Source organism: Arthrobacter bambusae (assembly GCF_022606295.1).
In the GTDB taxonomy this organism is placed as follows: domain Bacteria; phylum Actinomycetota; class Actinomycetes; order Actinomycetales; family Micrococcaceae; genus Arthrobacter; species Arthrobacter bambusae_A.
This window is the reverse complement of record NZ_JAHHZS010000011.1, coordinates 1-112,758: the sequence shown is the minus strand read 5'-3', so window position 1 is coordinate 112,758 and position 112,758 is coordinate 1. Positions and strand designations below refer to the sequence as shown.

Here is a 112,758-nt window from a genome sequence, read left to right as displayed (position 1 = left end):
GGTGCGAGGCCTTGAGGTATCCAGTGGTGATCAGCTGCCGTTGCCCGTTCGGCGCGGAGTCCCAGAGCCGCAGGATGAAGTTTGTGTCGGCCTGGTCGATTTCCGCGAAGATATGGGCGGCGCCGGCGCCGATGAGTTCAGTATCCTGCTCGAACGGGTCGGTGCTCCACGAGAGGATCTCCACCTTGTCCGTTACCGTTAGCGGGGCTTGATAGAAACCATCCGGGGCTGCGTACTCGGCACCCATCGGCTCAGGCTCTTGCGACAGCTTGTGGCGAGGGCGGAAGTAGAGGGACGTGTATTCGATGTCCTTCGGCGGCCACTGCCCGGCGGTCACCACCTCGCGCGAGCCCTCCACGAAGACGCTGACGGGCGGCTCGTCCATGACCCCGTTGTCGATGCCCTTGATCCAGTAGTCGTACCACCGGAACATTTTGTCGTGCTCCTCGATGAAGGGACGCGATTGCATGGGCGGGTAGGGGCCGATGGTCAGCTTTTTCGGTCCTTTCAGCGCGCTGTACAGCTCGATGGTGCCGTCCAGGGTCCACCCGCGGCCCTGGTCGAGCTGCAGCCAGACGGGGATGTCGATGTTCGGGGCCAGCGTGATGGGGTTTCGCTCTTCGTACCATTCGCCGTCCAGCTCGTTCATGACGATGTCGAACCAGGCCTCATGGTTCTTAGGGTAGTTCAGCAGGTGGACGAGGTTCGGCCAGGCACCGATGTCCGGGTCCTCAAGGCGCATGGCGACGAGCTTCTTGAGTTCCCCTGGGGAATACGTCTCGATCATGCGGGACTTGACGTTGTCAGTGAACGCCCAGCCGGAGTCGCCTCCACGGCCCTCGCGGGCGGCACGCGGCATGAACCACATGATGCCTCCGTGGTACGTCGTTTCGTAGAAGTCGTAGTGGCCGCCGGAGACAAAGATCGCCTTGAGGTGCGGCGGACGCTCCGCGGCCGCCAGCACCTGCATGGAACCGAAGTAGGAGATGCCCACCATGCCGACGTTGCCGTCGCACCAGGGCTGCGCGGCGACCCATTCGATGAAATCGTAGGCATCCTCGCCGAGCGGGACACCGCCGGCGTTGTAGTTGCCGATGTGCTCGCCGCCCGAGAAGCCCGAGCCGCGGAGGTCGCCGATGACGTGGACGTAGTCTTCCTTCACGATCCTGGCGATGTCCCCGGCCTCGATGCAGCCGTCCCACATGGGGCTCGGCCGCCGCTGCGGGGGAGTAGTGAGGGCGAGCGCCTGCAGTTCCTTGCCGTACGGACTCAGGGCAACCAGGGCCGGCCGCGGCTTTTCTTCGGTGCCGAGGTAGGCGTCCGCCGCGAGCTCGACGCCGTCCCGCATCGGGACCCGAAGGTCCTTGCGGACAGCTATGGATTGCCCGCTGGCATTCAGCAACTGAAAGTCATCCATGAGTGGTGGTCTCCTCATCTTCGATCAAATGGTCCAGCGACGTGCGGTACCCGTGCAGGGTGGTGAAGAACGGGGAGGGCTCCAGCGTGGGATCTCCTTCGTATCCAAGCTCCTTGGCCGCGGGCGCAAAGGGGGCGTAGGGCGAGTCCGTGTCCTGCAGGCCCAACGTCAAGCTGGCACACGCCGCATTGTTGACGCGGGCCTCGATGTCCAGGCTCCCCTGGAGCGCTTCCCTGGCCTGTTCGGCGTCGAGCTCCACGCCGTAGGGCGTGCCGTCCCCGCGGCGATAGGGGTGCCCCAGGTACAAGTGCCCGGGACGGACTTCATCGCGCAGGTATTCAAGGCTCGAGCGGTAGGCGGCCGGATCCACGAACCCGGGGAAGCCGTTGGCCGCGCCGTGGACCTGGACCGCGTCGCCGACGAAGACGTCATTCTGCCCGTCGAGGACGTAAGCGACCGACCCCGGGGTGTGGCCCGGGATCGAGTGGACCGACACCGTGACGCCGCCGCCCAGCGGGATGCTCTCGCCGCCCCGCACCAGCAACGTCGGCTCCATCTCGCCCGAGATCACGGCATTCGTGGCCGCGGTGAGCTTCGCTTCGCCGTCGGGATCCTGCACATACTGCGCCCGCCCGGACAGGTATTCGTCCACATGGGCCCGGCGCGAGCGGAGCAACGGTGCGTCGGCCTCATGGATGACCACCCGGGCGCGCCGCCCGGTGAGCTCCCACAAGGCGTAGGCGCCGCCGATGTGGTCGATGTGCCCGTGCGTCAGCAGGATCCAGCGGACGTCCTCGATCCGGCGTCCGATCGCCTCCAGCGCCGGCATCATGCCTTCAGCCGGGGAGGACGCGATCCCGGTATCGACGATGGCCGGTTCGGCGGCGTCGATGAAGAAGCTATAGAGCCCGAAGCGGCCCCACGGCGAGACGAGCGGATGCACAGCGACCGGTGTCGTCATTGTCCGGCCCCCGCGTTCAGGAATTCCGCTGTCTCCTCGAATGCCCGGTAGAGCTCCGGGATCCAGGAGAAATGCTGTACGAAACCATGGTTGGCGCCGGGGTAGCGCACCACTTTCGCTTCGACGCCGGCCTGCGCCAAGCGCCGGCCGTAGAGTTCGCCCTCATCCCGGAGCGGGTCGTGCTCGGCCGTGATGACCAGCGCCGCCGGCAGTCCGGCGAGATCTTCCCGCTTCACAGGGGAGACGCGCGGGTCGCCACGGTCGGCCCCGCTCTCGAGGTAGAAGGAGTTGAAAGGCTTAAGGCCCGCTGTCTCCAGGCCGTACCCTTCGGCGTTCTCGCGCAATGAGGGGTACCGCTCGACGTCGAAGTCCAGGTCCAGTGAGGGGTAGAACAGGACTTGGTGGGTGATCCGGTTGAACCCGTCGTCGTGGGCCATCGCGGCGACGGCGGCGGCGAAGTTGCCGCCGGAGCTGTCGCCGGCGACGGCGAGGTTCTTCCCGTCCCACTTCAGGCTTCCACCCTTCCCGGCCGCCCAGAGGACCACTGCGTAGCAGTCTTCGAGCCCTGCCGGGAAGGCGGCCTCGGGGGCCAAACGATACTCCACCGAGATGACCTTGTGCCCGGTTTCCTGTGCCAAGGCCCGTGCCACGTGGTCGTGGGTGTCCAGGCTGCCCAGGAAGAAGGCGCCGCCGTGGAAGTACACCAGCAGGCCATAGGAGTCGGCCTCCATCGGCGTGTAGATCCGCACCGGGACCTCGCCCGACGGCGTCACGGCTGTGGCGTCGTCCACCGAGTACAGCGGTAGCCGCTCCGCCAGCGGCGGGACCTGGGCTGCCTCCCCGGCGCGCAGGGCGCCGGGGTCCAAGGGGGAACCATCGGGTGCCGGCAAAGTGGCCAGGACCTTGGCGATTTGCGGGTGGATGGCCATGGCTTTCAGGCCCTCCCTTCTGTTGTTGCTGGCGTGCTGGAGGGCTTTTGGGACGTAGGTTTCTGACCCGGGAAGACATCGTCGACTTCTTCCTCGCTCCAGCCTTGGCGGGAAATGCGCTGGAGCTCGTCCGTCACGGGCTTGCGGGTGGCCTGGAAGAGGGCCAGCGCCTCCTTGACCGTCTCGGCCTCGCCGAGCGCGTCGGCGAGCGCGCCTGCATCCTCGATGGCGGAGTTCGCGCCTTGTCCTTGGTGGTGCAGCATCGAGTGCGCTGCGTCACCCATGAGCACCACGGAGTCGGTGTGCCATGAGTCGACGGGGTCGATGTCGTAGACGGCACGGATGTTGACTGCGCTCATGTCGAGGCCGCGCGTGATGTTCACGATGCGCTCGTCGAATCCGCGCACGGTTTCCAGGAGGCTTTCCTTGCCTACTTCAGGCGCCCAGGTGCCGTCCGGGTTCAGTGCAGTGATGTCGAAGGACACCTGGTTCCGGTGGCGAAGCGGCAACAGATAGACCTTGGTGCCCTTGCCGATGTACATCCGAAGGTTGTCGTCGACCACCAGTCCGTGGGCGTCGTCGGCGGAGATGACCACGCGATAGGCGTGCTCTCCGGAGAACACGGGGCCCTTGTCGCTGAAGAGCTGCTCGCGCACCGCGGATTTGATGCCATCGGCACCAACCACGAGGTCTGCCTCGACAGTGTTGCCGTTGGTGAAGCTCAGCACGGAATGGCCGTCCTTTTCCTCGATCCTCTCGAGCTTGTGGCCCAGGTGCACCATTCCCTCCGGGAGCACGCCCAGCAAGGCTTCGATGAAGTCGCCGCGGTGGATGATGTAGGTGCGGGCCTGTCCGCCGAACTCCGGCCAGGTGTCCTTCATGATCGGAACACCGGTGGCCGTGAGGATTTCGAAATAGTCGCTCGGCGAGCTGACCTTCGCGATTGCGTCGAAGATGCCCCACGTGCTGAAACGGTCCATCGTGGCGGGACGCAATCCTATGCCGGCGCCGACCTCCCGCATCTGCGACGCTTGCTCATACACGTTGACGTTCGCACCGAGCAGGCTCAGGGACTTGGCCGCAGCTGCGCCGCCATACCCTGCGCCGATGATGGCGATATTGAGCTTCTTGATATCTTCAGATTTCATTGCGTGGATCACTTTCTGGACTCTTCCTTGGCCGCGGCCAAGTCTGGCGAAGCGGTAGCTTGGGGTGCCTGACCGGCGTCAGGCGTGCAGCGACAGGAAGTCGGCCGGGTTGTCTTCGAGCAGGAGTTTGAGCGTGGCGTCGTCGATTCCCGCCGCGCGCATGTCGGGGATCATGTCCTCGAAGATGTAGTTGATGGTGTGGCCCTTCACCCCCGGCCAGCCCAGCGGGCTGCAATTCGCGTCTGCCGAAACGAGGAGCTTGTCCACGTAGCCCTTGTTCACGAGGCTGACGAAGTGCTGCATGCGTTCGGCGCGCTTGCGGCCCCAAAACGGGGGATCCGGAAGCTCCAGGTCGTAGCCGAAGGTATCGAAGCCGATTCGGCCGCCCTGCTCGTAGATCCAGTCGTGCGGCGTGATCGGAGCGTTTAGCCCGTCGTCGGCGTGGCCGAAGAGCACGCGGTCCAGGGAGAGGCCCTCTTCCTTGAAGATGGACACCGCCGGTTCGGGGTCGATGGCCAGGTGAGTCAGGATCGGCGCGCCGGTGACGACGGCGGCGCGGGCCGCGGCCCGGTAGATGCGTTTGTCCAAGGATGTCATCCGTCCAACGCGGCTCACGCCGACCTTGATGACGCCGGCCTTGGCGCCGGTGTTTCCGATGCCCACCGTGAGCTCGTGGATGAAGACTTTCGCAAGGTAGTCAACGGTGGCGCGGGAAAAATGCGGCAAGGCGGTGTCGCCGCCGACGAACCCCGTGCTGGCCACAATGTGTACGCCGGTTTTCCGGGACAGAGACTTGTAATAGTCGACGTCGCGGCCGTTGCAGATACCCGTGGCATCGACGAAGGTGCCCCCGCCGTATTGCCGGAACTGCCGCAGCTTGGGCACGGTTTCTTCGTAAGCCTGTTCCGGGGTTTTCCACCATTTGGTGTCGAGTTCGGAACCGGGCATGCCGTAGCCGATGTGTTCGTGGACCGCCACGATTTCCAGTTCTTCGGCCGGGATGGTTCCCAGCACTGTGTTGACCTTGGTCATTCGTTTACCTCGGGGGTTCTCAAGCTTGTTGGGGGTGGGTCGTTGGCGTGGTTAGCGCACAGTGAGCAACCGGCGTGGATTGTCCACAAGGATGCGTCGGGAGTCCTCATCGCTCAGGCCGCAGGCCTTGAGGTAGGGCACGAACGTGGACAGCACGTGGCTGTAAGGCAGGTTGTACTCGGGGAGTCCCTTGGCCACTCCGATCGAGTTGCCGGAAAGGATGATCTTGTCGGCGTGGCCGGCGTGGACAAGCTCGAGAACCAGCGCGGTGCGTTCGTCGTCGCTGAGGTAGCCCGGATGGTCGTTCAAGCCCACGTGGTCGATCCCGACGAATGCTCCGCGGCGGGCCACCTCAAGGGCTGAGCCCGCGGCGTCCTTGCGGTCCAGTTCGCCGACAAGCACGCGCCCGGCGTCGATCTGCTCATCCAGGACGATGTCCAGATCGTGCAGGACATCGGCGCCGAAGCGGATGGAGACCGGAACGCCGGTGTCCTTGGCGGCGCGGGCGGAGCCCCGGAACAGGCTCTCCTCGGTGGGGGTCATCCCGGCACGGTCGGCGATGGTGGCAACGATGCCTGCGGGGGCGCGGCGCTCAAGCCGGGGAACCACCATCCCCTCGCTGACCTCCTTGCCGAAGAGCTCGGCGAACTTTTCGGCCGGCCACGGGGTGGGCGGGTTGGTCTGTGGCGTCAGGAAGTAGCCGCCGAGTTCTTCTTCCGGGCCCAGGCCTGTGGAAGCGACGATGTGGACGCCCGTGGACCGGGAAAGCGCCTCGTAGAGCCTGAGGTCGCGGCCGTGGAACATTCCGGTGCTGTCGACGATCGTTTGCCCGCCGTGCTCGCGGAACTCGGTGAGTTTCGCGGCCAGGGCCTTGAAGATCCCTGCCCGGTCCATGGAGATGTCCGGAGCGTATTGGGCGCCCGGGAGTACGGACAACAAGGCCTCATGGACCGCCACGACGCCGAGTTCGGCTGCGGGTACGGGACCCAGGACCGTGTTGACGGTTTGCCCGCCGGGGGCAGCAGTCTCGTCGGCGGTGTCGGCGGGGGTGGTGTGACTCACGGGGCTTCTCCCTATAGATCGGGTTCGGAATGCAGGGACGCCGCGGAGTGTGACCATGCCGTCGCTCCGTTGCGGTGCTGCCAGCATCACATTTTCCTTTACATCATGTCAAGAAAATTATCTTTTCGAATTTGTCTTGACACACTGTAAGACTTAACTCCACACTGTCTCATACAGTCCCTCTCCGCCAGATCGACCGGAACAAAGGAGTTTCATCGATGAGTCAGCCCATTTCCGTGCAGAGCCGCGGCCCTGTACGGGCCACTTTCGTCGCCGCCTACAGCGCGGTCACCCTTGCGCAGATCACCAACGCGTTGCCGGGAGCCCTGAGCGGCACGTTCGCCGTCGAATTCCACACCTCGGGCGCCGGACTGACCTGGATCGCGGGCATGTTCCTCATGGGCATTGTGGTCTTCGAGCTCAGCTGGGGACTCCTCGGCGACATGTTCGGACGCAAGAAGCTTCTCTATGCCGGCGCTGCCGTCAGCATCGTCGGCTCCGTCATGGCCGCGATGGCGCCCTCCACCGGGATGATGATCGCGGCGCAGGCCATCGGCGGGATCGGGGCCGGCATCCTGTTTCCCATTTCGCTCTCCATGATCGCGGCGATTACTCCCGACCACCGTGCCCGGGCGAAGGTCATCGCCACCTGGGCCGGATTCCTGTCACTCGGCGCGGTGATTTCCCCGGTTCTCGCGGGGTTCACGGCGCAGTTCTTCACCGTGGCGGGGCGTGGGCCCGGCGCCCCGAACACCTTCAGCGGCTGGCGGGCGGCGTATTTGATCGCGGCAGCTGTTGCCGTCGTCGTGCTTCTCATCGCGGTCCGGGCGAAAGATTCCGCGGCCGCCGAGGGGCGCAAACCGGACGTGCCCGGCCAACTCACCCTCGCCGTCGGCCTCATCGCCGTCCTGTACGCCACGGTGACGGCGGTTGACGCCGGCTTCGGCAGCGCGCAGGTGATCGCAAGCTACATCGCGGGAGGAGTCCTGCTGCTCGCCTTCGTTGTCATCGAGTCACGCACCGCGCAGCCGCTGATCCACCTCTCGCTGTTCAAGAACAGCTCCTACTCGATCACCGGCGTTGTGGCAGTCACCGGGATGTTTGCCTTCCTCGCCATCTGCTTCAGCACGAGCGTCGCCGTCAGCGGCCTGGCCTTGGCCGAGACCTGGAAGGTCGGAGTCCTGTTCGTCTTCATCCAAGGCCCGGCGTTCGCCTTCATCCCGGTTGTCGGGTGGCTCATTCACCACGTCGCTCCACGGTGGGTGCTCACGGCGGGGTTCGCTTTCATGGCCGTCTCCGGTTTCTGGCTCTCCACGTTCGCCCTCGGCACCCCGGAGACCTTCGGTGGCACCCCGTGGACGGCATTCATCCCGCCGCTGCTCTTGCTGGGTATCGGCTTCGCCCTCACGGTCGGTTCCGTGACGGCCGTGGCCATCAACACCGTCCCGGCCGGGCAAATCGGCATGGCCTCCGCCACCACGAATCTCCTGCGCGACCTTGGCTTCGCCCTTGGCCCGGTCATCGGCTCGGCCATCGCCTTCGGCATCGGAGCCACAGTCTTCGCGGGTCCCCTTGCCGGGATCCTCGGGGCGGCAGGCTTGCCCGCAGATGCCGTGGCGGGACTGGCGCACGTTCCGCCCCTGGGTTTCCTCTCAGGCTGGGATGGCGTCGTCGCCCAATTCTCCGGCCAAGCAGCGGCGGGTGGTGCACCAGCGCAGGCGGTCGACGGCATGGTCAAGGCCCTCACCGCCGCCAAGCCGCACATCCAAGGGGTCGCAGGGACGTCCCTCGGCCAAGGCTTCCAGACGGTCTACCTCTGCGCGGGCATCGCGGCCACGCTCTCCGCAGTTCTCACACTCTTCATCTCCGCGCGGTCCTCGGCGCCTGCCGCAGACGCCATGGCGGAGACCACCGAAGCAAGCGCCGAGGCCGCCGTCTAAGTCCTCCGGCACTGACCCGACCACCTACGAACCGCAAGGAGAACACCATGACTGCACCCATCGAGTCAGACATCGACATTTGGGACGACGACATCCTCGTAGACCCCTATCCCAGCTACGCTGCGCTCCGCGAGCAGGCTTCCGTGGTCCACCTTCCTCAGAACGATCTCTACGTCCTGACGCGCTACGACGCCATCCACAATGCGCTCGGCGATCCGGAGGCCTTCTCGTCCACCAGCATCGGATTCAACCCCATGGTGAACGAGGCACTTCAGGGCACCTCCCTGGCCTCCGACCCGCCGATCCACACGCAGCTCCGCGCCACGCTGTCGCAGAACCTCACCCCGCGGGCCCTCCGCGGGCTCAAAGTCGTCATCGACGAAAAGGCGGACAAACTCGTCGCCGAACTGGCCGCGAGCGGTAGCTTCGAGGCAATCGATGCCCTGGCCCGGGCATTCCCGATCGAAATCGTCGCCGACCTCATTGGCTTCAGCGGTCATGTCAAGGAGAACATGCTGCGCTGGGGCCAGGCAGCGATGCAGGTCATAGGTCCGTTGAACCAGCGCACCCAGGAGAGCTTCCCGATCGCCGGCGAACTCTACGGTTGGTGCTCATCGGTTACCGCGGACGACCTTGCTCCCGGCTCCATCGGCCGCGGCATCTTCGACGCCGAGACCCGCGGGGACATTCCGGCGGGCTCCGCGGGCCACATCATCCACCAGTACCTGGGAGCCGGCGTCGACACGACCATCGCCTCCATTGGCAACATCGTCGCGCTCTTCGGCCACCACCCCGATCAGTTCGAACTGGTGCGGGCGAACCCGGACCTGGTTCCCGCGGCCTTCGCCGAAGTGCTGCGCTATTGGGCGCCGGTCCACATTTGGGGGCGCAAGGCTACCCGCGACGTGGAGGTCGATGGAGTCACCATTCCTTCAGGCGCCCAAGTGGGCATCCTCTTCGGCGCCGGCAACAGGGATCCTCGCCACTACGCGAACCCCGACACCTTCGATGTGAAACGCAACCCCGTGGACCACCTCTCGTTCGGTTACGGACCGCATGGCTGCGCCGGCCAGGGACTCGCGAAACTCGAGGCGCATGCGATCATCGAAGCACTTGCCCGCAGGGTGAAATCCCTGACCCTCTCCGATGGGGTCCGTGAGCCAAGCAATATTACGCGGAGCTTCGAGGCGCTCCAGGTTGAAAGAGTGGTGGCGGCATGAGGATCGAACTGGACCGTCCGCGGTGCGAAGGCCACGGCCTGTGCGAAGAGGCCGCGCCCACGCTGATGCACCTGGATCTCGACGGCGAATTGGTCATCGATGTGCCGGTCGTGGAGGGGGCCGGGCTTGATGCCGCGAAGGCGGCGGTCAGGGTTTGCCCGGTCGCGGCGCTCCGATTGGCTGCGGCATGACCATGCGCAGGATCGTCGTGGTCGGCAACGGCATCGCCGGGCTCACAGCCTGCGACTCGCTGCGCGCGGCGGGCTTCGATGGCGAATTGACCGTGATAGGCGCCGAGCGCCATCAACCGTACAGCCGTCCGGCCCTGTCGAAGGCCCTGCTGCACGGTACAGAAGGGAACGGAATTGACGCTCTCCAGGCGCACGAACTTCCCGAACCCGGCCACGGGGCGATCGAACTGCTGGGCGTGAGCGCCAAGGGACTGGACGTCGACGCACGGCTGGTCCGTCTCGATGGAGGCGATGCACTGCCGTACGACGGCCTCGTCATCGCCTCCGGTTCCCGGGCGAAGCGACTCGCGGCGGGAGCGGACGGTCATGGCTCCACCCGGGAACTCACGCTGCGCACCATCGACGATGCGATCATGCTCAAGGAACGCCTTGCATCGCGTCCCTCGGTAGTCGTGATCGGCGGTGGGCCACTCGGAATGGAGGTCGCCTCGGGATGCTTGCACCTTGGCTGCGACGTCACGCTTGTCGCCGACGCCAAGCCCCTAACGCGCCAGCTTGGCGACCACCTGGCGGAGGTGTTCACCTCCGCTGCCATCCGGCGTGGAGTGCGCGTGGTTGCCGGCGGGAAAGCCCGCCTGATGGACTCCGACGACGGAGCGCGGGTTGCGCTGGCCGACGGCACCGAGCTTTCGGCGGATCTGTTGGTCACCGCCATCGGCGACGAGCCGAACACCGGCTGGTTGGCTGGCACGCCACTCCTCGTCGATGGAGGGCTGCGGGTGGACTCCCGTGGCAGGCTCCGGCCGGATATCGTCGCCGCCGGAGACGTCGCGTACTTCCCGAGCAGCCGCGGGGTACGGCGAGTGCCCTTATGGACGAGTGCCATCGACCAGGCCAAGGCTGCCGCCGTCGGACTGCTCAAGGGCGACGCGGCGCCACGGTTTACCTTCCAGCCATACTTCTGGACGGAGGCCTTCGGCTTGTCGCTCAAGTCAATCGGCTTCACGCCGGTGGCCGGCGCACCGGACTATTGCGAGCCGGGGGAGGGCCGCGACTCGATGCTCCTGCGCTGGACGAACAAGGACGGTTCCGGGACAGCGGCGGCGATCAACTATCGGATCCCGGTCCCGAAATTGCGTCGCCTGGCCGACGCCGGCCCCTAACGGAACCAGCGGTGGCGCCTCAACCCAGACGCTCGCTCACATATATGGCCAAATCGCAGGACGCGGGCTCACATCATGTGAGCGAGCGTCCGCAGAAAACACCCCAAAGGTGAGCGAGCGTCCGGGGCGGAACGGCGCAAAGGCACGACGACGGCGGAACGGAACTTCCGCCGTCGGGCCCTGACACACCGGTCCCGGCACCTACCCCCGGACGCTCGCTCACATATACGCCCGAATTCCCGGACCCCGGCTCAGATAAACCGCCAGATTCCAAGACCCTCGCTCACTTATATCGCCAAATTCCAGGACGCGGGACCATCTTTACGGCATGTCAGGCCGCTTGGCGACGTGCATCCTTTGTTCTTCCTCCGCACAATTGCCGCACACCACGGTTAGGATTGAGCCATGTCGTCGTTGCGAGAAGCCCAGAAGCAGCTGACCCGCGACATGATCGTGGAACGGGCGCTGGAGCTCTTCACCGAGAAGGGCTACGCTGCCACGACGATCGACGAGATCGCCGCTGCTGCAGGCACCACCCGCGTGACTTTTTACGCTTACTACCCCTCGCGAAGTGACCTGATGCGGGACTTCATGGCGCGCGTCAACGCCGTGCTCGACCGCGCCGACGGCCCCGACAAGGCGTCTACCGCCGTCGAACTCGTCGACGTGGTACGGGAGGGCAAGCTACCGGGCATCCTTGGCTGGCTCGAGTCGCGTGCTGCGCTCTGGCCGGTCTTCCGTCCGTACCTCGATGTGCTGGACGAAGCCGCTGCAGTCGATCGCGAAGTGCGGACCCTGGTGGATGGATGGCATCAGGAAGTGATTTCCGACATCGTCCGTGGCATGCAGCTGGCGGGGCGCTTCCCCGAAGAAACGCACCACATCCGCGGAACACTCGCCTTCACCCAGTTGGACTACGTCGCGACGCTCTGGACGCGCCGCAAGCTCGAACCACACCGCGACCACGCGCTCGAAGTCCTCGCCGACAGCTGGTACCACTTGCTCTGCGATGAAGGATAATCAAGCTCTACGCAGCTGCTCAGCTGGTCTTTGCGCTTCACAGGAGTAGCGTTTGCCTTGGCTGAGGATAGGGGTCCACATGAGCTACAAGTATCGAACCGTCCGCGTTCGCGGCACCGAGTTGGTAGGAACCATCGCCCGGAAACACGGCAGCGCGCCGGAGATCTACGAAACCTCGAAGGACGCCAACACATCGGTTGTTCCCGTGTACTTCCAGGCGACCGGCGAGATCCGATTCTTTGACAGGTCAGTCCTGGAAGACGTCGTGACGCCGGCCAGCTGATAGCAGCACTTGCGCGCCTCGGACACAGGCGAGAGACGTTTTACTTCAGAGGTCCTGCGACTTGTGGTCATCGGCGGCAGCTTTTGTGGCCCACACTTGGCAAGTGCGTACTTTTGGCGTTGAAGAAGAATTCCTGATCGTAGATCCCCAGAACGGCAGTCCCGTGCCCCTCGCCGGCGATATCTTGCGCCTTCACGGCGCCGGCCTCCAGGGCGTGGCTCCTCCTGTCGGCCCGACGCTGGCGATCGAGCTTCAGCAGGAGCAAGTCGAAGTCATCACCTCGCCGCACAGCAGGCTGAGTGGGCTCGCCGCCGAAATACGGGCCGGACGTTCGTACGCCGATTCGCTCGCCCGGAAGGCGGGGGCCCGAATTGCCGCTCTCGCGACATCGCCGCTGGCGGTCACGCCGCATGCGACAAACACTGAGCGCTACGACGCCCTCCTGGAAAAGTTCGCCTTGACGGCCAGAGAGCAGTTGACCTGCGGATATCACGTCCATGTTTCCGTCGACTCGGATGAGGAAGGCGTCGCAGTGCTGGACCGGATCAGGTCGTGGCTCCCGGTGCTGACTGCCCTGAGTTCGAATTCACCGTTCTGGAACGGGGCCGACAGCGGTTATGCCAGTTTCCGGACCCAAGCCTGGAACCGATGGTCCAGCGCCGGTCCCACCGATGTCTTCGGATCAGCCGCGGCTTATCACTCCTTGGTGGCGGACCTGTCGGGTACCGGGGTGGTCATGAACCCGGACTTTGATGCAAGGCTTTCCGTCCGGCACCCTACAGTCGAGATCCGTGTGTCGGATGTTTGCCTTGATGCCCGCGATTCCGTCCTGATTGCGGCTTTGGTGCGTGCTTTGGTGGAGACTGCCGCCAGGGAATGGCAGTCCGGCCAACTGCCGGACATGGTTTCTGCCACGGTCCTGCGCCAGGCCACGTGGCGGTCGAGCCGTTTCGGCCTGCACGGAGAGTTGCTCGACCCGATAACCCACAAGCCCGCTACGGCAGCGCATGTCCTCGGTGCTCTCCTCGCCCACGTCCGCGATGCCCTCGAAGAGACTGGGGACGCACTCTACGCCACGGACGGTTTGCAGAGGATCTTCAGCCAGGGCACGGGAGCCGCCCGGCAACGGCAGGCCTACGAACGCACCGGCAGCTTCGCCGGAGTCGTCGCATACGCAACAGGCGTTACCCACCTCGACCCCGCTGATCACCAGCACAACGGCGAACCGTACCTCGCTTCTGAAGCAGGGACTGCCGCGCTCGTTGCGGGCTAGCTGGTCGTGCCCCGTTAGGGTGAGGCATGAGCGATAAGGGAAAGACCTGGCACGAAAGCCACAAGGAATCACTGACGAAGGGTCAACGCGCCGCGGATGTCATGCGCAACGGGATGGGCAGTTGGCCGTTCGTCGGCGGTTTTGTCGGGTTCATGATTCTCTGGGCGGTCATCAACAGCTGGGCGTTGGCGAACAACTCGTGGGATCCATATCCCTACATTTTGTTGAATCTCTTCCTCTCGATGCTGGCAGGGCTGCAGGGAGCCATCCTCCTCATCGCCGCCAAGCGCCAGGATGCGATTGCCGCGGTGATGTCCCGGCACGATCATGACACCAACGTGAAATCCAAAGAGGAAATCGACCTGCTCATGGCCATCAACAGCCAGCAACTGGAGATCCTTAGGGAACTTCAGGAACTGGCAGCCGCAGGGAACATCAGGATCGACACAAGCGCAGGCAAGAGCTTGGAACGTTCTTAATGCACGATGGCTAAAGGCACGACGGCGGGGCATCCGCGCCGGAACCACCAGGAAGGAACTCCATGACTGAAAGCAATGACTCGCCGAACAAGCCCAAAATGTCAGCGATCTGGTCTGACGGCCTGGGCCGCGCCGGGATCCGTTCGGCACAGATGCTCCTGGTTATTACCTTTGTTTCGGTGATGGTGTATGCGATGACCAGGGTGCCGCTCGTCATGATCCCGGTCACCATCGCGCTCATTCTTGCCTCCGCGATCTCACCTCTGGTGCGTTGGCTGACTGACCACCGGTGGCCACGTGCCCTTGCTGTCGCAGCATCGTTTGTGGGGATCCTTGCTGTTTTCGGCGGGGTCATCACCGGAATCGTCTTCCTTATCAGGGCGCAATCCAAGGAACTTGCCGTGAAATTCACTGCCGGTATCGACCAATTGCACCAATTCCTGAACAACGGGCCCTTCCGAGTCAGCGACGAGCAACTCCGCTCCGTGGCCGATTCCATCCAGCGCTTCTTCACGAGCAGCAGCTTCGGTGCCGAAGCGCTGACCGGCGCCCGTACTGTCGGTGAAATCCTGGCCGGCCTGGTTCTCATGGTGGTGATCTTGTTCTTCTTCCTCAAGGACGGCGAGAGGATCAGGACGTTCCTGTTCGGATTCCTTCCGGCGGCCCATCGCGGAAAGGCGCACCTGGCTGCGGAAAGAAGCGCCACCGTGCTGGGAGGCTATGTCCGGGGCACAGCCCTGATCGCAGCAGTGAACGGCCTGATCATCGGGACCGTCCTGGCTATCCTCGGTGTCCCGCTCGCCCTGCCCCTGGGCGTTTTTGTGTTCATCGGCGGGTTCATTCCCATCATTGGTTCCACCGCGGCAGGTACCCTCGCCGTAGGTGTCGCCCTGATCTCGAACGGTCCGGTGACCTCGCTCATCGTCCTCGCTGTTCTTGTGGCGGCCAACCAGCTAGAGCACCATTTCCTCCAACCCGTCCTGATGGGCAAGGTCCTGAGCATTCATGGACTGGCCATTTTGCTGGCATTGGCCATCGGCACGATGCTCGCAGGGATTATCGGTGCCTTGTTGGCAGTGCCCACCGCAGCTGTTGCCTGGACCGCCATCAAGACGTGGTCGGGGCGCGGTGAAGCGGCCGGCATCGAGTCCGGCGATGGAACCGTGGCCTGAACAGAACCCAGGGCCAAATGCTACGGTTGCGCGAGGAGTTCGTCGTGTAACTGCTGCAGGTGGGACGGTTGTTCTGCCAGTGCCCTCGTGGTCGGCGGAGGAGCAGGTGCCTGAACGCCCGCGAGGGGGTCGTCGGTGCGGGGGACGGCGAGGCTCAAGGCCGCGCCGACGTCGGGCGCCGCTGCATCCCGGTGGGTGAGGGGCGGCAGATTCCATCGATGTTCGACGGTCGCCAGGATGCTGGTGTGATCAAGCGGGACAGGACCTGGAGCCCGGAAGACGGTGCCGCCCGGGATGAGCGGACTGATCAATACCGTCGGCACCCGCACCCCGAACCGGGTGAAATCGAAGCCGAATTCCCCTGGGATGTTGTCCGGCGGCGTCGCGCCCCAGGCCGGAGCCACGTGGTCGTAGCAGCCGCCGTGTTCGTCATACGTGACGATGAACAGGGTGGAGTCCCACGCCGGCCCGTCGTGGACGGCGCGATAAGCGTCGAGCAGGAACTGCTCGCCGAGCGCGACGTTGTAGTTGGGGTGTTCGCTGTTGCCCGTCGAGGACCAGGAAGGCTCAAGGAACGCGTACGCGGGCAGCTTGCCGGCCGCAGCGTCGGCTTGGAAGTCCGTAAACAGGCCAATGTTCGACGCCGGAGCGTGCCGGGTGTCGTCGAAGTCGAGTTTCGTCAAGGGCGACGCGGTTTCGCCATAGATCTTCCACGGAATCCCGTGGTTGCCCAGGTGCCCGAAGATGCTCGGTACGGTGAACCGCTTGGCCTTGTCATCAAGGTTGCCCTGGCTGGTGCCGGCACAGGCGAAGGCCCGGTTGGGCATCGTCATGGTGGGAGCTGACGCGAACCACGCGTCGCAGACGGCGAATCCCTTAGCCATTGCCGACAACACGGGCAGGGTCTCCGGAGTGAAGCAGCCCATGATCATGTGCTCCGTTGTTCCCGGCACCACATGCCAGCCCTTGGCCAGGTTGTCCTTGATGGCGCCGGCATAGTTGCTCACAAAGCCGGTCATGGACGGAACCGTCCCCGCTTTCGGCGCGGCGGCGGTGCCATAGAGCTGTTCGTTCGTTGCCTGGTATCCCTCTCCGGGGTCGGCGCCCGGCATGAAGTAGACGTCAGGAGTGGAGGGGAGCAAGCGATAGACGCCCACTTGACTGCCATCGGTTCCGGGGCAGGACTCCGTGCCGGTCAAGCCCTCGAACGGGTCGCCCGCGGGGGAAACATTGCCGGAATCGGCATAGAGGTATCCGAGCATGTGATCGAATGAGCGGTTTTCAAGCATCAAGACGACAATGTGCTCGACGGCGTTGAGACCGGTTGCCGCCACGGTGACCATCCCCTTCGGAAAGAGTTCCTGTGCGTGCTGAACAGTCTCCCACGCCGCTGTCCTGGCGGATATGCCTTCGGTTCGGCGGTGTTCAGCCGGGAACGTTCGCCATGACGCGTTCACCATTGAAGTATTCGAGCCGCCACCCGTCAATGGCATGGTGGTGGGCAAGGTTGAGCACGGCATTGTCGATGCTGTCCAGGGTGCGGCCGACCGCGCGGCCGAGGCTCAGACGGAGCAATGTCCCATGGGCGACAACAAGCACGCGTCCGCCGCGGAACTCTTCGGCCAGGGCTTCCAGCGCGGCCAAGCCGCGGGACGCTGCTTCCTCCTCGCTTTCCGCCCCGCGGAAGCCTCCGGGAATGCGCAGTGCTTCCAGTTCTGGTCCTGCGCGCAGGCCCTCGGCAGGCCCGAAGCGGCGCTCGGTGAGCTCAGGTATGTGGCGGTCCACGCTCAGCCCCAGCCCTGCAGCAATCAGCGCGGCGGTTTCCGCGGCCCGGCTCAGGGGGGACGACACGACGGCGTCCCACTCGTCACCGGAGAGGACAGCGACGGCGTCGCGCGCCTGGCCGCGGCCGACCCCGTTCAGCGGGATGTCGGTGGATCCCTGCAGCCGGCGCTGGGCATTCCAGTCTGTCTGGCCGTGGCGGACGAGGGCAAACGTAGTCTGGGGCATGCTGTCCATTCTGCCTTGAGTCCTTCGACGTGGCTCCAAGCCGGAATCCGGGATTCCACCGAAGATCTCTCGGTTAACCGCCTATAACTCTTTCATTAACCAGCTGTTCATAATATTGTGCGTGTGGGGACTGAGGGGCAGCTCGTACCCACGCCAATCTGGACAAATATCAAGGGGGAGTTGTGTCCAACAGCCAGCAGTCGCCTGACGAGCCACACGACGTATCGCAAGGTGATACTCAAGAGTCGTATACGGACGCCGCGGCGCCCAAGGATGGTTCCTTCGACCCCGTGGGGTTAAGCCGGGTTCCCAGGCCCACCGTCGGGGTCTGGCGGAACCGGGATTTCTGGCCGTAGGGAACATGCCGCGTACAAGTGAACGTGGCATGAAGGTTCGGTCAATAGGCATCGTCAACCCGTAAAACCGGCCCGGGCGACGGCCCGGTCTTTATACGGTGGACGCATGAATGACTCCCTTAAGCACCGCACTGCCCTCACCGGCGGACTGGTCGTGGCCGTCGTGTCGGCGCTCCTCAGCCCCGTGAGCCCAGCCCAGGCGGATGATGGCCGGATTGGTGACAACGGCTCGGATCAGAGTTCGCACCTCAACCTTGGCGCCGCGGACCTTCCCGAGAGCCGGACGGTGACGACCCTCGCCCCCGGCGTTACGTTGACCAAAATCAGCCGCGGCGGAGCGGACTCTTCGCTTTTCTGGACGGCCGAAGTGGCCATTCCCGCGGATTCGCCGGATCCGGATGCTCCGGCGTCGGCGCTCTCAAGCCAGGACACCGCCCAGCGCACGGCGGACAAGCTCAAGGCTGGCGGCGTCGATGCCCGCGTTGAACATGTCCAGTCTCCGCAGCTTGCCGACGCCGGAGGCGATCTGGGTTACCGGGTCCGTGCCGGCCACCTTGCCGCGCAGGCCGACGGCGCGGCCCTCGTCGCGCAGATCAAGGCCGCCGGTTTCGCCTCCTCCGTGATCTACACCGGGTGGGACGGCGACGCCGGGACCAGCACCACGACGCGCGGACCGTGGAACCTTGACGTCATCACGGTCGACCCGGGGAAGTACCAAGGCCAGCTCGCCGCCTCGTTCGGCCCGGATCTTGAGAAGCGGGAGACGACCAGCCAGTTGGCATCGGACGCCCACGCCCTCGCGGCTGTCAACGCGGGCTTCTTCGTCTTCGACCCGAAGGCCGGCGCCGAAGGTGACCCCGCCGGCGTCGGAGTGTACAGAGGGAGGGTTCTCAGCGAAGCCGTGGCGGACCGTCCGGCCTTCGTCATTGACGGAAAGAAGAATTCCAGCAGCATCCAGCGGCTGACCTGGGCGGGGAAGGTCTCCGCCCCTTCCGGGGAAGCCGCTCTGGACGGCATCGACCGGGTACCCGGCCTGATCCGCAACTGCGGAGGCGCCAACGACCTGCCTACCTCAGGCCCGCTCCAGGACGTGACCTGCACGAACTCCAACGAGCTCGTCACCTTCACTCCGGAGTTCGGTCCGACCACGCCTGCCGGTCCAGGCCTTGAAGTGATGGTAGACAGCCATGACACCGTTACCTCCATCGCCGATACCCGTGGCGCGGCCGTCCCTGCGGGCGGACACACCATCCAGGCCACCGGAACCGACGTCGCACGGCTCCGCGCCCTCGCTCCTGTAGGCGCGAAGCTGAGGATCGACGCCGGACTGCTCGGCCAGGACGGGAAACCCTTGCACACGAACAAGGCCACGAGCGTGGTCAACGGCGGCCCGCTGCTGGTCAAGGACGGCAGTGAAGACGTGACGGTGCGGCATGACGGCATGGTGCACCCCAACGATGGAAACAGCTTCTACTACGGGTGGGTCCACAAGCGGAACCCCCGGACCTTCGCCGGGACCGACGCCCAGGGCAGGACCATGCTTGTAACCGCGGATGGACGATCGACTGCCTCGCTGGGACTGAGCCTGAAGGAAGAGGCGGACGTCGCACTCTCGCTCGGCATGGTCCAGGCCATGAACCTCGATGGCGGAGGTTCAACAACAGCGGTTGCCCAAGGGAAGATCCAGAACAGCCCGTCCGGCGGATCGGAACGTGCCATCGGGGACGCGCTGCTGGTGCTTCCGGGCCGCAAGGACGGACAGTAGGGCTCCCGCGCTAGATCCAGTCCCGCTTCTTGAAGGCCAGGTACAGGAAGATCGAACCGCCGGCCATGAGTGCACTGGATAGCCAGAGACCGTAATCGTTCTGGAAGCCGAAGAACGGCACGTTCTGCCCGAAGAAGCCTGTCACTGCTGTGGGGACGGCGATGATCGCGGCCCAGCTGGTGACCTTCTTCATGACCAGGTTCATCTGGTTCCCCTGGATGCTGATGTGGGTTTCCAGGATGGTGGTGACCAGGTCGCGGAGCGACTCCGTCCATTCCGAGGCACGCAGCACATGGTCGTAAACGTCCTGCAGGAAGGGCTGCATCGCCGGGCTGCAGCCGACCAGGTCCTCCCGCCGGAGGAGGGTGTTGAGGACTTCACGCATGGGCAGGACGATGCGGCGGAGCCGGACGAGGTTTTTGCGGAGTTCGAAGGTCTTCCGCTGCAGGTCGTGGTCAGGGGAGTGGTCCTCGAAGAGCGACTCCTCGAGGGCGTCGATGTAGCCATCGAGCTCCTGGACGGCATCGAAATGTCCGTCGACGATCATGTCCAACAGGCCCCAGAAGAGGAATGGGACCCCGTGCTGCGCCAGGTCGGGTTCGGCGTCCCAGTGCGCCGTCAGCTTGTCGGTGTCGAACCCGGGCCCGTGCACGGTCACGAGGGCGTTGTGGGTCACGAATGCCGAGAGCTCGACGACGGCCAGTTCGCCGGTGCCGGGCTGCAGCGCCGCCTGGTAGGCCGAGAGGAACAGATGGTTCGGGTACCGGTCCAGTTTGGGCCGCTGGAAGTCGTGGACGGCATCCTCGACGGCGAGGCGGTGGAGCCCATATACCGTTTCGACGCCGAGCAGGTCATCCGCCGTCGGGTCCGTGTAGTCGATCCACAGCACCACGTCATCCTGGCGGGCCAGGGCTTCGATTTCGTGGGCGCGGACGTCGTCGCGTTCGAGTTTGCCTTCGCGGTATAGCCGTATGAACACCATCCGCCCCATGGTACGGGACGAGAATCCGTGCTTCCTGAGTGGTGAGGTTTCCCGGCGGGGACGTGCCTTGCCGGACTTCCGTCCCTACAATTTAAGTGCGGCCTCACGGTGTCCTGCCGCGGGCCGCCGACTAAGGAGAGCCATCATGGGTTGGGGTGAGAGGATCCATCACGCTGCCGGGAAGCTCCATGGCAAGGCCACGGAAGCGGCCGGCGAGGCCACCGGCAATGACCGGCTGAAGGCTGAGGGCAAGTCCCGTCAGGTCCGGGCCGATCTGAAGCTGGCAGGCGAAAAGATCAAAGGCGCCTTCAGGAAGCACTAGTCTTCCGACGCCGACAGCAGGGCGCGGGCCATGCGGCCCGCGCCCGCATCATGCATTGTGGCCTCATTCCACTACTGGACGGGGTTCCCGCCGCCCGCCATGATGAATGAAGGCGCGGGGGCTGGATCGTCAACCGCAGTTTTGCGAGTGGTACCCGCAGTGGAGGCGCGGTGACATGGCACGTAAATCGGTCCCGGCGGAGCAGTCGGATTCAGTGGATTCCTTTGAGCCCAGCGAAGATTTCCTGGCCGAATACTTTGCCCAGGTGCCCACGGAGGATCTGCGGAGCTACGGTTCCGAGACGCTCCGCGCGCGGGCTGCGCACCATCTGAAAGTGTCGTCCCCGCGCCCGCCCGGGCAGGCCGTCGTCGGGATCCTGACCGAATTGGATGCGAGCGTCATTGCCGTGGTGGCAGAGGACATCCCGTATCTTGTCCACTCCGTCACGGCGGAGCTCACCCGCGGCGACACGCCGATCACCCTGCTTGTCCATCGTAGCTTTCGGGTGCTTCGCGACCCGGTGAGCCGCGAGCTGCTGGACGTCCGGCTTGGAACGTCCGTGGAAGGCGAAGCCCCACCGGAGGCCGGGGAAACAGAGGTCTGGATTGCTGTGGAGATCGGCCGGCTGCCGGACGCGGCGGCCGTCAGTGAACTGACGGAAAACCTGCGAAGAGTGCTGGATGATGTTCGGGTTGCCGCCGAAGACGCGGCCGCCATCCGCGGCAAGGTCGCGGAAGCGGTAGCCTCCGTGGACGGATTCCCGCGCGACATGGTGCCGCCCCCTGAACAGCTCAGTGAGCTGCTTCTTTGGCTCGACGACGGAAACTTCCTGTTCCTTGGTTACGCCGAAGAAGAACGCACGACGGCGGGCGGCCAGGAAAGTCTCTCCGAACGGCAAGGTTCCGGGCTGGGTCTGTTGAGGCGGCCGCCAAGGGACGCCAGCGGAGGCGACTGGCCCGGCTTACCCAACATCCGCGGGTCCCAAGCCGTCGCCCTTTCCACCTCGGAAGTGCGGTCCACAGTCCTGAGGCGGTCCTACCTGGACGAAGTGCGCGTGCCGATGTTCGATACCGCCGGCCAGGCCACAGGCGAACGGCGCTTCTTGGGGTTGTTCACGTCCGGCGCCGCGCACCAGTCGGTCGTGCGGATTCCGGTCATCCGCGAGAAAGTCCAGGCAGTCAGCGTGGACCTGGGGTTTCCGCCCCGGTCGCACCAGGCCACGGACTTGAAGGCTGTCCTGGAGACCTTTCCGAGGGACGAGCTGTTCCACATCGAGGCGGCTGAGCTCGCGGGCCTCGCGGACGAAATCCTTCATGCCGAGGTGCTGCAGCGGATCCGCGTATTCCTTCGTCCGGACAGTCATGGACGGTTCGTGTCCGCCCTCGTCCTCTTCCCGCGCCGCCGCTACAGCACGGCGGTCCGACTATTGATGCAAGAAGAACTCAAGAGGTCGTTCGAGGCGGACTCTGTCGACTTCGAGGTCCGACTGACCGGGTCAGCCATGGCCCGGGTGTTCTTCCGGATCCATGTGGGCGCGGCGGCGCGGGACGTCCGGGCGGGCGGCACCGACGTCGTCGACGCCTCCCGGCTGGAGCGGCGACTCATAGCTGCCACGCGTTCATGGTCGGACGCGCTCGAGGACGCAATCCGCGACCGCTTCCCGGCGGCGGAATCCGCAAGGCTCGCCGGGCTTTGGCCGGACGCCTTTCCGCCTGGTTATCGCGCGGTCCACGAGGCGGAGGCCGCCGTCGGGGACATCATCAATTTCGAGACGTTCGACCTGGACGGCGCGGGCGGCAGGCCATACGGGGATCCGTTGCTCACCGTATATGTCAGGAAGGACGCGCCGACCACGCTCGTCGAGGACGCCCGGATCCGCCTTTACCTGACACGGCCCAGGAGCCTCACGCAGATCCTGCCCTTCCTGCACAACTTCGGGATTGAAGTGCTGGACCAGCGGCCATTCGAGCTTCGGCGGAGTGGCCGGGAGCTGTTTCTCTACGACCTCGGCGTGAAGTATCCCGGCGGCGTTGACCCTGAGGAAACCAGCGGACTGCTCGCGGATGCCTTCGCGGCCGCCATGCGGGGGGACATCGAATCCGACCGGATCGACGCCCTCGTCATCCGGGAACGGTTTGCGTGGCGGCAGGCCGTCATCCTGAGAGGCTACGCGAAGTACCTCCAGCAGTTGGGGACCACCAACTCGTACGGATTCATCGCCGAGACGCTCGTCGCCAACGTCCGGGCGACCCGCGCCCTCCTGGCGCTGTTCCACGCGAAGTTCGATCCCGGGCTGGACGAAGCCGACCGCGACAGGGACACCGCAGACGCGAAGAGGGAATTGTTGGCCGCGATCGATGACATCCCGGTCCTCGACGCAGACCGTCTGCTGCGCACATTCATGAACCTCGTGGAAGCCACAACGCGGACCAACTACTTCCTGGACAAGGCCCACTTGAGCTTCAAACTCAATCCGGCCGCGATCGCCGGTGCGCCGTTTCCACGTCCGAAGTTCGAGATCTGGGTGTACTCGCCGCGGGTGGAAGGCGTTCACTTGCGATTCGGGACCTTGGCACGCGGGGGTTTGCGGTGGTCTGACCGAAGCGAGGATTTCCGGACAGAGGTACTGGGACTGGTCAAGGCACAAAACGTGAAGAACTCCGTCATTGTGCCCACAGGGGCAAAAGGAGGCTTCTATCCCAAACGGTTGCCGGACCCCGGCGCGGACCGCGAAGCCTGGCTCACTGAAGGCCTGGATTGCTACCGAATCTTCGTCAAGGGCCTTCTGGACCTCACGGACAATCTGCTCACCACAGACCGGGGAGAGTCAGTGGTGCCACCGGCCGGCGTGGTACGCCATGACGGCGATGATTACTACTTGGTGGTTGCAGCGGACAAGGGAACAGCGTCATTTTCGGACGCAGCCAATTCGGTCGCCCAGGAGTACGGTTTTTGGCTCGGCGACGCGTTCGCGTCCGGGGGATCCGTGGGATACGACCACAAGCAGATGGGCATCACGGCCCGTGGGGCGTGGGAATCCGCGAAGAACCATTTCAGCGAGCTCGGCATGGATTCACAGACCGGGGGCTTCACCGTGGGCGGCATCGGCGACATGAGCGGCGACGTGTTCGGTAACGCGATGCTGCTCTCGCCGCACATCCGTCTGGTGGCGGCCTTCGACCATCGGGACATCTTCCTTGACCCGGACCCCGATGCGGCAGCTTCCTTCGAAGAACGCAAGCGTCTCTTCCGTCTTCCGCGTTCGTCCTGGGCCGACTACGATCCTTCGCTGATCAGCGCCGGCGGGGGCGTCCACTCCCGCCGGTCCAAGGCCATCGGGATCACCGAGCAGGTCCGGACTGCCCTCGGCCTGGAGCCGGGGACGTCCTCGCTGCCGCCCCACGCGCTGATGCAGGCGATTCTCCGGGCACCCGTGGACCTGCTCTACAACGGCGGCATCGGAACCTACGTCAAAGCCTCCACGGAAAGCCAGACAGACGTCGGAGACAAGGCCAACGACGCCATCAGGGTCAATGGCAACGAGCTGAGGGCCCAGATCGTGGCGGAAGGCGGGAACCTGGGCTTCACGCAGCGCGGCCGGATAGAGGCAGCCCTCGCCGGCGTCCTCCTCAACACCGATGCGATCGACAATTCCGCCGGTGTGGACTGCTCGGACCACGAGGTCAACATCAAGATCTTCGTTGACCGGATGATTGCTGCGCAGAAGATTGGCCCCGACGAACGGGCAGGCTTCCTGCATTCCCTGACCGACGAGGTAAGCCGCCTGGTCCTGGCAAACAACGTTGACCAGAACGTCCTCCTCTTCAACGACCGGCACCTGGCGCTCGAGTTGAATCCCGGCTTTGAGCGGATCATGGACTGGCTGGAAGACGCGGCGGACCTGGACCGCGGCCTCGAGGCCCTGCCGAGCACGGAACAACTCCAGGACAGGCTAAGGGCCGGCACCGGATTGACCTCGCCGGAGCTGTCGGTGCTGGCAGCGTACGCGAAGATCGAGCTGGCCAGGGAGCTCACCGCGAGCGACCTCGCCGATGATCCTTGGTTCAAGCGGGTCCTTCGTGGCTACTTTCCACGCCAATTGTCCGAGCGCTTTGATGCTGAGCTGGACTCCCACCCCCTGCGTCGGCAGATCATCTGCACGGTGGTGGCCAACGACATGATCAACCTTGGAGGGATCACCTTCGCTTTCCGCGCCATCGAGGAAACCACGGCCGCCGCCGCGGCCGTGGCGAGGGCCTTCGTCGTTGTTCGCGAGGCTTATGGGCTGCAGCGCTTCGTGGACAGGGTCGCCAGCCTGCCTCCCGGGTTTCCCGGCGAACACAGAGCCGCGGTTGCCCTTCCACTGCGCAGGCTCCTCGACCGCGCAACCCGGTGGTACGTGACACACGATCACCGGGACCAAACCATCGACGAAGCCCTGCGGAGGATCGGGCCGACCCTGGACCTGCTGCGGACCCGGACCACCGAATTTCTCCGCGGCTCGGACCTTGACCGCGCGGAGCAGAGGTTAACGCATTGGAACGACGCCGGGATGCCGGGTGATCTGGGGCGGCGGGCCTCCGATTTGTTGGAGAGCTTCTCCCTCCTGGACATCTCGCTCGTGGCGGAGCAGGTGGAGGAGCCACTCACCACGATCGCCGACATGTACCACACGGTCATTCATTGGATCGGCGTGGGAACGCTGTTGCTGCGCATCACTGACCTGCCAAGGCAGAGCCGGTGGGAAGCCTTGGCTCGTGCGGCCTTGCGCGACGACGCCTATTCCGCCGTCGTCGACATCACCGTTTCCGTCATGCGGGCCACCCGGGCAAGCGGCGACTCCGGCGCCTCCGCCGTGGACCGCATTGTGGAGTGGGAGAGCGGACGCCAAGAGCAACTGGGGAGGATCAAGGACACCTTCGTGGAGGTCACCAAACCCGGGCAGGTGGACCTCGCGTCGATCTCCGTGGCCCTGAAACTCCTGCGCACGCTGGCGAAGCGCTAGGAGGCTCCTTTGAATACACTGCCAGCGGAACGACTTCGCACATGACGTTTTTGGGGTAGGCAATGCGAATCCTCTAAGGTTGGTGCGCGATGGCAGCTTTAAATGAAACGCCCGATCAATCGGGGCCCGCGCCGCGTGGGCCCGTCTTCGTCGACGCATCAGGCCGGCGCCTGCGCAGGCTCAAGCTGATTGGGCTCGGAGCCCTCGGGCTCGTGGCAGGGTATGTGCTCCTCCTTCTCGTTGCGTTCATGGGAGGGCCTAACGTTGCCGCGCCATACCTGCCCCTACCGACCGCAGCGAAGCCCCCGGCGCCTGATCCGGTTGCCCCAGTGGCCCGGGATCTTCCGTCATCCCCACCAGCACCGCCTTCTGCCGGAGCCGGGCTCCCAACCGGGGGTGCTCGGTTGCCTGCCCCTTTGGCGCCGACGACGCTTGAGGCTCTGGTGACTTCGCCGTCGTCCGTGCCCGTGGCACCAGCGCCTACCGGTGCGACCACGCAGCAGGCTGCCCGTTTCGCCCCGATTACCACTCCCGCGCCCGTCACGTCGCCGACGAGCCCGGGCAAGAGCGGGACGGCTCCGGGCCAGGCCACGAGACCGTTCACGCCTACGCACCCGTGAGTGCGCGCCGCTTAAGCAAGCGCAATGCTCCGGTCAGCGTCAAGGCACACTGGTTCATCCTTGTGGCTGTCCTGTTGGCGCTGGCTGCTGCCCTCGTCGTGCAGGGGTACATGCATCACCTGGCAGGGATCGGCGATGACTCCGTCGCTGCCGGCGGGTCTGCCGGGTCTGTCCCGGACGCGGTCTCGCACGGCGGCCCGGTGGTCGATTCCCGCGGCGGGACCGTCCGTACGGTCAGTCCACCGGACCGCACACTCGCCTTGACCTTTGACGACGGTCCGGACCCGGTGTGGACGCCCCGGATTCTCGACGTTCTCCGCAAGCACCATGTCCATGCCACGTTTTTCGTGGTCGGTTCGGCCGCCATCGACAATCCAGACCTTGTGCGCCGCATCCTGGCGGACGGTAACGAGATCGGCGTGCACACGTTGACTCATGCGGACCTGGGAAGCGCCCCGGCGTGGCGCCAGCAGCTTGAAGTGCAGGGCGACCAGCAGGTCATCGCCGGAATCACGGGCCGCGCGGCAACGCTCCTGCGGCCGCCGTACAGCTCCGAGAACGACGCCGTCAGGGACGGCACCTGGACGGCAATGCGCGCGGCCGCCAATCAGGGCTACCTCACGGTCCTCACTACCCGGGACAGCGAGGACTGGCAGCGGCCCGGCGTCGCGACGATCGAGAAGAATCTCACGCCCTCAGGCCCGCAGGGCCAGGTGCTCCTCATGCACGACGGCGGTGGAGACAGGGAACAGACGGTCGCCGCCCTCGACTCCGTCCTCACGAAGTTCGCGGATCAAGGGTTCCGGGTCACGACCGCGGGAGACGCCGTCGGAATCGCGAGCATGCGCGATGCCTCCGCGGGGGAGCAGGCCAGCGGATCCGCGTTGATATGGGGAATCCGGCTCAGCGACTTCTTCATCACCGCCATCTCGTGGGCGCTCGTTGCGGCCGGAGTGGTGACGGTGGTCCGGGCCGTCCTCGTGGTGGTGTTCGCGGCGCGCCACCGGAGAGCGGCGCGACGCTCGGTAGCGGCCGGCCGCAGTCGGCGCCGGGTGGACGTGCCGGTCCGGCCTGAGGTTATCGAGCCGGTCAGCGTCATCGTCCCCGCGTACAACGAGGCGGCCGGCATCGAAGCCGCAGTCCGATCGATCTTCGCCTCGAGCCATCCGGTGGAGATCATCGTGGTTGACGACGGGTCGACCGACGATACCGCGGACATCGTGGAAAGGCTCGGCCTGCCGGGCGTCACACTGATCCGGAAAGAGAACGGCGGCAAACCGTCGGCCTTGAATGCCGGGCTTGCCGCCGCCAGCCACGAACTTGTGGTCATGGTCGACGGCGACACCGTCTTCGAGCCGGAAACGGTCCACGCCCTCATTCAGCCTTTCGCCGACCCTCGGGTGGGCGCAATTTCCGGTAATACCAAAGTCGCCAACCGCGGAGGGATCCTCGGCGCCTGGCAGCACATCGAATACGTTGTCGGCTTCAACCTGGACCGCAGGCTGTTCGACATCGCCGAGTGCATGCCCACCGTCCCAGGGGCGATTGGCGCCTTCCGCCGCGATGCACTCTTCCGGGTGGGCGGAGTCAGTGACGACACCCTTGCCGAGGACACGGACCTGACCATGTCGCTGTGCCGCGACGGCTGGCGCGTCGTGTACCAAGACGATGCCAGGGCCTGGACCGAAGCACCCGCAAGCCTCGGGGCGCTGTGGAAACAGCGGTACCGATGGTGCTACGGCACGCTTCAGGCGATGTGGAAGCACCGTGGCGCGGTTCTGCAGGGCGGCGCGGCCGGCAAGCTCGGCCGACGCGGGCTTGGCTACCTGCTCGTCCTGCAGGTCCTGCTGCCGTTGTTCGCACCGGTAGTGGATGTCTTTGCCATCTACGGCCTGATCTTCCTTGATCCGGTCCGGATCGCGGCACTCTGGCTTGACTTCCTCCTGGTTCAATTCCTCATGGCGGCCTATGCGTTCCGGCTCGACAATGAGTCGCTTCGCCCACTGTGGACCCTTCCGCTTCAGCAGTTCGTCTATAGGCAGCTCATGTACCTCGTCGTCATCCAGTCGGTAGTCACGGCCTTGGCGGGCGCGCACCTGCGATGGCATCGGATGGAGAGGTATGGAAGCCTGCGCGTGCCGCCGACCGCATAAAGCGGTAACCTCCTAGCCCTTCGCGCGCAGCTCCCGCCGAAGGATCTTCCCCGACGCCGACTTCGGAATCACCTCGACGAACTCGACCGATCGCACGCGCTTGAACGGCGCCATGTGACCGGCGACAAACTCCATGACGTCCCCGTCCCCGAGCTCGGCTCCCGCCTGCCTGACGACGAACGCCTTCGGTACCTCTTCGCCGTCGTCCGCGTGGATGCCGATGACCGCGGCGTCCGCGATACGCGGGTGGGTGAGCAGGAGGGCTTCGAGCTCAGCGGGCGCGATCTGGTAGCCCTTGTACTTGATCAGCTCCTTGAGCCGGTCGACGATCGTCACGATGCCGTCAGCCGTGACGGTCGCGATGTCGCCCGTGCGGAGGAATCCATCCGGGTCGATCGTCGCAGCGGTCGCATCGGGCCGGTTCAGGTAGCCGAGCATGACCTGCGGGCCGCGGACGAGGAGCTGTCCCGGGGCGCTCGGTCCCTCAGCCGGGACGTCGATCTCCTCGTCAGTGGCGGGATCGAGGAGCTTGCACTCCGTGTTCGGCACGGTGTAGCCCACCGAGTCGAGGGGGATGCGTTCGGCGCCGTCACGCGGAATGGCATGGGATACAGGGCTCAGCTCGGTCATCCCGTAGCCCTGGAGCATCGTGCAGCCGAGCCTCTTCGCGACGGCGTGCCCCAGCTCGCCGTCGAGGGGCGCCGCTCCCGAAAGCACCGCGCGGACGGAGGAAAGATCGTATTGGTCTACCAGCGGATGCTTCGCCAGTGCGACGGCGATGGGCGGCGCGATGAAGAGGTAGGTACAGCGATGGTCCTGTGCGATGCGGAGGAATTCGGCGAGGTCGAACTTCGGCATCGTGACGAGCCTGGCCCGCTCGCCGAGAGCGAGATTAAGCAGCACCGTCAGCCCGTAGATATGGAAGAAAGGCAGGACGGCAAGCAACACGTCGTCGGGAGTCACCCGGAAGAAGGCGCTCGACTGGGCGACGTTCGCCACGAGGTTGTACTGGCTCAACAGGACGCCTTTCGGCGTGCCGCTCGTGCCGGACGAGTAGGGTACGACGGCGGCGGCGTGCGGATCGACGCTGAGCGTCGGCGCGGGAAGGCCGGCTTCCAGCACGTCCGCGAGCGAGGGATGCCCCGCGGCAGTGGTGAGGTCGCCGCCGTCGAGCACCACGAGCCGTTCCGCAGGAATGCCGGCAGCCAGCGCCGCGGCCTGCGCACGCTCGAGGAACGGCGAGACGGTGAAGAGCCAGGAGGCGCCCGCGTCGCTGAGCTGGCTGCCTACTTCATCGGCGGTATACAGCGCGTTGACCGTGGTGACGGCGGCGCCCGCACGGAGGACACCGTGGAAGACGACGGCGAACGCCGGCACGTTGGGGCAGAAAAGGCCCACGGTGGTCCCGGGGCCGGCCCCGTGGCTTGCGAGCCAGCCTGCGGTGGCATCGATTCGGCTGACGAGTTGCCGGTAGCTCATTTCCGCACCGGATGTGCCGTCCACAAGTGCAATCCGGTCAAGGTCCTCGTCGCTCAGCCCACCGAACAGGTACTCATAAATGGTGACTTCGGGGATCTCTACATCAGCGTACGGGCTGGTGAACATGGCGGCTCCTTCGACGCACGACGCCGGGAGTCGCCGTCGTGCGTCCATTACACCCGGCGGTGCGGGGCCCGGACAAGGCCTGCCGCGGCCGGATGCCCCTTCAGCGGAAGGGTCTACGCCTCAACCAAGTCTGCGCGGGGCGCGTCGACCAAGGCGGGAGTGTGCCAAGGATGGCCGCTCCGGTCCCTTTGGGGGAGTGGTTTATGGTGCCGCGGGGGAACGGGAAGAGGCGGCATCGGTGGCTTAGGCGGCATGGGGGCAGGATTGGGTTGCCGTACGACGGGAACCTGTGGCGCGGCTGCTGGTCCGCGAAGTGGGACTTCGGGGCATAGATCGGTGATCAGGCCCATTCCTGCATATTCGCGTACGTCACTGATGCCGCACACTGCGGCCCGCTTGTCCGGAAAGGACCTGGAGACGGCCACCACCGTTCCGTCCGGAGCCTTGAGCCTGAATCTGAAGCTCGTGTCCTCGTCGATGAAGAGTTCAAACATCCCGGTCATGCGTATCCTCCCGAACAGCGGGCGGCGCGTGACGCCCGGTAGGTTTCGCCGGGACCGGGGCGCGACGTTGCGCCCCGGTCTTTCAGCCGGCAAATGGATCATCTCACTCACAGTGCATGGTGCTCGCCACACGGTGTAGTTAACCAAAATACGGTGAAGAACCCTGGCTGGCTAGTGCTCGGGACGGAACGACGTTCAATGCTGCTCGAGGATCCTGTGCGCGTCGTCCTGTGCGGTCAAGGCCCTGTCGTCTAAAATCCGGCCCGGCAGGTGTCCGGCTGCGGCGATCGCCCGCCGCAACTCCGCCACAGTGCGGGGATTGCCCACGCCCCGGTGCGCCATGGCGTGGCAATTGGCACACAGCGGCACGAGGTCCGCTATGGGATCCAGCCGGTAATTGCCGCCAAGCTGTGAAACGGGAACCACGTGGTGGACGTGGATGTAGTCCTTGCCGATGTCGCCGTAGCTTACTTCGAAGGAGAAAGAGCACGCGGCACAGGACGTTCCGTGGAAAGCCAAGCAGACGCGACGCGCTTCAGGGTCCCGTTCGTAGCGGTTCGTATCGATCCGGCTGACGGCGTCCTCCGGGTAGGTTCCGGGGACGATCCGGCACGGTTCCGAGGCTGCCGGCCCGTGCTCTCGCCACAAGCGCTGAAGCCGCGGTTCCGACTCTGCCGGAATGGACCGCCCAGAACCGCGGAAGGTATTCCAGGCCACATCCGGCACTTCACTGGTGAGGACACTGGATGGTATTTGGCTGCCCAGGGGGAGCACGGCGTCGAAGGACACGCTGACGTACCGCGCACCGCTCTTCGGCCCGGTGCGTTGTGGCGCCTCGTAGCTTTCGGACATCACCACGCCGTGTCCGATCAGCCCGCGTCCGTGCTGGCCCTCGCCTTGCAGGAGAAGCCATGCCTGGCTGCCAGGCTGGATCTTCCGGTGCCGCCCGACGTTCCACCGCTCCAGGAATTGCCCTGTTTCGGCGACCTGCTCGATTACAGCCTCGTAGTTCCAGTCGTTCCCAAGCCGTGGATTCCATCCCAGGATGATGGCCACCATGGCTGCTCCTCCCTGCGTGCCGGTGAAATTATGCGAGTCGGTTTCGGACGATTTCGCTGACGGCCTTGCCGTCGAAGCGGCCGGCGACCTTTGCCGTGACGGGCTTCATCACGGCGCCCATCTGCCTGACCGAGAGTTCAGTGCCACCGGCCTTCAACGCGGCGATTGCCTCGTCGACGATGTCCTCGACTTCGGCGGATGTCAGCATTGTAGGCAAGTAGGCCTCGATGACTTCGGCCTCGGCGATTTCCGCCGCGGCGCGTTCGGCCTCTCCGGCCTCCGTGTAAATGCGGGCCGTGTCCCGGCGCTTGGCGGCTTCCTTTTGCAGCAGCGCCGTCACCTGGGTGTCGTCCAACTCGATGGGTGTCTTGCCGGACTTCTCACGCGTCTCGATTTCGCCCAGGACGTTGCGGACCGTCGTGAGCGCAGTTTTGTTGCGATCCTTCATGTGGACTACGACGTCAGCATGCAGGCGTTGCTTCAAGGTGCTCATGGTAATTCCCTCTACTTGGTGATTGTTTTCATTCTTCACGGTCTGGAGCGTCTGTGCAGAAGAGCCATGCGGCCGGCCGGTCCGGTATCTAAAATTCTGCCTCCGGCGATCCCCCAAGAAGGCCCTCCGCGACGTAGCATCAAGGTAGGCGGCTGCCAGGAGTGTGGCGAAATGTTTGAGAGATTTACGGACCGTGCCCGTCGCGTTGTTGTGCTTGCCCAAGAAGAGGCACGCATGCTCAACCATAACTACATCGGTACCGAGCACATCCTTTTGGGTCTGATCCAGGAGGGTGAGGGGGTTGCCGCCAAGGCGTTGGAGTCGATGAGCATTTCGCTCGATGGCGTCCGCGAGCAGGTACAGGAGATCATCGGCCAGGGCCGGCAGGCCCCGTCGGGTCACATCCCCTTCACCCCGCGCGCCAAGAAGGTGCTTGAACTCGCACTTCGGGAAGCCCTGCAGCTCGGCCACAACTACATCGGTACCGAGCACATCCTGCTCGGCCTCATCCGTGAGGGTGAAGGCGTTGCCGCGCAGGTCCTCGTCAAGCTTGGCGCCGACCTTGGCCGGGTCCGTCAGCAGGTGATCCATTTGCTTTCCGGCTATGAGAGTAAGGACCCCGGCGGAACGGTCGCCGGACCGAGCCAGCCCGAGGTGGCTCCGGCCGGTTCGGTGGTGCTGGACCAGTTCGGCCGCAACCTGACCCAGGCCGCGCGGGAGAACAAGCTCGATCCCGTGATCGGCCGCGAGCTGGAGATGGAACGCGTCATGCAGGTCCTCTCCCGCCGCACCAAGAACAACCCGGTGCTGATCGGTGAGCCCGGCGTCGGCAAGACCGCCGTCGTCGAGGGCCTTGCCCAGGCGATCGTCCGGGGCAACGTGCCCCAGAGCCTGAAAGACAAGCAGCTTTACACGCTCGATTTGGGGTCCGTGGTGGCCGGTTCCCGCTACCGTGGTGATTTCGAAGAGCGCCTGAAGAAGGTCCTCAAGGAAATCCGGACCCGTGGCGACATCATCCTCTTCATCGACGAGATCCACACGCTCGTGGGTGCCGGCGCTGCCGAGGGTGCGATCGATGCCGCGTCCATCCTCAAGCCGTTGCTGGCCCGTGGTGAACTCCAGACCATTGGTGCCACCACACTGGACGAGTACCGCAAGCACATCGAGAAGGACGCGGCACTGGAGCGCCGCTTCCAGCCGATCCAGGTCCAGGAACCGTCGGTGGCCGACACGGTCGAGATCCTCAAGGGCCTGCGTGACCGTTACGAGGCGCACCACCGGGTGACCATCACCGACGGCGCCCTGGCGGCCGCGGCGAGCCTCTCGGAGCGTTACGTTTCGGACCGCTTCCTGCCGGACAAGGCGATCGACCTGATCGACGAAGCCGGCGCCCGGCTGCGGATCCGCCGGATGACCCGTCCGCCGGAGCTGAAAGCGATGGATGCACGCATCGCCGAGGTGAAGATGGAGAAGGAGTCGGCCATCGACGCGCAGGACTTCGAAGGCGCCGCGTCGCTGCGGATGAAGGAGCAAAAGCTCGTCGCCGAACGCAGGGAAAAGGAACTGAGATGGAAGTCCGGCGGCATGGAAGGCCACTCCGAGGTAGACGAGGAGCTGATCGCCGAGGTTCTGGCGAATTCCACCGGCATCCCGGTCTTCAAGCTCACCGAGGAAGAATCCAGCCGTCTCCTCAAGATGGAGGAGGAACTCCACAAGCGCGTTATCGGGCAGAACGAAGCCATCAACTCGGTGTCGCGGGCCATTCGCCGCACCCGTGCGGGCCTGAAGGATCCCAGGCGTCCGGGCGGCTCGTTCATCTTCGCCGGACCTACCGGCGTCGGCAAGACCGAGCTCGCGAAGGCCCTGGCCGAGTTCCTCTTCGCTGACGAAGAGGCCCTCATCACGCTGGACATGTCCGAGTACTCCGAAAAGCATTCCGTGTCGCGTCTCTTCGGTGCCCCTCCGGGCTATGTCGGCTACGACGAGGGCGGGCAGCTGACCGAGAAGGTCCGCCGTCGTCCGTTCTCCGTGGTCCTGTTCGACGAGGTGGAGAAGGCGCACTCCGACTTGTTCAACTCGCTGCTGCAGATCCTCGAGGACGGCCGCCTGACGGATAGCCACGGCCGGGTGGTGGACTTCAAGAACACGGTGATCATCATGACCACCAACCTCGGCACCCGCGATATCTCCAAGAGCGTCGCGACGGGCTTCCAGTCCGGCACGGACACCACCACCGGTTACAACCGGATGCGGGCCCGGGTCACGGAGGAGCTCAAGCAGCAATTCCGTCCCGAGTTCCTCAACCGTGTTGACGACGTCATTGTCTTCCCGCAGCTCACGCAGGACGAGATCATCGAGATTGTTGACCTCATGATCCGTCGGCTGGAGCAGCATTTGGCCGACAAGGACATGGGCATCGAGCTCACGGACGCCGCCAAGGTCCTCCTGGCCACCCGCGGATACAACCCCGCCATGGGTGCGCGGCCGCTGCGCCGGACCATCCAGCGCGAGATCGAGGACCAGCTCTCCGAGAAGATCCTCTTCGGCGAACTGCACCCGGGTGACATCGTGGTGGTCGACGTAGACGGCGAAGGCGACGACGCGAAATTCACGTTCGCCGGCAACGCCAAGCCACGCATCCCGGATGCGCTGCCCGCCGTGGGCTAGGACGAGTCGACCGACTGCCCCGTCCTGCCGCCGTCGGGCCTTTCCCGGTCAACCTTGTGCCCGAGGCCCGCGAGCAGGCGTGCGACGGCGTCCTCCGCGGTCGGCGGTGGGCCGAAGACATCGCGCTGGCGTGAGGTGTCGGCGACATAGCGGCCGGTCTGGAACCACTCCATCATCGCCCCGAATTCCGGTCCCATCTGGCTGACCGGGTTCAGGACGAGCTCGATCTGGCGGCCGAGCATCTGACCGGAGATATCGGCGATGTCCTGCATGGTTACCGGCCGGTTCCAGCCGATGTCGATGCGTTGGCCCTCGATGCCGCCTGCGTCGACTGCGGCTGCAAGGTATCCGGCGAGGTCACTGGCAAGAACGTATGTCAGGGGGACCGTGGACGACCCGAACCACATGAGCCGCCCCTCGCTGAACGGGTCGCCGAAGCGGGTGATCTGCTCAAGGAAAGCGCCCGGACGCAGGGCTACGAACGGGACCCCGAGTTCTTCCAGACGGTCCTCGGTCAGCTTCTTGTGCCAGAAGTGCGGGACATCCGGAGTCTGATCGCAGGTGAGGATGCTGGTGAGGACAAATCGGCGAGTACCGGCGCGGCTGGCCGCATCGACGAGGTTGATGTTGCCCACCGTGTCGGTGAGAGGGGTGTCGCCCTCCCGATGGTGGGTGTATCCGGCCGCTGAGGTGATCACCGCGTCGACGCCGTCCATGGCGTGCGCAAGCGATTCCGGGTCCATCATGTCGCCACGTACGATCGTGGCACCCAGTTCTTCGAGGCGGCCCGCATCCGAACCGGGCCGCACCAAGGCGCGGACTTGTTTACCTCCCGCCAGCAGCCGGGACACCACCTGGCTGCCGAGCATCCCGGTACCGCCGACCACAAGCACTGGTCCCGGGTCGGTCATTGTTGACTCGGAGGGCGTCACGGTTGCGTGCCTGTGGGGCCTTGATCCTCCACCTGGCCACGCCACCCTCCGGTTTCGGCTCCACGCGCCTCGATGAATTCCTTGAACTTCTTCAGGTCCGCCTTTACCTGCATCTCGTCTACTTGGAGCGCGGCTCCGGCCTTCTCCATGAAGGTTTCGGGCGCCCACTCGAAATGGACCTTGACGTGGGTGTGGTTGGCGTCCAGCGGCGAAAACCTGATGATGCCGGCGTGCGATTTACCGTCAATGCTGCGCCAAGCAATCCGGTCGTCGGGTTCCTGGTCGACGATTTCCGTGTCGAACTCCCGTTCCACGCCCCCTATCCTGGTGACCCAATGGTTGGTCGTGTCGCTCAACTGGGTTACGGATTCCACACCGGACATGAATCGGGGAAACGACTCAAACTGCGTCCACTGGTTGTAAGCGGCACGGACGGGGACATCCACGTCAATGGCTTCTTCAACCTTTCGCATCTTTCCTCCTCCGTTGGACTTGCATGGACAGGCCGCAGGGGTGGCCAACGGTCCCTCGAGGAAGCCTGCCACCCTTGAACATTAAGCCTGCTGACCATCCACGTCCAGTGTTGCCAGGCACAAGCCGGTTTGGCAGTTACGTCCTGGAGCGCCCGCGGCGCGCGACGGCGTCGATCGTCACTGCCGCGACGAGGACCAGCGCGGTGACGACGTACTTGGCCGGTGCGCTGTAGCCCTGCAGGCCCATGCCGTTATCGATCGTCGCGATCACCAGCCCGCCCAGGACCCCGTGCAGCACTTTGCCGCGCCCGCCGAACAGGCTGGTCCCGCCGATCACTGCGGCCGCCACCGCGTAAAGCACCAGCGTGCCGCCGTCGTATGACGTCGAGACGGAGCGGAGCCGCGACGCGTAGACGATTCCGCCGATTCCCGCCGTGAAGGAAGCGAGCATGAAGGCGAGGGTACGGATGCGCGCAAGGTTCACGCCTCCCCGCCGCGCGGCCTCGGCGTTGCCGCCAATCGCGTAGACGTAGCGGCCGAACCGGGTACGCCCGAGCAACAGCGTCCAGGCGGCGAGGACCCCGAGCACCACCAGGAGCACCCACGGCACGCCGCTGATTTCCACGAGGGTGCCCCGGTCGGTATTGCAGAGCCACACGATGGCCACACCCGCGGCGAGCGCCGCTGCGATCTTCAAGGCGCTGACGCTGGCAGGCGGCGCGACGAGCCCGGTATTGCGCCGGCGGGCGTCCCGCAGCCACGTCCACGCGCTGAACGCCCCGACGACGACGAACATGAGGATCCAGCTGGTGACCGGGCTGAGGTTGCCGCTCGCGATGTTGTTGATGACGGTGTCATTGATGGGCACCACGCCGCCGCTGCCGAGGATGATGAGCATCACCCCAAGCCAGCCGAGTTGGCCGCCGAGGGTCACGACGAACGACGGCAGGCCGAGCCGGGTGATGATCGTCCCGTGGAGCAGTCCGATCCCGGCGCAGCTCAGCAAGCCGACGGCGATCGCCGCCCACCAGGGCCAGCCTGTGGACTCCTGGACGAGTTCGGCCATGATGACGCCGCCCACCCCGCCGACATACCCGATGGACAGGTCGATTTCGCCGAGCAGGAGCACGAAAACCTGGCCCATCGCCAAGAGCATGAAAACCGAACCTTGGATGAGCAGGTTCACCAAGTTGCCGGGAGTCAGGAAATTCGGGTTCAGGGATTGGAACAGCACGGAGATCAGCAACAGGCCCGCGAGAACCGGCAGCACTCCGCTCTCGCCGCCCCGGACCCGAGCGAACGCCGCGCGGAAGTAATCGGGCAGCGAGGTCGCGGTGATGTCCGGGTTCAACGCCAATGCGGCCTTCCGCTTGGCCGCAGCCGTGGTCGGCTCGTCCTGGAGCACCGCCGCCGCGGAGGGGAGGGGCCCCTTGGCGGCGGTCAGCTGACGGTTCGACGGCGATGGAGGCGCAAGTTCCGGCCGTGCCCGATCGGAGAACCCCGTGGTCATCAGGTCGACCACGATCTGCCGGTCCATCTCCGCGACAGGTCGGATGGCCACAAGCTGCCCGAGCCTGAGCACGGCGATGCGGTCCGCGACTTCGAACACGTCGTTCATATTGTGCGAGACGACGATGACGGCGACGCCGCGATCGGCGAGCTGGCGGATCAGGTGAAGGACAACCTCCGTCTGGGCGACGCCGAGTGCCGCGGTGGGCTCGTCCATGATGACCAGCTTCGAGTTCCACAGCACCGACTTCGCGATGGCGACGGACTGGCGTTGCCCGCCGGACAGGGACGCGACGGGTTGCCGGATCGACCGCACGGTGGTCACGGCCAGGCTCGCGAGCGTCTCCCGGGCCGCGATCTCCATGCTCTCTTCATCAAGGAGAAGATGGCGAAGGCGTTCGCGGCCGAGGAACAGATTCTGCACGATGTCGAGGTTGTCGCACAGTGCAAGGTCCTGGTACACGGTCTCGATGCCGAGCGCTGCGGCTTCGTGCGGCGAGTTCAACCGGACGGGTTGGTTTTCCCAAAACAGCTGCCCGTCGTCGGGAGCGTGAATGCCGGCCACGCATTTGATCAACACCGATTTGCCCGCGCCGTTGTCGCCGGCAAGGGCGGTCACCTTGCCGGTCGGCACCTCGAGGGTGATGTCGACCAGTGCCTGCACCGGCCCGAAGTTCTTGTCGATGCCCTCCAGCCGAAGCAGGGGCCCGACGTCGGCGGGGCCCGGCGCTGCCAACTCGCTCATCGTCGAACTACTGGATACCTGCCGCCGTGCACGCGTCCTTCACTTGCGAGATGCACACCGAAGAAGTCGCCACGGCACCGTCCTTGACCACCGTGTCCGCCATGTTCTTCGTGGTCACCCACAGCGGGGTCAGCAGGACCGATGCGACGTCGGACTTCGCGGTGTCGTCTGTGGTCTTGCCGTTCACGAGGGTCGATGGAACGGTCACGCCCGCCCGCAGGTAAAGGGCTGCTGCGGCGGCCGCCTGGGCCTCAAAGTAGATCGGCTTGTACACCGTTCCGCACTGGTAACCCTTCAGGATGTTCTGCAGGCCGGACAACGACGCATCCTGTCCCGTCGTCGGGAAGGTCTTGGCGGGGATCTGCTTGCTCTGCAGGTAGGCGATCACAGCGTTGGCGTTGTCGTCGTTCGGCGTGACCACCGCGTTGATGTTCGGGTGGGCGGTGTATTGCTGGGCGAACGTGGTCTGTGCCACCGACGGCGTCCACGTGCCTGCCGGCTCTCCTACGTTGACGTACTCGCCATTGTCGAAGTGCGGCTTGAGCACGCCGTTATAGCCTTCGGCGAACAGTTTCGCGTTGTTGTCGGTCGGATCGCCATCCATGACCAGGATGTTTGGTTTGGTGACTTTCCAGTCCGCGATGCACGTGACTTCGCCCTGTCCGATCAGCTGGCCAACCTTGACGTTGTCGAAGCTTACGTAGGTGCGGTCCTTGGCCCCGCCTTTGACGAGCCGGTCATAGTCGACCACCTTGACGCCGCGCGCGCTGGCGGCCGCCTCGATGGCTGCGCCCGAACCGGAGTCGAGGGCGTCGACCAGCAGCACGGATGCCCCTGCCGTGATGTCAGCCTCGGCTTGCGTCTGCATGGTGCTTGCGCTGCCTTGCGCGTTGTCGATTTTGAACTTGGAAGAGTCGAGTCCCGCGGCTTCGAATGCCTTCTTCAGGTAGGGGGCATCGAAGGTGACGTATCGTGCGGAGGTGGTGGTGTCCGGCAGCAGCACCCCGACCATCCCTTTGCCTTGGGATGCGAGGGACGTGAGTTGTTTCATGGCCGAGAAATCGGCTGTGAACGCATCCGCAGAGATCTGCGGCACCGCTCCTCCGGAGCTCGTGGCGCTCGACGTGGACGATGTGCTCGTGCTCGAGCATGCGGCGAGTGCCGTGATAGCGAGGGTTGCAATGAAGGCGGTTCCGGCGCCTCGTGCCGGGACCTTCATGTTTAACATTTCTTTCCTTCCATTGGTTTCGACAGCAGGCGACCTGGCGGGGTCGGGCCGGAACCTGGGCGTTGGCGCCGGACGCAGGTCCACGCCGGAGGCCACGGCGGTTCTCACCAACGGACGTCGAGGAGCCAGCACTCGGCTGACTGCGACTTTATGACCAGCGACTCGATATCACGGGGTCCTCTCCGGACGGACACGGCGGCGACGCCGGGCATGTCCGTCGATGTTGCTCTATGACTACGTTGTAGACCGGAAGTCTGCGCTTAGCAAGGCTTCGTGCGGGGCAGGATTCGACGACGGGATGCCGGGAAGCAGCCGGGCTCGGATTTTGTTACATCAATACCGGAGTACCTGCCCGATACCCCGGGATGCAGTCCACATCACAGAGGTGGGTTCAATGAAGAAATGGACGCGATGGCAGGATTGGGTCACGGTAGTTGCCGGGCTCTACGCTGTTCTATCAGTCATCTGGACCAAGGCGGCCGGCGGCTCGACTGCCTTGATGCTCGTGTTCGGCGCATTGCTGGTCATCAGCGGCGTCATCAATCTGGCCATGCCCGGAACCCCGGTCATGGAGTGGATCCAGGCAGCCTTTGGCGCCCTGTTGTTCCTTTCCCCGTGGTTCGGTTCCTACGCCATGCAAACCGGCGTCGCCTGGACGTCCTGGATCACCGGTCTGGTGGCGCTCGTCGTCACCGCGATGGCGATCAAACCCAGCACCGAGGAACACCGGCATCACATGGTCAGCCCTTCGCACTGACGTGGTGAAACGCTCAGGTGCTGAAACGCTGAAGTGCTGAAACGCCGAACAGCGGGAACATCGGCCGGCGGGCCGTCATCGGACCCGCCGGCCGCTTGCTGCTCTGCGCAGGTATCCCGACGGCGGGCGCCGCGAATGCCGCCGTCAAAACGGCCGCCCGACCAGGGAGCTGCGGCTCAGACTATGAGGACGGCAGCGCCGGTTATCCGGTCGTTGGCCAGGTCCTGCAACGCCGTGTCGGCTTCGGCTAACGGATACGCCGTCGTGGTGGGGGCCAGCGGGATGTCCGCGGCGAGGGACCAGAACTCTTCGCCGTCTGCCCGGGTATTGGCGGTAACACTACGGAGCTGCCGCTCATGGAAGAGATCCGCGGAGTAGTTCAAAGGCGGTATGTCGCTGAGGTGGATCCCCGCAATGGCAAGGCTCCCGCCCCGGTCCAGCGCCTTGAGTGCCACAGGAACAAGGTCACCCACGGGAGCAAAAAGTATTGCCGAGTCGAGTGGGTCCGGCGGGGAGTCGTACGCGTCGCCCACAAACACCGCTCCCAGTTCACGTGCCAGCTCACGGGCGGACTCCGAACGGGTCATCACGTAGACCTGCGCCCCTTGGTGGCGCGCCATCTGTGCCGTGAGATGGGCAGAGCCTCCGAAACCATAGATGCCCAGCCGGCCACCTGGCGGGAGCTCGGCCCGTTTGAGCGCACGGTACCCGATGATGCCGGAGCACAATAGAGGGGCCGCCTGCTCGTCCGAAAACCGGGGCGGGATGGCATAGGCGAAATCTTCGGATACCGTGAGTTGTTCGGCATAGCCGCCGTCCCTGTCCCATCCGGTGAAGACAGGGGAGAGGCAGAGGTTCTCGTCGCCGCGGCGGCAATGCGCGCAGCTCCCGCAGGTTCCCCCTAGCCATGCGACTCCGACCCTGTCACCGCGCCGGGACCTCACACACCCGTCGCCGGTCTCGCTGACTGTTCCCACCGCTTCGTGGCCCGGTACGACGTTCGGCCTCCGCGGCGCAAGGTCGCCTTCGGCGAGGTGCAGATCCGTGCGGCAGACACCGCAGGCGCGGACACTGACGAGGAGTTCCCGCCGCCCCGGGCGCGGATCGGCCCGTTCGCCCCAAACCAGCGGCCGGGATTCCATCGGGCCTGGTTCCCGGACCCACCATGCACGCATCGTGTTCTCCCTCGCTGCTAACTCTGATTCCGCGCGGCGGGGTCCCCGTTGGCGGCCCGCCGCTCCGCTTTCAGCAGGCGCAGGCCGCTGGCCAGCACGCCCACATGGCTGAACGCCTGCGGGAAGTTCCCGAGGAACTCGCCGGTGTCCGGGTGGATCTGCTCAGGCAGCAGGCCCAGCGGATTCGCGCGTCTGCAGAGGGATTCGTAGAGTTCATGGGCTTCATCCACCCGCCCTTGACCGGCCAGGTTGTCCACCAGCCAGAAGCTGCAGAGGAGGAACGCCCCTTCGCTTCCGGGCAAACCGTCGGGAGAAACCTCTGGCAGGTAGCGGAACAAAAGCCCGTTGCCGGCGTCGAGCTCTGCCGCTATCGCTTTTGTGGTGGACACCATCCGCGGATCGTCGAATTCGATGACGTTGCGGACGGGTAGGGTCAACAAGGACGCGTCCAGGCCGCCGCTGCCGCCCAGATTCTCGGTAAAGGTGCGACGCCGGGGGTCCCAGGATTGCGTCAAGGCAGCCTGCCGGATCCGCCGGGCCGTGGCCTCCCACCGGCGCTTGGGGTAGGGAAGCCCGTCCCTGCGCGCGATCTGGATGGCGCGGTCGATCGCGACGTAGCACAGTGCCGCCGAGTAGGTGAAGGGTCTGCTCTTGTCCCTGATTTCCCACGGCCCGGAGTCCGGAACCCGCCAACTCCTGATGGCCATTTCCACGATCGGGACCAATGCCGCCCAGAGCCGCTCATCGACCCGCTTCCCGCTGCCGGACCACTGGTAGGCGATGTCGACGATTTCTCCGTACACATCGTGCTGGAGTTGGTGCCGGGCACCGTTTCCCCACCTCACCGGGGCCGAGTCCCGGTATCCCCGCAGCTGCGGGTCCTGCACCTCGTCGGGCGGCTGGGAGCCGTCGAGGGCGTACATGACGTGCGGGATACCGTCCCGCTCAACGTTGGTCAGGACCCAGGCCAGGAAGACGTCCGCATCACTGGGATCGCCAATGCGCCGGAACACGTAGTTGGAGAAGGACGCGTCGCGCACCCACGTGTACCGGTAGTCCCAGTTCCGCGACGTGCCGGGCCACTCAGGCAGGGACGAGGTGGCGGCCGCGAGGATGGCTCCCGTCTCGGCGTGATCCAGCATCTTCAGCGTCAGGGCCGAACGCTTCATCAGCTCCGCTTGGGAGCCTTCGCAATCCAGGTTTGATGCCCACCGGCGCCAGGCATAGACGGTCTGGTCAATGAGCTTTTTGCTCTCCGGATGCTGACGGAGCCGGAACCGACCCGACCAATGCAGGACCATGGTCAGCGTTTCTCCCGCGCGAAGCGTCATCTCGGCGGATAGGCCGCGACCGTCGGGCATGAGTTCAACTGAAGACCACAGGTAGACCTCCTGGACTCCGTCCTTCCGCCAATCAAACCGCCAGCCGGTGGCCAAGGTGTCAAAAGTGACACCGGCCTTCGGTACCAGGCTGATGCGCAGCGGGACGTCCCCGCCCACGGCCCTCGCGTGCCGCAGGAGTTCGGAACGGCCAGCCGGCACCGGCTCCGATAGCTCGGCGCCGGCACGCAGCGTCAGTCCGTCCGTCACCTGCAGCACGCCGCGATCGGATACGAGGGACGTGACCAGCACGCAGGAATCCTCGGTATAGCGCTGGGAGGATGCCAGAGTGCGGAGAGGGGCTATTTCGAAACGGCCGCCCGACTCGGCGTCAAGGATGCCGGCCAGGAACGGGGGACTGTCGAATTCCGGCAGGCAAAGCCAGGTCATTGCGCCGTCCCGCCCCACCAAGGCGCACGTGGACCCGTCGCCAATGAGTCCATGATCCTCGATGGGCAAATATCCATCCTGCCTAACCACCGGGCGTGCCTCGGCACCAGTGATCATCGTGTTCACTCCTTTGGGTTCAGGCGAGGCTTCCTATATGGATTCTCTCGCCGATCCCGCGCGCACGCCACAGTCCGCCGGCACCAAGAAACCGCGGGTTCAGGCCGCGACCTCAGGGCGTGAGGAGGACCTTGATGGAGCGCCGTTCGTCCATGGCGCGGTAGGCCTCGGGTGCTTCCTCGAGCGGCATCACGGTGTCGAAGACGCGGCCCGGATTGATCTTGCCGTCAAGCACGTCCGCGAGCAGTTCGGGGATGTACGTGCGCGCCGGTGCCATGCCGCCGGCGATCGAGATGTTCGTGTCGAACAAGTAGCGCAGCGGGGCTTCGGCTCCGCCCGTCGGGACACCAACGAAGCCGAGGGCACCGCCCGGGCGGACACTGTGCAATGCCTGTTCCATGGATTCCTTGGTTCCGACGCACTCCAGCACCGAGTCGGCCAGGACCCCTCCGAGCAACTCGCGGACCTTGGCTACGCCTTCCTCGCCGCGCTCGGAGACGATGTCCGTGGCCCCGAACTCGAGGGCAATCGCCTGTCGGTCGGCGTGCCGGGACATCGCGATGATTCGTTCGGCTCCGAGCCGCTTCGCTGCGAGCACGCCGCAGAGTCCCACCGCGCCGTCGCCGACCACGACGACGGTCCTGCCGGGGCCGACCTTCGCCGCAAGGGCTGCGTGGTGGCCGGTGGCCATCACGTCGGAGAGCGTCAGCAAGCTCGCGCGGAGCGCGTCGTCTGGTTCCGTGACGCCGGGGACCTTGACGAGGGTGGATTCGGCGAGCGGTACGCGCACCGCCTGGCCCTGGCCGCCGTCGATCGCGTGCCCGCTGTCGTCTTTGCCGCCCCAACCCGCCAAATGGTCGCAGGCAACCGTGACGCCGCCCAAGCACTGCGGGCACGCGCCACAACTGACCAAGAAGGGAGCAATGACGAAGTCGCCTACCGCCAGGGTGGTGACGTCGTCGCCGATGCTTTCCACCGTGCCGATGAATTCGTGTCCAATGGCCGAAGGCTGGTGGGTGGGCTTGACGCCGCGGTACGGCCACAGGTCCGATCCGCAGACGCAGGAGGCAGTGACTTTGACGACGACGTCGGTGGGCAGCTGGACCGTGGGGTAGTTACGGTCTTCAACACGGATGTCGCCGGGACCGTGGATGATGGTGGCGCGCATGGGGCTCCTCAAATGGTGGTTGTTGGGCTTGAATCGAGTCTATCCCGCCGCGCCCATGGTCCTGTACTGGCCGGTAGCCAGGCGTCGTGCCGCTCTCCATCGCTACCGGGTTCAATCGGTACCGGAGGACAGAAGCAGCGGGTTGTGATTGCCCGCGCTTTGGCGAACAAGCCCCAGGTGCTTTTGATCAAGCCGGTGGGTTCCCACCCGAAGATGACCGGGCTACTATCGTCCTCGTGACACCCGTGTGACCGAGGTCATGCGGCGGCAGCCCGACGACCTGGAGGTGCCCGATGGCGAATCCGTTGCAATGGCCCGTTCTGCGTCAGCTCCTCGAACACGATCCCACCGGTCGCCATCACGCTGCCAAGTCGCCGGCGACCGAAAGACTCACCGCCCGGATTGCAACTGCGGACCGGGTTGTTCCCTCGGTTTGCCCGTATTGCGCCGTTGGCTGTGCACAAAACGTCTACGTCAAAGACGGGAAGGTCATCCAGATCGAGGGCAACCCGGACTCGCCCATCAGCCGCGGCCGCTTGTGCCCCAAAGGGTCTGCGTCGCTGCAGCTGACCACCGGCGAATCACGTGAGAAGCACGTGCTCTACCGCCGTCCCCACGGTACCGGCTGGGAACGGCTGGATCTTGATACGGCGATGGACATGGTCGCTCAGCGGGTTGTCGATACACGGCGCCGGACGTGGGAGTGGGAAAGCGACGGCGTGCGTACCCGCCGCACCCTCGGAATCGCGAGCCTGGGCGGTGCAACGCTGGACAACGAAGAGAACTACCTCATCAAGAAGTTGTTCACGTCGCTGGGAATAGTCCAAGTCGAAAACCAGGCGAGGGTATGCCACAGCTCCACCGTCGCCGGCCTCGGCACGAGCTTCGGGCGCGGCGGGTCGACGACCTACTTGCAGGACCTTCAACGGGCGGACTGCATCGTCATCCAGGGCTCCAACTTCGCCGAAGCCCATCCTGTGGGCTTCCAGTGGGTGATGGAAGCCAAGGAACGCGGTGCGAAAATCATCCACGTGGACCCTCGCTTCTCCCGGACGAGTGCCCTGGCCGATACCTTCGTGCCGATCCGCGCCGGCACCGATATCGCGTTCCTTGGCGGTTTGATCAACTGGGTCCTCACCCAGGAGGCGTACTTCCGCGAGTATGTTGTCAACTACACGAACGCGGCCACGATCCTGCGGGACGATTTCCAGGACACCGAAGAGCTCGATGGCCTGTTCTCCGGGTTCAACCCCTCGGGGCCGTCTTACGACCCCGAGAGCTGGCAGTACGAGGGCGCCAACGTTGCGGCTTCGTCCGGTGAGAGGGAATCGCAATCCCAAGAGGGGGGAAGCCCTCTGGGGGAGTCCGGGCACGCGCACTCCCACGGTTCCGGCGGCCCCTCGCTGCGTGGACACTGGCGGAGGGACGAAACGCTGCAGGACCCGCGGTGCGTGTTCCAGACGCTCCGCCGGCATTACGCCCGGTACACACCAGAGATGGTCGAACAGATCTGCGGCGTGCCACAGGATCTGTTCGGCGAGGTGGCCGAAACAATCACGGCCAATTCCGGGCGCGATCGCACCACCGCTTTCGCATACGCCGTCGGCTGGACCCAACACACCACGGGCGTGCAATACATCCGTGCCGCCTCGGTCCTGCAGTTGCTGCTCGGGAACATCGGCCGGCCCGGGGGCGGGATCATGGCGCTGCGGGGCCACGCGAGCATCCAGGGCTCCAGCGACATCCCGACGCTTTTCGACCTGTTGCCCGGGTACCTGCCGATGCCGCACGCCGAGCAACACATGGACTTGGACGGATACATCGAGGCCGACTCCGCGGAGCGCGGCTTCTGGGCCAACATGCGCGCCTACACCGTCAGCTTGCTCAAGGCCTGGTGGGGGGATGCCGCGACTGCCGAGAACGACTTCTGCTTCGACTATCTGCCCCGCATCACGGGGAGTCACAGCACCTATGACACGGTTGCCGCCCAGCTGGACGGAATCTGCAAGGGCTATTTCCTCATGGGCGAGAATCCCGCCGTCGGCTCGGCCAACGCACATTTACAACGCGAAGGCATGTCCAAGCTCGACTGGCTCGTGGTGCGCGATTTCTCCCTCATCGAAAGTGCCACCTGGTGGAAAGACGGTCCGGAGATCGCCACCGGACAGATGCGGACCGAAGACATCGCCACCGAGGTCTTTTTCTTCCCCGCTGCCGCCCACACGGAAAAAGCCGGTAGCTTCACCAACACCAACCGGCTGTTGCAGTGGCGCGAACAGGCAGTGGAGCCGGAAGCGGACCGGCGCAGTGACTTGTGGTTCATGTGGCACCTGGGCAACCGCGTGCGTGCGATGCTCGCGGCTTCGGATGATCCGGCCGACCAGCCGGTCTTGGATCTGACGTGGAACTACCCGACGATCGGAACCCACGCGGAGCCTGACTCGGACGCCGTTCTTGCCGAGATCAACGGGACCAAGGCCGACGGAACTCCGCTCTCGGCCTACACCGAGTTGAAAGACGACGGATCGACGTCGTGCGGTTGCTGGATCTACTGCGGGTGCCGGGCCGACGGCGTCAACCAGGCCGCGCGCCGCAAGCCTCACACAGAGCAGAGCATCTCGAGCAGGGAGTGGGGATGGGCGTGGCCCGCCAACCGCCGGGAGCTTTACAACCGGGCCTCCGCCGACCCTGAGGGCCGCCCGTGGAGTGAGCGGAAGAAGCTCATCTGGTGGGACGAGGATGCCGGACAATGGACCGGCGACGACGTGCCGGACTTCGAGCCGACGAAACCGCCGTCCTACCGCCCCGAAGAGGATGCCATGGGCACGGAGGCGATTTCCGGCGTCGATCCTTTCATCATGCAGGCAGACGGGAAGGGCTGGCTCTACACTCCGGCGGGGCTGGTGGACGGACCCATGCCGGTTCACTACGAACCTCAGGAGTCGCCCTTCGACAACATGCTGTACAGCCAGCAAAGAAATCCGGTGCGGAAGCTCATGTCCCGCGAGGGAAACCGCTACCACCCCAGCGGCCGGGACCGCGGCGCCGACGTTTTCCCCTACGTCTTGACGACTTACCGCCTGACCGAGCACTTCACCGCGGGAACAATGACCCGCTGGCTGCCCTACCTGGCGGAACTCCAACCGGAGCCCTTCTGCGAGGTCTCGCCGGAGTTGGCCGACGTGCGCGGATTGGACCACAAGGGCTGGGCAACACTCGTCTCGGCCCGGGGCGCCATCGAGGCGCGCGTACTGGTAACGAACCGGATGAAGCCGCTCACGGTGCACGGACGCACTGTCCACCAGATTGGAATGCCCTACCACTGGGGGCCCAACGGACTGTCACGAGGGGATGCCATGAACGAACTCTCATCCATCGCCATGGATCCGAATGTGCACATCCAGGAGGTCAAGGCGCTGACCGTCGACATACGCCCCGGCAGGCGCCCTCGCGGGCCGGCACTGCTGTCCCTTGTTGAGACTTACCGCCTGCGGGCCGGCATTGACGAGCACACCGGAGTTCAAGGAGCCACCAAATGAGCGTTACCCAACTGGGAATGCCGTCGATCGGAGTCCCGCGCAAGGGTTTCTTCACCGATACGAGCCTGTGCATCGGCTGCAAGGCGTGTGAGGTGGCGTGCAAGGAGTGGAACTCCGTTCCCGCGGACACATCGCTTGAACTCACAGGCGAATCGTTCGACAACACGTCAGCGTTGGGTGCGGATTCCTGGCGGCATGTGGCGTTCATCGAGAAGCAGGTTCCCGCGGCGGACCCGTCGGCGCATGATGGCGTCAAGTGGCTCATGTCCTCGGATGTGTGCAAGCACTGCACACACGCCGCTTGCCTGGACGTATGCCCCACAGGGGCCCTCTTCCGCACCGAGCACGGCACCGTCGTCGTCCAGCAGGACATTTGCAACGGTTGCGGCTACTGCGTTTCAGCATGCCCGTACGGTGTGATCGACCAGCGGCAGGGCGACGGCAGGGTATTCAAGTGCACGATGTGCTACGACCGGCTCGGCGCCGGCGAGGAGCCTGCCTGCGCGAAAGCCTGCCCTACGAAGTCCATCCAGTACGGTGAGCTCGACGAACTCCGTGAACGGGCCGATGCACGCGTGACTGAGCTGCACGAGCGGGGCGAAGAGGGCGCCAGGTTGTACGGGCACAACCCCGACGACGGGGTAGGCGGTGACGGCGCATTCTTCCTGTTGCTGGATGAGCCTGAGACCTACGGCCTGCCCCCTGACCCCGTGGTGACGACGAGGGATCTGCCGGTGATGTGGAAGCGTGCGGCGGGTGCGGCCGCCGGTCTGTTGCTCGGCGCAGTCGCCGTTTTCTGGGGAGCCAGGAATTGAGCCCGCGTCGTGGTGCCACTGAGGAGTTCACGTCCTACTATGGCCGGCCGATCCTCAAGAAACCGACCTGGAGCGCCGTGGACATCGCGGGCTACATCTTCGCGGGTGGCCTGGCAGGGGCGACGTCGATGCTCGCGGCCGGTGCGCAGTACAGCGCCCGGCCGTCCCTTGAGCGGCGCTCCAAACTTATGGCCCTGACCGCGATCTCAGCCTCCGCGGTGGCGCTCGTGCATGACCTTGGCCGCCCGGAGAGGTTCCTGAACATGCTGCGCGTGGCGAAACCGACCTCGCCGATGAGCATGGGCTCCTGGATCCTTTCCCTCTATGGTCCGTTGGCTGGGGCGAGTGCGGCATCCAATGTCCTCGGCATCCTGCCTCGCGCCGGCCGCGCATGCGGAGTCGGTGCCGCGGTGGCGGGTGCTGCCGTGGCCACGTACACCGGCGTGCTGCTTGCCGATACCGCCGTACCCACCTGGCACGACGCCCACGAGGCGCTGCCCTTCGTCTTCGCAGGCTCCGCCGCGGCGTCGGCTGGCGGCGTTGCCGCTGCCCTGGCTCCTGTGGCCGAGGCTGCTCCCGCCCGACGCATGGCGGTAGGCGGTGCCGTGCTGGAAACGGTGATGAGCCTGAAGATGGAACGCAGCGGAAAGCTGTCCGCCGAGACATTGCACCAGGGCCGCGCAGGGACACTACTGCGGCTGTCGAAGGCATTCACCGTGGGAGGCGCCGTGGGTCTCGCATTGGGCGGACGGCATTCGCGCCTCGTGAGCACGATGTGCGGACTTGCTGTCGCTGCCGGATCGGCGCTGCTTCGCTTCGGGGTGTTCGAAGCCGGTGTAGCCTCGACCCTCGATCCCAAATACGTCGTGGTACCGCAGCGGGAACGTGCCGACGAGGCCGCCCGACAGCGCGAAGCAGCGGGCGCATAGTGTGACGGCGAACCGAAATCGAAACGGCCCCGTCGGCAGGTTTTTCGGGCTTCCCGGGGCACGCGGGGTCTCGGGGGCCGTCCTGGAGCTGGTTCTCTGGTGGATCGGGGGAACGCTCTCCTGGCTCGTCACGGTGAGCACCGTGACGCTTCCGGAGACGGTCGCGGCAGCGTCGTCGGCGTTACTCGGCGCGGTGCTTGCCCGCACGGCCCGGCGCGCCATGGGTTTCCAGGCCGCGGCGCGCGGCATCTGGCTACGATGGGCGGCTCTTGTTCCCGCCGCGGCCGTAACCGATACCGTGCGTCTCGCACGCTGGCTCGCGGGCCCCCGGGGGGAGTCCTTGCAGGACCAACGGATGCCGGGAACGGCTAGCCCCAAAGCAACAGGATGGCGCGCCGCGGCCATGATCGCCTTGTCCTCGACACCCGGATCCGTGGTTTTCTATTCCGACCCGGACGCGCACCGGATCCACGTACACGTCCTGGCAGAAGGCTGGCCCCGGCTCGACCGCCACGTGTCCCCAGGCACCGGACAAGGGTTATGAATGGATACCGCGATCTTGTGGTCGGCAGTGACCTTGGCGTTACTGCTCCTCGGGGTGGCGCCAAGCCTGTTCCTGGTTGCCCGCGGTAGCGACGTCCAACGCTTGGTTGGACTCCAGCTGCTCACGGGTTCGAGCATCATGGTGTTGATAGGCCTCTCGATCATCGTCGGCCAGTCTTCGTACCTGATCGTCCCGCTCGTGCTTGCCGTGCTCGCCTCGATCGGGACGCTCGTCTACACCAGGCTGTTGAATCCGGGCATTGATGCGCAAGCGGTAAGGGACGAGGAATGACTGCAATGATCTTCGAGTCCATCTTTGCCGGATTGGGCGTACTGGCGGCGGCTTTCGGCTGCGTGGGAGCAGTACTGGCGCGCGAGCCCCTCGCACGCTTGCACTTCCTGGCGCCCGTGACGACCCTCGGAGTGCCGCTTTTTTCTGTCGCAGCCGTGATCTATTTTGGATTCTCCCTGGGTAGCGCCACCATCATCCTGATCGCGCTGGTCGCCGCTTTCGGCGGTCCCGCAGTGACGATCGCGGTCGGGAGGTCGCTCGCCGACGAGCGGGGACTGGATGTCGGAAGGTCGCCCGAATGAACGACGGAGTCCTGAGCAACCTCCTGATTGGCGTCAGCCTCACCCTGGTGCTTGTGGGAGCCGCGGCCGTCGTGTTCTCGCACCATCCCTCAAAGCAGGCTGTGGTCCTTTCCGGCTATGGGCTGCTGCTCACCATCTTGTTTGTCGTCCTCCAGGCACCCGACGTGGCGCTCAGCCAAGTGGCCATCGGAACGGCTGTGGTCCCCCTGATCGTGGTTCTCGCGATCCGGAAAGTATCCGACATCCGTGCCGAACATCGCGGGATCACAGACGGGCAGGAGGAGAAATGACGCGGCGGATCCGCCTCATCGTTCTTGGCCTCGGCATCGTCGCCTTCGCGGTCTCGATGGCGCTCGCGTTCACGGGCATGCCGCAGTTCGGCGGGGACCTCCACGCATACCGTGACGCGGCCGTTGCGGCCACCTACGCGCATGACACCGCAAACGCCGTTTCGAGCATCAACTTCGACCAGCGCGGCTTCGACACCTTCGGGGAAGAGACGATCCTGTTCTGCGCCGTCATCGGCGTCGCGGCGTTGCTGAGGCCGGTCTACCGCGAACGACGGCGGGAGGTCAGCGAGGCGGGCCACGTGCTCGAATCGACGAACCTCCTCGTCTATTTCCTGTTTCCGCTGACCGTCGTGCTGGCCGTCAACGTACTAGCGCACGGGGCCGTCACCCCTGGCGGCGGCTTCCAGGGCGGCGTCATCCTTTCAACGGGCATCCACTTGCTATACGTCGGCGGCCGATACTCCCTCCTGCGCAAGCTGCGGCCGCTTGCATGGTTCCACCAGGGCGAGGCGCTCGGCGTCGTCTTGTTCGGAGCCCTCGGGATCACGGGTGCCGCGCTCGGCTCGGCACTCTTCGCCAACGTCATCCCGCAAGGCCAGCTCGGCGATTTCATCTCCTCGGGAACAGTGCCGCTCTTCAACATCGCCGTGGGAATGACCGTCTGCAGCAGCGTCATCGTCCTCCTGGCCAGCTTCCTGGACCAAGCGCTCGCGATCCGGGCCGAGCGGGTAAGCGATCCAGGGCGAACGCCACGCTCCGGTTACGAGGAAGGGTCTGCGTCGTGAACTACTACGCATACTTTGTCGCAGTCAGCATCATGCTCCTTGGCGTCGCGGGGATCGCTACGAGCCGCAACCTGGTCCACACTGTCGTGTGCCTTTCGGTGGCCCAGTCGGGCACGTACGTGCTGCTCGTCGCCGTCGGCTTTCAATACGGGGGCGTGGCACCCATTTTCGGCGCGCAAGTCGGCAAGACCACCCCGGTCGTCGACCCTGTGGTCCAGGCATTGACCCTGACCGACATCGTCGTCTCGGCAGCGGTGACGTCGATGCTGCTGGCGCTCGTGATTCAAATCGCCAAGCGCCATCAGGCGATCGATCCCGACCGACTCGGTCGGTTGGAGGGCTGAGCGCATGGTCCCGGGTACGGCCGCCGCAGCCCTCATGCCCGCGGCCGTGATCGTCCTGATCCTGGCTTCGTGTGTGCTGATGTCCCTAGGGTCCCGCCTTCCACGCCGTTTCGCTGACGTGATCTCCCTTGCTGCCGCCGCGGCGGCAGCAACGCTTGAGGTGTTTATGATGGCTCCGGCGGGGAGCGAACGTCTTGTCTACTGGATGGGCGCGTGGCAGCCCCAGGGCGGCCGTGCCGTTGGAATCGCCCTGGTCGGAGACCAATTCAGCATCGGGATTTCCCTCCTCGCGGCGGTGCTGATGGTCGCTTCCCTCATCTTCTCGTGGCGGTACTTCGAGTCGGACACCGTCCACTACCACGGCTTGATGGTGCTCTTCCTCGCCGGTATGACAGGCTTCGCGTTCGCGGGCGACGTCTTCACCATGTTCGTCTTCTTCGAACTGATGGGCGTGGCGGCGTACGCACTGACAGGGCTCAAGGCCGAAGACCCGTCCGCAGTCCACGGTGCCATCAACTTCGGCATCGTGAACTCACTGGCCGCCTACTTTTCGCTCATGGGCGTCGGGCTCCTGTACGCACGCACCGGCAGCTTGAATCTGGCGGCCATCTCCACAGCACTGCTTGGTGACCGGAGCCCGCTGATCGCGACCGCGTTCATCCTCCTGTGCGCAGGGTTCCTCGTGAAAGCCGCGATCGTCCCGTTCCATTTTTGGCTCGACGACGCCCACGCCGTCGCACCCTCGCCCGTATGCGTGCTGTTTTCCGGAGTGATGGTCGAATTGGGCCTCTATGGCGTCGCTCGGGTGTACTGGGCGGCCTTCGCCGGTTCACAGATCGCTTCCCCGGCCCAGGTCCTTTTCATAGTGCTTGGCATCCTGACCGCCGTCGTGGGGAGCGTTATGTGCTTCCTTCAGCGGCACATCAAGAGACTGCTGGCGTACTCAACGATTGCCCACATGGGAGTCTTCCTGGCTGTTCTCGGCACCGCTTCCCCGGATGCGCTGGGAGGGGTTGCCGCGTACGTCCTCGGCCACGCTGCGGTCAAGGGCTCCTTGTTCCTGCTGAGCGGAATCATATTGAACAGGTACGGCAGCGTCGACGAGTACACGCTCCGCGGACGCGGAAAGGATTCGCCGGTGCTTGGAATCGCCTTCGTGGTCGCCGGTGCCGCGCTCGCAGGCGCGCCGCCCTTCGCCGCCGGCCTGGGCAAGGGCATCGCCGAGCATGCCTCATCGAGTGCAGGGCGGCTTTGGGTCCCTGTCCTTATGGTCGGGGTGTCGGCGGTGACAGCCGCCGCTGTGTTCCGTGTTTGCGGGCGGATATTCCTGGGTCTCGGCGGCCGCCCCGCCGGGATCGAGGCGGAGGGGATGAGCGGGGACGAGGAGCGTATCGAAGTACCCATCGGCCTGCGCCGTATCCCGATATCAATGGGTGCGCCGGCTGTGGGATTGCTGGCGGGCGCCCTTGCTTTGGGGGTGCTTCCGTCGATCGGCGATGCCGCCGAAGAGGCCGCAGCCCGGTTCATGGACCGCGCCGGCTATGTATCGGCCGTCCTCGAGGGTCCGACCTCTTATGTGTCGCACCCAGCCACGGGCGCCGCATGGGAGCCGACGAGCGTCGCGCTGGGGCTGCTGTCGACCACGATCGCCGTCGTCATGGCGGCCGCGGCGCTCCATGGCTGGCGTCTGCCTTCCGCTCTCCGCAGCCCCGCGCACGCGGCCCAGCCGGCGCTAAGAATCCTCCGGCGCTTGCACTCCGGGCGCGTTGGCGACTATGTCGTGTGGCTGCTCGTGGGCCTCGCGGCAGGGTGGGCCCTGGTGCTCGGCTGAAATCTTCCGCGGCGTGGAGTGGAAGCCTAAGATTGCCGACGCCCGGAGCGAGCGATGCAACGGCGGTAGTCGAGCTGCCAGGCACAGCGGGGCAAAGATGACGAAAATATCGCCGGACTGCGATTCAGCGCCGGCTCCTCAAGCGCGCCCCCTAGTCGTGTGATTTGTTCCGGGCCTCGCGCTGTTGCCGCTCAAGCTTGGCTTCCGCATCCGTCCGCCGCTGGCCTACGATGCGCATCTGGTGGGTGGTCGGGTGCTCGTACTCCTCCGCGGACATGCCCTTCTCCCTGGGAAAGTAGCCGGCTGCCGGGGACGCGAGCTTATGGTCTTGGTTTTCGCTCATATCAAAATCGTCCCACTCGAAAGCGTTCCCCAAAAGAGGTTGAAAATCGTTCGGATGGAGGGCGCCGGCGCGCCGCTACATGAGCCATTGGACTGAGACGTTCATGGCGAGCAAGGCATTCGTCAGGGGCGCAAGAATCGAATCGTCGGCTTCCATGCGATGCAACGTGGCCAGGAAATCATCTATTTGGGTGGTGGTGAACCCGCCGTCCCGGAGTTGCTGGATAGCGAGCTCGGTATTCTGCTTCCGGGTGTTACTGAATCGCGGATTTACTTCTGGCTGTAACGGTTCCGAATCCATGACCTCTGCTTGCCCCCGATGTTTCCCTGCGCGTAGGACGCTCCCCGCATAAGGTATTCCTGCCTCACAAATGCTACTATCCCAAACCGCGGGTGGCGCAACCTCGGCAGCCAATACCATGGGGCAATGATGGATAAGTCGTCGGTTCCCGGCGCGTTGAAGCACGAGGTGGCCCGTGATCCCCGTCCCGGGCGCTGGGTGTCGCGATGCTCGCTGCCATGGCTGCGGCGAGCGTCATGGCCGCCGCCGCGCCCGGTGCCTTTGGCGAACGGGCGTGGGCCTTTTCGCTGGCCAATGCTGCGATTCGTGTTGTCCTGCTGGTCCTGTGGCTGTACCAACACCGCGACCAACACCGCGAAAATTCGTCCGAAACTCCGTGGCGGATCTGGATCTACAACGGCGGCACAGCGGTCCTCTGGCTCATCTCTGCCGTCTTGCCGCTCCACATCGCCGTCGTTCTGTGGGCTGCCGCGATCGTCGTCGAGGTTGGCATGATGGTGGTTGGAGCCCGCCTTTGGCCCGACCGGAGCATCGGCGGCATCAATATCGAACACGCTTCCGAGCGGCTTGGCCTGTTCGTCATCATTGTCCTCGGCGAGTCCATCTTCACGATCGTCACTGAGGTGCCCGCTCATTGGGGGCCGGGCGCGGGGCTTGTCGGCGCGCTCGGATTCCTGGTAGTGGCCTTCCTCGGCTGTGCGTTCTTCCAGTACGGCACCGAGACCATCACCGCGGGGCTCGAGCGCCTCCAGGCTCGGTCCGATTTCGCCGGGATCCTTCAGACCACGTTGTTCATACCGTTTCTCCTGGTTCCGGGGGTGACTGCGATTGCCGGGGCGATCGCGACAGCCGTTCCAGCACCTTACGAGCATTTGCCGTTCGGTTCCGGGATTTCCCTCGGCAGCGGCCTGGCCCTCTTCTATACGTGCAATGCGATCGTGTCGCTGCGCTACGGTCAGCGACCACGCGCAGTGCTGCCGTGGGCAGTTCCCACCGGCACGCCCCAACTAGCTGACAGTTGTTGTCGTTCTGGGCCCTCAAAACGACAACAACTGCGAGACAGTTGGGTCAGCCGTTGATCACCTGCGGCACGCCGAGTGCTTTGAGGCCTTCGACGCCGAATTCGAGGCCGTAGCCGGATTGCTTGGCGCCGCCGAAGGGGATGCGGGGGTCGACGGCGCCGTGTTTGTTGATCCAGACGGTGCCGGCTTGGAGGCGGGCGGCGACGTCGCGGGCGGCGTCCAGGTCCGTGGACCAGACGGAGGCGCCGAGTCCGACGTCGAGCGCGTTCGCCATCGCTATGGCCTGGTCGATGGTGGTGTAGCGGATGATCGGCAGTGCCGGGCCGAATTGCTCCTCGGCGACGAGCGGGTTGTTGTTGTCGATGTCGGCCACGAGGGTGGTGGGGTAGAAGTTGCCGGCCTGGCCGGTCTCGGGGTTGCCACCGAGCAGGATGCGGGCGCCGGAGTCGCGGGCGGCGTCGACGAGGCGGGCGACGATGTTGTATTGCTGGCGGTTCTGCAGCGGGCCGAGGACGTTGTTTTCGTCGAGGCCGTTCCCCATGGGCATGGCCTTCGCCACGGCAGTGAGTTCGGTGCACACGGCGTCGTAGAGGGAGTCGTGGACGTAGAGGCGTTTGAGTGCGGCGCAGGTCTGGCCGGTGTTGATGAAGGCGCCCCAGAAGAGTCCTTCGGCGATGGCGGCGGGGTCGGCGTCGGGCAGGACGATGCCGGCGTCGTTGCCGCCGAGTTCGAGGGTGAGGCGTTTGACGGTGTCCGCGCTGGAGCGGATGATGGCTTTGCCGGTGGTGGTGGAGCCGGTGAACATGACCTTGCCGATGGCGGGGTGGGTAGCGAGCGCTTCGCCGACGTCGCGGCCGCCGGAGACCACGGTGAGGAGGCCTTCGGGGAGTTCTTCGTTGATCACGGCGGCGAGGGCCAGGACGGACAGGGGTGTGTATTCGGAAGGTTTGACGACGACGGCGTTGCCCATGCGCAGGGCGGGGGCGATCTGCCAGACGGTGATCATCATGGGCCAGTTCCAGGGTCCGATCGCGCCGACGACGCCGATGGGCCGGTAGTGCAGTTCGGCGCGGGTGTCGCCGTCGTCCACCACGGTTTCGGCCTCGAGCGGGGTGGCGGCGGCGGCGCGGAGCCACGCGGCGCAGGCGCCGACTTCGAAGCGGGCGTTGGGGCCGTTCAAGGGCTTGCCTTGCTCGCGGGAGAGCAAGCGGGCGAGTTCCTCGGCGGAGCGCTCGACGGCGTCGGCGGCCTTCAGGAGCGCGGCGGACCGGGCGTCGTGGCCGGCCGCAGCCCATGCCGGCTGGGCTGCCCGGGCGGCGTCGATGGCCGCCTGGAGGTCCTCGACGGTGTGGACCGGTGCCTCGCCGACGGCGGTGCCCGTGGCGGGGTCGAGGATGGTCCGGGTTTCGCCGGTGGCCGGGGTGATTGAAGCGAGGAGGGCGTCGTAGCTTTCCAAGGGGTTACTCCACTCTGAGTTGGTAATGGTTTTCAAGGATTGGACACTGCGGTCAGACGGCCATCAGGATCATGGCGCCCAAGGCCCCAGCCGAAGAGATGGCCTCAAGCGGGGCGGACGCGTGACGACGGTGTCCGCGCCCTTTCCGGCAAAGCGATTGGACCGCCAGGACGATCGAGTAGGCGATGACCGCTGCCGCGAGGACAACTGCCAGGGCCGGGTTCGCTCCACCAAGTCCCGCGTGCGCATGGGTTTGGTGAACAGAACCGGATGGGGCTGTGGGAAGGGTTGTGACAAAAACGGCGAACATCGCCACTATGGACAAGGAACGGTGTATTTCCATGCCGCCGCGGCGATCCTTGGGCAGGAGCATCAGCGGTAACGGTGAAGTGAGAAGCAGCAGGAGGCCCCACACGACGCCCGGAAGGATGCCGGGCCCGACACTCGTGTCCGCCATCGCCACGAGCATGAGTGCCATCGGTCCCCACTGGCTGAGGTTCCTGACCACGCCTTCGCGCAGGGGGCTCCAGATTCCGAGGGCGCAGCAGGCCAGCATGACTATCGAAAGGATCGTGTGCATGGTGTTCACAGGTCATCGGTCCCGGCGCTACACGTCTTCTTCGTCGCCGAGGTGGACAGCCGCCGGCCCCTCTTCGCCGTGCCCGATCCGCCGATATACGCCGGGGTTGTTCCGGCGGATGCGGAACGCCCAGGCGATCCCCACCAGCCCGGGCACGATGATCGTGGCCGGCAGGATGAACGTCAGCGCATTGGTCTCGCTTTGGCCCAGCAGTACGTTGAAGTTGACCACAATCAGAACGAAGATCGCCGCCAGGAGCACGAATCCCAGTGCAGGGGCGACCACGCGGGTCCACAAACCGGCGTCATGCCTGTTCTTGCGGAAGAATCCAATGACCGCCAGGGAGACAACGGTCATCAAGAGGACAAGTCCCATCGCGCCGTCGTTGGTCAGCCACGTGAACATGGTGAGGACAGGGTAGAGATCACCGAGCGAGGATCCGGTCCCGGCGATGGCGAACGCCACCGTGACGACGACGGCGATCACCGTCTGGGCGATTGAGCCGGCGTAGGGGGCGCCGCTGTGCCGCCGTACTGCACCCAGCTTCCGGGGAAGGACTTGTTCCCGGCCAAGGGAGAAGAAGTAGCGCGCGGCGGCGTTGTGGAAGCTGACCAAGGCTGCGAACAGGCTGGTGACGAAGAGCAAGCGGGCCAGGTCGGCGAGGAGGACACCTGCGTGGTCACTCAGGAAACCGAACATCAGGTCCGGTCCTTGTTTCGCGGAGGCGTCGACCACAGCCGACGGACCGGTTCCGACCGCCATGGCCCAGGAGGACACCGCGTAGAACAGGGCAATGATGGCCACTGCCGTATACGTGGCCCGGGCGACGGTGTGCTTGGGGTCCTTGCTTTCCTCGCCATAGATCGCGGCCGATTCGAATCCCATGAACGCCGCGATGCCGAAGGAGAGGACGGCCCCGACGCCCGGGACAAAGAGGCTCTGCGGGCTCAGCGGCGCGCCGCTGACTCCCTCGGGTGCCACGATGAAGGAGGCGACGTCGTAGACGATCACCACGAGGAACTCCAGTCCGACGAGCACTCCGAGGACCTTCGCTGACAGGTCCACCCGGTTCACGCCGAGGAATGCGACGACGGCGATGCAGACGAGCACCGGAATCCACCACGGGACAGTGGCGCCGAATCGTTCGTTGATCAAGCTTGAGACAGTGAAGCCGAAGAGCCCGTAGATGCCGACTTGCATCAGGTTGTAGGCCATCAGCGCCACCATGGAAACACCAACGCCGATCGGTCGCGAGATGCCCTGGGCAACGTAGGAATAGAAGGCACCGGCGTTGACGACGTAACGGCTCATTGCCGCGTAGCCGACCGCGAACACAGCGAGGGTTCCGCCGAGCAGCAGGAAGGACAGCGGTACTCCGGTGACTCCGGTGACGCCAAACGTCGTCGTCACCCCGCCGGCGAGGACCGTGAGCGGAGCCGAGGCGGCAATGATCATGAAGGTCACTGCCGGGACGCCGAGACGGCGTCGATGGTGATGCGGGTGATCCACCTCAGTGGTCTCTTTCCCGGTTGTCAAGCTCATTTCTGGACCTCCATGTGGCAGTGGCCGCCTCCGGCGGGCTTTGAGGCGGGGACATCGAGGACGGGGCTCCGATCGAAGAAGCCTTCGGGGCGCAGTTTGAAGCCCACGGTGTCCACGGGCATGATGGGCCAGTCCTCGGGGCGGGGGAAGTGAGTCAGTCCGAAGGTATGCCAGACGACGATGTCCTGTCCGTCGATGTCCCTGTCGCCGGCAATGTAGGACGGCAGTCCGGCCCCTCCGGAGTGCTGGTTGACGAAGTCGCCGCTCGGGTAGCGCTCGTTCTCGTCGTAGCGGGTCACCCACAGATCCTTCGTTGCGAATGCTGCACGCCGGGCGATGGACGATTCGGGGTCGGCCAGGAGCATGGGATGCCCCTGTCCGTGGAGTTTGTAGCCGACGGGGTCGCCCAGGCGGTTGAGTGATTCGGGGTTGGAGATGATCCATGCCCGTCCGGCCGCCATGTCGGACTCGCGGACGGCCTCAGATTCGCTCTTGAGCACCGTCCGACGGCGGGCGAAGGCGTTGCCGCGCTCGTTGCCTTCTCCCATGGGCACACGGACGGCGTCCTCTTCTTCGACCCGGTTGCTCAGGCCGTCGATGGCGAAATCCAGTCGCGCGCTGAAAAGATGCTGGTGGAAGGGAGCCCCAAGGCCGGGGGCGAGCTCCGAGGCGTACGGGTAGCCCTTTCCGGGGTGGGCGCTGGTGAAGACGACGCCGGTGGCCTTGGCTTCGAACTCGATGGTTCCGTCGAGGTAGAGGTACCAGTAGAAGCCGTAGTCGTAGTTGCCGATGGTCGTGAAGAAACTGATGACGAGCCTGCGGTTCCGGCGAGTGTAGTTCACGCCGCTCCAGAGGTCGCTGTGCTTGGCGAGGATGCTCCAATCCTCTTCGTGCATGCAGATTCCGTTGCGGATTTCCCGTGGGCGGCCGAACGCGTCGCTGACGACCGGGCTGAGGTAGGTGATGTCGCCGAGGCAATCGCAGCCGAGCTCGAGCGAGTTGGCGTACTGGCCCACCAGGTATTCGCCGGTATCGAAGTAGTTCTGCCAGGAGCGCACGGGGGAGGGGTCCCCGTAAGGCACCACCATTTCGGCGATGGAAGCCCGCTTGAGGATGCTGCGACGGCGATCGCCGTCGTCGAACGCCACATTGTGGAGAACGACGCCTTCCCGGACATCGAAGCCGATGTCCAGGCTCCATTTCTCCCACTCGACGTGGTTTCCATCGTGGACCGTGAAGCTCGGGCCTTCCGGCTGGGTGATGTGGATCGGCTTCTGGGTGGTTCGCATCGGCCCGGTCAATTCAGGGTCCGTAAAGTTGCCGTGTTCTTCCGGCACCGGGACCGGCCCGAAATCCAGGACCTGGTCCACCGTTTTGCTGACGACGTCGACGTAGGCAACCAGCCCGTCCACGGGGTGGGCCCAGGCACTGTCCCCGGGGAACTCCTGGACGAAAGCCAAACCCCGCAGAATCCGGCGGCCCTTCTCTTCCGGGTACTCGAAGACTCCGGCCGACAGGGGAGCGACCCTGACTTTGCTGACATCGAGGTTCCGGTCAGCCAAGGCCTTGAGCCATCGTTCGTCCTGGGCGAGGATCTCTTCAACCACCTCGAATTCCTCTTCGATCACCGGAAGCTCGCCCGTCACCGAGGTGTCGAGTTCCACTTTCGAGACCACTTCCTGATGCGTCACGGAAACCACGACGTCCTGTGCCGCACCGGTTGAAACATTGTGCAGGAACGCCCTGAACCTGCGGTCCACAGCCTCCGCATTCCGCGGTGGCTCAAGGAGGCCAAGGTAGGCGATCCGGATGGAGCCGTCGAAGAGTCCGGCGTCGGCCAAGACGCCCCTGACGGCCGTGATGTCTTCGGCACTCGTCAAGGCAAACGGAGACGGTCCGGCAAACGCAGCCATTTCGGCGATTTCTGGAGAAGAAGTTGTGCTCATGGAAGGCCTTTGTGAGTGGCGATTTATTTTCTATGTGTGTAGAGAATAGCATCGTGTAATCTGAGTCACAACGGTTGTAGAAAAAAAGATTTGGGGAAAGCGTGCCGAAGATCGTAGACCACGACAAGCGCAGGGTGGAGCTCGTCGAAGCCACGTGGCGGATCATCGCCAGCAGGGGGATCGAAGGAGCCACCATGCGCGAGATAGCAACGGAAGCAGGCTTTGCCAACGGCGCGCTCAAGCCGTATTTCCCCACAAAGGACGATCTCTTGACGTTTGCCTTCGGCCACGTCTTCAACCAGACGAATACCCGCATGAGCGATTCCACTGCCGGCCAGCGGGGCCTGTCTGCATTGCGCAGCTATTGCCATGAAATTTTGCCGCTCGACGCCGAGAGGCTCAACGAGGCGCGCATCGCGATTGCCTTCTGGCAACGCGCCCTGACGGACCCGGCGAAGGCCGCTTTGCACGATTCCTCAATGGAGCAGTGGCGTGAAGCCCTGTTCGACAAGCTCCGTGAAGCCAGGGAGCTTGGCGAACTGAAGGAAGGACTGAACGACGACGACGTGGTCGGCGGGATCATGACGTTCGCGCTCGGTGCCCAGATCACGGCCACTCTGACGCCGGAACACCACTCAGCGGATCAGCTGCGGTCCCAACTGGAGACCTATATATCGCTCATTTCATCCGGGAAGGGCGATCTTGTGCCGACGACCGGCCCCAAAAGATCCGCTTAGCGGCGCAGGGTGCTCTGCCTCGCCACGAGTTCCGGCGTGAACACCACTTGGCTGTGCACGTGGCCGGGCTCGTCGTCGATTTCGTCGAAGAGCAGCTGGGCGGCGCGCTCGCCGATCAGCTGTCTTGGCTGACTGATGGAGCTGAGCGGGATGCTCGACTGCGAAGCGAAATCGATGTCGTCGAAGCCCACGATCGCGATGTCCTCGGGCACGCGGAGCCCGTTGGCCGCGAAGGACTGCAAGAGCCCGAGCGCCAATTGGTCGTTCGCCGCAAACACGGCGTCCGGCCGCTTGGCGGGCTGGAGATTCCACATGAGATCGCCAATTTGGCGCCCGCGTTCAAATTTCAGATCGGGCGTTTCGAATAATTGAAGGGGGAGGCCCGCCCGTTGCGCCGCGTCGGCTGCACCCCGGTAGCGGTCCTCAACCTGCTGCAGCGTGAAGGGGCCTCCCACGAAAGCAGGGCGGACTGCGCCGATGCTGACAAGATGGTCCAGGGCGGTCGCCCCGCCGGCGACGTCGTCCACCGAAACCGAGCAGAACTGATCTGTGCTTGCGAGCCTGTCCACGAGTACGGAGGGGATGCCCCGGGTGCGCATTTTCTCAAGCCGTTCAAGGACGTTCCCGAACGGAGTGATCAGGACGCCTTGGACACGCTGCTGCTCGAACAGGTCCAGATAGGCCTGCTCACGCCCGGCGTTTTCGGCGCTGTTGGCCAGGATCAGGGAGTGCTTGTGGTCCTCGGCGACGTTTTCAGCCCCCAGGGCCACATCGGTGAAGAAGGGGTTGCGGACGTCCAGCACCAGCATGCCCAGGCTCCGCGTGGATCCGGACCGTAGCGAGCGGGCTGATTCGTTTCGCACGAATCCCAACTGGTCGATCGCGGCCAGGACCCGGCTTCTCTTGTCGAACGACACTTGGTCCGGCCGGTTGAGGACATTCGAAACAGTGCCGACCGAAACTCCCGCAAGAGCGGCGACGTCCGCCAGCTTCGCACCCGGTCCGGTTGGCACGCTGAACCTCCCAATTGATGAATCGAATCAATCCGTTTCGTCAATGTTACGTGGCTCAACCGGCGATCTCCTGGATTGACTGTTGACACGCCATGGAAGCAGGCCCTACCGTGTGAGTAGGTTCTTGAATGAATCGATTCAAAACAAGACTTGGGCCTCCCATTCAAAGACGACGCACAGGCAACAGAAGGAACAATCATGAACACCACTGAAACGGCCCTGGGCCGCCTCGGGGAACTGGCCGTCGAAGTTCCCTCGTGGGCCTATGGCAACTCGGGAACGCGATTCAAGGTGTTCGGTACGTCCGGCACCCCGCGGACTATCCAGGAGAAGCTGGCCGACGCCGCGAAAGTCCACGAACTGACGGGCCTTGCGCCCACGGTGGCACTGCACATCCCGTGGGACAAGGTGGATGATTACTCCGCCCTGCGCGAGTTTGCAGAGAGCCTTGGCGTGGGGCTGGGGACGATCAACTCGAACACGTTCCAGGACGATGAGTACAAGTACGGCTCCCTGACGTCCTCGGACGCGGCTGTGCGGCGCCGGGCGGTCGACCACCATCTGGAGTGCATCGACATCATGCACGCCACCGGCTCCCGGGACCTGAAGGTCTGGCTGGCCGACGGCACCAACTATCCCGGCCAGGACGACATGCGCGGCCGCCAGGACCGCCTCGCGGAATCCCTGCAGGAAATCTACGCCGGGCTCGCCGAAACCCAGCGCCTGGTCCTGGAGTACAAGTTCTTCGAGCCGGCTTTCTACCACACCGATGTTCCGGACTGGGGTACCTCTTACGCCCAGACCCTGGCACTGGGGGAGAAGGCCTTCGTCTGCCTGGACACCGGCCACCATGCCCCGGGAACCAATATCGAGTTCATCGTCATGCAGCTCCTGCGCCTAGGGAAGCTCGGTTCCTTTGACTTCAATTCGCGCTTCTACGCCGACGACGACCTGATCGTCGGTGCCGCGGATCCCTTCCAGCTGTTCCGCATCATGCACGAGGTCATCCGCGGCGGCGGCTTCGGGAAAGAGTCAGGGGTTGCCCTGATGCTTGACCAGTGCCACAACCTGGAGGAGAAGATCCCCGGCCAGATCCGGTCCGTGCTCAACGTCCAGGAGATGACGGCCCGCGCACTGCTCATCGACACCGATGCACTGGCCGAAGCCCAGCGTGAAGGGGATGTGTTGGCTGCAAACGGCATTTTCAACGATGCCTTCTACACGGACGTCCGGCCGATGCTGGCGCAATGGCGTGAATCGCGTGGCCTGCCCGCCGACCCGATGACGGCGTTCAAGGCAAGCGGCTACCAGAAGAAGATCAACGAGGACCGCGTGGGCGGCCAGCAAGCCGGATGGGGCGCATAGAGCATGAGCAACAGCAAGACCGTTGAAGAACTGATCACCCGTTCCAACCGCCTCGGTGCGGACAAGCGGAACACGAATTTCGCTGGCGGGAACACCTCCGCGAAGGGAACGGACAAGGACCCGGTCACCGGGGAGGACGTCGAGCTGTTGTGGGTCAAGGGTTCCGGCGGCGATCTGGGCACGCTGAAGGCCGAAAACCTGGCTGTGCTGCGCCTGGACCGGCTGCAGGCACTCAAGTCCGTTTACCCCGACGTCGAGCGCGAAGACGAAATGGTGGCCGCCTTCGATTACTGCCTGTTCGGCAAGGGTGGCGCTGCGCCGTCGATCGATACCGCCATGCACGGACTCGTCGACGCCGCGCACGTGGACCACCTGCACCCGGACTCGGGCATCGCGATCGCGACGGCGGTGGACGGCGAAGCGCTGACGTCCAAGATCTTCGGTAACAAGGTCGTGTGGGTTCCCTGGCGCCGGCCCGGATTCCAGCTGGGACTGGACATCGCGGCGATCAAGGAAGCCAACCCGCAAGCCATCGGCACCATCCTGGGCGGACACGGCATCACCGCGTGGGGCGAAACGAGCGGGGAAGCCGAGGCCAACTCCCTCTGGATCATCGAGCAGGCCGAAGGCTACATTGCCCGGAACGGCAAAGCCGAGCCTTTCGGCGCCAAACTCCCCGGCTACGCCGCGCTCCCGGAAGCCGAGCGCCGCGCCAAAGCGGCCGCGTTGGCTCCCGCCATCCGCGGCCTCGCCTCGGCCGACAAGCCGCAGGTGGGTCATTTCAGCGACGATCCGCGTGTCCTGGAATTCCTCGAAGGCGCCGGGCATCCCCGCCTTGGAGCGCTGGGCACCTCCTGCCCGGACCACTTCCTGCGCACCAAGGTCAAGCCCCTCGTCCTGGACCTGCCCGCCGACGCCGGCATCGAGGAAAGCATCGCACGCCTCAAGGAACTGCATGCCGCGTACCGCGAGGACTATCAGGCCTACTATGACCGCCATGCCGACGCCGAGTCCCCGGCCTTGCGCGGCGCGGACCCGGCCATCGTCCTGGTCCCCGGCGTCGGAATGTTCTCCTACGGCAAGGACAAGCAGACCGCCCGCGTGGCGGGCGAGTTCTACCTCAACGCCATCAACGTCATGCGCGGCGCCGAGGCCATCTCCTCCTACGCCCCGATCGAGGAATCCGAGAAGTTCCGGATCGAATACTGGGCCCTCGAAGAAGCCAAGCTCGCCCGGATGCCCAAGCCCAAATCGCACGCCACGCGCATCGCTTTGGTGACCGGCGCGGCGTCGGGCATCGGCAAGGCGATCGCCACCCGCCTCGCCGCGGAGGGTGCCTGCGTGGTCATCGCCGACCTCAACCTGGACAACGCGCGGGCAGTCGCGGCCGGGCTTGGCGGCGCGGACGTCGCCATCGGCGTGCAGGCCGACGTCACCGACGAAGCCCAGGTGGCCGCCGCCATCAAGGAAGCCGTCCTCGCTTTCGGCGGACTGGACCTGGTGGTGAACAACGCGGGCCTGTCGATCTCCAAGCCGCTCCTGGAAACCACGGAGAAGGACTGGGACCTGCAGCACAACGTCATGGCCAAGGGCTCGTTCCTGGTCTCGAAGGCCGCCGCGAAGGTCATGATCGATCAGGGCATGGGCGGGGACATCGTCTACATTTCCTCGAAGAACTCGGTCTTCGCCGGGCCGAACAACATCGCCTACTCGGCCACCAAGGCAGACCAGGCCCACCAGGTCCGTCTGCTGGCCGCTGAGCTGGGGGAGTACGGCATCCGAGTCAACGGCATCAACCCCGACGGAGTGGTCCGCGGCTCCGGGATCTTCGCCGGCGGCTGGGGCGCCAAGCGCGCCGCCGTCTACGGAGTCGAGGAGCAGGAACTGGGCAAGTACTACGCCCAGCGCACCCTGCTCAAGCGCGAAGTCCTGCCCGAGCATGTGGCCAACGCGGCCGCCGTGCTCACCAGCAACGAGCTCTCGCACACCACGGGCCTGCACATTCCCGTGGACGCGGGCGTCGCGGCCGCTTTCCTGCGATGAGGGGACAGTCCAGTGCGGGCGGCGTTTTCGCCGCCGTCGATATCGGTGCTTCGTCCGGGCGTGTCATGCTCGGCCGGGTCACCGGCGGGCGCGTCTCCCTCGAAACAGTGCACCGTTTCCCCAACGGCGTCGTAGAGCTCGACGGCGGACTCCACTGGGATTTCGACGCCCTGTTCGAGGAGGTGCTCACGGGACTTGCGGCGGCCGCGGAAACGGCCGCCGCAAGCGGGGAGCGGATCGCCAGTATCGGCATCGATACGTGGGCCGTCGACTACGGACTCGTGGATCCCGCCGGTGCCCTCCGGGCCCAGCCGTTCAGCTACCGCGACGAGCGCGGGCGCACCGCCGTCGCGGACGTCCACAAGGTGCTGGACCCGGCACGGCTCTATGCGACCACCGGACTGCAGTTCCTGCAGTTCAATACGCTCTACCAGCTCGCCACCGAACCTGAACTGCTCGGCGTCCAGGCGTTGCTCGTTCCGGACTTGATCGCGTTCAGGCTCACGGGGCAACGCCGTACAGAGGCCACGAATGCTTCCACCACAGGGCTTTTTGACGCCGTCGCGGGGGAGTGGGCCACAGAATTCTTCAAGGCACTGGGCCTGCACAAGAACCTGTTCCCGGCCGTCATCCAGCCAGGCGAGACGATAGGCACGCTGCTACCGGAAGTGGCAACCCGGACGGGGTTGCCGCAGGAGACTACCGTGGTTGCCGTGGGATCGCACGATACCGCCTCGGCAGTGGCCGCCGTACCCGCGCAGCAGGAAGACTTCGCCTACATTTCCTCCGGCACCTGGTCCCTCGTGGGCGTGGAATTGGACAACCCCGTCCTGGAGGAAACAAGCCGCTTGGCCAACTTCACCAACGAGCGGGGCGTCGACGGCACCATCCGGTACCTGCGCAACGTCGGCGGCCTGTGGTTGCTCAGCGAATGCCAACGCACCTGGGCCGCCGAGGGTCACCGGCAGGATCTGGCCGCGCTCCTCGAGTCCGCGGCGGCACTGCCCACGGGAGGCCCGCAAATCAATGCCGACGATCCGGCGTTCATCGCCCCGGACAATATGCCTGACCGGATCCGCGCTGCCGTGCGCGCCGGCGGCGCCGTCCTCCCGGACCGTCCGGCCGTCGTCGTGCGCTGCATCCTGGACAGCCTCGCGGCCGCTTACGCGAGGACCCTGGCGCGTGCCGAAGAACTCTCCGGCAAGCAGACGTCGGTGGTCCACATCGTGGGCGGCGGATCGCAGAACAGGCTCCTGTGCCAACTCACCGCTGATGCCACCGGCAAGACGGTTGTGGCCGGTCCCGTGGAAGCCACGGCGCTCGGAAACGTCCTGGTCCAGGCCCGGGCGGCCGGAGTGGTTACGGGAGGCCTGTCCGGACTCCGGGCACTCGTGAGGGCCAGCGTCCAGCTTGAAAGCTACGAGCCGGGCCTGGTAGATCAGAGTCCCTATGGCCATCGCCCTGTTGCCCCGCAAAGCCCCTCGATAAACTGAAGGGGCGCCGAAGAGACGCGAGGTACGTTGCGCGAAAGGCAAGATCATGACTGATAGCAGCGGCGTCGAAGAACCCACTGAAGACGACAAAGCCGAAGCTCCCGAGGAACCGGAACTTCGGGGCCGGTACGTCGAGGGCGACTACGGCAAGACGGGAATGGAGCCCGGGCGGCACTCCGAAGACGAAGAAGGCCAATACAGCGAAGGCGACTACGGATCAGCAGGTAGTCAAGGCGGCTTGCCCGAACCGTTGGGTAAGAAGGCCAAGGAATCCGGGCGCTACGCAGAAGCCGACCTCGGCAACGCGGGAGCCGTTCCGGGGCGAACAGCCGAGTCGGAAATCGGACAGTACGCCGAAGGGGACTACGGCACGGACGGGGCAGTGGGACCGCTGCGTGAGGCAGCAAATCCACCGGCGCCAGCGGATGACGACGGCGACGAATGACCGGGTCGATCACTTCGGCCAGTGGTCCCTGACATTCATGTCCATGGATGGCGCCTAACTGAATGGGTGCAGGGATAAATGGTGGGTGCAGAGAAGTATGCCGGCCGAGGTCGGTGCCGGAAACGTGATGAGGATACGCCGCGGCATAGGGGAAAGACGGGCCCAGACATGGCAACTCAAAGCGACGGCGTAGGCTTCCGTTCCACACGGGGCCCGATACTCATAGCCCTGATGCTCTCGAGCGGCCTTGTCGCGATCGATGCAACCATCGTGGCGACCGCTGTGCCTTCGATCGTTCATGAAATCGGCGGGTTCGCCTCGTTCCCGTGGCTCTTCTCCGCGTACCTGCTCGCACAGGCCGTCTCGGTCCCGGTCTACGCGAAACTCTCCGACATGGCGGGCCGGAAGCCAATCATTCTCACTGGCATCGGACTCTTCCTGCTTGGATCCATCCTTTGCGGGCTTGCGTGGAGCATGCCCGCGCTCATCGCCTTCCGCGTGGTGCAGGGCCTGGGTGCCGGCGCCGTCCTGCCTGTGGCCATTACCATCGCCGGCGATATCTACACCCTGGCCGAGCGCGCGAAGGTGCAAGGCTACCTCGCCAGCGTGTGGGCAACCTCGTCGGTGGTCGGCCCAACCCTGGGCGGGGTGTTCTCTTCGCTTGGAGCGTGGCGCGGGATCTTCCTGGTCAACATTCCGCTGTGCCTCGTGGCTGCCTGGATGTTGGTCCAAAGATTCCACGAGAACATCGAACGGGTAAAGCACCGCGTCGACTATCTTGGAGCCGCCCTTCTCACGTTCACCTTGACCTTGACCATCCTCGGGGCCCTCGAAGGTGGCCAGGCCTGGGCCTGGGACTCTCCAATCAGCATCGCAGTGTTCGCCCTTGGTGCCGTCTTGCTTGTTGCGTTCATCCTGGTGGAGCGACGAGCAGCTGAACCCGTCCTGCCGCCGTGGGTCGTTTCGAGGCGCCTCCTCGCCACGACCGCACTGATTTCCTTCGGTGCCGGAGCGGTCGTGCTTGGCCTCACGTCGTACGTTCCCACGTTCCTTCAGGGCGCGCTTTCAGTCTCGCCCATCACGGCGGGCCTCTCCTTGGCAGCCCTGACAATCGGTTGGCCGATCAGCGCCTCGCAGTCGGGCCGCTTCTACCTGCGGATCGGCTTCAGGACCACATCGTTGATCGGGATCTCGGTCACCGTCATCGGTTCGGCGGCCCTCGCGATCACCGCCTACACACCGAACCTCGTCTTCGTTGCGGGCAGCTGCTTTGTGGCGGGGCTCGGCCTCGGCCTCCTTGCAACCCCGAGCCTGATCGCAGCGCAGTCCAGTGTCGAATGGCACGAGCGCGGTGTGGTGACGGGCACGAACCTCTTCGCGCGGTCCATCGGCAGTTCGCTTGGTGTGGCAGTTTTCGGGGCGGTCGCCAACGCAATCTACGCCGACCGCCCGGATGGCGGAAAGAGTTCGCAGGCGATTGTGTTCGCGTCTGCAGCGGTTTTTCTCGCCGTGCTTGTCAGCGCCGCACTGACCGTCGTCGCCGTCCTTGCAATGCCCCCCACGCCCGTGGAGGCGACTGTTCCGCAGGGCAAGGAGCCGGCCCCGCGGCTCCAGAAAGTACGCCGACCAAACGGGCCGGACGACGGTCCTTAGGCTTGCGCCCCCGGCTAGTAACCCGTCGGCTCCGAAGGCGGGTTGGCTTCGCGGCCACCCTTACGGACAACGCGGACTTTCGTGGTCTGCGGCTCTGACTGTTCGGGGAGTTGGATGCGTACTTCGAGGACGCCATCCTCGTACGTTGCGATGATGCCGTCCTGGCTCACGCCGCGGGGCAGCGGGATGCTGCGGGACCGTTCGCCGTAGCGGACTTCGGTACGGTAACCCTTCTTGTCCACGTGTTCGGCATCCTCTTCGCGTCGCGCCTGGATATGCAGGGTGTCGTCGGCAACGCTGATGTCGACGTCGCTCTCGGGGTCGACTCCCGGCAGATCCACCCTGACGACGAGCGTGTCCCCCTCTTGGTATTGCTCGATGCGGAGCGACGAGTCGGATTCGCCTTGAAGGAAGCGTCGGAGCGGCTCCGGGACGTCGAGTCCACCGAGTCCGCCGCGACCGCCGCGTCCGAATAGGTTGTCCATGATGACCTCCTGGTAGGTACCGGCTGCGGGTCAAGACAGAAGTGCCGGGATGAAAAGAAAGCTACGCCAAGCAACGTCCCGTGGGTAGCCCCCTCGGGACGATTGCGCGTGTCAGCTTTGGTGGAAGTCGGGAGCCTTGGGTGCGTCGAGCATCCCGGCGATCTTCTCCTCCAACGCTGCGATGGTCGCTTCGGGCAGGACAATCAGGCCATCCAGTTCGCGCCGGGCGCGCTTGTAGGCTGTCTGGCGCTCTGCCGGCGTCGCTGCACTGTCCGAAGCGATCCTGAGCAGCTTCCTGGCGGTCGCCAGCCGCTGGCGCTCGGGCTCAGTGAAATTGCTGTCCTTGATGCGTTTGGCTTCCCGCTCCGCCACATCGAATGCCAGTTCGTAGCTGCGGACGGCCGTTCGATATTCGGCCAGCCGGGCCGCCGTCGTGATTTCTTCCGGCGTTGCCGGGCGCAGGCCGTCAGCCTCCCGTTTGGCCCGAAGAAACGCCACGGTGAGCGGCTCGCGGACATCCGACATGACCGGAAAGTCTATGATTTTGCCGACGTCAAGTTCGTAGTCAAGCCACCGCCGGTTCAGTGCGTCGTGTGCCTCTTGCAGCCGCACCACCTCGGCCTGGCTGGCGTGCTCCGCTTCTGCCGCGCGGTTCTTGAGCTGATAGAGCTCCACCCGACGGCGGTGCCGCCTTTCGCTGGCCCTGGACCACGACCGCGCCCAACCGCCGGCCAATCCGCTCAGGGGGAAGACCAGCCACCAGAAGTGGCTGACAAATTCGAGGAAGGGATTCACGGCTTCATCGTCCCACCGGCCCCGATGTGTCTCAAGGGTCTCGTGACTACATGCAGGCCTAATCGATGCCGCGCTTTGTGGTCCAGCTTGCCACGCCATTGCCGACAGGGCCCCTTGGAGCGGTCCGCGAACTCACGGCTTCCCATCGACAGGCACCCTGCCCAGGAATAGCCTTAAGCCGTCCCATTGACCGACAAGGATGACGGAGAGGTATCCGAACATGGGAGCTACAGAAAACGCTGAATTGGTCCGGCGGGGATACGAGGCGTTTAACGCAGGTGATCTGGCGACACTCAGCGAGTTGTTCGCGGAAGACGCAGTCTGGCACGTAGCAGGAAGCGGCGTGCTGTCCGGGACGAAGCAAGGACGCGACGCGATCCTGGCGTATTTCGGCGAGTTGGGAGCGCGTTCCCAAGGTACGTTCCAAGCGACGGTCCAGGACATCGTCGGCGGAGAAAACCACACCATCGGGCTCCAGCAAAGCCACGCCGAAAGCGACGGAAAGACCCTGGACATTGCAACGGCCATCTCCTTCGTTCTCCGCGACGGAAAGGTTGTAGAGGGCCGGGAGTTCTTCGAGGACACAGCCAAGGCAGACGAATTCTGGACCTGAATCCCGGAGGCGGATCCCGCACCTGAAAACTCATTGACATCCCGGGCTGCGGGGTCTATTGCTTGGCATGTCCACACCCGTCAACACCAGCAGGGAGCAGATATGGAGCTGTATGGAGTCGTGCACTTCTTCCCGGGAGGCACGAAGGACCAATATGAGGCGTCAATAGCCGCCGTTCACCCAGGAGAAGGGCTCTTGCCCGAGGGCCAGACTTTCCACGCCGCAGGCCCGTCGGCCGGCGGTTGGACGATCATGGCCGTCCACGAGTCGAAAGAAAGTTGGGAGAAGTTCCGCGACGGCATTCTCATGCCCCGCATGCAGGCAGGCATCGAGGGCGGATTCGAATCACCCCCGGAAGAGACCGTCGTCGATCTCTACAAGGTTATGCCCTAGCTATTCGAAAAGGCCGCCCCCAGGTCTCGCGGGCGGCCTTCGGTTATCAGCGGGGGCAGTGGAAAGGAACAGTTTTGGTCGACATGGTGAACTACTTCGAAGTCGGTTCCCCCGATCCCGAGGGCTCGCGGGCCTTCTACGGTTCGCTTTTCGACTGGACTTTCGGTGAGTCCTCGCCTGCCAGCTACCAGATGGTGAATGGCGACAAGGGCGGGCTGTGGGACACCTCCTCGCTCGAGGCGACGTCGTGGGCGATCTTCTACGTCCAGGTCGACGACGTTAAAGCCGCGATCGCCAAGGCCGAGTCTCTCGGTGCAAGCGTAGCTATCCCGTTCGTTGACAACGGCGCCATCGAGTTCGCGCACCTGCTGGACCCGCACGGCAACCGTTTCGGTGTGTGGCGTCCGAAACAGCCGCGTTGAAGCGACGGGACAATGCGGACACTTGCGACGCTCAATGAAAAGGACGAAGTGCATTGACACTCGATACATTGCCCGTGATCGATTTCTCCCGACTGACTGCAGGACCGGAGGAGGCAAGCCGGTTCCGTGACGAACTGCGTGAGGCGATGCACGAAGTTGGCTTCCTCTATTTGGCGGGCCACGGTATTCCGCAGGAGTTGACCGACGCCATTCTCGATGTGTCGCGCCGCTTTTTCGAGCTCCCGGAAGAGGAAAAGCTCGCCATCGAGAATGTGCACAGCCCCCAGTTCCGCGGCTACACCCGCGTTGGCGGCGAGCTCACCGACGGCGGAATCGACTGGCGCGAGCAGATCGACATCGGCGTCGAACGGGATGCTGTTGAACCGGGCCCGGGTGTCGCCGAATATTGGCGCCTGGAGGGGCCGAACCTGTGGCCGGATGCGTTGCCGGAAATGCGGGAGATTGTCTCGGAGTGGACGGAACGGCTGAGCACCATCTCGCTGGCGTTGCTGCGGGCCTTGGCAGTTTCCCTCGGGGCACCTGAGGACACCTTTGATGCGGCATTCGCCGCACGGGCTTTCCCGGTCCTCAAAATTGTGCGTTATCCGGGGGAATCGAACCCGGAACCCAAACAGGGCGTGGGGTCGCACCGCGACGGGGGAGTACTCACGCTCCTCCTGGTTGAGCCAGGGAAAGGCGGTCTCCAGGTCGAGTACCAAGGGAAGTGGATCGACGCGCCCCAAGTGCCCGGGACCTTCGTTGTCAATATCGGCGAAATGCTCGAACTGGCCACCAACGGCTACCTCAAAGCGACCCTGCACCGCGTCATTTCACCGCTCCGCGGCACGGACCGGATTTCCCTTCCCTTCTTCTACAACCCTGCACTTGACGCGACCATGCCGCAGCTTGCCGTGAGCCCGGAGTTCCAGGCAAAAGCACGTGGCTTGTCGGTTGACCCGACGAACAGTCCGATTCTGGAAACCTACGGTGACAACGCTCTCCGGTACAGGCTTCGGGCCCACCCGAACGTCGTCGCAGAGCACCACGCCGACCTGCTGTGAGGTTGACTTCACGGCGCCGGATAATGGGGCCATGGATTTCGAATTGCTCACCATCCAGGGCTGTCCGCACGGCTCGGCCGCCCGGGAACTGTTCTCCAGGGCCGTGGAATTGGAAGGACAGGACCCGGTCCTGATTGCTGCGCGGGAGATCGTGAGCGACGAAGAGGCCGAAGCCTCCGGATTCCACGGATCCCCCACGTTCCTGGTGGACGGGAAGGATCTCTTCCCGTCCACCGCGGAACCAGCCATGACGTGTCGGGTCTACCGCACAGCCGGGGGCCTCTCGGGCCTGCCCAGCCTGGAATCGCTTCGACAAGCGATCCAGGCCAGGCTGGCTGCTTAGGATCACCCCGGGACGTGCGCCGCTGAAACCACAGGGTGGTCCCGGCCCAGGTTTCCCAGCGCCGATGCTCCTTGCGGGGATCCGAGTTCCTCGAAGAACTCGACGTTGGCCCGGACATAGTCCGCCCACTCATCCGGAACGTCGTCCGAATAGTAGATCGCCTCGACCGGGCAGACCGGATCGCAGGCGCCGCAGTCCACGCATTCGGACGGGTGGATGTAGAGCGAGCGTTCGCCTTCGTAGATGCAGTCCACGGGGCATTCGTCGATGCAGGCTTTGTCCTTGACGTCGACGCATGGCTGCGCGATCACGTAAGTCATGACGCGCTATACACCGGTGTAAACGGTCTTGCCCCACGTGAAGAAGTCCAGTGCGGACTTGCCCTGCTCGCGGAAGGTGTTGGTGGAGGAGTCCTTCACGCCACCGAACGGGACATTCAGGTCCAGGCCGGCCGTGGGCCGGTTGACCTTGATCACGCCGGCCTGCGCCCGCGCGGCGAAGTCCGTGGACAGGGCCAGGGAATCGGTGCAGATGCCTGCAGTGAGTCCGTAGCGCGAGTCGTTGATCGCGGCCAGCCCGGCCTCGTAGTCCGGGACCTCCAGGACTGCGACGACCGGACCGAAGATTTCCTCCGTCACAGCGGCGTCGTCAAACGGAATATCGGTGAGGACAGCGGCCGGGAAGAGCAGCGCGCCGGAAGGGTCGCCGTCGTACTCTCCGTGGAGGAGGGTGGCGCCGCGTTCGACGGCGGTGCGGACCGCGGCCTGGTCCTGCTCGAACTGCTGGCTGCTCACCACTGCGCCCATTTTGGCGCCGTCGAGCCCGTCACCGGCGGTGTAGTTGGCGGCCTCGGCAACAAGGGCATCGAGGAACGCGTCGCGGACACCCGGGGTGACGTAGACGCGGGAGGTTGCCGTGCACGCCTGGCCCGTGAGTCCGAACGCGCCGGCTGCGACGACCGCGGCGGCCTTTTGCGGATCGGCGTCGTCGAGCACCAGCACGCCGTTCTTGCCGCCCATTTCAAGCTGGACGCGGGCCCGGCGGCCATTCAGGATTTCCTGGAGTCCAAGCCCCACCTTGGTGGACCCGGTGAAGGACAACCCGGCGATGCGGGGATCGCGTGCCAAAGCGTCTCCGACCACGCGGCCCTTGCCGTGGACCACGTTGAAGACTCCGGCGGGAAGCCCGGCGTCCTTGAGGGCGCGGGCGAGGTGCGTCGCCGAGAGGGGGGTAAGTTCGGCCGGCTTGATGACCACGGCGTTGCCGCTGATGAGTGCGGGGGCTGCCTTCCATGCCGGGATGGCGATGGGGAAGTTCCACGGCGTGATCAGCCCAACGACGCCGAGCGGCTCGCGCCGTGTGGTGATGGTGGTGTCCGGGAGGCCGCTGGGAAGTACTTCGCCGGTGGCGGCCCAGCCGAGGGAACCGAAGAAGCGCAGCACGTCCGAGGCGCGCTTGACCTCTCCCTTGGCTTCGGCGAGGGTCTTGCCTTCCTCACGGACGAGGTCCTCGGCGATCGCGCTTTGGCGTTCTGCCAACAGGTTGCCGGCCGTCATGAGGATGGCGCCACGGGCGGGAGCGGGAAGGGCTGCCCACGCCGGTTGCGCGGCGGCAGCGGCTGTGATCGCCGCGTCGACGTCGTCGGCGGTGCCTCGCGGGGAGAGGGCAGCGAGTTCGTCCGGGCGGGCCGGGTTGGTTCGCCGGATGTCGGGCTCTCCGGTCCATTCGCCGTTGATCAGATGCTGCGCTGCGGCAACATCCCTGTGGGTGGACGTTGCAGATTCGGTGGCGGTGGAAGTCATGGTAATCCTTTGGCTTGTGCGGTTGGGATGGGCGGCTGCTGGTCGGGAGGTGACCGGGCCTAGAGGCTGCGGATCAGGCCTCCGTCGCAGCGAAGCGCGACGCCCGTGATGTAGGAAGCCGGGGCACTGCAGAGGAAGGCGCCGGCAGCGCCGAACTCCTCCGGTTCGCCGTAACGCCGGGCAGGGATGGTCTTGCGCGATTCGAGCTGGATTTCCTCCGGTGTGGTGCCGCGGCGTTTGGCCGCCGCCCGGTCCAGTTCGGCGACGCGCTCGGTGGCTATGCGGCCAGGCAAGAGCATGTTGACCGTGACGGCGTCGAGGGCCACTTCCGCCGCAAGGGTCTTGAGGTAGCCCGCCAAGGCAGCGCGGCCCGTGTTGGAGACGGCGAGGTTGGGCAGGGGCGCCACGACTCCGCTGGATCCAATGGCCAGGATCCGTCCCCAGCGCCGCTCCCGCATTCCCGGCAGGATGTGAGAGACAAGGGCGTGGTGCGGTTTCACCAGCAACTCGAAGGCCGCAGCGATGTCGTCGGAGCCAAGGCTCGCGGCAGCGCCGGGCTTGGGGCCGGGGCCGTTGAGGACGAGGATGTCGATGGGACCGAGCAGCTCCACGGCGCGTTCGACGGCGGCCGTCACCCCGTCCAGGGTGCTCAGGTCCGCCTCGACGGCCACGGCGCTGTGGCCGTCTGCCTGCAGCTCCGCCGCGATTTTCTCGACCAGTTCGCCACGTCGGCCCGTGATGGCCACCCGGACGCCCTCGGCGGCGAGGCCGCGCGCGACGGCCAGTCCCAGCCCTCCTGTGGAGGCGGCGACGAATGCGGTCTTTCCGCTGATTCCGAGATCCATTAGATCCCTCCTGCTGTGTGGGCTGCGGGGGTGAGCGAGAGATTCAATGCCTGGGCGGCTTCAGCCAGATGCGTCAGCATTCCGTTCCTGAGGACCTCCGGGAAAGGAGCCGCGGGCGGCCGGACACCGGAGTCCTTGATGAAGCCCCGCTCGCGGAAGCACTCCTTCCGGACCGCCAAGGCGATCCGGGCCTGCTGCTCGAAGTTGATGAGCGGCAGGTAGGGGAGCAGCGCGTCCCGGGCGGCGTCGTAGCCGCCCGACTGCCAGGCACGGACGCAGGCAACGAGGGCTTCCGGGTAGGAGAATCCGGTCATGGCGCCGGCTGCGCCGGCCACCAGCTCATCCAACAGCCCTTGACCGCCCAGCCCGCCGAATACGGAGACGTCGACGGCGGACGCCAGTTGGGCGATGGCCACGCTGGTGGGTGGGGCCTCGGCTTTTACCGCGACGATGAACTTGCAGGCCTGGACCACGTAAATAAGGTCTTCCGTGCTGATGCTGACACCGCTGGCCACGGGGTAGTCCTGCAGGACAACTTTGGCCCCGGTGGATTGGTGGATGGCGTTCAGGTGCGCGATGACCACCTCCGGCCGGGCCGAATTGGCCTGCACCATGACGGCTGCGAGCCGGTCTCCCGCGACGGCCTGGGCAGCACGGATTTCTTCGACGGCAGTGCCCGTGAAGAGCGAGGTCACACCCACCACGAGCGGCAAACGGGTCTCTTCGACCACCACTTCCAGCGCCAGGATGCGCTCCGCTGCGGTCAGGGCAGCGGCTTCGCCGAAGACACCCAGGACAGTCAGGCCCGTGGCGCCGATGGTTTCATAGTGCTCCACCAGCCGGGCCAGGCTGTCCGTGTCCAGATCGAGGGTGCTGCCGTGGAATGGCGTGGCGACGACGCCCCACACGCCGGGTGTCAGTGATTCCCGCATTGGATTGTCCTTCCGTTCCTGCTGAAGTTCGGTGTCTTGCATCTGTTCGTCCTGCATTCAGCGGCCCGGCCACACCGGCGGACGCTTTTCCTGGAAAGCCCGCACGCCTTCGGCGGAGTCTTCGCTGTCCAGTGCGGCCATGAGGGCCGGCAGCCGGAGGCCGCGGGCTTCCGTGGCGCTCAAGTGGCTGGTCCGGCTGACCATTTGCTTGACGGCCCGGACGGAACTGGGGGCGCAGGCGAGGACCTGGTCCACCCAGCGCTGCACCGCGGCGTCGAGCTCCTCCGCGGGAACCACTTCGTTGACAAGGCCCATCGACTGCATCTCGGCAGCCTCGGCCTTGCGGCCCGTGAGGAGCATGCCCATCGCTTGCGTGTAGGGGACGCGGCGCACCAGCTGGTGGATGCCGCCGTCGAGCGCCAAGCGTCCGACCCGCGGTTCGGTGAGGCCGAAGCGGGCCGTGTCCGCGGCGACCACGATGTCGGCGCCGAGCACGATCTCCATGCCACCGCCCAGCGCGTAGCCGTTCACCCGGGCGATCACCGGAATGTCCAGGCTGGTGCGCAGGCTCAGACCGCCGAAACCGTTCGGATCAAGTTCCGCCCAGTACTGCAAGCCGGTCTTGTCCACGGCCGAGGCGGACATGTCCGCCCCGACGCAGAACGCCCGCGTCCCGGCGCCGGTGATGACGACGGCGCGCAGGTCGGGATCGGCTTCGATCCGGGTCCAGATCTCGTTGAGCCGGGCCTGTGCAGTCCCGTCGATGGCGTTGAGCACGTGCTGGCGGTCGATGACCACCGTGGCGACGTGGTTCTCGATGGTCAGCGTGACCTGGTCAACAATCTTCTTCTCTTCCATCGACACAGTCACCGGAGGACTCCCAACGTCTGCAGGCGTTCGATGGTTTCAGCGTCGAAGCCGTTCTCCAGGAGGACTTCCACATTGTGCTCTCCGAGCCGCGGCGCCACGCGCCGGACGGAAGGCGGTGTGGCAGACAGGCGAATCGGGGCGTTGAGCATCTTCACGGTGCCCACGCCGGGATGCTCGGCTTCGACGATCATGCCGTTGGCCTCGGTCTGGGCATCGGCCAAGGCTTGCTCCAGGGTGTGGACGGGCGCGTTGAGCAGGCCTTGGCTTTCGAGCTGGTTGGTCCAGTACTCCGTGGTGTTCGTGGCGATCCGTTCCCGGAAGATCGCCTGCAGGGCCGGCTTGTGCTTGAATTGCTGCTCCAAGTTGGCGAACTCCGGCCGCTGGGTAAGGTCTTCGTCCAGGCCCAGCGCTTCGGAAATCCGGGCCAGCGGATCGGGGGTGAAACCGCCCACCATGCAGACGGCGCCGTCTGTGGTTTCAAAGACGCCGCTTAGCGGCATGGCGCCCCAGTTGACTTCGTAGCCGCGGTTGAGCTGCATGCAAGCCTCCTGCATCTGCAGGTGGAGCATGGAGTCGTACATGGTCACCTCGACCTTTTGCCCGACGCCGGAGGTCTCCCGGGTGCGCAGTGCCAGCAGGATGCCCTGCATGAGGTGCATGCCCGTGATGTAGTCGCACAGCGTGGTGGGGTAGATGGCAGGCTTCACGTCGTCCGACTCGCGCCGCCACATCACGCCCGAGTACGCCTGTGCGATCGCATCCTGGCCGCCCTTGTGGGAGTACGGTCCAACCGGGCCGAAACCCGTGCCGGAGGCCCAGATGATTCCCGGGTTCTCTGCCTTGAGTTCCTCGTAGCCGAAGCCCATCCGTTCCATCACGCCGGAACGGAAGTTGCTGACCACGACGTCGGCGTCGGCCATCACCCGGCGGAGGACGGCCTTGCCCTCGTCGGTGCGGGTGTCCACGGAAACGCTGCGCTTGTTCCGGTTGATGGACAGGAAAATGGGGTTGTCCTGGCCGTCCTTGTCCGGGAACGAGTTGCGCGAGATGTCGCCGGCGCCCGGACGTTCCACCTTGATGATGTCCGCGCCGTAGTCGCCCAGGAGCTGGGTGCACGACGGTCCCATGAATACCTGGGTGAAGTCGACGATCTTGATGCCGTCGAGCGGCAGAGGGATGCCGTTGGGTTTGGCAGCAGCGGCGACGGCCGCCATCGTGGTTTCCTCGAACTCATCGAGGAGGGTCTCGGTGCTCATGCCCCCACCACGGCTTCGCTGTCGACGGTAGCGTTCGACGACGGGACGTCGCCCGGGTCTGCACCGTGCCGGCGCATGCCCTGCTGGATATCCAGCGCGGAGACGTCGCGGACAAGGGTGCCGTTCTGGACCGCCAGAGCGGCGGCGACGCCGACTGCCTGGCCCATGGCCATGCAGGGCGGGATCTCGCGGGACATCTTCTGCGCTTCCGGGGTGGCCGAGTAGTGGCGGCCGGCCACGAGGAGCTGGTCCACTTCCTTGGGAAGCAGGGAGCGGTAGGGGTAGTAGTAATCGCGGCCGCGGGCCACGGTGTCCGCGAAGTGGCGGCGCGAGGTGACATCGTCCTTCGTCATGACGTATTCGCCCTCGAGCAGGCGGGTCTGCCGGACGCCCATCTGGGAGGCGACGTCGAGCATGAAGCAGTTCTCGAAGCCCGGCAGGTGGGCGCGGACGTACTCCACGGCCTCGCTGATCCGGTCGCGTGCGGCAAACTCGGCGGCGGTCATGTCCGCCGGGTCCACGCCGTCGTACCCGGTCATGTGGGGAGCGTTGCACCAGACGACGCCGTCGATCGGTGTCTTGAGCCACCACAGTTCCCAGGCGCCGCCAAGGAGCCGCTTGATGGTGCGGTTGATGGCGCGGGCTTCCTTCGGGTTGGCCTGCTCGAAGGCTTCGGCGGCGGCGGTGTCGACGTTGCCGAGGCGGAAGACGAGGGTGGTGAGGTAGCTGTCCTTGATGTGGCTGGCGCCGGCACGGGAGGCGACGTCGATGTCTCCGGTCGTGTCGATCACGATGTCCGCCATGAAGGCCTGCGGGCCGGACTTGGTCTCGCAGATGACGCCCTTCATGACGCCGTTGTCCACGATCGGGCGGGAGAACCACGAGTGCAGGCGGAGGTTGACTCCGGCTTCGCGGACGAGGTCGTTGGAGACCCGCTTCCAGCCGTCGGGGTCGAAGGCTGCGGCATAGCAGATCGGCTTGGGGTTGGTGTGGGAATGGAAGTCGAAGGTGCCGTAGCGGCCCCACTTGTTCCAGAGTTCCTCGGAGGTCTTGCGGTCATCGGCAGGCGGAACGACGGCCAGGCCGAGCTTCTGCAGACGCTCCACGTACTCCGAAACGATGCCCGTGACCGTGATTTCCTGGCCGTTGATCATGTCGTCGAGCACCAGGACCATGCCTCCGGAGGCAAGCCCGCCGAGCGAGGAGTAGCGCTCGAGGAGGGTGACGGACGCCCCGGACCGTGCTGCAGTGACGGCGGCGGCCACGCCGGCGGGACCACCGCCGACCACGAGGACATCGGAGCGGGAGATGACGGGCGCGGTGAGATCCGCCGTCGTCGTACTGAGTTCCAGTGACGATGTGGTGGCAAAGGAGTTCATGGTGGAGGATCCTTACTTCCCGGCGGGCATGCCGCTGGCACGGTTGCCGGGGTATAGACGAGGTGCTCAGGAGGAGCCCGCAGCAATGCAATGCGGCGGACCGGGCCTGGCGAAGGGCATGACGAGTAGAGGTCCCGGGGGACCTGGACACGGAGATGGAGATGTTTGCGAACGGACGTCCAAGGGTCCGTGCGTGTATGGGATCGGGCGGCGGCTAGCGCCGGCTGATCACCACACGTGGGGGGCGTTGACCCAGATTGCTACGCATACCTCTTCGTAGCTGTTTTTGTACCAGTGAGGCGTATCCGAGGAGAAAGTGATCGAATCGCCCGCCTCAAGCGTGTAGCACTCACCGTCGAGGAAGATGTCTTTCCTTCCCGAGAGGATGATGCCGAATTCCTCGCCGCTGTGGCGGAAAGGAGTGGCGCTGGTGTCGTGGCCTGGCGGACTCACGATCCATTGGGCCTCGAGCGCACCGTTGAGGTCCGGGGTCAGGAGTTCATAGACCGCCTCTCCCACGGACTTCTTGGTGACGCCTTTGAGGTTTCGCCGCTCCGCCTTGCGGACAACCGGCGACCTGGTTTCTTCCTGGCCGAGGAAGAACTTCCCCACCGGAATGTCCAGGCCGTGAGCCAGCTGTGCCAGGGTGGTGAATGACGGATTGGCCAGCCCGCGTTCGATCTGGCTGACGATCGCCGGGCTGAGACCGGTGATTTCCGAGAGTTTGGACAGGGTCATCCCCTTGTCCTTGCGCATCGTACGGACCTTGTTGCCGACAGTCGCCAGAAGTGCGCTTGTGCCGGCGGGTGAGGATGCCGTGATGATCTCGTTGGTCATGGTCCAGCTTTCTCTCGGTGAGCTGACTCACACAACTATAGTGAAAAATTTTAGCGAATCAATGGTTTGCTGAAACTTTTCTCTCACGCCACGCTCGCCAGCCCGCTCTCGGGGCAGGACTCTCCAGCATTGGCGGCATAACGCGGGCTATTTATCTAAAAGCATTGACCTGGTGAATATCTTCAATATAGTTAAGTGAGTCGCATCACGTTGGGAAGTTTGCAACACGATCACAGACGCGGGCATTCAGCCTTCTGGCGGAAGGCCCAACCCAGCCCCACGTCCACCCTCGTGTTTCCCTGCTGATCCTGCGACACCCAAGCAAGCCATCCACGCTCCCTTTCCGGACTGGATGTCCCCGTTTGCTTCAAAGCGCTACGAAGAGGCACGCGTAGCTATCTGGGCTAATTCGCTTCCCATGAGGTGAGTTGGTTCGGCCCTGCCGAACCAGGCCAAAATGATAGTTTCGATCACCGTCCATACCCCCTGGATGTCAACGGTGATCCGTACCCTCACGCACCCGAAGGTGCGGAGGAAGGAAAGAATCATGACTGACACTGTCGTCAAGAATGGCCCGGAAAGCGCCCGGAAATCCCGGCTCTCTCCGGAAATCCGCCGTGGGCTGCTGGGCCTCGGTCTCGGGAACACCCTTGAGTGGTACGACTGGATGGTCTTCGGACTCCTGTCGGCCTTCATCGGGCCAAAGTTCTTCCCCTCGCAGGACCCCACCGCCGCGACGCTCAACGCCTTGGCGGTCTTCGCCGTCGGCTTCGCGTTCCGTCCGCTGGGCGGCGTCCTGCTCGGTACTTTCGCCGACAGAATCGGGCGTCGAAAAGTGATGCTCTGGTCCATCATGATGATGGCCATCACCACGCTGGTCATCGCCCTGTGCCCGACGTACCAGCAGATCGGCGGCGCTGCCGGCATGATCCTCCTGGTCTGCCGCATCGTCCAGGGCATCTCCACCGGTGTTGAAGCTCCTCTTTCCACCGCACACGCCGTGGAACTGGTTCCGGTGGGTCGCGAAGGGTTCGTCGCAGGCATCATCTCCTTCTTCGTCAACTCGGGCATCCTGCTCGCCTCGCTGGTCAGCTACCTGTGCAGCCTGATGCTCAGCGGCGCTGTCATGGCCGACTGGGGATGGCGTGTTCCCTTCATCGTGGGCGCAATCTTCGGATTCATCGTGGTCTACCTTCGCCGGACCCTTCCGGAAACCATGCGTCCGGAGGAGCTTGCGGAAAACTCCTCGAAAGCCGTGTGGGGCGGAGTGCGCAAGCATTGGCTGAGCGTACTGGCCATCACGTTCGTCGTTGGAGCGGCGCAGGCCTACAACTACGCCTGGAATACGGGACTGCCCACCGCGGCCCGCAGCAGCTTCAAGGAAGACGCGACCGCCGTCTTCGCCCTCACCACCATCCTCGGAGCGGTGCTGGTTGTCGGTAGCCTCGTTGTCGGCAAGCTCGCCGACGGCAAGTCGATTTCCAAGTGGTTCCTCATCACCCGCGCCTTGTCCATTCCTTCGGTCTTCCTGATGCTGATGTACGTCCGTCCGGGCATCGGTGGATTCGCCGCGGTCCTCCTGGGCGGCTCGGTTGTCCTGGTCCTGAACATGACCCTGTACAACGTCGTCACCAGTTCCCTGATGCCCAAATCCTGCCGTGGCGCCGGAACTTCCCTCGGTTATGGAATTGGCGTGGCAATCTTCGGCGGCACGGCCTCGTACCTCCTGGTCTGGCTCCAGTCCATGAATGCAGCGTGGATCTTCCCGGTTTACGTCGCAGTACTCTCCGTGCTGAGCATCGTGTTCTACGTCCTGGCGCGTCGGAAGAGCGGCATCTTCATTGGGAGCTAGCAATCTGATCTCGTTTGACCTCAGCCAGCCGGACGTGGAGCTCTACACGGCGGCCCGTGAACTGCTTCTCACGGCTCATCACAGCGAGAACCATCGCGTCGCCGCCGCCATGCGGGGTGCCTCAGGGGCGATCTACCTCGGCCTTCACCTTGGCTCCAAACGAATCAATGTGTGCGCCGAATCCAGCGCCCTCGCCAACGCCAGGATGGCGCAGGAAACCTCCATCGAGTCATCCGTTGCGGTCAGCATGGACGACCAAGGCGAGCCCCAAGTCACCAATCCTTGTGGGGTGTGCCGGGAACTGCTTCGGAACTACGGGCCCGAGGCAACTGTCCTAGTCGATGCCGGGGGAGAGGTGGGGACCGTCAGCCTCGAAGAACTCCTGCCGTATCCCTGGATGCGCGCCACCGAAACCGAGTGGACCACCCGGCCACCAGGTGCCGGGAAGCCTTACTAAATGCGATGGAAAAGGCCGGGACATGAGTCCCGGCCTTTTCTGCCGTCCTGAGCTATTGGCCGGCTTCTATTGTTACTCGACCGGGTTCAGCCATCGCGCGGACGCCAGCGCTTTGTGGCCGCGCCTGCGAACGATAAAGGTCCGGCCGAGCCAATGCCGGCCGCGTGGCGGCACCGCTTCGGACAAAGCCGGCGGGGAGGTTTCCGGTGCTGCTACGGATGCCGCCGGCTGGGCCGGGCACAGGTCTGTGATCAGTCCCATTCCGGCACATGCCCGCACCTCGCGGATTCCCGCCACCGCAGCTCGTTTGGTCTCAAAATCCTTCGAGACGGCCATGACGGTCCCGTCCGCTGCCTTCAACCGGAACCGGTACCGTTCCCGGGCATCGACAAACAGTTCAAACTTTCCTGCCATTTGCTGACCTCCCCCAATAGAGACACGTGGTCCTTATTGGACGGTACCCGGCAGGCACTGAAAATGCAAAGCACCCTTAGTGTTTTTGGGGGTGAGATGCCGTAGAGATGCCGGATCCTCGGCACGTGGTTGCCGGATGAAGTGCCGACGTGTAGCTTTGGCGATGCAAAGTAACCTTAGTAATACCCGCCACCGCCGGGTCCGCGGTTCAGCAGGAGGTACAGCAGTGGGTATCGGATCATCCATCTTCCTTATCGCGATAGGCGCCATTCTGGCCTTCGCCATCCCCGGAGATGTCGTGTCATTCATCGACCTCCATATGGTCGGCTACATCCTCATGGTGGTCGGCGTTATCGGCTTGATCGTTTCCCTCTTCGTGTTCGGCCCGCGCCGGACCCGCCGAATCAGCGAAAGCCGCGCCACCGTCGACCCCGTCACGGGGGACCGCATCGTGACCCGGGACACCCGCGACGGCGGTATCTAGCAACAGCAGGAAACGAAAGGGAGGGTCGGCACGCCGACCCTCCCTTTTTCGATGCATCCGCATGTCTTTAGGACGCGCCGTTGCCGACGGCTCGATCCGGCAAGCCGGCTGGCTTCAGCCCGGGCGCCGGCTCCTAACCGCCATTGCCCTTTCCCTTGTGGCGTCCCGGCGCCGGGGCCACGGGAACCGGCGCAACCGGCATCGATGTCTCAACGCTCGGTGATGGCGTTGGCGTCGGCGTCGGGGTTGAGGCACTGGGTGTGGGCGTTGGTGTTGCCGAGACGGAGGGGGCAGGGGCCGCGGGAGCGGGCGGCTGGATGGCGCTGACGCCAATGACCACCAGGGCAGCGGTAAGCAGGACGGCCCCGACAGCCCATGCCGCGCCACGCGGGCGCCTCGGCGCCTTTCCCCGCCATGGGCGGCCGCTACGTACGGTCGGCCCGACGACGGTGCTGCCGCCCGCGCTTTCGCTTGCCGTTGCCACCGGCTGAACGCGCGTCTGCGTGGTTGCCTTGGCTGTGCGGGGCGGACGGTCGGGCATACGGGGAAGGGTCTGAGTGGCTCCGTTGCCGCGAACGGGCATCGCCGCAGGGACGCCGGTACTGAAGCCGTTCCGCAGGGCTTGCTCAACGTCTCGCGCGGCAGGTCGCGCGGAGGGTTCGGTCGATGTCATGGCGGTCAGGAGGTCAACCCACTGCGTTCCGAAGGTATCGGGCACGCGTGGCGGGCGGTGGAGCCTCGCAACGGCCGACTCCACGCTGGTTCCCGGGTATTCGAGCTTTCCGGTCAGGCATTCGAGGAGGACAAGTCCCAGGGAATAGATGTCGCTGGCCGGTCCGAGGGCAGAGCCAGTGGCCTGTTCCGGGCTCAGGTAGGCAGCGGTTCCCACCATGGTGCCTGTTGCGGTCAAGCGCGTGCCCTCGATGATGCGGGCGATTCCGAAGTCGGTGAGCTTGGGCCGGATCGGGGATCCTACGGGGGCATCAGGCAGGAGGACATTCGCAGGTTTGATGTCGCGGTGGATGATCCCGCGCCCATGGACGTATTCCAGGGCCGACGCCAGATCCGCCCCGATGTGGGCTACGTCCTGGGTCGTCAGCGGCCGGTCCCGGAGCCTGGCATACAGGTCCGGACCGTGAATCAGTTCCATCGTGAGGAATGTCCTGGCATGCTCCGGATCCCGATGGTCGGTACCGGCGTCGAAGAGAGTGACGAGTGACGGATGGTTGAAGGTCGCCAGGAGCCGCATCTCGTTCTCATGCCGGGCAAGCTCGTCCGGCCCGCCCAGCAGGGGAGCAAAGAGTTTCAGGGCCACCTCGCGGCCCAGCCTCTCATCCCGCGCCCGGTACACCGAGGCCGTCGCGCCTCGGCCGATCAGGGTTCCCAGCCTGTACCGAGCTGCTACCAGCGCATCGCTGTCTCCAGTGATTGGGCCATCAGGCACGCTCACACCTCGCTTTTCTTCGAACCGACGGAGCCCGTACAGTCTAGGCCCCGTTTGCCTGGCCGCGGACATTCGTTCCCGCTGGGGTAATCGTCCCGCACGGACCCAAGGGTGGGTGAACAAATGCGCGATCGTTCCTCCTCAGGGCTGATATCCAGCGGCTTCTGTGCCTAGCGTGGCTGTGGGAGTTCCGATACCGGAACGCGCGGTGAGGCAACCGCAACCCAGTCCGTGAAATATCCAATGAGCAATCAAGAAGAGAATTCCGGAGGTCTCCAATGCCTATCCTGACCAGCCTTGCAGCCAGCAAAGCCGTGATCACCCTGATCACAGCGGGCGCCATCGCAGCAGGGGGCGGCGCTGCCGCCTTTACCAGCATCGCCACCACCGAAGCGCCTGCGCCAACGTCCACCGCATCGGCCAGCCCGTCGGCGTCGTCCCCTCGGGTCTCCTCACCGGCGACCCCGACGACGGCGGTACCCTCGACGACGGCGGTACCCTCGACGACGGCGGTTCCCCCTGCGACCGCTCCTGGGGCGGAGTCCCCGGAGCCGTCGTCGTCGGCTCCAGCCGCGGCGGAACCGGCTGAGGATGCGCCGGGCACTCCGGCCCCAGCTCCCGGTTCATCAACGCCGCCGACTACCCATTCGTCACCGTCGTCCCATACCCCGGCGGTCGAGCCGGCTGATCGTGACCACGACGGAATGAAGGAAGCCAAGGACAAGGACGCCGGACACGGCGAGACGGACCACGGGTCCAAGGTCGGGGACCAGCACAAGACGGACCACGCCCACACCGAGGGCACCCCGGACGCAGGGGTGCGCTAAGCGGTTCTCAGCCCCAAGGCTGGCTGCGGCGCGTGTATCCCGTAGCGGGAGGTGCTCATCTGCCCTCCCGCTGCGGGGTTGCCCGAAGCGGGAGAAGATGGTCTCGGCTAGGGGCGGAACAGGAATCCGACGAAGATGCGGTTTGCACAATCCATTCAGGCTGCAGACACTGAGGCTAGGGCCGGGGTAGCTTGTCCCCATGGCTACCGAAGCAACCACCCTCACCGTTGACGGGCCGAACGGTCCTCGCGAAATACGGATCTCCAGTCCAAGCCGCGTCCTCTGGCCGGAGCTCGGCCTGACCAAGCTGGATCTCGCGCGCTATATCGTTGAGGTCGGGGACGCATTCATCTCTGCGAACGGCGATCGGCCGATCTCGCTGCAGCGCTTTTCGGACAACATCGACGGCGACCAGTTCTTCTCCAAAAATCCGCCGAAAGGAACACCGGACTTCATCCGGTCCGTGAAGGTTGTCTATCCGAGTGCGCGCTCGCATCCCCAACTGGTGCTCGATGAGCCAGCAGCAGCCGTGTGGGCCGTCCAGATGAACACAGTGGTCTTTCACCCTTGGCCCTCGCGGGTCGAAAACACGGACAACCCTGACCAGCTGCGGATCGACCTGGACCCGCAGCCGGGAACGGATTTCGATGACGCGATTCCCGCGGCCCTTGCGTTGAAAGACGTACTCGCGGAGGCCGGGTTGACCACTTTCATCAAGACCTCCGGAAACCGCGGACTCCACGTCTATGCCCCGATTGAGCCTTCGCATGAGTTCCTGGACGTACGGCATGCCGTGATTGCAGCCGCCCGGGAGCTCGAGCGCCGAATGCCGGACAAGGTGACCACCGCCTGGTGGAAGGAAGAACGCGGTGAACGGGTCTTCGTCGATTTCAACCAAGCCAACCGTGACCGGACCATAGCCGGCGCGTACAGCCCGAGGGCGCTCGCCCATGCCCCGGTCTCTTGTCCCATCACGTGGAACGAACTTGAATCAGCGGACCCGAAAAACTTCACCATCCTGAGCGTGCCTGGCAGGTTGAAAACCCTCGGCGATCCGTGGAGTGCGATGAATTCCGAAGCGGGGAAGATCGACGTGCTGCTTCAATGGTGGGAACGCGACGTCGCCGCGGGGCTTGGGGAGATGCCGTTCCCGCCTGACTATCCAAAGATGCCGGGCGAGCCGACGCGTGTGCAGCCGAGCCGAGCGCGCAAGCCTGTCTGACGGGCGCGGATAGTGGCCTCGGCGGGCGATGAGTGGGAGAATGGGGGCTGGACCAAAACGGCCGGCGGCGCATCTTGCCTGCTGAGACCCAGGTAAGTCCCCCAGTGCGCCGTCGGTCCTTCGCTGTCAATCTCTTAAGCCGCGCCGGTCCATCTGGGCGCGGCCGACGCCCGACCTAGTTCCTTGGCATGCGTGCGGAATCCGTTGGCGGCCTTGCGCGGTTCATCACATCCCTGGGAAGCCGCATTGTGCGGGACAGGCTTCGCAAGAACGGTCGCGGCCGGCTGGCGCACGCCCGTTGCCGGGCAGAGGTCGGTGACCAGCCCCATGCCCGCGCACTCCCGCGCCGCGGCGATTCCGGCGACAACCGCTGTTTTGTCCTCGAATGGCGTCGAAACAGCGATGACCGTTCCGTCAGGTGATTTGAGGCGGAACCTGAAAAGCGATTCCCCGTCAACGAACACTTCGAATATGCCGGCCACTGCTACCTCCCGGTCTGCGGATCCTGCTCGGTAGCGACTTCACTACCGGCGAGGACGGAGCATCACTGCAGTCCTCGTCCGCTGCTCTGGTTGAACAACCACCGTGAATCGTTTTTCACGTGATATTCAGTCTGTGCTGACTGCGTCGACGCTAACAAGACCGCGTGGGTAAACCCTGTGTAAAACGTGTGCAACTCCGGGACGAGTCAGCTGCCGCTGGCCCGGTTCATCAGGTGTTCGAGCAGGGCCAGCTCGGGGTATCCGGGGTGTCGGGCAATGCTGGACCGTAGTTTCGCCCGGAGATGCTCGCCGCTCGGTTCGGTTCCGCCGAGGACTTCGTCGATGATTTCCTGTGCTTGCCCGCGCAGGGCCGCCAGGGTGTCACCCTTGTCACCCGGAACCAGCACGGGCTCCGGCTCGACGAGCGGGTCTTGAGACTCCAAAGGTTCCGACACTGCCAGCTCCTGATTTTTCATCCCGGCAACTCCCAGCTAGGCCCGGAATTCGCCCCCACCACTAGATAGTAATGAGGGCGCCCGGCTTGTTCACCGCTTATTGCTCAGAACGACGAATATGGCATCGAAACGACGGTTTGTGACGCGAACAACATGCGGGATGGCTGGCCCCCTTTGGGCAGCCAGCCATCCTGCGCGGCTAGGAGAACCTGCCGGGGCGGAAGGTGGAGAGCATGGGATGCTTGCTTCCCGTGAGGATTTCGCCCGCCAGCAGTTCGCCCACGATGAGTCCGAGCGTGGCTCCCGAGTGCGTGAAAGCGACATAACAGCCCGGCACGTGGCCGAGCTCTCCGAGCACGGGTTCGCCGTCGCCCGGAATGGGCTTGTAGCCGATCTTCCAGGATGCCGGCTTGAGCTCGGGCCGGCCCGCGATGAGCTTGGACGCCTCGTCGGCGAGCTCCTGGACGATGCCATCCGGGATGCTGAAGGAACCGTCTTCGTGCTCGGTGATGTGCTCTTCGTACCAATCGTGGTCCAGCGCGAAGGTGTTTTCCGGGTTTGGCCGGATGGCGGCGCGGGGGGTGTTCATCACGGCTCTCACCTCATGGTCCACGGCTTTGGTCAGCACCAGCATCGAGACGGGGGAGGCGTTCGGGATGTCGACGCCGAGTGGTGCGACGACGGCAGGGGTAGCGGCACCGCAAGCCACAAGGACGGCGTCGGCTCGATAGGTCCCGCCGGCAACAGTCTCGACGCCGGTGGCACGGCCGCCGTCGACCGTGACGGAAGCCTTGCCGGCGTTGAGGACGAGCTGGCCACCGCGGGCGTGGAATTCCTCCAGAAGGAACTCGATGAGTTCAGGGAGGCTGACCCACCCTTCGCCCGGGTTGAAAATGGCGAACTCCGGGACTGCACCTGCATTGATGCCAGGGGTAGCGACGTCAATCTCTTCAGGAGTCAGCAGCTTGGAGTCGTATCCGACCGACTTCTCGTAGGCGTGGCGTGATTCCGTGGCCGCTTGCTGTCCGGCGGCGTTCCACATGAGGCCGCCGCCGAACTGGAGCCATTCACGGTGTGGATCCGCGGCGAACAATGTACGGTAGCGGTCGACCCCCGCGAGGCGCAGTTGGTGGTAAGGGGTGGAGCGTTCTCCTGCGGAGTTGAGCCAGGACAGGGAACGGCCGCTGGCCTCGCTCGCGAGGCCCTTTTCGGTCAGCAGGACAACGGACGCGCCTTCACGGAGCAGGTGGACCGCCGTGGAGACTCCAAGGATGCCGCCGCCGATGACGACGACATGCTTGGTAGGGGGCGTGGAGGACATGAGTCTCCCTTTCTTTGGGGTGTGGTTGCCGGCCGCACGAGGCGGACGGTGGCATGGCTGGAAAGATCCGCCTACGCGAAGGCGTGGATTCTTTCGATGACTTTGAGGGTTTCAAGTGATTCCGCGGGGTCCACGGGCAATGGCCCCTCCCCGCGGATGGCGGCCGCGAGTTCGGCATAGAACCGGGGGTAGGCGCCGGTCTGGGCAGGGACGGGCTCAGGGTCTCCGTCAGTCCCCATCACGCCCCAGGAAGTTACGGGCTCAACGCCATAGGCGGGATCCGACGGCGGGAGTCCGGCCGCGAGGGCCGCCTCCTGGCTGTCGAGTCCCCACTTGGTGTAGCCGGCCTTGGAACCGAGGATATGGAACCGGGGTCCTGCTTGGGCAGCCATGCCGTTCATCCATAGCCTCGATCGCACTCCTGAGCTATGGAGCAAGGTCACAAACGCTTCGGTGTCTGCGCCGTCCGGGTGCGGTCCATGGTTGGCCGTTTCGCCGTAGCAATCTTCGACGGGACCGAAAAGCTGGATGGCCTGGTCGATCAAATGGGCGCCGAGATCATGGAGGATGCCGCCGCCTTCGCCCAAGGACGCACTGTCACGCCAATTGCCGAAGCCTTCCGGGCGCCACCACTCGAATCGCGATTCGAAGGTTCGGACCTCGCCGAGGCCGCCTTCCCGCACGACCTTACGAAGTGTCAGGAAATCGGCGTCCCACCGGCGGTTCTGGAATACCGTTAGCCGCACACCGCCGTCGGATGCTCTGGCGATGAGCTCTTCGCCGTGCGCCGAGGTCGTGGCGAAGGGCTTGTCCACCACCACGTCGAGGCCATGGGCGATCGCGGTCGCGGCGAGATCGAAATGGGTGAGCGGGGGAGTGCCGAGGACCACGAGGTCCAGGTCCGGAGCTACTGCGAACAGTGCTTCCGGGGTGGGGAAAATCCGTGCACCGGGATACAGCCTTGCCGCTTCCGCTGCCCGCTGCGGGTCTGCCGTGACGATGACATCGAGGGAGTAGCGGGGGTCGGCGGCGATCAGCGGCGCGTGGAAGACTTTCCCGGAAACCCCGAATCCGGCGATGGCCGTGCGGATAGGAGAGGGGGTGGCGTTCGCCATTACAGCACCTCCGAGAGGAATCGTTGGAGCCGTTCACTGCGTGGGTTGTCGAAGAGGTCTACAGGCGTGCCTGACTCTACGACTTCACCCTCATCCATGAAGACCACCTGGTCGGCGACTTTCCGGGCGAAGCCCATTTCGTGCGTGACAACCAACATGGTCATGCCGCGCCGACCCAGGCCCGCCATGAGGTTCAATACGCCTTTGACGAGTTCGGGGTCCAGTGCGCTCGTGGCTTCGTCGAAGAGCATGACCTCCGGTTCCATGGCCAGCGCCCGGGCGATGGCCACGCGCTGTTGCTGGCCGCCGGAGAGGTCGCGGGGGCGGTGGTCCGCCCGTTCGGCGAGCCCCACTTCGGCGAGGCTGCGGCGGGCACGGTCCCTGGCTGCGGTCTTGGACATTCCCTTCACGCTCCAGAGCGCCAAGGCAACGTTCTCCAGGGCGGTGTGGTCAGGGAAGAGATTGAAGTGCTGGAACACCATGCCGATGCGGTTTCGCAGGATGTCCGGTTTGACCTTGAGTGCGCTTTCACCGGCCAGGAGTACATCGCCGCTCTTGGGTTCGTGGAGCCGGTTGACGCCACGGAGCAGGGTCGACTTGCCGGATCCGGAGGGGCCGATGATGCAGGTGGTGGTGCCGGGGGCAACGTTCAGGCTGACGTTGCGCAGCACCTCGATGTCGCCATAGGCCATGGTCAGGTTTCTTAACTCCAGGCTGGAACCGTGGAATGTCTGGACACCGGCGGCGGTGTTGTTTGCGCTGGTGCTGGCGCTCATGTGTTGCTCCCGGTGATCAGCGGCGATGCCGCGTCGAGTTCTGTGAGTTCCTTGAGGCCGCTGCTCGGCGCGCTCGGACGACGGCGGCCCGTGCGGAATCGGCTGTCGAAGTAGTTCACGAGGTGGGTCAGCGGGACGGTGATCACGAGGTAGAAGACACCGGCCATGACCAGCGGTGACAGGTTCCCGGAGAGCACGGCGGCGTCCTGGCCCACACGGAAGAGCTCGCGCTCGCTGACAAGCAGGCCGAGGAAGTACACAAGTGAAGAGTCCTTGACGATGGCGATGAACTGGTTCACCAGGGCGGGCAGCACCCGGCGGATGCCTTGCGGCACCACCACGAGCCGCATTGATTTGGCATAGCTCATGCCCAGGGCACGGCATGCCTCGCCTTGGCCCTTGTCAACGCTTTGGATGCCGGCGCGGAAGATCTCCCCGATGTACGCGCTGGCGATAAGGCTCAGCGCGATGATGCCGAGCGGGTAGGGGGAGGGGCCGAAGATCGACTGGCTTAGCCGGGCGAAGCCTTGGCCGATCAGAAGGATGGTGAGGATGGCCGGCAGGCCCCTGAACAGATCGGTGTAGATGCGGGCAGGGACGCGCAGCCACGCCGAGGATGAGATCCCCATGACCGCAACGACCATGCCCAGTGCCACGCCGATGATCGTGGCGGAGACCGAAATGATCAGGGTGTTCAAGAGGCCGACGCCGATCAATTGCGGCAGGACTTCGGCCATCGCGCCGAAATCGAAGAATGTACGTGTGATGGTGCTTAACCAGTCCATGGTTTGCTCTCAGACTTAGGTGGCCGTCGGGGCGGGCGGACCGCGAAAGGGACGCCCGCCCGTCAGGCAGTTGGGCTATTTGCTCGGCGCCGGGCTGGCGGTCTGCTCAGCCTTGGGCAGGTACTGCGTGGGCATCGGGGATCCCGGGAACCACTTCTGGTAGAGCTTCTCCCAGGTACCGTCTTCCATCGCCGCGGCCAGTCCCTTGTTCAGGGCATCCTTGAGGGCGGTCTTGTCCTTGGCCAACGCGAAGCCGGCCGGTGCGTCAAAGGACGGAATATCGGCCGCGCTGACCAGGCCGAACTGCTGTTCGTAGGACTTGGCGGCCTCGTAGTCAAGGAAGTGGGCGTCAGCCGAACCGCTGTTCACTGCCGAGATCGCGGAGTTGTTGTCCGGGAAGCGCACCAGGTTCGCGGTGGGGAAGTTCTTCACTGCGTAGGCCTCCTGCAGGGTGCCTTGGACCACGCCAAGCCGCTTTCCGGCAAGGCCGCTGACATCCTTGATCCCTGAGGTCTTGGTCGTCAGGACGGTCAGGTATCCGGCGAGGTAGCCGTTGGAGAAGTCCACGGTCTGTTTACGCTTGTCCGTGATGCCGATGGCGGCGACGCCGACGTCGAACTGTCCGTTGGCGACGGCCGGCAGGATCGCCGAGAAGTCCTGTCCGGTGAAGACGACCTTCTCCACTCCGGCGCGGTGCGCGACATCTTTGAAGAGTTCGACGTCGAAACCTGTGAAGTTTCCCGAGGCGTCCGTGAACGTGTAGGGCTTGGCGTCTCCCAGGCTGGCCACGCGGATAGTGCCAGGTTCTATCAGGCCATAAGGGTTTCCGGCGGTCGACGACGAGGCAGGGGTCGATCCGCCACACCCGCTCAGTGCCAGGAGGGCTGCGACAGCAGCCGCAACGATCACTCCGGGGCGGAAGTTCAGTCGTTTAGTCACAGCAAATTTTCCAATCATGAGAAGCGAGGCGGCCTTAAAGCCTTACGGAATTCCCCTTGCTGAGTCCGGTCTCAGTAGTTAGGATTGAGACCGGACTCACAGGGGGTTGCAAAAAATGTAACCCAAGGCACACTGGCCGTCAAGGCCCGTTCGGAAGGCATGCATGAGCAACAATGGTTCGAGGCGGCGCGAGATTACCGTTGCCGACGTCGCGAAGGCGGCACAGGTGTCCAAGGCCCAGGCCGCACGTGCCTTGGGAAATTACGGGGCCGTCAGCGAGGATGTCCGGAGCCGCGTGCTAGCGGCGGCAGAGGAACTTTCCTACCGGCCGAACGAACTGGCCCGCAGCATGAACACGGGGAAATCCAACACGATCGGAGTCGTGGTGGGTGATATTGAGAACCCTCACTTCGGACTCGCGACGCGGGGCATTACGGACACTGCCAAGAAGAGCGGCTACAACGTCATTCTGATCAACACAGACGAGGAACTCACCGCGGAAACCGAAGCGGTCCAGGTCTTGCTCGATAAGCGCGTGGACGGACTGATCGTGGCGCCGGCGTCGTCCGTTGAAACGAAACATTTACAGGACGTTCACGAGTCCGGGCGGCCGTTGGTGCTCCTGGACCGAAAAGCCGAGGGGTTGGACGTGGAAACCATCGCGGTAAGCATGACTGGGATTTCCTACGAATCCACCCGGTATCTCCTTCAGGCCGGCCACCGCAGGATCGCGTTTGTCTCCACCCTCAAGACCGGCTCTCCGTACCGGTCTGGAATGGTGCTGGATTCTTCGCAGATCTCCGAGCGGCTTGAGGGCATGGAGCGCGCCTTCTCCGAAATCGGATTGACGCTCCCGGAGGACCACGTGCGGCTCAACGCCGGCGACGCGGATTCAATCCGGAATATCACCCGCGGGCTCTTGCTCATGCCCGAGCCGGTCACTGCCATTGTGGCGTCCGACGGCCTCATAGCACTCAGCGTCGTCGAAGCCATTCAGGAGCTGGGCCTCTCGATCCCCGAGGATGTTTCGTTCCTGATGTATGACGACTTTTCCTGGACACGCCTGACGAGCCCACCCCTGACCGTCGTTTCCCAGCCTGTGTACGAAATGGGCGTGGCCGCTGCCGGCGCCCTGATCCGGCAAATCGAGGGCCGGAAGCCTGCGGCCAACGGACCCGGGTTCTCCGCCCGGCTGATCCGGCGCGGTTCGGTCGCAATGCCACGTGCTGCGAGGGTTTAGATCCATTCGGCAAACTGCGCTGGCGGCCGGGCCTGCAGGCCCGGCCGCCGTGATGTTGCCTGTCATCAGTCCATGACGAGGTCGCGCGCTGCGGCCGCGATGTGGCGTGCGGAAATACCCGCAGCGTTGAGCAGGTCCTTGGGTTCTCCGGACCCCGGCAGTTCCCTCACCGCGAGCAGTGCCAGATGGAGTTTGGGCGTGTTTGCACTCGCGAGCGCTTCGAGGACGGCCGAGCCGATGCCGCCTTGGGCGTAGTGGTCTTCCGCGACAACTATCCGGCCGTCGGTTTCGAGGCACGCCCGGCGCAGGGTCTCGACGTCGACCGGCTTGATGGAGTAGAGGTCGATGACTCGGGCTTTGATTCCGGACTCGGCCAGTTGCTCGGCGGCCGCGAGGCACTCGTGGAGCGTGACGCCGGCGCCGATAAGCGCCACCTGGTCGTCGGGGCCGGCGCCGTGGACTTTGCTTCCGCCGAGGGGAAATTGTTCGTCCGGCCCGTAAATCACGGGGTAGGCTCCACGGGTGGCCCGCAGGTAGGAGATTCCAGGCGTGTCCGCCATCGTGCTCACAAGCTGCGCCGTGGATGGGGCGTCGGCCGGATAGAGCACAGTGGAACTGTGCACTGCCCGCATGGCTGCTATGTCCTCAAGGGCCATTTGCGAAGGACCATCTTGCCCGATTTCAACGCCGGCGTGCGTGCCGACGAGCCGTATGTCCACTTCTGAGACTCCGGCCATGCGGATGAAGTCGAAGGGCCGCGAAACCAGGAAAGCCGCGAAACTTGAGGCGAAAGCGACGTATCCACGTACCGAGAGGCCGATGGTTGCGGCGACGAGTTGCTGCTCGGCAATGAAGATTTCGAAATACCGCTCAGGCGCTACCTCCTTGAAGTCTCCGGCGTGGGTCGAATTCCCTACCTCGCCATCAAGGACAACCACTTCGGGGCGGACCGCAAGCGCGGACACTGCGGCGCCGAAGGCGGCCCTGGTCGCTACTTTGTCGCCAACCTTCCACTCCGGAAGTGTCACCGCACCGTGTGTGTCCGGCGTGATTGCCGGAGTACCCGGCTCCGGAGGTCTGGTGGTCACGTGGACGCTGCTTGGACCGCCGAGGGCTGCTATGGCCTTCTCGGCCATGTCTGCCGGTAGCGCCTTGCCGTGCCAGCCGTTCTGGTCTTCGATCTCAGGCACACCTTTACCCTTAATCGTCTTTGCCAGGATGACGGTCGGCTGGTCTGGATCGCTCCGCGCCCGGTCCAGTGCGTCGTCGATCTCGGCTAGGTCATGGCCGTCGATGATGACGGCCCGGGCCCCGAAAGCCTCAACCCGCCTGGAGTAGGCGTCCATGTTCCACTGCAGTTCGGTAGGGCCGTCCTGACCGAGCCGGTTGACGTCCACAATGGCCGTGAGGTTGCCGAGCTTGTAGTAGGCCGCCTTGTCCAGGGCTTCCCAGATGGACCCTTCGGCTAGTTCGCTGTCTCCGCACAACACCCAGGTATGGAAGGGCAGCTTGTCCAGGTACCGTCCGGCCATGCTCACCCCGACGGCGACCGGCAGCCCTTGCCCCAGCGAGCCGGTCGCCACGTCGACCCACGGCAGAACCGGCGTCGGGTGGCCCTGTAGCCGGGCGCCGAACTGCCGGTAGGTATTCAGCAACTCATCTTCCTCCACGACGCCTACGGCCCGATACATGGAATACAGCAGGGGCGAAGCGTGTCCCTTGGAGAAGATGAGGTGGTCGTTGTCCGGCAGTTCCGGGCGTTCCCAGTCGTAGCGAAGGTGCCGTGTGAGGAGCACCGCCATTAAATCCGCGGCGGACAGCGACGACGTGGGATGACCCGAGCCGGCGTTGGTGCTGCACCTGATGGAATCCACGCGCAATTGCGTGGCCAGCGCCCGGATGGAATCCGCTTCGTCGGCTTCCAACCGGGCGTGGGTTGTTGTCCTGTCTTCTAACATGCCCCGGTCCCTCTTTCCTTAGTGCTCGTTCAGCCGCTCGAGCAAGTTCCCCAAGGCTTCGCGAATATCGTCATGGTCGTACTGGCTGGCCCTGCTTTCGCCTGAAATCACGGCGCATCGATGAATCTTCTTGAAGTCTCCAAAGGGGAATTTGTAGCGGCCCTTCTGTCCTTCGGGGTGCTCGTCGTCCACGCCGAGAAACCACTTCGAATATTCGGCGCTTCCGTTCTTGTCCAGAAACGCGTTCTCATCCTGCGTCGACGGCGCATGCTCGCTCCAATCGTCGCGGGCATCGATGACTACTCTGTCGTCCCGGATAAGGCTCTTCGCATGATCAAAGGCTTTCTTGTTGAGTTTCACCGTCATGCCTGGGACCTCCATCTCTTCCGTCACACGATCCAAACGGCCACGTCACACGATCGTGAGTGGCGGCTCGCCCAAGGGCCTAGAGGGCGGGAACGGAAGGTCCGGACCGGGCTCGGGGACCGGAGAAGGTCCCGGCTCGGGCAACGGAACCGGTTCGGGGGTCCCGGGATGGGGTCCGGGACTTGGTTCCGGCCCGGGGGCCGGCACGGGCGTCGGCCCTGGCTCGGGGAACGGAACAGGTTCCGGCGTCGGTGTTGGGCCAGGCTCCCGGGTGGGGTCGGCGTTGGGGTCCCGGGTCGGGTCGGGAGGGAACTCACTCATTGTTTGCTCCTCGGAATGTCAGGTGATTCCTATCGGACTTCCGTGGGGCCGGCCTGTTCAGGCAGGCCCCACGGGGCTCAGCGGTCCGTCGAATGCGGACGTGCTTCCGGGTCTTCCGTGGTGTAGTCGCCTTCGATGCGCTCCGCGGGCAGGTCAGTGACGCGTTCCGTGCCGTAGTCGCCCTCGGTGTACTGGCCGACGCGAGTCGCGTCGCCGCCGTCGGGCACTTCCATCGCCGCCGGCGCCGTCAGGTCAGGATCGACGGCGGGAAGTTCCGAAGTGGTGGCCGAACGGGATACGGCTGCACCGGATTCGTCGACATCGCCGGCGGCAACGGAACCGCGCCAGCCGCCGGTCTCGAGGCCTCGCTCTTCGATGAATTTCTTGAACTTGTCGAGATCGGCTGAAACACGCATATCGTCAATCCCCACCAGCGAGCCGGCCTTTTCGGCAATGCTCTCCGGCTCCCATTCGATCTCCACACTCACACGGGTACGGTCCGCGCCAAGGGGCTCGAAGCTTACCGAGCCTGCGTTCCGCGGTCCGTCGATGCTGGCCCAGCTGACCAGGGAATCCGGAACCTGTTCCAGGATCTGGGCATTGAAGTCGCGCTTGACGCCGCCAACGTTGGTGGAGAAATGCAGTGCGGTCTCGTCGATTTGCTCGACCGCTTCGACGCCCTTCATGAATTCCGGGAAGGACTCAAACTGGGTCCATTGGTTGTAAGCCACTGAAACGGGAACTTCCACGTCGATCGTTCGATTAACCGTAGCCATGTTCATGCTCCTTGCTAGTGCTTGTTCCTGCGCAGATTGGTAGTTGTCCAGGCGATTTAGCCAGCGTCGAATGTCTCGCCGTCGTCGTCTTTCGGGGACTTGTCCTCGGGCAGCCCGGTCGCATCGCCCTTCGGCTCCGACGAGAAAGAACTCCCGGTCTTGCTCTCTTCGGAGTTGGAGTCGTCCAGCTCGGCATCGGCTGATGGCACCGCGACTGAATCGTTGCCGTCGTCTGTTGTGGGGGCGTCCTGTTCCTTCGGCTGATTCGCCTGCTGCCCCTCGTTGCCTGGCATTTCTTGGTCGGGGGTCGGAGTTCCGTAGCCCCCGGCTTCTTCGGCTGCATGCTGCTCGTCCATGTCCACGCTGTCCTTTCCGTGCTGGTTGAACCTGTTGATGGAAAATCAAGGACCGGCTACTACGGCGTCTTCCTCCGGTGGCCTGGAGAGCGGACTCGGAAAAGCAGGACCCTTGGGCCCCGGACGAGATGGACGCCAGTCTTCGTTCGACGGTTCGCGTGACCTTGCCACCACATCGAAACTAATAGGCCGGACGGACTCTTGTCCATGGATTCCGGCAAATTGATCAGCAAACTTACTATCTTGATCGAAAGGGCCTAGAATAGCCCGGCATACGAGCCGCGAACTACGACTCCCGCGGCTCGGGCGCCGTGCCTGATACGTCGTCCGGCACAGCCTTCCCCCGCCGAGGCGACCAGGAAAGCAGCGGGTACAGCAGCACGAGCGCGGCGAGCACCACAAGGATGCCGCCACCGGCGGCGAAGCCCGCCTCGGGCCCCACGGCAACACTGAAGATCAGTCCGGCGCATCCTGCAATCAGCACGGCGACGCAAGCGACGACCGTCTTGACGATCGTGTTCCCGGCGGCCACGAGCCGGTATTTGACGTGATGCTGGAAGAGTCGCCGGTGCAGGCTGACCGGGACCAGCATGAGCCCGGTAGTCATCGTCGCCAGGACAACCAAGACGAGGAACCACCACTTCTGCAGCTCTGTCAGCGTGGCGAATCGCTGCTGGAACGGAAGGGTCAGCAGGAAGCCTCCGATGATTTGGACGCCTGTCTGGAGAACGCGCATCTCCTGGAGCAGATCGTTCCAGTTGCGGTCCATCCGCTGGTCCTCGGACTCGTGCCTGGTATTGGCCGCCGGACCAGGAAGCAACGGATCCTCCGGATCGCTCACGATGGCCGAGGCAATTGGCAACCTGCCACAGGGTTCAGTCCCATGTAGTTCAGCGGACCGGCGACAATATTCAACGTAATCGTCGCGAACTGGGAACACTGTGCCGGGACTGCGTTGAAGTAGCCCCGCTGACCGGCGGCTACCGCTCCCACGACGAGCCAGATCACCACGATCAGCCCGAAGAATGACCCGAATCGCATGGCCATCGACCAACCTCTCCTCAATTCCGGATATCTTCAGCTTACTTATTAAGCAACCTGGACCATAGGCTGGCCTGATGGGATACCACGTTGGGACCTCGGGGTGGAGTTACGACCACTGGGAGCACGTGCTCTATCCTCCCGGCACTCCCTCCCGCAACCGGCTCGGGTACTACGGGCAACAGTTCGACACCGTAGAACTCAACGCGAGTTTCTATCGCTGGCCCCGTGATGCATCCTTCGCGAGCTGGCGACGGCGGTTACCTGACGGTTTCGTGTTTTCGGTCAAAGCCCCCCGCGGACTCACCCACGGAAAGCGCCTGTACGCGCCGGAAACCTGGGTCGGAAGGATCTCGCCAGCGTGGCATGAGCTGGGGGACAGGCGCGGAGTTCTGCTGGTCCAGCTGCCGCCCGGGATGGAGCGCGACGACGGCAGGCTGGCCTATTTCCTGGACCTCCTCCCCGAGTGGATGAAGGTGGCCGTCGAGTTCCGCCATCCCAGCTGGCACGACGAGTCTGTCTTCGAGCTGCTTGAGGAGCGCCAAACGGCATACTGCGTCATGAGCGGGGCCGGGTTGCCTTGCGTCCTCCGTGCCACGGCGCCGTTTGTCTATGTCAGGATGCATGGGCCGGACCACCACCACCTTTACGGAGGGTCGTACTCCGCGCAGGACTTGCTCTGGTGGGCGGACCGGATTTCGGAGTGGGAGGCCGCCGGCAAGGAAGTTTTCGTCTATTTCAACAACGACGGCGGCGGCAACGCGGTCCGTGACGCCCGGGCCCTCCGTTCATTCCTCGGCAACCGCGAGGGCTGATCCCTCGATCGTTAGGCGGTAGATTTCATGGGTCGATCCAAGGGGGCCAAGGTGCCATCGTCATCACTTATGACCGTGATTCTGGCTTTTGCCGCAAATCTTCTTGTTGCCACGGCAAAAACTGTTGCTGCCGTTATTAGCGGGTCGGCTTCGATGATCGCCGAGTCCGCCCACTCTTGGGCGGACACCGGAAACCAGGTGTTCTTGCTGGTGGCTGAGAGGAGATCCTCGAAACAGCGCGACGTAGCCCACCCTATGGGCTATGGGAGGGAATCGTACGTGTGGTCGATGTTTGCCGCATTCGGGCTTTTCACCGCGGGGGCCGTGGTCTCCGTGATGCACGGCATCCAACAGCTTTTCGCACCAGAGCCCGCCGGCGATTTCGCGGTCGCCTATATTGTCTTGGCAATATCGTTCGTTCTCGAAGGCGCGTCGTTCGTCCAGGCGTTACGGCAAGCGCGCACGTCCGCGCGGGAGCTTGAACGCCGCACGTTGGAGCAGGTCCTCAAGAGCTCGGATCCCACCATGCGCGCCGTCTTCGCGGAGGACAGTGCGGCATTGATTGGCCTGGTGATTGCCTTCTTGGGCATCTTGCTGCACCAGCTCACGGGATCGCCACTTCCAGACGCTCTCGGATCCATATCCGTCGGCATCCTTCTCGGGGTGATCGCGGTGGTGTTGATAGATCGCAATCGCCGATTCCTCGTCGGCCAGGGCGTTACTCCCGAACTCGAGAATTCGATGGCGATCAGGGTCCTGGAACACCCGGAAATCGAGCGCCTGACCTATCTGCACCTGGAGTTTGTCGGGCCGCGCAAGCTGTACCTCGTAGCGGCCGTGGATATCACGGGCGACCTTCGGGAGCACGAAGTAGCCGTGGCCCTGCGCCGCGTGGAACGGGAACTGGAAGACGAGGACACCGTCGAGGAAGCGGTGCTGACCCTCGCTACCCCCGACGAACCCTCGCTGTCCTTTGGTGTTCGGCGACCATCGCCGGCCGTTGAATAGGGCGAGCTCGGCAAGCCGCCGCAACCACCGGAGAAAACAAGTACACGCCACTCGTGCCATGGTTCACTCAAAGTTGTTGACTCAAGAGACCAGCATCCGCGCACTGTCCGGGGACGCCGATCCCAGCTGGCCAACGGCAGGGTCGGCCGAACGATCGAACAGGCGCCGCGGAAGCACAGCCAACGTTGAGGGGAGCTGCAATGGACGCGCAAGTTTGGATTTGGATCGTGGTGGCGATTGTCATCATCGCGGTGATCGTCGCCGTCGTCCTTTATGGGCGCCGCGCGAAGAACGCCGCCAACCGCAAGCGCGCCGCGGATCTCCGCGAGAAAGCCCGTACCGAGGCCCTCGGAGCTCATGAGCGCAGCGCCGAAGCCGCCAGGGCGAAGGCCGACGCAGCCCGGGCCGAGAACGAAGCGGAGCGGTTGCACCAGGAGGCCACCGAGAAGCAGAGGGCTGCCGAGCGTGCCAATGAAGCCTCGCAGGACAGGCTGCGGCGGGCGGAGGAGCTGGACCCCGATGCGGGCAATCGCTCGGTCAGCGACGACCGCGGCCGCGGGGATAGGAACGACGACGGCGGCCGTCTGGACAGGGACGACGCCAACCGGCGAGAGCGGGAGGAGGACCGAGGCGACGAGGAAGGACGCCGAGGGCCTAGACCGTAGGTCCGGGCAGCCGTTGCACCCCACCTGAAGCGGGAGCGGTTTGAGGCTGCTCTGCCAATTCCTGGGTTGCGGCCCAGCTCGCAAGGAGGCGCAGGGCATCCGCCGAAGGGGAGCCGGGCTCTGCAGGGTAGATGAACAGCGAAAGTCCGGTGTCCGCTGACAACTCCATCGCTTCGAACAGCAGTCGGAGTTCGCCCACGACGGGGTGATGGAAATGCTTGAAGCCGCTGTAGTGGCGGCGCACGTTGTGTGCTGCCCAGCGAGTGCGGAATTCATCGCTGCGGGTGGACAGCTCTCCTACGAGGTCGCTCAGTCCGCGGTCGAAGGGATCGCGGCCGGCCTCGGTGCGAAGGATGGCCACCATATTGTTGGCAGCGAGTTCCCAATCCGGGAAGAACCTCCGCGCCCGTTCCTCGTCCAGGAAAATGAAGCGCGCGTAGTTGGCCGGCCGGACCGGGTCGACGTACATCTCCGAATGCAATGCGCGGCCGAGCCTGTTGGCGGCGAGGATGTCCATGCGTGCGTTGCGGACAAACGCCGGCGCGTCAGTGATGGCGTCGAGGGCAAACTGGACGCTCGGCCGCAGATTTTGCGGCGCAGATCGACGCTGCCTCTTGCTTGTTCCTGCGGCGCGGGCCAGATCGAAGAGATGTGCATGTTCGGCGTCGTCCAGGTGCAACGCCCTGGCCAACGCTTCCAGGACGCTTTCAGACACTCCCGCAAGGTTGCCGCGCTCAAGGCGGGTGTAATACTCGACGCTCACGCCGGCGAGGGTCGCGACTTCTCCGCGACGGAGCCCGGGTACCCGCCGGTTGCCGCCCGATGTCGGCAACCCGGCCTGTTCGGGGGTGATCTTCGCCCGACGGGAGGCAAGGAAATCGCGAGCGTCGTTCCGGTTGTCCATGCGCTCAACGATAGTGAACTTGAAGCGCAGTGGGGGAGTCCCTGCCAGTACCTCCCTCAGCGGCAAGTCACCAGCGAAGGTCACGGACCCGGCGTCGTGGTGGCCCGACGTCGTCCTAGAAAATGTGGAAGTCGCCGGCGTCGGCGTTCGCGGACGGGTACACCACAGGTTCCCGCCCCAACTCAAGCAGGACGTCGTTGATGCTCATTTGCCCGTCGAGTTGGACGGCCGGGACGAAGGCGGCTTCGGATTCGACTTCAGCGGTCATGGATCGATCCTATGCGCGGCGGGGCCTGCAGACATGATGAACACGCGGCCGTCAGGGCAAGACGCCGAGCGTTGTTTTGTGCTCGAAGGTCACGGCTTCTGGGAAGCGGCCGCCGAGGGGGAGAGATCGGCCAGCGTGAGGGGATGCGCGGGAGTCCCGGGGAAGGGGTGGCTGACAGTTACGGCCAAATCCGCATTGACGTGGACCAGCGCACCGGAGGGCAGTGCACTCCATCCGGGGTTGTCGTCCATCGGTTCGGTGGCGATGAGGACGTGTCCTGCACGCGAGGCCTCCTTGCTGTGCGCGCGGATTCGGGAGCTGCGTGCGTCAAGCGGCGCTTCGTCGTCGGAGCGGGCAGGCAACCGTTCCAGGATGTGCAATTCATGCGTTTCCGGGTACCTGACGGCCCAAAGGTCGCCAGCGGTCGTCAGGATGAGGTTCAAGCTGAACACCGGAAGCTCCGCGGCGATCCAGCTGATCGCCCGGGTGATACCTTCGCCGACGTCGCCATCCGCCCGTCTGATCTCGGCAGTGATCAGTGCGAAGAGCCGCTCGCTGTCGGTCTGGCCCTCCACCAGGTCTGCGACTCCGAACTCGGCCAGCCGCTGATCCAGCCGATCAAGATCGCCGAACGCGCCGTTGTGGGCCAACAACCGCCCGTCCTGTTCGAACGGGTGGGTGTTGACCATGGTGTGCGCGCCGGTACTGGCATACCTCACATGGGCCAGGAACGTCGTGCTTTTCAGGACCCGTGCCTCACGAGCAAACGCGTGGTCCTCCCATGCAGCGAGCGGCTGCTTGGCAACATGGGCCGCGCCGTCGCCGTCGAAGGTTCCTATGCCAGCGCCGTCGGGCTCGCGCCGGCTCTGGTCAGCGAGGCTGTCCGGCGCGTCCAAAAGCCAGAAAGTGGCCCGAACTGCCTGCGAACCTGCATGCAAGCCGAACAACCGGCACATGGCACTCCTCTTCCTTGAACTGCTTGGATTTGCTTGACGCTGCTGGCTAGTGGTGGAACGCCTGGGTTTGCCCACCCGCGGGCATCGGCGCGGTGAGGCCGTCCAGGTAAGCAACTTCCTTCTTGAGGTCGGCCAGGAAACTGGATGCGAGATCTCGAGTGAAGCCGTTGCGGACAACGATCCGTTGAACCGTGATCTCGCTCAGTCCCTCCGGCATGGGGTACGCGGGAACAAGCCATCCGTTCATCCGCAGCCGTTCTGACAAGTGGTGAAGGTTCCAATTCTCCGTGTAGCCGTCAGTAAGCTGCCACGCAAAGACCGGAATGTCCGATCCGTCGCTCCACAAAGTAAACGACTCCATCGCCCCTATTTCGCTGGAGAGATAGAGCGCCACGTCGCGGGAGGCTGCCTGTACGGATCTGTATCCCTCGTATCCGAGCCGGAGGAACAGGTAGTACTGAAGGAGCACCTGGGCGCCCGGGCGTGAGAAGTTGAGGGCAAAGCTCGGCATGTTCCCGCCCAGGTAACTGACATGGAAGATCAGGTCCTCGGGGAGCGCCTGCTCGTCACGCCAGATGATCCAGCCAAGGCCGGGATAGACCAAGCCGTACTTGTGGCCGGACGTGTTGATCGAAGCGACCCGCGGCAGGCGGAAGTCCCAAACCGTCTCCTTTTGCAGGAAAGGCGCAACCATCGCTCCAGAGGCGCCGTCGACGTGGATCGGCACATCGAGGCCATGCTTTTCCTGGATTTCGTCCAAGGCAGCCGAGATTTGCTCCACAGGTTCATAGGCCCCCGTGTAAGTCACGCCCATGATGGCCACTACGCCGATGGTGTTCTCGTCCACGTACTTGTCCAGCTCGTAGCCGTCCAGGACTTGGTGTTCCTTCGACACCGGGACGTACCGGGCCTCCACGTCCCAGTAGTTGCAGAACTTCTCCCAGCACACCTGCACGGCCGAGCTGAGGACAAGGTTGGGCTTGTCCGTGGGAAGGCCGGCCGCACGGCGTGCATGCTGCCAGCGTCGCTTCAATGCCAGGCCGCCCAGCATGCATGCCTCGGACGAACCGATCGTTGAGGTTCCAACGGACTTGGCGGGATCGGGCGCGTTCCACAAGTCTGCGAGCATCCGCCAGCAGCGGGTCTCGATCAAGGCCGTCTGGGGGTATTCGTCCTTGTCGATCATGTTCTTGTCGAACGTCTCTGCATACAGTTTCGACGCTTCCGGTTCCATCCACGTTCCAACGAACGTAGCCAGATTCAGGCGGGAGTTGCCGTCCAGCATGGCTTCGTCGTGGACCACCTGATAGGCAGTCGAAGGAAGGGACTCGCCGTCCGGAATGGTGAACCGCGGAAAAATACTGGATTCTCCCGGCCGGCTGAACACCGGGTTCAACTCAACTGCCGTGTCGGTTTCATGGGCTGATGTTCGGTGTGACCTACTGATGGTTCGCTCCTTTGACTCGCCGCAGCGTCAGCCGCTGCGGTGGCATGGCCCGCCAAGGCCCCACGCTACCGTGGCAGGCCTCCGTGCCCAAGCTCATCCGGGAGCGGCTGGCCGAGTCGATTCCACCCCCACATGCCATGGTGCCAAAGTGACTCCTGGTGCATAATCGCAGGGGACGGAGCTCAGTCACCGCGATCGTAGGAGGCACCAATGCCGATGCAGGACACTCCAGAAGATCGACAGCCGGGGGAAGCGCGAAGCGTTCCACTGCCTGGATCGGAGCGGGCTCCCGCTCCGGGCGTCCGGGAGAGCCTCGGTCCCGTTGATCCGTCCCGACGGATCGAGGTGACGGTCATCCTGAGGCGGCAGGAGGAAATGGCTGACGTTCCGCCCGAAGCGATTTCCCGGGACGAACTGGCCTCCCGATACGGCGCATCGGCCGCAGACCTGGATCTGGCCGAACGCACTTTCGCCACCCTTGGTCTCGGCATCGTGGAGTCAGACGCCGCCAGCCGCAGGATTCGGCTGGCCGGAACAGTGGAGCGGATGAGCAGCATCTTCGGGACGTCCCTGGACGAGCTGACGAGCCGCAGCCCGGACGGAAGTGCCGTCACCCACCGGCATCGCACTGGAGGACTCCACATACCTGCAGCCCTCGACGGCGTCGTCGTTGCCGTCCTCGGCCTTGACGACCGTCCCCAGGCACGGGCCCAGTTCCGCGCCATCCCCCTCGCCGCGGCAGGAACCAGCTACACCCCGCCACAGTTGGGAAAGATCTATAATTTCCCGGCGGGAACCGACGGAACGGGCCAAACCGTTGCCATCCTCGAGTTGGGCGGCGGTTACGGCCAGCAAGACCTTGACGCTTACTTCCAGGGCCTTGGCATCGCCACGCCGGGCATCACGTCGGTGGGAGTCGACGGCGGGGCCAACCAACCGGGGCAGGATCCGGCGGGTGCCGACGGGGAAGTCCTCCTTGACGTCGAAGTGGTGGGCGCCTTGGCGCCGAAAGCCGCAATTGTTGTCTACTTTGCTCCCAACACCGACGCCGGATTCCTGGATGCGATTGTCGCGGCCTCCCACGCAAACCCGACGCCGGCCGCAATCAGCATCAGTTGGGGCCAGAGCGAAGACTCCTGGACCGCGCAAGCCCGCACGGCCTTCGACCAGGCCATGGCCGACGCAGCGGCCCTCGGGGTGACGGTGACAGCGGCAGCCGGGGACAACGGCAGTGCGGACGGCGCAACCGACAACAAGGACCACGCCGATTTTCCGGCGTCGAGCCCGCATGTGCTGGCCTGCGGCGGAACCCGTCTTCAAGCAGACGCCTCGACGGGTGCCATCAGCGCGGAAACCGTCTGGAACGACGGTCCCAACTCGGCAACAGGCGGAGGATACAGCGACGTCTTTCCGGTTCCGCCTTGGCAGTCGGGCATCGCGGGACACACCACCCACAAGCCTGCTCCTCAGCAGGCTGGCAGGGGCGTGCCTGATGTCAGTGGCGTCGCAGACCCGCAGACCGGTTACCAAGTGCGCGTCGACGGGAAGGACATGGTGATCGGCGGAACGAGTGCGGTGGCCCCTCTCTGGGCGGCTCTCGTTGCCCGCCTTGCCCAAGCCACCAATAGGCGTTTCGGGCTGATCCAGCCGCTGCTCTATCAAAACGGCACGCAACCGGCGTCGGGCTTCCATGACATCACCGTCGGCTCGAACGGAAGCTACCACGCCGGGTCCGGCTGGGATCCCTGCACGGGCCTGGGCAGTCCGGACGGCGGCGCCTTGCTGGCGATGCTTCAAGCCAAAGGTTTGGTTCGATAAACTGGTTGGTGTCCTTTACAACCGCAGGTTTCAAAGGAGGCTACACAATGGCTGGATACTTTGAGCTGATCGACGGACCCAACGATGGGTACAGGATTGCGCTGCGCGACGGCGACGGCGAGCTTCTGGCGAGGTCCACGACTTTCGCCACCAAGCAGTCGGCTGTCCGCGGGATATCCACACTCCGGGAGGTTGCCGGGACGGCCCTCATCAAGGACCGGAGCCACGGACGGTGGACCCCGTCCCTTGAACGTCAGGCCCACCACTTGCATTTGTTCCACCAACCCGCATGGCGGAAGCACGAAGTGAGAAGCGCAGGCCGCTCGTAGCCCTGCGATAAGGCGGTTTCGCAGACTGCCCCGCGCTCCGGTCCCTCAGCCCTCTTCAACGGCTTGCACGGACCGCACTAACGCTTGCCAAGAATCCGTGCGGCACCGGATCTCCTCGACGAAGAACGGCACGTCCGTGCCTTCTTTGGCTGCCTCAGCCGGAGCGGATACGATGGACGATGGCTGGCTGTGGTCCCCGTACGCCACAAGCTATGAAGCCGTATCAATGAATAGGAGACACCCGTGTCAGATGCCCAGCAGATCACCCTCATCGTCGATGGCGAAGAGACCAAGGTGACGGAGGGGACCACCGGCGCGGAACTCTTCTTTGAGCGCCGCGACGTCGTCGTTGCCCGTGTCGACGGCGAACTCAGGGACCTCGACCAGGTGCTGCCCGAGGGTGCCCAGGTTGACGGCATCACCATCGACTCGCCGGATGGCCTGAACGTCCTGCGCCACTCCACCGCACACGTCATGGCCCAGGCCGTGCAGCAGCTTCGCCCGGATGCCAAGCTCGGAATCGGCCCCTACATCACAGACGGCTTCTACTTCGACTTTGATGTTGCCGAGCCCTTCACTCCCGAGGACCTGCGCCAGCTCGAGAAGATGATGCAGAAGATCATCAACCAGAACCAGAAGTTCGTGCGCCGCGTCGTCACCGAGGACGAAGCCCGTGAAGCCATGAAGGGTGAGCCTTACAAGCTCGAACTGCTGGGCAAGAAGAACGACGCCGCCGACGCCGGCGAAGGCGTCAACGTCGAGGTGGGCGCCGGGGACATCACCATCTACGACAACGTGGACCGCAAGAGCGGTGAAAGCGTCTGGTGCGATCTTTGCCGCGGGCCGCACCTGCCCAACACCAAACTGATCTCCAACGCCTTCGCCCTGACCCGATCCTCGGCGGCGTACTGGCTCGGCAACCAGAACAACCAGCAGTTGCAGCGTATCTACGGCACCGCTTGGCCCACCAAAGACGCGCTGAAGGCCTACCAGGAGCGCATCGCCGAGGCCGAGCGCCGCGATCACCGCAAGCTCGGAGCGGAGCTGGACCTGTTTTCCTTCCCGGATGAGCTGGGTTCCGGCCTGCCGGTATTCCACCCCAAGGGCGGGATCATCCGCAAGGCGATGGAGGACTATTCGCGCCAACGCCACGTCGACGCCGGATACGAGTTCGTCTACACCCCGCACATCACCAAGGGACACCTCTACGAGGTTTCCGGCCACCTTGACTGGTACAAGGAAGGCATGTTCCCGGCGATGCACATTGACGCGGAATTGAACGACGACGGCACTGTCCGCAAGCCCGGCCAGGACTACTACCTGAAGCCGATGAACTGCCCCATGCACAACCTCATCTTCCGTTCGCGCGGACGCTCCTACCGGGAACTGCCCCTCAGGCTCTTCGAATTCGGCTCCGTGTACCGCTACGAGAAATCCGGTGTTGTCCACGGCCTCACCCGTGTGCGCGGCATGACACAGGACGATGCCCACATCTACTGCACCCGCGAGCAGATGAAGGACGAGCTCACCACCACCCTGAACTTCGTCCTCGGACTGCTCAAGGACTACGGGCTGGACGACTTCTACCTTGAACTGTCCACCAAGAACGAGGACAAGTTCGTCGGCGAGGACGCGGCCTGGGAGGAAGCCACCCGTACCCTGGCAGAAGTAGCCGAGGCGTCGGGACTGGAACTGGTCCCGGATCCGGGTGGAGCCGCGTTCTACGGTCCCAAGATCTCCGTGCAGGCCAAGGACGCCCTGGGCCGCACCTGGCAGATGTCCACCATCCAGCTGGACTTCAACCTGCCCGAGCGGTTCGAACTGGAGTTCCAGGCGGCCGACGGCACCCGCCAGCGTCCGGTCATGATCCACCGCGCTCTGTTCGGCTCGGTGGAGCGGTTCATGGGCGTCCTGACTGAGCACTATGCGGGAGCATTTCCGGCATGGCTTTCGCCGGTGCAGGTGGTTGGCATTCCGGTGGCGGAGGCGTTCAACGACTACATGTTCGACGTCGTTGGCCAGCTCAAGGCTGCGGGCATCCGTGCCGAGGTGGACATTTCCTCCGACCGCTTCCCGAAGAAGATCCGCACTGCCAGCAAGGACAAGATTCCCTTCGTCCTCATTGCCGGCGGAGAGGACGCAGAGGCAGGCGCAGTCTCGTTCCGCTTCCGTGATGGCAGCCAGGACAACGGCGTGCCCGTTGCCGAGGCCGTCCGCAGGATTGTGGACGCCGTCAAGAACCGCGAGAGCTGACGAGTCGGACGCTTCGGGGGACAGGAAACAGTGCAGGAGAACACGGGCGTGACAACTGACTATCCGGGCGATGCCGAAGTGACTGATGACTTCGGCCTGGCAGGTGTTCCCGATGCCTTCCAACGCTTGTGGACTCCGCACCGCCTGGCCTACATCAAGGGCGGGCAGAACCAGTTCGATAACGACGACTGCCCGTTCTGCGTGGCTCCAAGCCGCACGGACGAGGAATCCCTCATCGTCCGCCGCGGCAGGACGTGCTACGTGGTGCTCAATCTGTTCCCTTACAACCCCGGTCATCTGCTGGTGTGCCCGTACCGGCATGTTCCGGACTACACGGACATCACGGTGCAGGAAACCGCGGAAATGGCCGAGCTCACGCAGACCGCAATGCGGGTGCTGAGGAAGGTGGCCAACCCGAGCGGCTTCAACCTGGGCATGAACCAGGGTGTAGCCGGCGGCGCGGGAATCGCCGCCCACCTGCATCAGCACGTGGTTCCGCGGTGGGGTGGGGACGGAAACTTCTTCCCGATCATCGCCCAGACGAAGGCCATCACCCAGACCCTCGCGGAGGTCCGGCAGCAGGTGGCGGACGCGTGGCCGGAGGAATCGGAACTATCCGGGGAGCCGGATGCTTAATCGGCACGCCCGAGGGTTCTTCACCGGGCTGTTCTCGCCCCTTGCCCGGTTCCTGCTCAAAGTGGGGGTCTCGCCTGACGCCGTCACCGTCGTCGGGACCGCCGGAGTAGTTCTCGGCGCCCTGATTCTCTACCCCCTCGGCCAGCTTTGGTGGGGTTCGCTGCTGATCGCCGTATTCGCCCTATCCGACGTCGTGGATGGCATCATGGCGCGGGAGCAGGGTCGCAGCGGCCCGTGGGGAAATTTTCTCGATTCGACGCTGGATCGACTGGCTGACGGCGCCATTTTCGCCGGCGTCGCGATCTGGTTCTTCACCGGGGGCGGGAACAGCGCGATTGCCGTCGCGTCTCTGGCCTGTCTAGTGCTCGGGATGGTGGTTTCGTACGCCCGCGCCAAGGCTGAATCTCTGGGCTTCTACGCCAACGTGGGCATCGCCGAGCGCGCGGAGCGGCTCATCTCGGTGCTCCTCGTCACCGGATTGACCGGGCTGGGATTGCCTTCCGCCGTGTTGCTGGTGACCCTCGTCATCCTCGCCGCCGCCACGGCAGTCACCGTCGTCCAAAGGATGGCGGCCGTCCGCGAACAGGCGATGGCAGACGTCGACGGCGGGACTCCCGCTTAAGCCCTCTGATCATTTTGCTGCCCCGGCGCGTTTCGTGTCGGGGCACGCTCATGTCCGGGGCA

The 112,758-nt window shown here is 64.6% G+C and carries 107 protein-coding genes (1 of these 107 only partly in view); 51 read left to right on the top strand and 56 right to left on the bottom strand.

Annotated features, from left to right (window positions below; translation table 11 throughout):
* The 6 genes from KNN17_RS09975 to KNN17_RS09950 form a co-directional block, all read right to left on the bottom strand.
* Window positions 1-1,417, bottom strand: partial view of a CocE/NonD family hydrolase gene (locus KNN17_RS09975; RefSeq protein ID WP_241708650.1) — the 5' portion only. The gene continues 296 nt to the left of window position 1, outside the view; the window shows 1,417 of its 1,713 coding nt (coding positions 1-1,417); it begins with the start codon at window positions 1,415-1,417; its stop codon lies off the left edge, out of view.
* Window positions 1,410-2,378: an MBL fold metallo-hydrolase gene (locus KNN17_RS09970; protein WP_241708649.1), complete on the bottom strand. Its 969-nt coding sequence runs from the start codon at window positions 2,376-2,378 to the stop codon at window positions 1,410-1,412. The genes KNN17_RS09975 and KNN17_RS09970 overlap by 8 nt, the downstream gene beginning before the upstream one ends.
* Window positions 2,375-3,307 (bottom strand): alpha/beta hydrolase, encoded by a 933-nt coding sequence (locus KNN17_RS09965; protein ID WP_241708648.1) that lies wholly within the window; start codon window positions 3,305-3,307, stop codon window positions 2,375-2,377. The genes KNN17_RS09970 and KNN17_RS09965 overlap by 4 nt, the downstream gene beginning before the upstream one ends.
* A 5-nt stretch (window positions 3,308-3,312) precedes the next feature.
* A complete protein-coding gene (locus KNN17_RS09960) occupies window positions 3,313-4,455 on the bottom strand; it encodes an FAD-dependent oxidoreductase (protein ID WP_241708647.1) in 1,143 nt (380 codons plus the stop codon).
* Between the two features lie 78 nt (window positions 4,456-4,533).
* Window positions 4,534-5,487: a phosphotriesterase gene (locus KNN17_RS09955; protein ID WP_241708646.1), complete on the bottom strand. Its 954-nt coding sequence runs from the start codon at window positions 5,485-5,487 to the stop codon at window positions 4,534-4,536.
* Between the two features lie 51 nt (window positions 5,488-5,538).
* Window positions 5,539-6,549 (bottom strand): phosphotriesterase, encoded by a 1,011-nt coding sequence (locus KNN17_RS09950; protein WP_241708644.1) that lies wholly within the window; start codon window positions 6,547-6,549, stop codon window positions 5,539-5,541.
* Between the two features lie 218 nt (window positions 6,550-6,767).
* Between KNN17_RS09950 and KNN17_RS09945 the strand changes: the two genes are divergently transcribed.
* From KNN17_RS09945 to KNN17_RS09905, 9 genes are all read left to right on the top strand, one after another.
* Window positions 6,768-8,489, top strand: coding sequence for an MFS transporter (locus KNN17_RS09945; protein ID WP_241708643.1), 1,722 nt, complete (start codon window positions 6,768-6,770; stop codon window positions 8,487-8,489).
* Between the two features lie 47 nt (window positions 8,490-8,536).
* Window positions 8,537-9,709, top strand: coding sequence for a cytochrome P450 (locus KNN17_RS09940; protein WP_241708642.1), 1,173 nt, complete (start codon window positions 8,537-8,539; stop codon window positions 9,707-9,709).
* A complete protein-coding gene (locus KNN17_RS09935) occupies window positions 9,706-9,900 on the top strand; it encodes a ferredoxin (protein ID WP_241708636.1) in 195 nt (64 codons plus the stop codon). Before KNN17_RS09940 ends, KNN17_RS09935 begins: the two co-directional genes overlap by 4 nt.
* Window positions 9,897-11,063 carry an NAD(P)/FAD-dependent oxidoreductase gene (locus KNN17_RS09930; RefSeq protein WP_241708633.1) on the top strand — a complete coding sequence of 389 codons (1,167 nt, stop codon included), beginning with the start codon at window positions 9,897-9,899 and terminating at the stop codon, window positions 11,061-11,063. The genes KNN17_RS09935 and KNN17_RS09930 overlap by 4 nt, the downstream gene beginning before the upstream one ends.
* A gap of 405 nt (window positions 11,064-11,468) precedes the next feature.
* A complete protein-coding gene (locus tag KNN17_RS09925) occupies window positions 11,469-12,083 on the top strand; it encodes a TetR/AcrR family transcriptional regulator (protein WP_241708632.1) in 615 nt (204 codons plus the stop codon).
* 79 nt (window positions 12,084-12,162) lie between these two features.
* A complete protein-coding gene (locus KNN17_RS09920) occupies window positions 12,163-12,366 on the top strand; it encodes a hypothetical protein (protein WP_078105172.1) in 204 nt (67 codons plus the stop codon).
* Between the two features lie 103 nt (window positions 12,367-12,469).
* A complete protein-coding gene (locus KNN17_RS09915; protein WP_241708630.1) occupies window positions 12,470-13,639 on the top strand; it encodes a carboxylate-amine ligase in 1,170 nt (389 codons plus the stop codon).
* A 26-nt stretch (window positions 13,640-13,665) separates the two neighbouring features.
* Entirely contained in the window at window positions 13,666-14,118 is a 453-nt protein-coding gene (locus KNN17_RS09910; protein ID WP_241708628.1) for a DUF1003 domain-containing protein, read from the top strand.
* A 62-nt stretch (window positions 14,119-14,180) separates the two neighbouring features.
* Window positions 14,181-15,290: an AI-2E family transporter gene (locus KNN17_RS09905; protein WP_241708626.1), complete on the top strand. Its 1,110-nt coding sequence runs from the start codon at window positions 14,181-14,183 to the stop codon at window positions 15,288-15,290.
* A 20-nt stretch (window positions 15,291-15,310) separates the two neighbouring features.
* Here the strand turns inward: KNN17_RS09905 and KNN17_RS09900 are convergent, their stop codons facing one another.
* Window positions 15,311-16,624 (bottom strand): alkaline phosphatase family protein, encoded by a 1,314-nt coding sequence (locus KNN17_RS09900; RefSeq protein ID WP_241708625.1) that lies wholly within the window; start codon window positions 16,622-16,624, stop codon window positions 15,311-15,313.
* Between the two features lie 91 nt (window positions 16,625-16,715).
* On the bottom strand, window positions 16,716-17,300 hold the full coding sequence (locus tag KNN17_RS09895) for a histidine phosphatase family protein (protein WP_241708624.1): 585 nt from the start codon (window positions 17,298-17,300) through the stop codon (window positions 16,716-16,718).
* Window positions 17,301-17,762: 462 nt separating this feature from the next.
* Between KNN17_RS09895 and KNN17_RS09890 the strand changes: the two genes are divergently transcribed.
* The gene (locus KNN17_RS09890; RefSeq protein WP_241708622.1) at window positions 17,763-19,421 is read left to right on the top strand and encodes a phosphodiester glycosidase family protein; all 1,659 of its coding nucleotides are present in this window, start codon (window positions 17,763-17,765) and stop codon (window positions 19,419-19,421) included.
* Window positions 19,422-19,431: 10 nt separating this feature from the next.
* Here KNN17_RS09890 and KNN17_RS09885 read toward each other — a convergent pair whose 3' ends face one another.
* On the bottom strand, window positions 19,432-20,403 hold the full coding sequence (locus tag KNN17_RS09885; RefSeq protein WP_241708620.1) for a magnesium transporter CorA family protein: 972 nt from the start codon (window positions 20,401-20,403) through the stop codon (window positions 19,432-19,434).
* Window positions 20,404-20,548: 145 nt separating this feature from the next.
* Between KNN17_RS09885 and KNN17_RS09880 the strand changes: the two genes are divergently transcribed.
* The 3 genes from KNN17_RS09880 to KNN17_RS09870 all read left to right on the top strand — a co-directional run bounded on the left by KNN17_RS09880 (window position 20,549) and on the right by KNN17_RS09870 (window position 28,503).
* Entirely contained in the window at window positions 20,549-20,725 is a 177-nt protein-coding gene (locus KNN17_RS09880; RefSeq protein WP_241708619.1) for a CsbD family protein, read from the top strand.
* Window positions 20,726-20,900: 175 nt separating this feature from the next.
* Window positions 20,901-25,730: an NAD-glutamate dehydrogenase gene (locus KNN17_RS09875; RefSeq protein ID WP_241708618.1), complete on the top strand. Its 4,830-nt coding sequence runs from the start codon at window positions 20,901-20,903 to the stop codon at window positions 25,728-25,730.
* A gap of 616 nt (window positions 25,731-26,346) precedes the next feature.
* Window positions 26,347-28,503, top strand: a complete 2,157-nt coding sequence (locus KNN17_RS09870; protein ID WP_241708617.1) for a bifunctional polysaccharide deacetylase/glycosyltransferase family 2 protein — start codon at window positions 26,347-26,349, stop codon at window positions 28,501-28,503.
* 12 nt (window positions 28,504-28,515) lie between these two features.
* On the opposite strand, the gene KNN17_RS09865 is transcribed toward KNN17_RS09870, so the two are convergent.
* The 4 genes from KNN17_RS09865 to KNN17_RS09850 form a co-directional block, all read right to left on the bottom strand.
* Window positions 28,516-30,108, bottom strand: coding sequence for an AMP-binding protein (locus KNN17_RS09865; protein WP_241708616.1), 1,593 nt, complete (start codon window positions 30,106-30,108; stop codon window positions 28,516-28,518).
* Window positions 30,109-30,221: 113 nt separating this feature from the next.
* Window positions 30,222-30,602, bottom strand: a complete 381-nt coding sequence (locus KNN17_RS09860) for a YegP family protein (RefSeq protein ID WP_241708708.1) — start codon at window positions 30,600-30,602, stop codon at window positions 30,222-30,224.
* Between the two features lie 204 nt (window positions 30,603-30,806).
* On the bottom strand, window positions 30,807-31,670 hold the full coding sequence (locus KNN17_RS09855; RefSeq protein ID WP_241708615.1) for an HNH endonuclease: 864 nt from the start codon (window positions 31,668-31,670) through the stop codon (window positions 30,807-30,809).
* Window positions 31,671-31,698: 28 nt separating this feature from the next.
* Window positions 31,699-32,163 (bottom strand): GatB/YqeY domain-containing protein, encoded by a 465-nt coding sequence (locus KNN17_RS09850; RefSeq protein ID WP_241708614.1) that lies wholly within the window; start codon window positions 32,161-32,163, stop codon window positions 31,699-31,701.
* 171 nt (window positions 32,164-32,334) lie between these two features.
* Between KNN17_RS09850 and KNN17_RS09845 the strand changes: the two genes are divergently transcribed.
* Complete coding sequence (locus KNN17_RS09845; protein WP_241708613.1) at window positions 32,335-34,830, top strand: ATP-dependent Clp protease ATP-binding subunit; 2,496 nt, start codon at window positions 32,335-32,337, stop codon at window positions 34,828-34,830.
* Here KNN17_RS09845 and KNN17_RS09840 read toward each other — a convergent pair.
* The 4 genes from KNN17_RS09840 to KNN17_RS09825 all read right to left on the bottom strand — a co-directional run bounded on the left by KNN17_RS09840 (window position 34,827) and on the right by KNN17_RS09825 (window position 39,717).
* Window positions 34,827-35,741, bottom strand: a complete 915-nt coding sequence (locus tag KNN17_RS09840; protein WP_274619695.1) for an SDR family oxidoreductase — start codon at window positions 35,739-35,741, stop codon at window positions 34,827-34,829. The genes KNN17_RS09845 and KNN17_RS09840 overlap by 4 nt on opposite strands.
* 17 nt (window positions 35,742-35,758) lie before the next feature.
* Window positions 35,759-36,235: an SRPBCC family protein gene (locus tag KNN17_RS09835; RefSeq protein WP_241708609.1), complete on the bottom strand. Its 477-nt coding sequence runs from the start codon at window positions 36,233-36,235 to the stop codon at window positions 35,759-35,761.
* A gap of 136 nt (window positions 36,236-36,371) precedes the next feature.
* The gene (locus KNN17_RS09830; RefSeq protein WP_241708608.1) at window positions 36,372-38,489 is read right to left on the bottom strand and encodes an ABC transporter permease subunit; all 2,118 of its coding nucleotides are present in this window, start codon (window positions 38,487-38,489) and stop codon (window positions 36,372-36,374) included.
* 7 nt (window positions 38,490-38,496) lie between these two features.
* Entirely contained in the window at window positions 38,497-39,717 is a 1,221-nt protein-coding gene (locus KNN17_RS09825; RefSeq protein ID WP_241708605.1) for a sugar ABC transporter substrate-binding protein, read from the bottom strand.
* A 394-nt stretch (window positions 39,718-40,111) separates the two neighbouring features.
* Here KNN17_RS09825 and KNN17_RS09820 point away from each other — a divergent pair, with 394 nt between their 5' ends.
* Window positions 40,112-40,474, top strand: coding sequence for an SPW repeat protein (locus tag KNN17_RS09820; protein ID WP_078105154.1), 363 nt, complete (start codon window positions 40,112-40,114; stop codon window positions 40,472-40,474).
* Window positions 40,475-40,650: 176 nt separating this feature from the next.
* On the opposite strand, the gene KNN17_RS09815 is transcribed toward KNN17_RS09820, so the two are convergent.
* The 3 genes from KNN17_RS09815 to KNN17_RS09805 form a co-directional block, all read right to left on the bottom strand.
* Window positions 40,651-41,649 carry a zinc-dependent alcohol dehydrogenase family protein gene (locus tag KNN17_RS09815; protein WP_241708603.1) on the bottom strand — a complete coding sequence of 333 codons (999 nt, stop codon included), beginning with the start codon at window positions 41,647-41,649 and terminating at the stop codon, window positions 40,651-40,653.
* A gap of 17 nt (window positions 41,650-41,666) precedes the next feature.
* Entirely contained in the window at window positions 41,667-43,535 is a 1,869-nt protein-coding gene (locus KNN17_RS09810) for a glycoside hydrolase family 15 protein (protein ID WP_241708601.1), read from the bottom strand.
* 112 nt (window positions 43,536-43,647) lie between these two features.
* Window positions 43,648-44,703, bottom strand: coding sequence for a zinc-dependent alcohol dehydrogenase family protein (locus tag KNN17_RS09805; protein ID WP_241708599.1), 1,056 nt, complete (start codon window positions 44,701-44,703; stop codon window positions 43,648-43,650).
* A gap of 293 nt (window positions 44,704-44,996) precedes the next feature.
* On the opposite strand from KNN17_RS09805, the gene fdh reads away from it, so the two are divergent.
* Genes fdh through KNN17_RS09755 form a run of 10 tightly spaced genes read left to right on the top strand, consistent with a single transcriptional unit; the run spans window position 44,997 to window position 54,373 of the window.
* A complete protein-coding gene (gene fdh / locus KNN17_RS09800) occupies window positions 44,997-48,242 on the top strand; it encodes a formate dehydrogenase (RefSeq protein ID WP_241708597.1) in 3,246 nt (1,081 codons plus the stop codon).
* The gene (locus KNN17_RS09795; RefSeq protein WP_241708595.1) at window positions 48,239-49,057 is read left to right on the top strand and encodes a 4Fe-4S dicluster domain-containing protein; all 819 of its coding nucleotides are present in this window, start codon (window positions 48,239-48,241) and stop codon (window positions 49,055-49,057) included. Before fdh ends, KNN17_RS09795 begins: the two co-directional genes overlap by 4 nt.
* Window positions 49,054-49,986, top strand: coding sequence for an NrfD/PsrC family molybdoenzyme membrane anchor subunit (gene nrfD, locus KNN17_RS09790; protein ID WP_241708593.1), 933 nt, complete (start codon window positions 49,054-49,056; stop codon window positions 49,984-49,986). The genes KNN17_RS09795 and nrfD overlap by 4 nt, the downstream gene beginning before the upstream one ends.
* 1 nt (window position 49,987) lies before the next feature.
* Window positions 49,988-50,530, top strand: coding sequence for a hypothetical protein (locus KNN17_RS09785; protein ID WP_241708591.1), 543 nt, complete (start codon window positions 49,988-49,990; stop codon window positions 50,528-50,530).
* Window positions 50,531-50,821 (top strand): monovalent cation/H+ antiporter complex subunit F, encoded by a 291-nt coding sequence (locus tag KNN17_RS09780; protein ID WP_241708590.1) that lies wholly within the window; start codon window positions 50,531-50,533, stop codon window positions 50,819-50,821. It begins immediately after the preceding gene.
* Window positions 50,818-51,123 (top strand): monovalent cation/H(+) antiporter subunit G, encoded by a 306-nt coding sequence (locus KNN17_RS09775; protein WP_241708581.1) that lies wholly within the window; start codon window positions 50,818-50,820, stop codon window positions 51,121-51,123. The genes KNN17_RS09780 and KNN17_RS09775 overlap by 4 nt, the downstream gene beginning before the upstream one ends.
* Window positions 51,120-51,413: a Na(+)/H(+) antiporter subunit B gene (locus tag KNN17_RS09770; RefSeq protein WP_241708580.1), complete on the top strand. Its 294-nt coding sequence runs from the start codon at window positions 51,120-51,122 to the stop codon at window positions 51,411-51,413. The genes KNN17_RS09775 and KNN17_RS09770 overlap by 4 nt, the downstream gene beginning before the upstream one ends.
* On the top strand, window positions 51,410-52,198 hold the full coding sequence (locus KNN17_RS09765; protein ID WP_241708579.1) for an MnhB domain-containing protein: 789 nt from the start codon (window positions 51,410-51,412) through the stop codon (window positions 52,196-52,198). The genes KNN17_RS09770 and KNN17_RS09765 overlap by 4 nt, the downstream gene beginning before the upstream one ends.
* Window positions 52,195-52,542: a sodium:proton antiporter gene (locus KNN17_RS09760; RefSeq protein ID WP_078105144.1), complete on the top strand. Its 348-nt coding sequence runs from the start codon at window positions 52,195-52,197 to the stop codon at window positions 52,540-52,542. The genes KNN17_RS09765 and KNN17_RS09760 overlap by 4 nt, the downstream gene beginning before the upstream one ends.
* A 4-nt stretch (window positions 52,543-52,546) precedes the next feature.
* On the top strand, window positions 52,547-54,373 hold the full coding sequence (locus KNN17_RS09755; protein WP_241708578.1) for a complex I subunit 5 family protein: 1,827 nt from the start codon (window positions 52,547-52,549) through the stop codon (window positions 54,371-54,373).
* A gap of 151 nt (window positions 54,374-54,524) precedes the next feature.
* On the opposite strand, the gene KNN17_RS09750 is transcribed toward KNN17_RS09755, so the two are convergent.
* Window positions 54,525-54,716, bottom strand: a complete 192-nt coding sequence (locus KNN17_RS09750; protein WP_241708577.1) for a hypothetical protein — start codon at window positions 54,714-54,716, stop codon at window positions 54,525-54,527.
* Between the two features lie 75 nt (window positions 54,717-54,791).
* Window positions 54,792-55,016 (bottom strand): hypothetical protein, encoded by a 225-nt coding sequence (locus KNN17_RS09745; protein WP_241708576.1) that lies wholly within the window; start codon window positions 55,014-55,016, stop codon window positions 54,792-54,794.
* 206 nt (window positions 55,017-55,222) lie between these two features.
* On the opposite strand from KNN17_RS09745, the gene KNN17_RS09740 reads away from it, so the two are divergent.
* Window positions 55,223-56,095 (top strand): low temperature requirement protein A, encoded by an 873-nt coding sequence (locus KNN17_RS09740; protein ID WP_274619693.1) that lies wholly within the window; start codon window positions 55,223-55,225, stop codon window positions 56,093-56,095.
* Here the strand turns inward: KNN17_RS09740 and KNN17_RS09735 are convergent.
* From KNN17_RS09735 to KNN17_RS09720, 4 genes are read right to left on the bottom strand one after another with little or no spacing between them, the layout of a single operon-like run.
* Window positions 56,085-57,494 (bottom strand): aldehyde dehydrogenase family protein, encoded by a 1,410-nt coding sequence (locus KNN17_RS09735; RefSeq protein ID WP_241708707.1) that lies wholly within the window; start codon window positions 57,492-57,494, stop codon window positions 56,085-56,087. The two genes, KNN17_RS09740 and KNN17_RS09735, sit on opposite strands and share 11 nt — an antisense overlap.
* A gap of 52 nt (window positions 57,495-57,546) precedes the next feature.
* Window positions 57,547-58,083 (bottom strand): hypothetical protein, encoded by a 537-nt coding sequence (locus tag KNN17_RS09730; RefSeq protein ID WP_241708574.1) that lies wholly within the window; start codon window positions 58,081-58,083, stop codon window positions 57,547-57,549.
* A gap of 18 nt (window positions 58,084-58,101) precedes the next feature.
* A complete protein-coding gene (locus KNN17_RS09725) occupies window positions 58,102-59,616 on the bottom strand; it encodes an APC family permease (protein WP_241708573.1) in 1,515 nt (504 codons plus the stop codon).
* Window positions 59,613-61,529 carry a primary-amine oxidase gene (locus KNN17_RS09720; RefSeq protein ID WP_241708705.1) on the bottom strand — a complete coding sequence of 639 codons (1,917 nt, stop codon included), beginning with the start codon at window positions 61,527-61,529 and terminating at the stop codon, window positions 59,613-59,615. The genes KNN17_RS09725 and KNN17_RS09720 overlap by 4 nt, the downstream gene beginning before the upstream one ends.
* 134 nt (window positions 61,530-61,663) lie before the next feature.
* On the opposite strand from KNN17_RS09720, the gene KNN17_RS09715 reads away from it, so the two are divergent.
* On the top strand, window positions 61,664-62,299 hold the full coding sequence (locus KNN17_RS09715) for a TetR/AcrR family transcriptional regulator (protein WP_241708572.1): 636 nt from the start codon (window positions 61,664-61,666) through the stop codon (window positions 62,297-62,299).
* On the opposite strand, the gene KNN17_RS09710 is transcribed toward KNN17_RS09715, so the two are convergent.
* Window positions 62,296-63,312: a LacI family DNA-binding transcriptional regulator gene (locus KNN17_RS09710; protein WP_241708570.1), complete on the bottom strand. Its 1,017-nt coding sequence runs from the start codon at window positions 63,310-63,312 to the stop codon at window positions 62,296-62,298. The genes KNN17_RS09715 and KNN17_RS09710 overlap by 4 nt on opposite strands.
* Window positions 63,313-63,510: 198 nt before the next feature.
* Here KNN17_RS09710 and rhaI point away from each other — a divergent pair, with 198 nt between their 5' ends.
* The 5 genes from rhaI (at window position 63,511) to KNN17_RS09685 (ending at window position 70,311) form a co-directional block, all read left to right on the top strand.
* Complete coding sequence (rhaI, locus tag KNN17_RS09705) at window positions 63,511-64,677, top strand: L-rhamnose isomerase (protein WP_241708563.1); 1,167 nt, start codon at window positions 63,511-63,513, stop codon at window positions 64,675-64,677.
* 3 nt (window positions 64,678-64,680) lie between these two features.
* A complete protein-coding gene (locus KNN17_RS09700; protein ID WP_241708560.1) occupies window positions 64,681-66,720 on the top strand; it encodes a bifunctional aldolase/short-chain dehydrogenase in 2,040 nt (679 codons plus the stop codon).
* Window positions 66,717-68,213, top strand: a complete 1,497-nt coding sequence (locus tag KNN17_RS09695) for a rhamnulokinase (protein ID WP_241708558.1) — start codon at window positions 66,717-66,719, stop codon at window positions 68,211-68,213. The genes KNN17_RS09700 and KNN17_RS09695 overlap by 4 nt, the downstream gene beginning before the upstream one ends.
* Window positions 68,214-68,259: 46 nt before the next feature.
* Entirely contained in the window at window positions 68,260-68,658 is a 399-nt protein-coding gene (locus tag KNN17_RS09690) for a hypothetical protein (protein ID WP_241708554.1), read from the top strand.
* A gap of 168 nt (window positions 68,659-68,826) precedes the next feature.
* Window positions 68,827-70,311: an MFS transporter gene (locus KNN17_RS09685; protein ID WP_241708552.1), complete on the top strand. Its 1,485-nt coding sequence runs from the start codon at window positions 68,827-68,829 to the stop codon at window positions 70,309-70,311.
* A gap of 14 nt (window positions 70,312-70,325) precedes the next feature.
* Here KNN17_RS09685 and KNN17_RS09680 read toward each other — a convergent pair whose 3' ends face one another.
* Window positions 70,326-70,796, bottom strand: coding sequence for an Hsp20/alpha crystallin family protein (locus KNN17_RS09680; protein WP_241708550.1), 471 nt, complete (start codon window positions 70,794-70,796; stop codon window positions 70,326-70,328).
* A gap of 111 nt (window positions 70,797-70,907) precedes the next feature.
* Window positions 70,908-71,591, bottom strand: a complete 684-nt coding sequence (locus tag KNN17_RS09675) for a hypothetical protein (protein WP_241708548.1) — start codon at window positions 71,589-71,591, stop codon at window positions 70,908-70,910.
* Between the two features lie 220 nt (window positions 71,592-71,811).
* Here KNN17_RS09675 and KNN17_RS09670 point away from each other — a divergent pair, with 220 nt between their 5' ends.
* From KNN17_RS09670 to KNN17_RS09650, 5 genes are all read left to right on the top strand, one after another.
* Complete coding sequence (locus KNN17_RS09670) at window positions 71,812-72,204, top strand: nuclear transport factor 2 family protein (protein WP_236810609.1); 393 nt, start codon at window positions 71,812-71,814, stop codon at window positions 72,202-72,204.
* A 102-nt stretch (window positions 72,205-72,306) separates the two neighbouring features.
* Window positions 72,307-72,597 carry a hypothetical protein gene (locus tag KNN17_RS09665; RefSeq protein ID WP_236810610.1) on the top strand — a complete coding sequence of 97 codons (291 nt, stop codon included), beginning with the start codon at window positions 72,307-72,309 and terminating at the stop codon, window positions 72,595-72,597.
* 83 nt (window positions 72,598-72,680) lie between these two features.
* Window positions 72,681-73,019 (top strand): VOC family protein, encoded by a 339-nt coding sequence (locus tag KNN17_RS09660; protein WP_241708547.1) that lies wholly within the window; start codon window positions 72,681-72,683, stop codon window positions 73,017-73,019.
* 53 nt (window positions 73,020-73,072) lie between these two features.
* A complete protein-coding gene (locus KNN17_RS09655; protein WP_241708546.1) occupies window positions 73,073-74,080 on the top strand; it encodes an isopenicillin N synthase family dioxygenase in 1,008 nt (335 codons plus the stop codon).
* 31 nt (window positions 74,081-74,111) lie between these two features.
* Window positions 74,112-74,423 (top strand): hypothetical protein, encoded by a 312-nt coding sequence (locus tag KNN17_RS09650; protein ID WP_241708544.1) that lies wholly within the window; start codon window positions 74,112-74,114, stop codon window positions 74,421-74,423.
* Window positions 74,424-74,425: 2 nt separating this feature from the next.
* Here the strand turns inward: KNN17_RS09650 and fdxA are convergent, their stop codons facing one another.
* The 8 genes from fdxA to KNN17_RS09610 all read right to left on the bottom strand — a co-directional run bounded on the left by fdxA (window position 74,426) and on the right by KNN17_RS09610 (window position 82,344).
* Complete coding sequence (gene fdxA / locus KNN17_RS09645) at window positions 74,426-74,743, bottom strand: ferredoxin (RefSeq protein ID WP_059389976.1); 318 nt, start codon at window positions 74,741-74,743, stop codon at window positions 74,426-74,428.
* Window positions 74,744-74,749: 6 nt separating this feature from the next.
* Entirely contained in the window at window positions 74,750-76,225 is a 1,476-nt protein-coding gene (locus KNN17_RS09640; protein ID WP_241708542.1) for an aldehyde dehydrogenase family protein, read from the bottom strand.
* 59 nt (window positions 76,226-76,284) lie between these two features.
* Window positions 76,285-77,070: an SDR family oxidoreductase gene (locus KNN17_RS09635; RefSeq protein ID WP_241708539.1), complete on the bottom strand. Its 786-nt coding sequence runs from the start codon at window positions 77,068-77,070 to the stop codon at window positions 76,285-76,287.
* Window positions 77,070-78,002 (bottom strand): dihydrodipicolinate synthase family protein, encoded by a 933-nt coding sequence (locus KNN17_RS09630; protein ID WP_241708537.1) that lies wholly within the window; start codon window positions 78,000-78,002, stop codon window positions 77,070-77,072. The genes KNN17_RS09635 and KNN17_RS09630 overlap by 1 nt, the downstream gene beginning before the upstream one ends.
* A 57-nt stretch (window positions 78,003-78,059) precedes the next feature.
* Window positions 78,060-78,860 (bottom strand): enoyl-CoA hydratase-related protein, encoded by an 801-nt coding sequence (locus tag KNN17_RS09625; RefSeq protein ID WP_242598697.1) that lies wholly within the window; start codon window positions 78,858-78,860, stop codon window positions 78,060-78,062.
* 8 nt (window positions 78,861-78,868) lie between these two features.
* The gene (locus KNN17_RS09620) at window positions 78,869-80,128 is read right to left on the bottom strand and encodes a CaiB/BaiF CoA transferase family protein (protein ID WP_372489652.1); all 1,260 of its coding nucleotides are present in this window, start codon (window positions 80,126-80,128) and stop codon (window positions 78,869-78,871) included.
* Window positions 80,125-81,507, bottom strand: coding sequence for an FAD-dependent oxidoreductase (locus tag KNN17_RS09615; protein ID WP_241708533.1), 1,383 nt, complete (start codon window positions 81,505-81,507; stop codon window positions 80,125-80,127). The genes KNN17_RS09620 and KNN17_RS09615 overlap by 4 nt, the downstream gene beginning before the upstream one ends.
* Window positions 81,508-81,735: 228 nt before the next feature.
* On the bottom strand, window positions 81,736-82,344 hold the full coding sequence (locus KNN17_RS09610) for a helix-turn-helix domain-containing protein (protein ID WP_078107968.1): 609 nt from the start codon (window positions 82,342-82,344) through the stop codon (window positions 81,736-81,738).
* A gap of 547 nt (window positions 82,345-82,891) precedes the next feature.
* On the opposite strand from KNN17_RS09610, the gene KNN17_RS09605 reads away from it, so the two are divergent.
* Both KNN17_RS09605 and KNN17_RS09600 read left to right on the top strand, forming a co-directional pair.
* Entirely contained in the window at window positions 82,892-84,196 is a 1,305-nt protein-coding gene (locus KNN17_RS09605) for an MFS transporter (protein ID WP_078107969.1), read from the top strand.
* Window positions 84,186-84,653, top strand: a complete 468-nt coding sequence (locus KNN17_RS09600) for a hypothetical protein (RefSeq protein WP_241708531.1) — start codon at window positions 84,186-84,188, stop codon at window positions 84,651-84,653. Before KNN17_RS09605 ends, KNN17_RS09600 begins: the two co-directional genes overlap by 11 nt.
* A gap of 72 nt (window positions 84,654-84,725) precedes the next feature.
* Here KNN17_RS09600 and KNN17_RS09595 read toward each other — a convergent pair whose 3' ends face one another.
* Window positions 84,726-85,067, bottom strand: coding sequence for a YegP family protein (locus KNN17_RS09595; RefSeq protein ID WP_241708530.1), 342 nt, complete (start codon window positions 85,065-85,067; stop codon window positions 84,726-84,728).
* A 226-nt stretch (window positions 85,068-85,293) separates the two neighbouring features.
* On the opposite strand from KNN17_RS09595, the gene KNN17_RS09590 reads away from it, so the two are divergent.
* Entirely contained in the window at window positions 85,294-85,551 is a 258-nt protein-coding gene (locus KNN17_RS09590; RefSeq protein ID WP_078107972.1) for a DUF6458 family protein, read from the top strand.
* Window positions 85,552-85,684: 133 nt separating this feature from the next.
* On the opposite strand, the gene KNN17_RS09585 is transcribed toward KNN17_RS09590, so the two are convergent.
* Window positions 85,685-86,995 (bottom strand): serine/threonine-protein kinase, encoded by a 1,311-nt coding sequence (locus KNN17_RS09585; protein ID WP_241708528.1) that lies wholly within the window; start codon window positions 86,993-86,995, stop codon window positions 85,685-85,687.
* Between the two features lie 278 nt (window positions 86,996-87,273).
* Between KNN17_RS09585 and KNN17_RS09580 the strand changes: the two genes are divergently transcribed.
* Both KNN17_RS09580 and ligD read left to right on the top strand, forming a co-directional pair.
* A complete protein-coding gene (locus KNN17_RS09580) occupies window positions 87,274-87,822 on the top strand; it encodes a hypothetical protein (RefSeq protein ID WP_241708526.1) in 549 nt (182 codons plus the stop codon).
* Between the two features lie 199 nt (window positions 87,823-88,021).
* Window positions 88,022-89,044: a non-homologous end-joining DNA ligase gene (gene ligD, locus KNN17_RS09575; RefSeq protein ID WP_241708524.1), complete on the top strand. Its 1,023-nt coding sequence runs from the start codon at window positions 88,022-88,024 to the stop codon at window positions 89,042-89,044.
* Window positions 89,045-89,178: 134 nt separating this feature from the next.
* On the opposite strand, the gene KNN17_RS09570 is transcribed toward ligD, so the two are convergent.
* The 7 genes from KNN17_RS09570 to KNN17_RS09540 all read right to left on the bottom strand — a co-directional run bounded on the left by KNN17_RS09570 (window position 89,179) and on the right by KNN17_RS09540 (window position 94,935).
* Complete coding sequence (locus tag KNN17_RS09570) at window positions 89,179-89,526, bottom strand: YegP family protein (protein ID WP_241708523.1); 348 nt, start codon at window positions 89,524-89,526, stop codon at window positions 89,179-89,181.
* 206 nt (window positions 89,527-89,732) lie between these two features.
* The gene (locus tag KNN17_RS09565; protein ID WP_241708522.1) at window positions 89,733-90,002 is read right to left on the bottom strand and encodes a hypothetical protein; all 270 of its coding nucleotides are present in this window, start codon (window positions 90,000-90,002) and stop codon (window positions 89,733-89,735) included.
* A gap of 178 nt (window positions 90,003-90,180) precedes the next feature.
* Window positions 90,181-91,302, bottom strand: a complete 1,122-nt coding sequence (locus tag KNN17_RS09560; RefSeq protein ID WP_241708521.1) for an NAD(P)/FAD-dependent oxidoreductase — start codon at window positions 91,300-91,302, stop codon at window positions 90,181-90,183.
* Between the two features lie 71 nt (window positions 91,303-91,373).
* Window positions 91,374-92,417: a Gfo/Idh/MocA family protein gene (locus KNN17_RS09555; RefSeq protein WP_241708520.1), complete on the bottom strand. Its 1,044-nt coding sequence runs from the start codon at window positions 92,415-92,417 to the stop codon at window positions 91,374-91,376.
* Window positions 92,417-93,193: an amino acid ABC transporter ATP-binding protein gene (locus tag KNN17_RS09550; RefSeq protein ID WP_274619692.1), complete on the bottom strand. Its 777-nt coding sequence runs from the start codon at window positions 93,191-93,193 to the stop codon at window positions 92,417-92,419. The genes KNN17_RS09555 and KNN17_RS09550 overlap by 1 nt, the downstream gene beginning before the upstream one ends.
* Entirely contained in the window at window positions 93,190-93,978 is a 789-nt protein-coding gene (locus KNN17_RS09545) for an amino acid ABC transporter permease (RefSeq protein ID WP_078107981.1), read from the bottom strand. The genes KNN17_RS09550 and KNN17_RS09545 overlap by 4 nt, the downstream gene beginning before the upstream one ends.
* Window positions 93,979-94,053: 75 nt before the next feature.
* Window positions 94,054-94,935 (bottom strand): ABC transporter substrate-binding protein, encoded by an 882-nt coding sequence (locus KNN17_RS09540; RefSeq protein ID WP_241708519.1) that lies wholly within the window; start codon window positions 94,933-94,935, stop codon window positions 94,054-94,056.
* Window positions 94,936-95,080: 145 nt separating this feature from the next.
* On the opposite strand from KNN17_RS09540, the gene KNN17_RS09535 reads away from it, so the two are divergent.
* Complete coding sequence (locus KNN17_RS09535; RefSeq protein WP_241708512.1) at window positions 95,081-96,157, top strand: LacI family DNA-binding transcriptional regulator; 1,077 nt, start codon at window positions 95,081-95,083, stop codon at window positions 96,155-96,157.
* A 65-nt stretch (window positions 96,158-96,222) separates the two neighbouring features.
* On the opposite strand, the gene KNN17_RS09530 is transcribed toward KNN17_RS09535, so the two are convergent.
* The 6 genes from KNN17_RS09530 to KNN17_RS09505 form a co-directional block, all read right to left on the bottom strand.
* Window positions 96,223-98,115, bottom strand: coding sequence for a transketolase (locus KNN17_RS09530; RefSeq protein ID WP_241708510.1), 1,893 nt, complete (start codon window positions 98,113-98,115; stop codon window positions 96,223-96,225).
* An 18-nt stretch (window positions 98,116-98,133) separates the two neighbouring features.
* Window positions 98,134-98,481 (bottom strand): hypothetical protein, encoded by a 348-nt coding sequence (locus tag KNN17_RS09525; RefSeq protein ID WP_241708508.1) that lies wholly within the window; start codon window positions 98,479-98,481, stop codon window positions 98,134-98,136.
* Window positions 98,482-98,879: 398 nt separating this feature from the next.
* Window positions 98,880-99,578: an SRPBCC family protein gene (locus tag KNN17_RS09520; protein WP_241708506.1), complete on the bottom strand. Its 699-nt coding sequence runs from the start codon at window positions 99,576-99,578 to the stop codon at window positions 98,880-98,882.
* Between the two features lie 56 nt (window positions 99,579-99,634).
* Entirely contained in the window at window positions 99,635-99,934 is a 300-nt protein-coding gene (locus KNN17_RS09515) for a hypothetical protein (protein ID WP_241708505.1), read from the bottom strand.
* A gap of 286 nt (window positions 99,935-100,220) precedes the next feature.
* Window positions 100,221-100,775, bottom strand: a complete 555-nt coding sequence (locus KNN17_RS09510; RefSeq protein ID WP_241708504.1) for a DUF6328 family protein — start codon at window positions 100,773-100,775, stop codon at window positions 100,221-100,223.
* Window positions 100,772-100,981: a hypothetical protein gene (locus KNN17_RS09505; protein ID WP_241708503.1), complete on the bottom strand. Its 210-nt coding sequence runs from the start codon at window positions 100,979-100,981 to the stop codon at window positions 100,772-100,774. The genes KNN17_RS09510 and KNN17_RS09505 overlap by 4 nt, the downstream gene beginning before the upstream one ends.
* 71 nt (window positions 100,982-101,052) lie before the next feature.
* Here KNN17_RS09505 and KNN17_RS09500 point away from each other — a divergent pair, with 71 nt between their 5' ends.
* The 3 genes from KNN17_RS09500 to KNN17_RS09490 all read left to right on the top strand — a co-directional run bounded on the left by KNN17_RS09500 (window position 101,053) and on the right by KNN17_RS09490 (window position 103,463).
* Window positions 101,053-101,790, top strand: a complete 738-nt coding sequence (locus tag KNN17_RS09500; RefSeq protein WP_241708501.1) for a DUF72 domain-containing protein — start codon at window positions 101,053-101,055, stop codon at window positions 101,788-101,790.
* 27 nt (window positions 101,791-101,817) lie between these two features.
* On the top strand, window positions 101,818-102,798 hold the full coding sequence (locus KNN17_RS09495) for a cation diffusion facilitator family transporter (protein ID WP_241708499.1): 981 nt from the start codon (window positions 101,818-101,820) through the stop codon (window positions 102,796-102,798).
* A 200-nt stretch (window positions 102,799-102,998) separates the two neighbouring features.
* A complete protein-coding gene (locus KNN17_RS09490) occupies window positions 102,999-103,463 on the top strand; it encodes a hypothetical protein (RefSeq protein WP_241708497.1) in 465 nt (154 codons plus the stop codon).
* Here KNN17_RS09490 and KNN17_RS09485 read toward each other — a convergent pair.
* The 4 genes from KNN17_RS09485 to KNN17_RS09470 form a co-directional block, all read right to left on the bottom strand.
* Window positions 103,453-104,367, bottom strand: a complete 915-nt coding sequence (locus KNN17_RS09485) for a helix-turn-helix transcriptional regulator (protein ID WP_241708700.1) — start codon at window positions 104,365-104,367, stop codon at window positions 103,453-103,455. The two genes, KNN17_RS09490 and KNN17_RS09485, sit on opposite strands and share 11 nt — an antisense overlap.
* Window positions 104,368-104,482: 115 nt before the next feature.
* Window positions 104,483-104,635 (bottom strand): hypothetical protein, encoded by a 153-nt coding sequence (locus tag KNN17_RS09480; protein ID WP_171983578.1) that lies wholly within the window; start codon window positions 104,633-104,635, stop codon window positions 104,483-104,485.
* Between the two features lie 89 nt (window positions 104,636-104,724).
* Window positions 104,725-105,591 (bottom strand): class II glutamine amidotransferase, encoded by an 867-nt coding sequence (locus KNN17_RS09475; protein WP_241708496.1) that lies wholly within the window; start codon window positions 105,589-105,591, stop codon window positions 104,725-104,727.
* Window positions 105,592-105,637: 46 nt separating this feature from the next.
* Window positions 105,638-107,038: a glutamate decarboxylase gene (locus KNN17_RS09470; protein ID WP_241708699.1), complete on the bottom strand. Its 1,401-nt coding sequence runs from the start codon at window positions 107,036-107,038 to the stop codon at window positions 105,638-105,640.
* A 375-nt stretch (window positions 107,039-107,413) separates the two neighbouring features.
* Between KNN17_RS09470 and KNN17_RS09465 the strand changes: the two genes are divergently transcribed.
* From KNN17_RS09465 to pgsA, 5 genes are all read left to right on the top strand, one after another.
* Window positions 107,414-108,856 (top strand): S53 family peptidase, encoded by a 1,443-nt coding sequence (locus KNN17_RS09465; protein ID WP_241708495.1) that lies wholly within the window; start codon window positions 107,414-107,416, stop codon window positions 108,854-108,856.
* A gap of 47 nt (window positions 108,857-108,903) precedes the next feature.
* A complete protein-coding gene (locus tag KNN17_RS09460; RefSeq protein WP_241708494.1) occupies window positions 108,904-109,185 on the top strand; it encodes a YegP family protein in 282 nt (93 codons plus the stop codon).
* Window positions 109,186-109,428: 243 nt separating this feature from the next.
* The gene (thrS, locus tag KNN17_RS09455; RefSeq protein ID WP_241708493.1) at window positions 109,429-111,438 is read left to right on the top strand and encodes a threonine--tRNA ligase; all 2,010 of its coding nucleotides are present in this window, start codon (window positions 109,429-109,431) and stop codon (window positions 111,436-111,438) included.
* Between the two features lie 30 nt (window positions 111,439-111,468).
* Window positions 111,469-112,074 carry an HIT family protein gene (locus KNN17_RS09450; RefSeq protein ID WP_241708492.1) on the top strand — a complete coding sequence of 202 codons (606 nt, stop codon included), beginning with the start codon at window positions 111,469-111,471 and terminating at the stop codon, window positions 112,072-112,074.
* Window positions 112,067-112,696, top strand: a complete 630-nt coding sequence (gene pgsA, locus KNN17_RS09445) for a phosphatidylinositol phosphate synthase (protein ID WP_241708491.1) — start codon at window positions 112,067-112,069, stop codon at window positions 112,694-112,696. The genes KNN17_RS09450 and pgsA overlap by 8 nt, the downstream gene beginning before the upstream one ends.
* Window positions 112,697-112,758 lie beyond the last annotated feature (62 nt).

Bases quoted from the DNA above. Each gene is read 5' to 3' on its own strand.
- KNN17_RS09970 (WP_241708649.1), bottom strand. From the start codon at position 2,378: ATGACGACACCGGTCGCTGTGCATCCGCTCGTCTCGCCGTGGGGCCGC.
- KNN17_RS09965 (WP_241708648.1), bottom strand. From the start codon at position 3,307: ATGGCCATCCACCCGCAAATCGCCAAGGTCCTGGCCACTTTGCCGGCA.
- KNN17_RS09960 (WP_241708647.1), bottom strand. From the start codon at position 4,455: ATGAAATCTGAAGATATCAAGAAGCTCAATATCGCCATCATCGGCGCA.
- KNN17_RS09955 (WP_241708646.1), bottom strand. From the start codon at position 5,487: ATGACCAAGGTCAACACAGTGCTGGGAACCATCCCGGCCGAAGAACTG.
- KNN17_RS09945 (WP_241708643.1), top strand. From the start codon at position 6,768: ATGAGTCAGCCCATTTCCGTGCAGAGCCGCGGCCCTGTACGGGCCACT.
- KNN17_RS09940 (WP_241708642.1), top strand. From the start codon at position 8,537: ATGACTGCACCCATCGAGTCAGACATCGACATTTGGGACGACGACATC.
- KNN17_RS09935 (WP_241708636.1), top strand. From the start codon at position 9,706: ATGAGGATCGAACTGGACCGTCCGCGGTGCGAAGGCCACGGCCTGTGC.
- KNN17_RS09930 (WP_241708633.1), top strand. From the start codon at position 9,897: ATGACCATGCGCAGGATCGTCGTGGTCGGCAACGGCATCGCCGGGCTC.
- KNN17_RS09925 (WP_241708632.1), top strand. From the start codon at position 11,469: ATGTCGTCGTTGCGAGAAGCCCAGAAGCAGCTGACCCGCGACATGATC.
- KNN17_RS09920 (WP_078105172.1), top strand. From the start codon at position 12,163: ATGAGCTACAAGTATCGAACCGTCCGCGTTCGCGGCACCGAGTTGGTA.
- KNN17_RS09910 (WP_241708628.1), top strand. From the start codon at position 13,666: ATGAGCGATAAGGGAAAGACCTGGCACGAAAGCCACAAGGAATCACTG.
- KNN17_RS09905 (WP_241708626.1), top strand. From the start codon at position 14,181: ATGACTGAAAGCAATGACTCGCCGAACAAGCCCAAAATGTCAGCGATC.
- KNN17_RS09895 (WP_241708624.1), bottom strand. From the start codon at position 17,300: ATGCCCCAGACTACGTTTGCCCTCGTCCGCCACGGCCAGACAGACTGG.
- KNN17_RS09890 (WP_241708622.1), top strand. From the start codon at position 17,763: ATGAATGACTCCCTTAAGCACCGCACTGCCCTCACCGGCGGACTGGTC.
- KNN17_RS09885 (WP_241708620.1), bottom strand. From the start codon at position 20,403: ATGGTGTTCATACGGCTATACCGCGAAGGCAAACTCGAACGCGACGAC.
- KNN17_RS09880 (WP_241708619.1), top strand. From the start codon at position 20,549: ATGGGTTGGGGTGAGAGGATCCATCACGCTGCCGGGAAGCTCCATGGC.
- KNN17_RS09875 (WP_241708618.1), top strand. From the start codon at position 20,901: ATGGCACGTAAATCGGTCCCGGCGGAGCAGTCGGATTCAGTGGATTCC.
- KNN17_RS09865 (WP_241708616.1), bottom strand. From the start codon at position 30,108: ATGTTCACCAGCCCGTACGCTGATGTAGAGATCCCCGAAGTCACCATT.
- KNN17_RS09860 (WP_241708708.1), bottom strand. From the start codon at position 30,602: ATGTTTGAACTCTTCATCGACGAGGACACGAGCTTCAGATTCAGGCTC.
- KNN17_RS09855 (WP_241708615.1), bottom strand. From the start codon at position 31,670: ATGGTGGCCATCATCCTGGGATGGAATCCACGGCTTGGGAACGACTGG.
- KNN17_RS09850 (WP_241708614.1), bottom strand. From the start codon at position 32,163: ATGAGCACCTTGAAGCAACGCCTGCATGCTGACGTCGTAGTCCACATG.
- KNN17_RS09845 (WP_241708613.1), top strand. From the start codon at position 32,335: ATGTTTGAGAGATTTACGGACCGTGCCCGTCGCGTTGTTGTGCTTGCC.
- KNN17_RS09840 (WP_274619695.1), bottom strand. From the start codon at position 35,741: ATGACCGACCCGGGACCAGTGCTTGTGGTCGGCGGTACCGGGATGCTC.
- KNN17_RS09835 (WP_241708609.1), bottom strand. From the start codon at position 36,235: ATGCGAAAGGTTGAAGAAGCCATTGACGTGGATGTCCCCGTCCGTGCC.
- KNN17_RS09830 (WP_241708608.1), bottom strand. From the start codon at position 38,489: ATGAGCGAGTTGGCAGCGCCGGGCCCCGCCGACGTCGGGCCCCTGCTT.
- KNN17_RS09825 (WP_241708605.1), bottom strand. From the start codon at position 39,717: ATGTTAAACATGAAGGTCCCGGCACGAGGCGCCGGAACCGCCTTCATT.
- KNN17_RS09820 (WP_078105154.1), top strand. From the start codon at position 40,112: ATGAAGAAATGGACGCGATGGCAGGATTGGGTCACGGTAGTTGCCGGG.
- KNN17_RS09815 (WP_241708603.1), bottom strand. From the start codon at position 41,649: ATGCGTGCATGGTGGGTCCGGGAACCAGGCCCGATGGAATCCCGGCCG.
- KNN17_RS09810 (WP_241708601.1), bottom strand. From the start codon at position 43,535: ATGATCACTGGTGCCGAGGCACGCCCGGTGGTTAGGCAGGATGGATAT.
- KNN17_RS09805 (WP_241708599.1), bottom strand. From the start codon at position 44,703: ATGCGCGCCACCATCATCCACGGTCCCGGCGACATCCGTGTTGAAGAC.
- fdh (WP_241708597.1), top strand. From the start codon at position 44,997: ATGGCGAATCCGTTGCAATGGCCCGTTCTGCGTCAGCTCCTCGAACAC.
- KNN17_RS09795 (WP_241708595.1), top strand. From the start codon at position 48,239: ATGAGCGTTACCCAACTGGGAATGCCGTCGATCGGAGTCCCGCGCAAG.
- KNN17_RS09780 (WP_241708590.1), top strand. From the start codon at position 50,531: ATGGATACCGCGATCTTGTGGTCGGCAGTGACCTTGGCGTTACTGCTC.
- KNN17_RS09775 (WP_241708581.1), top strand. From the start codon at position 50,818: ATGACTGCAATGATCTTCGAGTCCATCTTTGCCGGATTGGGCGTACTG.
- KNN17_RS09770 (WP_241708580.1), top strand. From the start codon at position 51,120: ATGAACGACGGAGTCCTGAGCAACCTCCTGATTGGCGTCAGCCTCACC.
- KNN17_RS09765 (WP_241708579.1), top strand. From the start codon at position 51,410: ATGACGCGGCGGATCCGCCTCATCGTTCTTGGCCTCGGCATCGTCGCC.
- KNN17_RS09755 (WP_241708578.1), top strand. From the start codon at position 52,547: ATGGTCCCGGGTACGGCCGCCGCAGCCCTCATGCCCGCGGCCGTGATC.
- KNN17_RS09750 (WP_241708577.1), bottom strand. From the start codon at position 54,716: ATGAGCGAAAACCAAGACCATAAGCTCGCGTCCCCGGCAGCCGGCTAC.
- KNN17_RS09745 (WP_241708576.1), bottom strand. From the start codon at position 55,016: ATGGATTCGGAACCGTTACAGCCAGAAGTAAATCCGCGATTCAGTAAC.
- KNN17_RS09740 (WP_274619693.1), top strand. From the start codon at position 55,223: ATGCTCGCTGCCATGGCTGCGGCGAGCGTCATGGCCGCCGCCGCGCCC.
- KNN17_RS09725 (WP_241708573.1), bottom strand. From the start codon at position 59,616: ATGAGCTTGACAACCGGGAAAGAGACCACTGAGGTGGATCACCCGCAT.
- KNN17_RS09720 (WP_241708705.1), bottom strand. From the start codon at position 61,529: ATGGCTGCGTTTGCCGGACCGTCTCCGTTTGCCTTGACGAGTGCCGAA.
- rhaI (WP_241708563.1), top strand. From the start codon at position 63,511: ATGAACACCACTGAAACGGCCCTGGGCCGCCTCGGGGAACTGGCCGTC.
- KNN17_RS09700 (WP_241708560.1), top strand. From the start codon at position 64,681: ATGAGCAACAGCAAGACCGTTGAAGAACTGATCACCCGTTCCAACCGC.
- KNN17_RS09695 (WP_241708558.1), top strand. From the start codon at position 66,717: ATGAGGGGACAGTCCAGTGCGGGCGGCGTTTTCGCCGCCGTCGATATC.
- KNN17_RS09690 (WP_241708554.1), top strand. From the start codon at position 68,260: ATGACTGATAGCAGCGGCGTCGAAGAACCCACTGAAGACGACAAAGCC.
- KNN17_RS09685 (WP_241708552.1), top strand. From the start codon at position 68,827: ATGGCAACTCAAAGCGACGGCGTAGGCTTCCGTTCCACACGGGGCCCG.
- KNN17_RS09680 (WP_241708550.1), bottom strand. From the start codon at position 70,796: ATGGACAACCTATTCGGACGCGGCGGTCGCGGCGGACTCGGTGGACTC.
- KNN17_RS09670 (WP_236810609.1), top strand. From the start codon at position 71,812: ATGGGAGCTACAGAAAACGCTGAATTGGTCCGGCGGGGATACGAGGCG.
- KNN17_RS09665 (WP_236810610.1), top strand. From the start codon at position 72,307: ATGGAGCTGTATGGAGTCGTGCACTTCTTCCCGGGAGGCACGAAGGAC.
- KNN17_RS09660 (WP_241708547.1), top strand. From the start codon at position 72,681: ATGGTGAACTACTTCGAAGTCGGTTCCCCCGATCCCGAGGGCTCGCGG.
- KNN17_RS09650 (WP_241708544.1), top strand. From the start codon at position 74,112: ATGGATTTCGAATTGCTCACCATCCAGGGCTGTCCGCACGGCTCGGCC.
- fdxA (WP_059389976.1), bottom strand. From the start codon at position 74,743: ATGACTTACGTGATCGCGCAGCCATGCGTCGACGTCAAGGACAAAGCC.
- KNN17_RS09640 (WP_241708542.1), bottom strand. From the start codon at position 76,225: ATGACTTCCACCGCCACCGAATCTGCAACGTCCACCCACAGGGATGTT.
- KNN17_RS09635 (WP_241708539.1), bottom strand. From the start codon at position 77,070: ATGGATCTCGGAATCAGCGGAAAGACCGCATTCGTCGCCGCCTCCACA.
- KNN17_RS09630 (WP_241708537.1), bottom strand. From the start codon at position 78,002: ATGCGGGAATCACTGACACCCGGCGTGTGGGGCGTCGTCGCCACGCCA.
- KNN17_RS09625 (WP_242598697.1), bottom strand. From the start codon at position 78,860: ATGGAAGAGAAGAAGATTGTTGACCAGGTCACGCTGACCATCGAGAAC.
- KNN17_RS09620 (WP_372489652.1), bottom strand. From the start codon at position 80,128: ATGAGCACCGAGACCCTCCTCGATGAGTTCGAGGAAACCACGATGGCG.
- KNN17_RS09615 (WP_241708533.1), bottom strand. From the start codon at position 81,507: ATGAACTCCTTTGCCACCACATCGTCACTGGAACTCAGTACGACGACG.
- KNN17_RS09610 (WP_078107968.1), bottom strand. From the start codon at position 82,344: ATGACCAACGAGATCATCACGGCATCCTCACCCGCCGGCACAAGCGCA.
- KNN17_RS09605 (WP_078107969.1), top strand. From the start codon at position 82,892: ATGACTGACACTGTCGTCAAGAATGGCCCGGAAAGCGCCCGGAAATCC.
- KNN17_RS09595 (WP_241708530.1), bottom strand. From the start codon at position 85,067: ATGGCAGGAAAGTTTGAACTGTTTGTCGATGCCCGGGAACGGTACCGG.
- KNN17_RS09580 (WP_241708526.1), top strand. From the start codon at position 87,274: ATGCCTATCCTGACCAGCCTTGCAGCCAGCAAAGCCGTGATCACCCTG.
- ligD (WP_241708524.1), top strand. From the start codon at position 88,022: ATGGCTACCGAAGCAACCACCCTCACCGTTGACGGGCCGAACGGTCCT.
- KNN17_RS09565 (WP_241708522.1), bottom strand. From the start codon at position 90,002: ATGAAAAATCAGGAGCTGGCAGTGTCGGAACCTTTGGAGTCTCAAGAC.
- KNN17_RS09560 (WP_241708521.1), bottom strand. From the start codon at position 91,302: ATGTCCTCCACGCCCCCTACCAAGCATGTCGTCGTCATCGGCGGCGGC.
- KNN17_RS09555 (WP_241708520.1), bottom strand. From the start codon at position 92,417: ATGGCGAACGCCACCCCCTCTCCTATCCGCACGGCCATCGCCGGATTC.
- KNN17_RS09550 (WP_274619692.1), bottom strand. From the start codon at position 93,193: ATGAGCGCCAGCACCAGCGCAAACAACACCGCCGCCGGTGTCCAGACA.
- KNN17_RS09545 (WP_078107981.1), bottom strand. From the start codon at position 93,978: ATGGACTGGTTAAGCACCATCACACGTACATTCTTCGATTTCGGCGCG.
- KNN17_RS09540 (WP_241708519.1), bottom strand. From the start codon at position 94,935: ATGATTGGAAAATTTGCTGTGACTAAACGACTGAACTTCCGCCCCGGA.
- KNN17_RS09535 (WP_241708512.1), top strand. From the start codon at position 95,081: ATGAGCAACAATGGTTCGAGGCGGCGCGAGATTACCGTTGCCGACGTC.
- KNN17_RS09530 (WP_241708510.1), bottom strand. From the start codon at position 98,115: ATGTTAGAAGACAGGACAACAACCCACGCCCGGTTGGAAGCCGACGAA.
- KNN17_RS09525 (WP_241708508.1), bottom strand. From the start codon at position 98,481: ATGACGGTGAAACTCAACAAGAAAGCCTTTGATCATGCGAAGAGCCTT.
- KNN17_RS09520 (WP_241708506.1), bottom strand. From the start codon at position 99,578: ATGGCTACGGTTAATCGAACGATCGACGTGGAAGTTCCCGTTTCAGTG.
- KNN17_RS09515 (WP_241708505.1), bottom strand. From the start codon at position 99,934: ATGGACGAGCAGCATGCAGCCGAAGAAGCCGGGGGCTACGGAACTCCG.
- KNN17_RS09505 (WP_241708503.1), bottom strand. From the start codon at position 100,981: ATGGCCATGCGATTCGGGTCATTCTTCGGGCTGATCGTGGTGATCTGG.
- KNN17_RS09500 (WP_241708501.1), top strand. From the start codon at position 101,053: ATGGGATACCACGTTGGGACCTCGGGGTGGAGTTACGACCACTGGGAG.
- KNN17_RS09495 (WP_241708499.1), top strand. From the start codon at position 101,818: ATGGGTCGATCCAAGGGGGCCAAGGTGCCATCGTCATCACTTATGACC.
- KNN17_RS09490 (WP_241708497.1), top strand. From the start codon at position 102,999: ATGGACGCGCAAGTTTGGATTTGGATCGTGGTGGCGATTGTCATCATC.
- KNN17_RS09485 (WP_241708700.1), bottom strand. From the start codon at position 104,367: ATGGACAACCGGAACGACGCTCGCGATTTCCTTGCCTCCCGTCGGGCG.
- KNN17_RS09480 (WP_171983578.1), bottom strand. From the start codon at position 104,635: ATGACCGCTGAAGTCGAATCCGAAGCCGCCTTCGTCCCGGCCGTCCAA.
- KNN17_RS09475 (WP_241708496.1), bottom strand. From the start codon at position 105,591: ATGTGCCGGTTGTTCGGCTTGCATGCAGGTTCGCAGGCAGTTCGGGCC.
- KNN17_RS09465 (WP_241708495.1), top strand. From the start codon at position 107,414: ATGGCTGACGTTCCGCCCGAAGCGATTTCCCGGGACGAACTGGCCTCC.
- KNN17_RS09460 (WP_241708494.1), top strand. From the start codon at position 108,904: ATGGCTGGATACTTTGAGCTGATCGACGGACCCAACGATGGGTACAGG.
- pgsA (WP_241708491.1), top strand. From the start codon at position 112,067: ATGCTTAATCGGCACGCCCGAGGGTTCTTCACCGGGCTGTTCTCGCCC.